Annotated in this window: 80 protein-coding genes (1 of these 80 only partly in view); 34 read left to right on the top strand and 46 right to left on the bottom strand. The window is 73.6% G+C overall.

Annotated features, from left to right (window positions below):
* Positions 1-122: 122 nt before the first annotated feature.
* From proC to ACL02U_RS05005, 6 genes are all read right to left on the bottom strand, one after another.
* Positions 123-932, bottom strand: a complete 810-nt coding sequence (gene proC, locus ACL02U_RS05030; protein WP_412789391.1) for a pyrroline-5-carboxylate reductase — start codon at positions 930-932, stop codon at positions 123-125.
* A 205-nt stretch (positions 933-1,137) separates the two neighbouring features.
* Positions 1,138-1,920, bottom strand: a complete 783-nt coding sequence (locus ACL02U_RS05025) for an ABC transporter permease (protein WP_412789390.1) — start codon at positions 1,918-1,920, stop codon at positions 1,138-1,140.
* Entirely contained in the window at positions 1,917-2,810 is an 894-nt protein-coding gene (locus tag ACL02U_RS05020; RefSeq protein WP_412789389.1) for an ABC transporter ATP-binding protein, read from the bottom strand. Before ACL02U_RS05020 ends, ACL02U_RS05025 begins: the two co-directional genes overlap by 4 nt.
* A 46-nt stretch (positions 2,811-2,856) precedes the next feature.
* Positions 2,857-3,648: a class I SAM-dependent methyltransferase gene (locus ACL02U_RS05015; protein ID WP_412789388.1), complete on the bottom strand. Its 792-nt coding sequence runs from the start codon at positions 3,646-3,648 to the stop codon at positions 2,857-2,859.
* Positions 3,649-3,924: 276 nt separating this feature from the next.
* Complete coding sequence (locus ACL02U_RS05010; RefSeq protein WP_412789387.1) at positions 3,925-4,470, bottom strand: EamA/RhaT family transporter; 546 nt, start codon at positions 4,468-4,470, stop codon at positions 3,925-3,927.
* Positions 4,471-4,512: 42 nt separating this feature from the next.
* The gene (locus ACL02U_RS05005; protein WP_412789401.1) at positions 4,513-4,809 is read right to left on the bottom strand and encodes an SH3 domain-containing protein; all 297 of its coding nucleotides are present in this window, start codon (positions 4,807-4,809) and stop codon (positions 4,513-4,515) included.
* A gap of 371 nt (positions 4,810-5,180) precedes the next feature.
* Here ACL02U_RS05005 and ACL02U_RS05000 point away from each other — a divergent pair, with 371 nt between their 5' ends.
* The gene (locus ACL02U_RS05000; RefSeq protein WP_412789386.1) at positions 5,181-7,415 is read left to right on the top strand and encodes a serine/threonine-protein kinase; all 2,235 of its coding nucleotides are present in this window, start codon (positions 5,181-5,183) and stop codon (positions 7,413-7,415) included.
* Between the two features lie 217 nt (positions 7,416-7,632).
* Here ACL02U_RS05000 and ilvD read toward each other — a convergent pair whose 3' ends face one another.
* From ilvD to ACL02U_RS04980, 4 genes are all read right to left on the bottom strand, one after another.
* On the bottom strand, positions 7,633-9,486 hold the full coding sequence (ilvD, locus tag ACL02U_RS04995) for a dihydroxy-acid dehydratase (RefSeq protein WP_412789385.1): 1,854 nt from the start codon (positions 9,484-9,486) through the stop codon (positions 7,633-7,635).
* Between the two features lie 191 nt (positions 9,487-9,677).
* The gene (locus tag ACL02U_RS04990; RefSeq protein ID WP_412789384.1) at positions 9,678-10,304 is read right to left on the bottom strand and encodes a TetR family transcriptional regulator; all 627 of its coding nucleotides are present in this window, start codon (positions 10,302-10,304) and stop codon (positions 9,678-9,680) included.
* Positions 10,301-11,125, bottom strand: coding sequence for a sugar phosphate isomerase/epimerase family protein (locus tag ACL02U_RS04985; RefSeq protein WP_412789383.1), 825 nt, complete (start codon positions 11,123-11,125; stop codon positions 10,301-10,303). Before ACL02U_RS04985 ends, ACL02U_RS04990 begins: the two co-directional genes overlap by 4 nt.
* Positions 11,126-11,673: 548 nt before the next feature.
* Positions 11,674-12,606: a Ppx/GppA family phosphatase gene (locus ACL02U_RS04980; RefSeq protein WP_412789382.1), complete on the bottom strand. Its 933-nt coding sequence runs from the start codon at positions 12,604-12,606 to the stop codon at positions 11,674-11,676.
* A gap of 243 nt (positions 12,607-12,849) precedes the next feature.
* On the opposite strand from ACL02U_RS04980, the gene ACL02U_RS04975 reads away from it, so the two are divergent.
* Positions 12,850-13,599, top strand: coding sequence for a hypothetical protein (locus ACL02U_RS04975; protein WP_412789400.1), 750 nt, complete (start codon positions 12,850-12,852; stop codon positions 13,597-13,599).
* A 26-nt stretch (positions 13,600-13,625) separates the two neighbouring features.
* On the opposite strand, the gene ACL02U_RS04970 is transcribed toward ACL02U_RS04975, so the two are convergent.
* Complete coding sequence (locus tag ACL02U_RS04970; RefSeq protein ID WP_412789381.1) at positions 13,626-15,425, bottom strand: BACON domain-containing protein; 1,800 nt, start codon at positions 15,423-15,425, stop codon at positions 13,626-13,628.
* A gap of 241 nt (positions 15,426-15,666) precedes the next feature.
* Between ACL02U_RS04970 and radA the strand changes: the two genes are divergently transcribed.
* Together radA and disA are read left to right on the top strand one after the other, a co-directional pair.
* Positions 15,667-17,076 carry a DNA repair protein RadA gene (gene radA / locus ACL02U_RS04965; protein WP_412789380.1) on the top strand — a complete coding sequence of 470 codons (1,410 nt, stop codon included), beginning with the start codon at positions 15,667-15,669 and terminating at the stop codon, positions 17,074-17,076.
* Between the two features lie 80 nt (positions 17,077-17,156).
* Positions 17,157-18,281, top strand: a complete 1,125-nt coding sequence (disA, locus tag ACL02U_RS04960) for a DNA integrity scanning diadenylate cyclase DisA (RefSeq protein WP_412789379.1) — start codon at positions 17,157-17,159, stop codon at positions 18,279-18,281.
* 540 nt (positions 18,282-18,821) lie between these two features.
* On the opposite strand, the gene ACL02U_RS04955 is transcribed toward disA, so the two are convergent.
* Positions 18,822-19,655 carry a hypothetical protein gene (locus ACL02U_RS04955; protein ID WP_412789378.1) on the bottom strand — a complete coding sequence of 278 codons (834 nt, stop codon included), beginning with the start codon at positions 19,653-19,655 and terminating at the stop codon, positions 18,822-18,824.
* A gap of 254 nt (positions 19,656-19,909) precedes the next feature.
* On the opposite strand from ACL02U_RS04955, the gene ACL02U_RS04950 reads away from it, so the two are divergent.
* The 5 genes from ACL02U_RS04950 to cseC all read left to right on the top strand — a co-directional run bounded on the left by ACL02U_RS04950 (position 19,910) and on the right by cseC (position 24,870).
* The gene (locus tag ACL02U_RS04950) at positions 19,910-20,851 is read left to right on the top strand and encodes an A/G-specific adenine glycosylase (RefSeq protein WP_412789377.1); all 942 of its coding nucleotides are present in this window, start codon (positions 19,910-19,912) and stop codon (positions 20,849-20,851) included.
* Positions 20,852-21,340: 489 nt separating this feature from the next.
* Positions 21,341-21,880, top strand: coding sequence for a SigE family RNA polymerase sigma factor (locus ACL02U_RS04945; RefSeq protein ID WP_412789376.1), 540 nt, complete (start codon positions 21,341-21,343; stop codon positions 21,878-21,880).
* Between the two features lie 236 nt (positions 21,881-22,116).
* Positions 22,117-22,719: a hypothetical protein gene (locus ACL02U_RS04940; protein WP_412789375.1), complete on the top strand. Its 603-nt coding sequence runs from the start codon at positions 22,117-22,119 to the stop codon at positions 22,717-22,719.
* Between the two features lie 89 nt (positions 22,720-22,808).
* Positions 22,809-23,513, top strand: a complete 705-nt coding sequence (gene cseB, locus ACL02U_RS04935; RefSeq protein ID WP_412789374.1) for a two-component system response regulator CseB — start codon at positions 22,809-22,811, stop codon at positions 23,511-23,513.
* Positions 23,514-23,526: 13 nt separating this feature from the next.
* Positions 23,527-24,870, top strand: a complete 1,344-nt coding sequence (gene cseC / locus ACL02U_RS04930; protein WP_412789373.1) for a two-component system sensor histidine kinase CseC — start codon at positions 23,527-23,529, stop codon at positions 24,868-24,870.
* A 422-nt stretch (positions 24,871-25,292) separates the two neighbouring features.
* Here the strand turns inward: cseC and ACL02U_RS04925 are convergent, their stop codons facing one another.
* Positions 25,293-26,894 (bottom strand): MDR family MFS transporter, encoded by a 1,602-nt coding sequence (locus tag ACL02U_RS04925; protein WP_412789372.1) that lies wholly within the window; start codon positions 26,892-26,894, stop codon positions 25,293-25,295.
* Between the two features lie 133 nt (positions 26,895-27,027).
* Between ACL02U_RS04925 and ACL02U_RS04920 the strand changes: the two genes are divergently transcribed.
* Complete coding sequence (locus ACL02U_RS04920; RefSeq protein ID WP_412789371.1) at positions 27,028-27,606, top strand: TetR/AcrR family transcriptional regulator; 579 nt, start codon at positions 27,028-27,030, stop codon at positions 27,604-27,606.
* Positions 27,607-27,775: 169 nt separating this feature from the next.
* Here the strand turns inward: ACL02U_RS04920 and ACL02U_RS04915 are convergent, their stop codons facing one another.
* Positions 27,776-28,495 carry a M23 family metallopeptidase gene (locus tag ACL02U_RS04915; RefSeq protein WP_412789370.1) on the bottom strand — a complete coding sequence of 240 codons (720 nt, stop codon included), beginning with the start codon at positions 28,493-28,495 and terminating at the stop codon, positions 27,776-27,778.
* Between the two features lie 379 nt (positions 28,496-28,874).
* On the opposite strand from ACL02U_RS04915, the gene ACL02U_RS04910 reads away from it, so the two are divergent.
* From ACL02U_RS04910 to ACL02U_RS04900, 3 genes are all read left to right on the top strand, one after another.
* Positions 28,875-31,439 (top strand): NACHT domain-containing protein, encoded by a 2,565-nt coding sequence (locus ACL02U_RS04910; protein ID WP_412789369.1) that lies wholly within the window; start codon positions 28,875-28,877, stop codon positions 31,437-31,439.
* Positions 31,440-31,491: 52 nt separating this feature from the next.
* Entirely contained in the window at positions 31,492-34,068 is a 2,577-nt protein-coding gene (locus ACL02U_RS04905; protein WP_412789368.1) for an NACHT domain-containing protein, read from the top strand.
* 146 nt (positions 34,069-34,214) lie between these two features.
* Positions 34,215-34,865: an HAD family acid phosphatase gene (locus tag ACL02U_RS04900; protein ID WP_412789367.1), complete on the top strand. Its 651-nt coding sequence runs from the start codon at positions 34,215-34,217 to the stop codon at positions 34,863-34,865.
* Positions 34,866-34,985: 120 nt separating this feature from the next.
* On the opposite strand, the gene ACL02U_RS04895 is transcribed toward ACL02U_RS04900, so the two are convergent.
* Positions 34,986-37,514 carry an ATP-dependent Clp protease ATP-binding subunit gene (locus ACL02U_RS04895; protein ID WP_412789366.1) on the bottom strand — a complete coding sequence of 843 codons (2,529 nt, stop codon included), beginning with the start codon at positions 37,512-37,514 and terminating at the stop codon, positions 34,986-34,988.
* A 431-nt stretch (positions 37,515-37,945) separates the two neighbouring features.
* Here ACL02U_RS04895 and ACL02U_RS04890 point away from each other — a divergent pair, with 431 nt between their 5' ends.
* Positions 37,946-38,725, top strand: a complete 780-nt coding sequence (locus ACL02U_RS04890; protein ID WP_412789365.1) for an SCO3374 family protein — start codon at positions 37,946-37,948, stop codon at positions 38,723-38,725.
* Here ACL02U_RS04890 and ACL02U_RS04885 read toward each other — a convergent pair.
* The 10 genes from ACL02U_RS04885 to ACL02U_RS04840 form a co-directional block, all read right to left on the bottom strand.
* Entirely contained in the window at positions 38,704-39,036 is a 333-nt protein-coding gene (locus tag ACL02U_RS04885) for a histone-like nucleoid-structuring protein Lsr2 (protein ID WP_412789364.1), read from the bottom strand. The genes ACL02U_RS04890 and ACL02U_RS04885 overlap by 22 nt on opposite strands.
* Positions 39,037-39,279: 243 nt before the next feature.
* Positions 39,280-39,828, bottom strand: a complete 549-nt coding sequence (locus tag ACL02U_RS04880) for an amino-acid N-acetyltransferase (RefSeq protein ID WP_412789363.1) — start codon at positions 39,826-39,828, stop codon at positions 39,280-39,282.
* A gap of 9 nt (positions 39,829-39,837) precedes the next feature.
* A complete protein-coding gene (locus ACL02U_RS04875; RefSeq protein ID WP_412789399.1) occupies positions 39,838-40,230 on the bottom strand; it encodes a BlaI/MecI/CopY family transcriptional regulator in 393 nt (130 codons plus the stop codon).
* Positions 40,231-40,405: 175 nt separating this feature from the next.
* A complete protein-coding gene (locus ACL02U_RS04870; protein ID WP_412789362.1) occupies positions 40,406-40,585 on the bottom strand; it encodes a hypothetical protein in 180 nt (59 codons plus the stop codon).
* Positions 40,586-40,636: 51 nt separating this feature from the next.
* Entirely contained in the window at positions 40,637-41,299 is a 663-nt protein-coding gene (locus ACL02U_RS04865) for a hypothetical protein (RefSeq protein ID WP_412789398.1), read from the bottom strand.
* A 224-nt stretch (positions 41,300-41,523) separates the two neighbouring features.
* Positions 41,524-42,321 carry a type III pantothenate kinase gene (locus ACL02U_RS04860; RefSeq protein ID WP_412789361.1) on the bottom strand — a complete coding sequence of 266 codons (798 nt, stop codon included), beginning with the start codon at positions 42,319-42,321 and terminating at the stop codon, positions 41,524-41,526.
* Between the two features lie 2 nt (positions 42,322-42,323).
* Positions 42,324-43,340 (bottom strand): carboxylating nicotinate-nucleotide diphosphorylase, encoded by a 1,017-nt coding sequence (nadC, locus tag ACL02U_RS04855; RefSeq protein ID WP_412789360.1) that lies wholly within the window; start codon positions 43,338-43,340, stop codon positions 42,324-42,326.
* 5 nt (positions 43,341-43,345) lie between these two features.
* A complete protein-coding gene (locus ACL02U_RS04850) occupies positions 43,346-45,187 on the bottom strand; it encodes an L-aspartate oxidase (protein ID WP_412789359.1) in 1,842 nt (613 codons plus the stop codon).
* Positions 45,184-46,176 (bottom strand): pantoate--beta-alanine ligase, encoded by a 993-nt coding sequence (gene panC, locus ACL02U_RS04845; protein WP_412789358.1) that lies wholly within the window; start codon positions 46,174-46,176, stop codon positions 45,184-45,186. The genes ACL02U_RS04850 and panC overlap by 4 nt, the downstream gene beginning before the upstream one ends.
* Positions 46,173-47,282 carry a DUF2520 domain-containing protein gene (locus tag ACL02U_RS04840; protein ID WP_412789357.1) on the bottom strand — a complete coding sequence of 370 codons (1,110 nt, stop codon included), beginning with the start codon at positions 47,280-47,282 and terminating at the stop codon, positions 46,173-46,175. Before ACL02U_RS04840 ends, panC begins: the two co-directional genes overlap by 4 nt.
* Before the next feature lie 282 nt (positions 47,283-47,564).
* On the opposite strand from ACL02U_RS04840, the gene ACL02U_RS04835 reads away from it, so the two are divergent.
* On the top strand, positions 47,565-48,746 hold the full coding sequence (locus tag ACL02U_RS04835) for a threonine aldolase family protein (RefSeq protein WP_412789356.1): 1,182 nt from the start codon (positions 47,565-47,567) through the stop codon (positions 48,744-48,746).
* On the opposite strand, the gene ACL02U_RS04830 is transcribed toward ACL02U_RS04835, so the two are convergent.
* On the bottom strand, positions 48,730-49,083 hold the full coding sequence (locus ACL02U_RS04830) for a hypothetical protein (protein ID WP_412789355.1): 354 nt from the start codon (positions 49,081-49,083) through the stop codon (positions 48,730-48,732). The genes ACL02U_RS04835 and ACL02U_RS04830 overlap by 17 nt on opposite strands.
* 183 nt (positions 49,084-49,266) lie before the next feature.
* Here ACL02U_RS04830 and ACL02U_RS04825 point away from each other — a divergent pair, with 183 nt between their 5' ends.
* Positions 49,267-50,373, top strand: coding sequence for a DUF5937 family protein (locus ACL02U_RS04825; RefSeq protein ID WP_412789354.1), 1,107 nt, complete (start codon positions 49,267-49,269; stop codon positions 50,371-50,373).
* Between the two features lie 323 nt (positions 50,374-50,696).
* Here the strand turns inward: ACL02U_RS04825 and ACL02U_RS04820 are convergent, their stop codons facing one another.
* The 3 genes from ACL02U_RS04820 to ACL02U_RS04810 form a co-directional block, all read right to left on the bottom strand.
* On the bottom strand, positions 50,697-51,356 hold the full coding sequence (locus ACL02U_RS04820; protein WP_412789353.1) for an AAA family ATPase: 660 nt from the start codon (positions 51,354-51,356) through the stop codon (positions 50,697-50,699).
* A 31-nt stretch (positions 51,357-51,387) separates the two neighbouring features.
* Positions 51,388-52,059: a response regulator gene (locus tag ACL02U_RS04815; RefSeq protein WP_412789352.1), complete on the bottom strand. Its 672-nt coding sequence runs from the start codon at positions 52,057-52,059 to the stop codon at positions 51,388-51,390.
* Positions 52,060-52,140: 81 nt separating this feature from the next.
* A complete protein-coding gene (locus ACL02U_RS04810; RefSeq protein ID WP_412789351.1) occupies positions 52,141-53,343 on the bottom strand; it encodes a sensor histidine kinase in 1,203 nt (400 codons plus the stop codon).
* A 250-nt stretch (positions 53,344-53,593) separates the two neighbouring features.
* On the opposite strand from ACL02U_RS04810, the gene ACL02U_RS04805 reads away from it, so the two are divergent.
* The gene (locus tag ACL02U_RS04805) at positions 53,594-54,694 is read left to right on the top strand and encodes an SAM-dependent methyltransferase (RefSeq protein ID WP_412789350.1); all 1,101 of its coding nucleotides are present in this window, start codon (positions 53,594-53,596) and stop codon (positions 54,692-54,694) included.
* Between the two features lie 189 nt (positions 54,695-54,883).
* Here ACL02U_RS04805 and ACL02U_RS04800 read toward each other — a convergent pair whose 3' ends face one another.
* On the bottom strand, positions 54,884-56,035 hold the full coding sequence (locus ACL02U_RS04800; RefSeq protein WP_412789349.1) for an NADH-quinone oxidoreductase subunit D: 1,152 nt from the start codon (positions 56,033-56,035) through the stop codon (positions 54,884-54,886).
* A 31-nt stretch (positions 56,036-56,066) separates the two neighbouring features.
* Here ACL02U_RS04800 and ACL02U_RS04795 point away from each other — a divergent pair, with 31 nt between their 5' ends.
* Together ACL02U_RS04795 and ACL02U_RS04790 are read left to right on the top strand one after the other, a co-directional pair.
* Entirely contained in the window at positions 56,067-56,570 is a 504-nt protein-coding gene (locus ACL02U_RS04795; protein ID WP_412789348.1) for a PH domain-containing protein, read from the top strand.
* Positions 56,571-56,617: 47 nt separating this feature from the next.
* Positions 56,618-58,003: a PH domain-containing protein gene (locus ACL02U_RS04790; protein WP_412789347.1), complete on the top strand. Its 1,386-nt coding sequence runs from the start codon at positions 56,618-56,620 to the stop codon at positions 58,001-58,003.
* Positions 58,004-58,118: 115 nt separating this feature from the next.
* Here the strand turns inward: ACL02U_RS04790 and ACL02U_RS04785 are convergent, their stop codons facing one another.
* The gene (locus tag ACL02U_RS04785; RefSeq protein ID WP_412789346.1) at positions 58,119-59,495 is read right to left on the bottom strand and encodes a hypothetical protein; all 1,377 of its coding nucleotides are present in this window, start codon (positions 59,493-59,495) and stop codon (positions 58,119-58,121) included.
* A gap of 496 nt (positions 59,496-59,991) precedes the next feature.
* Here ACL02U_RS04785 and ACL02U_RS04780 point away from each other — a divergent pair, with 496 nt between their 5' ends.
* The 6 genes from ACL02U_RS04780 (at position 59,992) to ACL02U_RS04755 (ending at position 65,204) form a co-directional block, all read left to right on the top strand.
* Positions 59,992-61,803, top strand: a complete 1,812-nt coding sequence (locus ACL02U_RS04780; RefSeq protein ID WP_412789345.1) for a phosphatidylglycerol lysyltransferase domain-containing protein — start codon at positions 59,992-59,994, stop codon at positions 61,801-61,803.
* 83 nt (positions 61,804-61,886) lie between these two features.
* The gene (folP, locus tag ACL02U_RS04775; RefSeq protein ID WP_412789344.1) at positions 61,887-62,900 is read left to right on the top strand and encodes a dihydropteroate synthase; all 1,014 of its coding nucleotides are present in this window, start codon (positions 61,887-61,889) and stop codon (positions 62,898-62,900) included.
* Positions 62,897-63,400, top strand: coding sequence for a nuclear transport factor 2 family protein (locus ACL02U_RS04770; RefSeq protein WP_412789343.1), 504 nt, complete (start codon positions 62,897-62,899; stop codon positions 63,398-63,400). Before folP ends, ACL02U_RS04770 begins: the two co-directional genes overlap by 4 nt.
* 260 nt (positions 63,401-63,660) lie before the next feature.
* Positions 63,661-64,020, top strand: a complete 360-nt coding sequence (gene folB / locus ACL02U_RS04765; RefSeq protein WP_412789342.1) for a dihydroneopterin aldolase — start codon at positions 63,661-63,663, stop codon at positions 64,018-64,020.
* Positions 64,017-64,628, top strand: a complete 612-nt coding sequence (gene folK / locus ACL02U_RS04760) for a 2-amino-4-hydroxy-6-hydroxymethyldihydropteridine diphosphokinase (protein WP_412789341.1) — start codon at positions 64,017-64,019, stop codon at positions 64,626-64,628. The genes folB and folK overlap by 4 nt, the downstream gene beginning before the upstream one ends.
* Positions 64,629-64,718: 90 nt before the next feature.
* On the top strand, positions 64,719-65,204 hold the full coding sequence (locus tag ACL02U_RS04755) for a DUF3180 domain-containing protein (protein ID WP_412789340.1): 486 nt from the start codon (positions 64,719-64,721) through the stop codon (positions 65,202-65,204).
* Between the two features lie 147 nt (positions 65,205-65,351).
* Here the strand turns inward: ACL02U_RS04755 and folE are convergent, their stop codons facing one another.
* The 6 genes from folE to dacB form a co-directional block, all read right to left on the bottom strand.
* A complete protein-coding gene (gene folE / locus ACL02U_RS04750; RefSeq protein ID WP_412789339.1) occupies positions 65,352-65,957 on the bottom strand; it encodes a GTP cyclohydrolase I FolE in 606 nt (201 codons plus the stop codon).
* Positions 65,958-66,109: 152 nt separating this feature from the next.
* Positions 66,110-68,149 (bottom strand): ATP-dependent zinc metalloprotease FtsH, encoded by a 2,040-nt coding sequence (ftsH, locus tag ACL02U_RS04745; RefSeq protein WP_412789397.1) that lies wholly within the window; start codon positions 68,147-68,149, stop codon positions 66,110-66,112.
* Positions 68,150-68,343: 194 nt separating this feature from the next.
* Positions 68,344-68,904, bottom strand: a complete 561-nt coding sequence (gene hpt / locus ACL02U_RS04740; RefSeq protein ID WP_412789338.1) for a hypoxanthine phosphoribosyltransferase — start codon at positions 68,902-68,904, stop codon at positions 68,344-68,346.
* A gap of 61 nt (positions 68,905-68,965) precedes the next feature.
* Positions 68,966-70,048, bottom strand: coding sequence for a tRNA lysidine(34) synthetase TilS (gene tilS / locus ACL02U_RS04735; protein WP_412789337.1), 1,083 nt, complete (start codon positions 70,046-70,048; stop codon positions 68,966-68,968).
* 191 nt (positions 70,049-70,239) lie between these two features.
* Positions 70,240-71,364 carry a zinc-dependent metalloprotease gene (locus tag ACL02U_RS04730; protein WP_412789336.1) on the bottom strand — a complete coding sequence of 375 codons (1,125 nt, stop codon included), beginning with the start codon at positions 71,362-71,364 and terminating at the stop codon, positions 70,240-70,242.
* 229 nt (positions 71,365-71,593) lie between these two features.
* Positions 71,594-73,174 carry a D-alanyl-D-alanine carboxypeptidase/D-alanyl-D-alanine-endopeptidase gene (gene dacB / locus ACL02U_RS04725; RefSeq protein ID WP_412789396.1) on the bottom strand — a complete coding sequence of 527 codons (1,581 nt, stop codon included), beginning with the start codon at positions 73,172-73,174 and terminating at the stop codon, positions 71,594-71,596.
* A gap of 124 nt (positions 73,175-73,298) precedes the next feature.
* On the opposite strand from dacB, the gene ACL02U_RS04720 reads away from it, so the two are divergent.
* Positions 73,299-73,790, top strand: coding sequence for an inorganic diphosphatase (locus tag ACL02U_RS04720; protein ID WP_412789395.1), 492 nt, complete (start codon positions 73,299-73,301; stop codon positions 73,788-73,790).
* A 122-nt stretch (positions 73,791-73,912) separates the two neighbouring features.
* Entirely contained in the window at positions 73,913-75,574 is a 1,662-nt protein-coding gene (locus ACL02U_RS04715) for a threonine/serine ThrE exporter family protein (RefSeq protein WP_412789335.1), read from the top strand.
* 79 nt (positions 75,575-75,653) lie between these two features.
* On the opposite strand, the gene ACL02U_RS04710 is transcribed toward ACL02U_RS04715, so the two are convergent.
* Together ACL02U_RS04710 and ACL02U_RS04705 are read right to left on the bottom strand one after the other, a co-directional pair.
* A complete protein-coding gene (locus tag ACL02U_RS04710; RefSeq protein WP_412789334.1) occupies positions 75,654-76,832 on the bottom strand; it encodes a DedA family protein in 1,179 nt (392 codons plus the stop codon).
* Positions 76,833-77,081: 249 nt separating this feature from the next.
* Positions 77,082-77,843, bottom strand: a complete 762-nt coding sequence (locus ACL02U_RS04705; protein WP_412789333.1) for a MerR family transcriptional regulator — start codon at positions 77,841-77,843, stop codon at positions 77,082-77,084.
* A gap of 276 nt (positions 77,844-78,119) precedes the next feature.
* Here ACL02U_RS04705 and ACL02U_RS04700 point away from each other — a divergent pair, with 276 nt between their 5' ends.
* Positions 78,120-79,538: a glutamate decarboxylase gene (locus ACL02U_RS04700; protein WP_412789332.1), complete on the top strand. Its 1,419-nt coding sequence runs from the start codon at positions 78,120-78,122 to the stop codon at positions 79,536-79,538.
* A gap of 219 nt (positions 79,539-79,757) precedes the next feature.
* Here ACL02U_RS04700 and ACL02U_RS04695 read toward each other — a convergent pair whose 3' ends face one another.
* The 3 genes from ACL02U_RS04695 to ACL02U_RS04685 all read right to left on the bottom strand — a co-directional run bounded on the left by ACL02U_RS04695 (position 79,758) and on the right by ACL02U_RS04685 (position 83,092).
* Positions 79,758-80,330: a DinB family protein gene (locus ACL02U_RS04695; RefSeq protein ID WP_412789331.1), complete on the bottom strand. Its 573-nt coding sequence runs from the start codon at positions 80,328-80,330 to the stop codon at positions 79,758-79,760.
* Between the two features lie 320 nt (positions 80,331-80,650).
* Positions 80,651-82,114, bottom strand: coding sequence for an aldehyde dehydrogenase family protein (locus ACL02U_RS04690; RefSeq protein ID WP_412789330.1), 1,464 nt, complete (start codon positions 82,112-82,114; stop codon positions 80,651-80,653).
* 153 nt (positions 82,115-82,267) lie between these two features.
* Positions 82,268-83,092, bottom strand: coding sequence for a helix-turn-helix domain-containing protein (locus ACL02U_RS04685; protein WP_412789394.1), 825 nt, complete (start codon positions 83,090-83,092; stop codon positions 82,268-82,270).
* A 365-nt stretch (positions 83,093-83,457) separates the two neighbouring features.
* Here ACL02U_RS04685 and ACL02U_RS04680 point away from each other — a divergent pair, with 365 nt between their 5' ends.
* The gene (locus tag ACL02U_RS04680) at positions 83,458-83,949 is read left to right on the top strand and encodes an ATP-binding protein (protein WP_412789329.1); all 492 of its coding nucleotides are present in this window, start codon (positions 83,458-83,460) and stop codon (positions 83,947-83,949) included.
* Positions 83,950-84,094: 145 nt separating this feature from the next.
* Here the strand turns inward: ACL02U_RS04680 and ACL02U_RS04675 are convergent, their stop codons facing one another.
* Positions 84,095-84,391 carry a DUF397 domain-containing protein gene (locus ACL02U_RS04675; RefSeq protein WP_412789328.1) on the bottom strand — a complete coding sequence of 99 codons (297 nt, stop codon included), beginning with the start codon at positions 84,389-84,391 and terminating at the stop codon, positions 84,095-84,097.
* Between the two features lie 838 nt (positions 84,392-85,229).
* Here ACL02U_RS04675 and ACL02U_RS04670 point away from each other — a divergent pair.
* On the top strand, positions 85,230-85,748 hold the full coding sequence (locus ACL02U_RS04670) for a hypothetical protein (RefSeq protein WP_412789327.1): 519 nt from the start codon (positions 85,230-85,232) through the stop codon (positions 85,746-85,748).
* Between the two features lie 30 nt (positions 85,749-85,778).
* On the opposite strand, the gene ACL02U_RS04665 is transcribed toward ACL02U_RS04670, so the two are convergent.
* Entirely contained in the window at positions 85,779-87,008 is a 1,230-nt protein-coding gene (locus ACL02U_RS04665) for a DUF2786 domain-containing protein (RefSeq protein WP_412789326.1), read from the bottom strand.
* Positions 87,009-87,132: 124 nt separating this feature from the next.
* On the opposite strand from ACL02U_RS04665, the gene ACL02U_RS04660 reads away from it, so the two are divergent.
* Complete coding sequence (locus tag ACL02U_RS04660; protein WP_412789325.1) at positions 87,133-87,894, top strand: Clp protease N-terminal domain-containing protein; 762 nt, start codon at positions 87,133-87,135, stop codon at positions 87,892-87,894.
* Between the two features lie 330 nt (positions 87,895-88,224).
* Positions 88,225-89,928 carry a bifunctional 3'-5' exonuclease/DNA polymerase gene (locus ACL02U_RS04655; RefSeq protein WP_412789324.1) on the top strand — a complete coding sequence of 568 codons (1,704 nt, stop codon included), beginning with the start codon at positions 88,225-88,227 and terminating at the stop codon, positions 89,926-89,928.
* A 166-nt stretch (positions 89,929-90,094) separates the two neighbouring features.
* Here the strand turns inward: ACL02U_RS04655 and ACL02U_RS04650 are convergent, their stop codons facing one another.
* Positions 90,095-90,988, bottom strand: coding sequence for a glycosyltransferase family 2 protein (locus ACL02U_RS04650; RefSeq protein ID WP_412789393.1), 894 nt, complete (start codon positions 90,986-90,988; stop codon positions 90,095-90,097).
* Positions 90,989-91,355: 367 nt separating this feature from the next.
* Positions 91,356-92,186 (bottom strand): ArsR/SmtB family transcription factor, encoded by an 831-nt coding sequence (locus ACL02U_RS04645; RefSeq protein WP_412789323.1) that lies wholly within the window; start codon positions 92,184-92,186, stop codon positions 91,356-91,358.
* 74 nt (positions 92,187-92,260) lie between these two features.
* On the opposite strand from ACL02U_RS04645, the gene ACL02U_RS04640 reads away from it, so the two are divergent.
* Positions 92,261-93,910, top strand: coding sequence for an MFS transporter (locus ACL02U_RS04640; protein WP_412789322.1), 1,650 nt, complete (start codon positions 92,261-92,263; stop codon positions 93,908-93,910).
* Between the two features lie 109 nt (positions 93,911-94,019).
* On the top strand, positions 94,020-94,244 hold the start of the coding sequence (locus tag ACL02U_RS04635; protein WP_412789321.1) for a PhzF family phenazine biosynthesis protein. The gene runs 645 nt beyond the window's last position; only the first 225 of its 870 coding nucleotides appear in the window; the start codon lies at positions 94,020-94,022; its stop codon lies off the right edge, out of view.

Genomic DNA, 94,244 nt, shown 5'->3' with positions numbered 1-94,244 from the left:
CCCCCCCTCCCCCCCCCCCCCTCCCCCCCCCCCCCCCCCCCCCCCCCCCCCCCCCCCCCCCGGACGACACCGGCGGGGTCCGGGTAGCGGCAGGTCGGGGCCCGGGCGGCGGCGGGCGGAGGTCAGTTGTTGCCGGAGGCGAGGGCTCGGCTGCGGTCGCGGGCCGCCTCCAGCGCGGCGATGAGGGCGGCGCGCACGCCGTGACTCTCCAGTTCGCGGATGGCGTTGATGGTCGTACCGGCCGGGGAGGTGACGTTCTCGCGGAGCCGGACGGGGTGCTCGCCGCTGTCCCGGAGCATCGTCGCGGCGCCGATGGCGGACTGGACGATCAGGTCGTGCGCCTTGTCCCGCGGCAGCCCCAGGAGGATGCCGGCGTCGGTCATGGCTTCGACCAGGTAGAAGAAGTAGGCCGGGCCGGAGCCGGAGAGGGCGGTGCAGGCGTCCTGCTGCGACTCGGGGACGCGGAGGGTCTTGCCGACGGCTCCGAAGATCTCCTCGGCGTGGGCGAGGTGGTCGGCGGTGGCGTGGCTGCCGGCCGAGATGACGGACATGGCCTCGTCGACGAGGGCGGGGGTGTTCGTCATGACGCGGACCACCGGGGTGCCGTCGGCCAGGCGGTTCTCCAGGAAGGCGGTGGTGATGCCGGCGGCTCCGCTGATGACCAGGCGGTCGGCGGGGACGTGGGGGGCCAGTTCGTCGAGGAGGGTGCCCATGTCCTGCGGCTTGACCGTGAGGATCAGGGTGTCGGCGGAGCCGGCGGCCTCGGCGTTGGTGACCGGGGTGACGCCGTAGCGGGTGCGGAGCTCGTCGGCCCGCTCCCGGCGCCGGGCGGTGACCAGGAGGTCGGCGGGGGCCCAGCCGGCGCGGATCATTCCGCTGAGCAGGGCTTCGCCGATCTTGCCGGTGCCGAGGACTGCGACTTTCTGGGTCATGGCGGGGGCTGCCTCCGTGGGTACGACGTCCTGGGGGCATCCTCGCATCGGGGGCGGCGTGGCGGCTCGGCGGTCCGGAGAGCGGGACGGGGGCGCGCACGGCCCGGGGCATCGCCCTGACGGCATCGTCCCCGACGGCGGAGGCCCTGACGGCATCCGCCCTGTCGGCCGTGTCCGGCCGGGCGGGTCGGACCGGCCGGGCGGGTCAGACCGTGCGTCGCCGCAGGGTCGCGGCGCCGAGGCCGAGGACCAGGAGTGCGCAACCGGCGACGATCAGCACGTCGCGGACGAAGGTGGCGGTCATGTCGGTGTGCCTGAGGACCTCGTTCATGCCGTCGACCGCGTAGGACATGGGGAGCACGTCGGAGACGGCCTCCAGGGCGGGGTGCATGTTCTGGCGTGGCGTGAACAGTCCGCAGAGGAGGAGTTGGGGGAAGATCACCGCGGGCATGAACTGGACGGCCTGGAACTCCGAGGCGGCGAAGGCCGAGACGAAGAGGCCGAGGGCGGTGCCGAGGAGGGCGTCGAGCAGGGCGACCAGGAGCAGCAGCCAGGGGGATCCGATGACGTCCAGGCCCAGCCCCCACAGCGCCAGCCCGGTCGCCAGCGCGGACTGGATGACGGCGATGGTGCCGAACGCGAGGGCGTAGCCGGCGATCAGATCGCCCTTGCCGAGGGGCATGGCGAGGAGCCGTTCCAGGGTGCCCGAGGTCCGCTCGCGCAGCGTGGCGATCGAGGTGACCAGGAACATCGTGATGAGCGGGAAGATGCCGAGGAGCGAGGCACCGATGTTGTCGAAGGTGCGCGGGCTGCCGTCGAAGACGTAGCGGAGCAGGAACAGCATCACGCAGGGAACCAGCAGCATCAGTGCGATGGTCCGCGGGTCGTGGCGGAGCTGGCGCAGGACGCGGGACGCGGTGGCGGTGGTGCGGGAGAGGTTGAGGGCCCCCGCGGGTGCGGGGTGCGTGGTCGCCGCGCTGGTGCTCATCGGGTCGTCTCCTCGGTGCGGTCGGCGGCGGTCTTGCGGTCGGCGGCGGTCTTGCGGTCGGCGGCTGCCGCCTGGTCGACCAGGTGCAGGAAGGCCGCCTCGACGGTGTCCGCGCGGGTGCGGGCGCGCAGGGCTTCGGGGGTGTCGTCGGCGAGGATCCGGCCCTCGCGCATGAGGAGCAGGCGGTGGCAGCGCTCGGCCTCGTCCATGACGTGGGAGGAGACGAGCAGGGTGGCGCCGCGCTCGGCCGCGATGCCGTGGAAGAGGTGCCACAGGTCTCGGCGGAGTACGGGGTCGAGGCCGACGGTGGGTTCGTCGAGCACGAGCAGTTCGGGGCTGCCGAGCAGCGCCACGGCGAGGGAGACGCGGTTGCGCTGGCCTCCGGAGAGGGCGCCGGCGAGCGCGTCGGCGTGGTCGGTGAGGTCGACGTCGGCGATGACGCGGGTGACGTCCGCGTGCCGGCGGTCGGCGGCCGCCCGGCCGGGGTCCAGGATCGCGGCGAAGTAGTCGAGGTTCTGGCGGACGGTGAGGTCGTCGTAGACGGAGGGCGCCTGGGTGACGTAGCCGATGCGGGTGCGCAGGGCGGGGTGGCCGGCGGGCCGGCCGAGGACGTCGAGCGTCCCGGTGACCTTCGCCTGGGTGCCCACGATCGCGCGCATCAGGGTGGATTTCCCGCAGCCCGAGGGGCCGAGCAGTCCGGTGATCCGGCCGCGGGGGACGGTGAAGTCGAGCCCCCGCAGGACCGTGCGGGGGCCGCGGACGACGGTGAGGCCGGCGGCGCGCACGGCGGGGGTGTCCGGGGCGCGGCGGGACGCGTCGCCGTGGTCCGGCTCGGTGTCCGCCGGGTGGTGGGGCTGCTGTTCGGGTGACCCGGACGAGTAATTCACCATGCGCTGAATAGTCCTCTCGGGTGGGCCTCCGGTCAAGGGCCGAAGGTCACCCGGTGGTGGCGGAGCCGTCGGCGGTGGTGGCGACGAGCAGGCTCACCTCGTAGACCTCCTCCACCTCCCCGTCCGGGAAGAGGGCGAGGAGGTGGGCGCGCTCCTCGGTGAGGAAGGCGCGGCTGTGCTCCTCGCCCTGGACCAGGAAGACCGAGTGGCTGCCGATGTTCGCCAGGTGGGTGTCGAGGGGGACGCGGCGGCTCCAGCGCACCCGGCGTTGCGCGAAGTCCAGGCTGCCGCTCGGGTCGGCCGTGTCCGGGCGGCCGCCCGCCCTCGCCTCGGCCGCGGTGTCGAGCCGGAAGTGCCGCTCGATGCGCAGTTGCTGCTCTCGGATCCACGGCACGTCGAGAGGGCTGGTGTTCCACCACAGCGCGAGCGCCCCGCCGGGACGCAGGACGCGCCGCGCCTGCGGGATCGCGCGGGCCGGGTCGGTCCAGTGCCAGGACTGCGCGTAGGTGAGGAAGTCGGCGGTGCCGGAGGCGAGCGGCAGGGCGTTGCCGTCCCCGCGGACGAGCGGGACTCCGGGCAGGGCTCGCCGGAGCTGCTCGGCCATGCCTCCGCCGGGCTCGACGGCGAGGACCCGGGCACCGCGGGCCGCGAGCAGGGCGGTGGCTATCCCGGTTCCGGCGCCGACGTCCACGACCCGGGCGCCGGCGAGAGGCCGCCCGGCCAGGTCCTCGACCGCGTCGAGGAGGGCCGGCGGGTAGGAGGGGCGGTTGGCGGCGTACTGGGCCGCGGCGGCGTCGAAGGAGCGGGCGCGGGCAGCGTGCGCGGGAGCAGCGGTCATACGGCCATGATCGCCCGAGGTGAGGGCGAGGGCAGCCCTCTTTTCGAGCCGGTGGCCGCGGCTGGCACGGGGGCGGTCCGCCCGGCCGGCGTCCGGTTCCCGTGCCGACGGGACCGTTCCGCTGGCCGACCGCCGCCTCCCGGGCCGACCGCCGCTACCCGAGCGGTCGACCGCCTCACCGTCACCGGCCCCTCCGTCGCCGCCGCCGGGCGCCACCTCACCGCCGCCGGCCGCTCACTCGTCGCCGGTCGCGTCGGACCGGAGCCGGTCGCGGTGCTACGGGCGGCGGCGCTTGCGGGACGGGTTGCCGGTACGGCGGGCGGAGCGCTTGCGGTGCCGGGCGAGAGCCTCCTCGTACTCCCGGCGGTGCAGTCCCTCGCCCGGCGCCTCGGTCAGGGAGCGGAAGAAGTAGGCGAGCAGTGAGCCGACGAAGCCGACGGCCAGCAGTCCGCGCAGATCGGCCCGGTGGCCGGGGTCGGGGCGGCGGCCGAAGCCGTCCCAGGTGTGGCGGAAGGCGAGCGCGCTGCAGACCGCGAACACGACGACCACCAGGACGGTCACGAAGCTCCCCGGCTCCGCGATGCGCAGGCCCTGGTAGGCGAACCGCAGCACCAGGCAGGAGGCGACGGCGGCGGCGAGGGCGCCGGCGGCCGCGCCGACGCGGCGGGCCCGGTACCCGTCGTCGCGGTCGACCCAGGTGGTGCCGAAGAAGCGCAGGGGCTCCGGGAGGGGCCCGCCCGATTCGGCGGTCCCCGCACGGTCCGCGCCGGGTGGGGAGCCCGCGCCGGCGTCTTGGGGGGCGTTGTCGTCCTCACTGCTCACAGGACGATTATGGCTCCCCGTGCGGCGCGGGCTCCCGGCGGCTCAGAGGCAGCGCGGCGCGATGTAGCCGTCGCTGCCGGTGTACACGTAGGCGTCCGAGACGAACTCGCCGTTGCTGATGTTGTCCCAGATGTTCGACGTGCCGTAGTAGCCCGAGACCCAGGTCCCCGGCGTCTGGCAGTAGACGAGCACGCGGCTGCCCTCCGGCAGGACGCGGACGATGCCGTACTGGGTGCCGGGGCCGCTGCGCACGTTGAGCCGGACGCCGGGCGCTATCGGGTAGGTGCGCAGGGCGGACGTGGCGGCGGGCGCCTCGGCGGGCGTCTCGGCGGCCGCCAGGGTCACCGCACCCTCTGCCGTCCCGCCGGAGCCGTCCTCACCCGGGCCGGAGCGGTCCTCCCCCCGGCCGGGGCCGGCCTCCGTCCGAGCATCCGGGTCCCCGGGCCGTGGCCGGTCGGCGCCGGACTCGTGCACGTGATCGACGGACATCTGATCCTCCCCCGTACGGTGCGGGCGGATCCGTACTGGACGGACCCGGTCCCGCCGGAACCCCATGGCGGTCATGGGGCCCCGTTGATACCCCTGGAACACGCCATAAAACACCAGTGCGTTCCTCGCACTCGCGCACCGCACGCCTCCTCGGTCCCGCACGCCCCATCGATTAGGCTCCGTCCGTCGCGCGCGCGGACGAACAGCACGGGGGTGGTCCCATGACGCCACAGCGAGACGGCGGAGCGGACACGGAAGCGGAACGTCCTGAGTACGCGGGGCACTACCGTCTCGAGTCCTGCCTCGGCTCGGGCGGCATGGGCGTGGTGCACCTCGCCGCCAGCACCTCCGGCAGACGGCTGGCGGTGAAGGTCGTGCACGCCGAGTTCGCCAGGGATCCCGAGTTCAGAGGTCGGTTCCGGCAGGAGGTGGCGGCCGCGCGCCGGGTCAGCGGTGCCTTCACCGCGTCCGTCGTGGACGCCGATCCGGAGGCCGACCGGCCGTGGATGGCCACCCTGTTCATCCCCGGACCGACTCTCGCCGAAGCGGTGAAGCGGAACGGCCCGATGGCGCCCGCGCAGGTGCGGCGGCTGATGGCCGGGCTCGCCGAGGCGCTGCGCGACATCCACCGGGTGGGAGTGGTGCACCGGGACCTCAAACCGAGCAACGTGCTGCTCGGCGAGGACGGTCCGAAGGTCATCGACTTCGGCATTTCCCGGCCAACGGACAGCGAGCTGCGCACCGAGACCGGAAAGCTGATCGGCACGCCTCCGTTCATGGCGCCGGAGCAGTTCCGGCGGCCCCGCGAGGTGGGCCCGGCGGCGGACGTCTTCGCGCTCGGGTCCGTGATCGTGCACGCGGCGACGGGGCGCGGGCCGTTCGACTCCGACAGCCCCTATCTGGTCGCCTACCAGGTCGTGCACGACGAGCCGGATCTGACCGGGGTACCGGGGAACCTGGCGCCGCTGGTTGTGCGCTGCCTCGCCAAGGAGCCCGAGGACCGGCCCACGCCGGACGAGCTGATGCGGGAACTGCGGTCGCTGGCCGCCTCCTACGACACGCAGGCCTTCGTCCCCTCGCAGCGCAGCGGCGACCGCCCCGACTCCGGCACCGGCAACGCCCCCGGGACCGGCAGCGTGTCCGGCACCGGCAACACCCCCGGGACCGGCAGCGCCTCCGGGACCGGCGCCGGGACCGCTTCCGGTGGGCGCGCGCCCGGACGGTGGGGCGGGCAGCGCGCAGCCCGCGGGAAGCGGCTGCCGCGGCTGCCGGTGCGGACGTCGCGTGCCCGGCCGGTGCTGGTGGCCGCCGTCGCGCTGGCGGTGGTGGCGGGCACGGCGTTCGCGTCGGTGCGGCTGCTCGGTGCGGGATCCGGCACCGAGCGGCCGGAGAGTACCCGGCAGGGGACGTCGGCGCGGTTCGGCGGATGGCAGACCGGGCCGGGGTCCGGCGGCAACAGTGCGCCCCGGTGCTCCTACGGCGCCGGACGGCTGCTGTGCGCCCGCTCCGGGCAGGTGTTCGCGCTGGACCCGTCGGACGGCTCGACGCTGTGGCGGCATCCGGTTCCGGCCGCCTACGGGAGCCGGCCTCCGGCACTGGCGGGCGGTCTGGTCCAGCCGCCCGCGGACCCCGGCGGGCGGCTTGAGGCCCTCGACCCGCGCACCGGCGAGCCCCGCTGGCAGCGGGCCCGGCCCGCGTCCGCCGGCACGGTGCAGCCGGCCGGCGGCATGCTGCTGCTCACCGGCGCCGACGGGACCGTGACGGGCGTGGACGGCGCCACCGGGGACACGGCGTGGCACCGGCGGATACCCGGTCAGGCCAGGCCGCGCTTCACCGCCTTCCCCGGGGACCCGCTGGCGTACGCGGCCACCGCCTCCGCCGACGGTTCGAGCACCCGGGTCACGGCCGTCGACCCGGCCACCGGCGAGGTGCGCCGGGACGGACGGCTCCGGGGCGACCTCACTCCGGTCGGCGTCTCGGGCGGCGCGCTCCTCCTGCTGGCCACCGACGTGACCACGCCGGACGTCCGGGCGGTCGTCCGCTACGACCCGCGGACCGGGGCGACACGCCGGGTGGACCTGCCGTTCCCCCTGGCGGACGCCCGGGCCGCCGTACGCGGGGACGAGGTCTGGCTGCTCGGCGCAAACGGCTCCCTGCAGGCCGTCGACACGGGCGGCCGCGGTCTGCTGTGGCGTCTGGAGACGTCCGTCCTGCGGGGCTCGGCTCCCGTCGTGGACGGCGGGCACGTGTACTTCACCGGGGCGGACGGGCGGCTGCTCGCGGTCGACGCCGGCACCGGGCGCCTCCTCGGGCAGACCCGCCCGCGCATGAGCTCGTCACCGGACCGGGTGTCGGCGGGGCTGCCCGCTCCGGTGGTCGCCGGCGGGCGGGTCTACGCCGCCGCACCCGACGGCACCGTCTTCGCCGTCGACGGGCGGGACCCGGCCCGCTGGTGACGCCGACCGCCGCGCACACCGTGACGCACACCCTGGCGAACACCGCGGCGCACCCGGGTGGAGACCCCGGACGGGCTGCTGGAACGGCCGCCTGCTCGCGGGGGCATCCTGCCCGCGGGATCGTCCTGCCCGCGGGATCGTCCTGCCCGCGGGGCCCGCGAAGGGGCCCCGCGGGGCGGGGGCCGGGGGGCAGGGCCCCCGGGGCGGGGGCCGGGGGTCAGCCCAGCTTGGAGACGTCCCGGACGGCGCCCCGGTCCGCGCTGGTGGCCATCGCCGCGTAGGCGCGCAGCGCCGCGGAGACCTTGCGGTCGCGGTTCCTCGGGACGTACGCACCGCCGAGAGCCTGTTCGCGGCGGGCCAGTTCGGCGTCGTCGACGAGCAGTTCCAGGGAGCGGTTCGGGATGTCGATGCGGATGCGGTCCCCGTCCTCGACGAGCGCGATGCTGCCCCCGGAGGCGGCCTCCGGGGAGGCGTGGCCGAGGGAGAGACCGGAGGTGCCGCCGGAGAACCGGCCGTCGGTGATCAGGGCGCAGGCCTTGCCGAGGCCGCGGCCCTTGAGGTACGAGGTCGGGTAGAGCATCTCCTGCATGCCGGGGCCGCCCTTGGGGCCCTCGTAGCGGATGACGACGACGTCGCCCTCCTTCACCTGCTGGGTGAGGATCTTCTCGACGGCCTCCTCCTGCGACTCGCAGACCACCGCCGGGCCCTCGAAGGTCCAGATGGACGCGTCGACGCCGGCCGTCTTCACCACGCAGCCGTCGACCGCCAGGTTGCCCTTGAGGACGGCCAGGCCGCCGTCCTCGCTGTAGGCGTGCTCGACACCGCGGATGCAGCCGCCCTCGGCGTCGGTGTCGAGGGCCTCCCACCGCTCCGACTGGGAGAAGGCCTCGGCCGAGCGGACGCAGCCGGGGGCGGCGTGCCACAGTTCGACGGCCTCGGGGGACGGGGAGCCGCCGCGCACGTCCCAGGTCTTCAGCCAGTCCGCGAGGGAGGGGCTGTGCACGGAGTGCACGCCCTCGTTGAGCAGGCCCGCGCGGTGCAGTTCGCCGAGCAGGGCGGGGATGCCGCCGGCGCGGTGCACGTCCTCCATGTAGTACGTGCGGTCCTTGGCGACGTTGGGCGCCACCTTGGCCAGGCAGGGCACCCGGCGGGAGACCGCGTCGATCTCCGCCAGGCCGAACGGGACGCCCGCCTCCTGGGCGGCCGCCAGCAGGTGCAGGATCGTGTTGGTCGAGCCGCCCATCGCGATGTCCAGCGCCATGGCGTTCTCGAACGCGTCGAACGTGGCGACGGAGCGGGGCAGCACCGAGTCGTCGTCCTGCTCGTAGTGGCGGCGGGTGATGTCCATGACCGTGCGGGCGGCGTCGACGTAGAGCTGCCGGCGGGCGGTGTGGGTGGCCAGCACGGACCCGTTGCCGGGCAGGGAGAGGCCGATCGCCTCGGTGAGGCAGTTCATCGAGTTGGCGGTGAACATGCCGGAGCAGGAGCCGCAGGTCGGGCAGGCGTTCTCCTCGATGCGGAGGATGTCCTCGTCGGAGACCCCGTCGTTGGCGGCCTCGGAGATCGCGTCGATCAGGTCCAGGGTGCGCACCGTGCCGTCGACGAGGGTCGCGCGGCCGGCCTCCATCGGGCCGCCGGAGACGAAGACGGTCGGGATGTTCAGCCGCAGGGCCGCGTTCAGCATGCCCGGGGTGATCTTGTCGCAGTTGGAGATGCAGACCAGCGCGTCGGCGCAGTGCGCCTCGACCATGTACTCCACGCTGTCCGCGATCAGGTCGCGGGAGGGCAGGCTGTAGAGCATGCCGCCGTGGCCCATCGCGATGCCGTCGTCGACGGCGATCGTGTTGAACTCCCGGGGGATGCCGCCGGCCTCGGCGATCGCCTCGCTGACGATCCGGCCCACCGGCTGCAGGTGGGTGTGGCCGGGCACGAACTCGGTGAAGGAGTTCGCGACGGCGACGATCGGCTTCCGGCCGATGTCCGCACCGGGTACACCGGAGGCGCGCATCAGGGCGCGGGCGCCCGCCATGTTGCGGCCGTGGGTGACTGTGCGGGACCTCAGCTCGGGCATCGTCGCTCGCTCCTTCAGACCTTCGGGGGACTGCGATCAGGGAAATTCCGACTGCCACCGAGCGTACGCCGGTCATCCAGGGTTCGGGACGAGGTGTCCGGATCGCGGGATCCCCGTCTTGTCGGGCACCGCCTCCGGGGCGCGCCTCGGTCCCCCCGTCAGAACCGCTCGGAACCGCTTTGGAGCGCGCCTCAGTCCCCCGTCAGATGCGTCTGCACCACCGGCGCCAGCCGGGCGATGACCTGCTCCACGTCCGCCGACGCCAGCGGCTCCACCTGGATCACGTACCGCAGCATCGCGCAGCCGACCAGCTGCGCCGCCGCCAGCTCGGCGCGCAGCGCCGCGTCGGGGGCGTCCAGCCCGCCCGCGATGCGGCGCAGGAGCTGCGTGGAGATCAGGCGGCGCAGCGCGGCGGCCGCGATGTCGTTGGTGACGGCCGAGCGGACGATGGCCAGCACCGGGGCCCGGGTCACCGGGTTCTCCCAGACGCCGAAGATCGCGCGGGTCATCCGCTCGCCGGCGTCGTCGATCCGCCCGTCGGCCACGATGTCGCGCACCTTCAGGGCGGGCGCGAAGGCGACCTCCACGGACGCCTCGAAGACCTGTTCCTTGGTGCCGAAGTAGTGGTGGACCAGCGCGGGGTCGACCCCGGCGGCCTTGGCGATGCCCCGCACGGACGTCTTCTCGTACCCGCGTGCGGAGAACTCCTCGCGGGCCGCGGTCAGGATGCGGTCGCGGGTGTCTGCGGACTCGGCCCGCGGGGGCCGCCCGCGGCGGCGCGCGGTCGCCGGGCTGCGGCCGGAGGGCGCCCCGGTCATCGCCGCGGCACCTTCACCGCGGACGCCAGGTGCAGCCGGGTGAACGCCAGCGCCTCGGCGAGGTCGGCCTCCCGCTCCGCGCTCGACATGGCCCGGCGGGTGTTCACCTCGATGACGACATGGCCGTCGAAGCCGTTGGCCGCGAGGCGTTCGAGCACCTCGGCACAGGGCTGCGTACCGCGTCCGGGGACCAGGTGCTCGTCCTTCGCGGAGCCGCGCCCGTCGGCGAGGTGGAGGTGGCCGAGCCGGTCGCCCATGCGGTCGACCATCTCGAGGGCGTCGGTGCGGGCCGTCGCCGTGTGGCTGAGGTCGATCGTGAAGTGGCGGTAGTCGTCCTGGGTGACGTCCCAGCCGGGGGCGTAGGCGAGCATCTCGCGGTCGCGGTAGCGCCAGGGGTACATGTTCTCCACTGCGAAGCGCACATCGGTCTCGTCCGCCATCCGCCAGATACCGGCGACGAAGTCGCGGGCGTACTGGCGCTGCCAGCGGAACGGGGGGTGGACGACGACGGTGCCGGCGCCCAGTTTCTCGGCGGCCGCGCGGGCCCGCTGCAGCTTGGTCCAGGGGTCGGTGGACCACACCCGCTGCGTGATCAGCAGGCAGGGGGCGTGCACGGCGAGGACCGGGATGCGGTGGTAGTCGCTGAGCCTGCGCAGCGCCTCCGTGTCCTGGCTGACCGGGTCGGTCCAGACCATGACCTCCACCCCGTCGTATCCGAGGCGCGCGGCCGTCTCGAAGGCCGCCGCCGTCGACTCCGGGTACACGGAGGCCGTCGACAGGGCGACCTTCGCATCCGGGATCCGCACGACCGGCTCTGCCATGAGGGACAGGTTACGGGGTGCGATGCGGGAGCAGCCGAGTACGTACTGGCCGTTGTGGTGAGCGCCATACGCCGGACCCGGCCGGACCCCGTACGCCCGACCCGGTCGGAACCGGGTGGCGATCGGGCGGGGGCCGCCTCCCACCGGGGCGGCGGCCGGGAGGCCGGACCGGGGCCGGGAGGCCGGCAGGAGCCCCTTGCGCCAGGCGGGGGCCGGACGGTCGGGCAGTCGCGAGTGAGGCAGTCCGGCAGTCCGGCAGTCCGGCAATCGGGCAGCCGGGCAGCCGGGCAGCCGGGACTAGCTAGCTAGAGCTTGTCCGGGCGATTCCGCAGTACGGAGGCGATCAGGTCGTGGACCAGGAACTCGCCGGGGGCCCGGTTCTCCTCGAGGCGAGGCAGGTCGTCGGGCCCGAACCAGTGGCAGGCGGTGTGCTCGGACCGTTCCAGGACGGGACGGGCCAGGTCGCCTTCGACCTCGACGCGTTCCTCGGCGCCGTCACCGCCCCGGCCCCGGCCGTCCGGCCCCGCTCCCCGCCGCCCGGACGGGCCCTAGGCGGAGCCCATGTGGTCGAGGCGGCGCAGGATGACGCCCTCCCGCAGCGCCCAGGGGCAGACCTCCAGGTTCTCCACCCCGAACAGGTCCATCGCCCCTTCCGCGACCAGCGCACCCGCGAGGAGCTGCCCGGCGCGCCCCTCGGAGACGCCCGGGAGTTCCGCGCGCTGCTGGGCGGTCATGCCGGCCAGCCTCGGCACCCATGACTCCAGGGACGCGCGCTTCAGCTCGCGCTGCACGTAGAGGCCGTCGGCCGAGCGGGCGGCACCGGCGATGCGGGCGAGCTGGCGGAAGGTCTTCGAGGTCGCGACGACGTGGTCGGGGGCGCCGAACCGGGCGAACTCCCCGACGGTCCGGGCGATCTGGGCGCGTACATGGCGCCGCAGCGCCCGCACGTCCTCGGCCGCGGGCGGGTCGCCGGGCAGCCAGGCCGCGGTGAGCCGGCCGGCGCCGAGCGGCAGGGAGACCGCGGCGTCGGGCTCCTCGTCGATGCCGTAGGCGATCTCCAGGGAGCCCCCTCCGATGTCGAGGACCAGCAGCTTCCCGGCCGACCAGCCGAACCAGCGGCGGGCGGCGAGGAAGGTGAGCCGGGCTTCCTCCGCGCCGCTGAGCACCTGCAGCTCGACACCGGTCTCGGCGTGCACGCGGGCCAGGACGTCGTCGGCGTTGCCGGCCTCCCGGACCGCGGAGGTCGCGAACGGCAGCAGGTCCTCGACGCCCTTGTCCTCGGCGGCCTGCAGGGCGTCGCGGACGACGGACACCAGCCGGTCGACCCCTTCGGGGCCGATCGCTCCGCCGTCGTCGAGGAGTTGGGCCAGGCGCAGCTCCTCCTTGTGCGAGTGCGCGGGAAGCGGGCGGGCGCCGGGGTGGGCATCCACCACCAGCAGGTGCACCGTGTTCGATCCCACGTCGAGGACACCGAGTCTCATGTAGGGAACGCTACTGCCAGCGGCGCGGTCCTCGGCCACCCGTGCGGTACCGGAGACCGGTCGCGGGCGCCGTACCCTGGACGGGTGCCAAAGACGAAAAAGGCGAAGGACGACAAGACGGTCGAATCGTCTCCCCTTCCTTCGCAGGCGGAGTCACCGAAGTCACCAAAGCCGGGGAAGGCCCCGAAGCGGCCGAAGCGGCCCAAGGGCGCGGACGGCCCGGAGGCGGGGAAGCGGGGTGCGGTGGCGGACGAGAAGGGCCTCGACTTCGCCCGCGCCTGGGTGGAGTTCCCGGACCCGGCGGACGACGAGCAGGTCTTCCGGTGCGACCTGACCTGGCTCACCTCCCGCTGGAGCTGCATCTTCGGCAGCGGATGCCAGGGCATCCAGGCGGGCCGCGCGGACGACGGGTGCTGCACGCTGGGCGCCCACTTCTCCGACGAGGACGACGAGAAGCGGGTCGCCGGGCATGTGGCGCGGCTCACCCCGGAGATCTGGCAGAACCACGCCGAGGGGACCCGGAACGGGTGGATCGGCGAGGACGACGAGGGCTCCCGGCAGACCCGCCCGTACCAGGGTTCCTGCATCTTCCAGAACCGGCCCGGCTTCGAGGGCGGGGCGGGCTGCTCGCTGCACATCCTGGCGCTGCGGGAGGGCCGCGAGCCGCTGGAGACCAAGCCGGACGTGTGCTGGCAGCTGCCGGTGCGGCGGACCTACGAGTGGATCGAGCGGCCCGACGACACCCGGGTGCTGCAGGTGTCGATCGGTGAGTACGACCGCCGGGGCTGGGGTCCGGGCGGCCACGACCTGCACTGGTGGTGCACGTCGGCGACCTCGGCGCACGGTGCGGGAGAGCCGGTGTACGTCTCCTACCGGGCGGAGCTGACCGAGCTGATGGGCAGGGCCGGCTACGACCGCCTGGCGGAGCTGTGCGAGCGCCGGTTGGCCGCGGGGTCGCCGACCGCTCCGCATCCGGCGGATCCGCGCGGCTGACCGCACGGTCGGTCCGGCTTCCCGGGTCACGACGGGGAGGGGCCGGGGCCGGTACTGCCGCCGGGCTGCGGCGTCGAGCCCCCCGACCGGTCCGAGGGCGCGGTGCCGGTGGCGGTGGGCGTCGGGTCGGGCGCGGGCGAGGAGGACGGGTCGCCGGGTGTCGGATCGCCGGATGCCGATGAGGTGGGGGCGGGGTCCGGGGAGGCGGTTCCGGTCGGCGGACCGCCGGGGGTGGCCGTGGCGGAACCGGCCCCCGGGGCGGAGTCGGAGGGGGCGGGCGCGGTGCCGTACCCCTCGATGGTGACGACGACTCCGGCGGGGGCGAGCGCCAGGCTCGCGCTCCAGTGTCCGGACGGTTCGCGCAGCCGGTCGACGTGCACCCTGATCGTCAGTGACTCGCCGGGGGCCAGGGTGCCCGAGGTGCGGCTCGGCCGGAGCCAGCCGGCCCGGGTGGTGGCCGACCAGGTCACCGGACCGGCCCCGGTCGCGGTGAGGGTGATCAGCGTGGTGTCGCCGCTGGTCTCGGCCGCGACGTCGAGGTGTCCGGCGGGGGTGTCGCCGGCACCGGTGACGCTGACCACGTCCACCGAGACGCCGGGTGAGCCGCCGGCACCGGGGGAGCGGGAGCCGGTCCGGGCGGCGGCGTTGCCGGCGTTCTCGTAGTCGCCGGACGGCTTGCCGTTCAGGCTGTCGGACCCGTGCTCCCGGCCGGTGCTGGCGGGTCCGCCGGCGCTGTCCTCGGAGGGGGGTGCGGACCGGCAGGCGGCCCACACCGCGAGTACCGGAGCGGCGACGACGGTGGCGACGACGGTCGTGGTGACGGCACGTGCACGCAGCCGCTCCCGCCGGGCCGCCCGCTCCCTGGGGTCCATGGGGAAGCCGCGCCGGTCGAACCGGGGGGCGGCGGCGCCCCGGGCGCGCGGGACGTGCGCGAGCGCGACGTGCAGGGCGGCGCGGGGGGCCTCCACGACGGGCAGTTCCGCGGGCGTGAGGGAGGAGCCGGGCCAGCGGCCGGGCATCGCGCGTTCCTCGATGCGGCGGCAGCGCGGGCAGTCGTCCACGTGGCGGACGAGTTCCCGGCGCAGGGTGGCGCTGAGCACGAACCTTCCGTCACCGGTGAGGCGGGCGACGGCCGGGCAGCCGCCCGCCTGGGCGACGGCCAGCGCCGCGCGCGTGCGTTCGACCTCGCAGGCGGCGGAGGCCAGCAGGTCACGGGTGGCGGCGAGGTCCATGCCGAGCACCGCGGCGACCTCGTGGGCGGCGAGGTGGTGGCGCACGGCGAGCTCCAGCGCCTCCCGCTGCTCCGGACTGGTTCCGGCCGCTTCCGGCCAGGCCAGCACGGCCAGTTCGCGCTGCCGGCGCCGCTGCTCCGCGGCGGAGAGCGGCGGGCCGGCGGACCGCTGCTCCTCGGGCGGCCGCGCCCGCTGCCTCCAGCGCTGCCCCGGTGCGGCGCGGCGGCCGGACCGGTCGGCGCCGGGACGACCGGCCGCATGGGTGCCCGGACGTTTCTGCTTGGCCTCGGCCAGCCGGCGCAGGCACGCCCAGCGGGTCAGGGCGTACAGCCAGGCCCGGAGGTCGCCGGGCGCCGCCGGGACGCGGTGCGTGCGCCGCTCGGCCAGTCCGAGCACGTCGCCGACGGCGGCGGTGGCGTCGTCGTGGTCGCAGAGCACGGACAGGCAGTAGGTGAACAGGCCGTCCAGATAGGGCTCGTATCGCTCGGGCGGGCGCTGCGCGAGCGTGTGCGCCGCCGCTCGGTCGCGCGCCTCGCGGTGCGCCCGGTGCGCGCCGGTGGTGCGGGTCGGGATGTCCGGGCTGCTGCTCATCATCCGTGCGACCGTAGGGCGCTCGAGCAGGGCGGTTCTCCAGCCTTGAACTCTTTTAATCCATACGGGTTAAACGATCCCTCATAAGGGGACAGGAGCAGCACGTTTCCTGGCTCGTTCATGACGAGGTGGCCGGTTCCCGCCGGTGCGGCGGCCTCGTCGCCCCCGGCGGCGGAGGGCGACGGACCCCGGTCCGCTCCCCTGCGGCCCTCGCGCTGTCGGAGGCTGCGGCTACGGTTTGCCCATGGCTGCCCGCACCAGGACCACCAAGGACCGTCCCTCCTACCGCTGCACCGAGTGCGGCTGGCAGACGGCCAAGTGGCTCGGCCGCTGCCCCGAGTGCCAGGCGTGGGGGACGGTCGAGGAGTACGGCGCGCCCGCGGTCCGCACCACCGCACCGGGCCGTGTGACCAGCTCCGCCCTGCCGATCGGCCAGGTGGACGGCCGCCGGGCCACCGCCCGCTCCACCGGCGTCCCCGAACTTGACCGCGTCCTCGGCGGCGGCCTGGTGCCCGGAGCCGTCGTCCTGCTCGCGGGAGAGCCCGGCGTCGGCAAGTCGACCCTGCTGCTCGACGTGGCCGCCAAGGCGGCGGGCGAGGAGCACCGGACGCTGTACGTCACCGGTGAGGAGTCCGCGAGCCAGGTGCGGCTGCGGGCCGACCGCATCAACGCCCTCGACGACCACCTCTACCTCGCCGCCGAGACCGACCTGGCCGCCGTCCTCGGGCACCTGGACGCGGTGAAGCCGTCCCTGCTGGTCCTCGACTCGGTGCAGACGGTGGCCTCCCCGGAGATCGACGGCGCCCCCGGCGGGATGGCGCAGGTGCGGGAGGTCGCCGGCGCGCTGATCCGCGCGTCCAAGGAGCGCGGCATGTCCACCCTGCTGGTGGGCCATGTCACCAAGGACGGCGCGATCGCGGGCCCGCGCCTCCTGGAGCACCTGGTGGACGTCGTCCTGCACTTCGAGGGCGACCGGCACGCGCGGCTGCGCCTCGTCCGCGGCGTCAAGAACCGCTACGGCGCCACCGACGAGGTCGGCTGCTTCGAACTGCACGACGAGGGCATCACCGGCCTGGCCGACCCCAGCGGCCTGTTCCTGACCCGCCGTGACGAGCCGGTGCCAGGCACCTGCCTGACGGTCACCCTGGAGGGCCGCCGCCCGCTGGTGGCCGAGGTCCAGGCGCTCACGGTCGACTCCCAGATCCCCTCCCCGCGCCGCACCACGTCCGGGCTGGAGACCTCCCGGGTGTCGATGATGCTGGCCGTGCTGGAGCAGCGCGGCCGGATCAGCGCCCTGGGCAAGCGGGACATCTACTCCGCGACGGTCGGCGGGGTGAAGCTGTCCGAGCCGGCCGCCGACCTGGCGGTCGCCCTCGCCCTGGCCTCGGCGGCCAGTGACACCCCGCTGCCGAAGAACCTGGTCGCGATCGGCGAGGTCGGGCTCGCGGGCGAGGTGAGACGCGTCACCGGCGTGCAGCGCCGGCTCGCCGAAGCCCACCGCCTGGGCTTCACACATGCGCTGGTACCGGGCGATCCCGGCCGGATCCCGCCCGGCATGAAGGTCCTGGAAGTCGCCGACATGGGGGACGCCCTGCGGGTCCTGCCGCGCTCCCGTCGCCGAGAGGCCCCACGGGAGGCGGAGGACCGCCGGTAGACTTTGCCCTGGTCTCGCCCGTCCGTACGACCGAGTGTGCGACACGCGAGCACCTCAGAACCTGCGACCGGAGGAGTGCAGTGGCAGCCAACGACCGGGCGGCGGCTCCCGGAAAGTCCGGTGGGAGTACCGGCGCCGACGGCCTGATGCGCGCCTCGCTGAGCGCCGTGGCACCCGGCACCCCCCTGCGGGACGGCCTGGAGCGGGTCCTGCGCGGCAACACCGGCGGTCTGATCCTGCTCGGCTCCGACCGGACCGTCGAGGCCATGTGCACCGGCGGTTTCGTCCTGGACGTCGAGTTCACCGCCACCCGGCTCCGTGAGCTGTGCAAACTGGACGGCGGCATCGTGCTGTCCTCGGACCTGTCGAAGATCCTTCGGGCCGGCGTCCAACTGGTCCCGGACCCGACCATCCCGACGGAGGAGACGGGCACCCGGCACCGCACCGCGGACCGGGTGAGCAAGCAGGTCGGCTTCCCGGTGGTGTCGGTGTCCCAGTCCATGCGCCTGATCGCCCTGTACGTGGACGGTCAGCGGCGCGTGCTGGAGGACTCGGCCGCCATCCTCTCCCGCGCCAACCAGGCCCTGGCCACCCTGGAGCGCTACAAGCTCCGCCTCGACGAGGTCGCGGGCACGCTGTCCGCGCTGGAGATCGAGGATCTGGTCACGGTGCGGGACGTGTCCGCGGTCGCGCAGCGCCTGGAGATGGTGCGCCGCATCGCCACCGAGATCGCCGAGTACGTGGTCGAGCTGGGCACCGACGGCCGTCTGCTCGCCCTCCAGCTCGACGAGTTGATCGCCGGTGTGGAGCCGGAGCGCGAACTGGTGGTCCGGGACTACGTGCCCGCGCCCACCGCCAAGCGCTCCCGCACCGTCGACGAGGCGCTGGCCGAGCTGGACAAGCTCAGCCACGCCGAACTGCTCGAACTGTCCACCGTGGCCCGCGCCCTGGGCCACACCGGCTCCCCCGAGGCGCTGGACTCGGCGGTCTCGCCGCGCGGTTTCCGGCTGCTGGCGAAGGTGCCGAGGCTGCCCGGCGCCATCATCGACCGCCTGGTGGAGCACTTCGGCGGCCTGCAGAAACTGCTCGCCGCCAGCGTGGACGACCTGCAGACGGTCGACGGCGTCGGCGAGGCCCGGGCCCGCAGCGTCCGCGAGGGCCTGTCCCGGCTGGCGGAGTCGTCGATCCTGGAGCGGTACGTCTGACGGGACGGCGGCACCGGGCCGGGGAACACTTCCTGGTCCGGCGAGGCGCACCGGGCCGAGCGGCAAGACCGGACGTGCCGCCTCGCGGCACCCCCGGGTCCTGTGCCGCGCCCGCCCCCGCGGCGCTCCCGGTCACGCGGTACCCCCGGGGCACGCGGCGCTCCCGGTCACGCGGTACCCCCGGGGCACGCGGGGCTCTCCGGGCCGCGCGGCGCTCCCGGCCGGGCGCTGCACCAGGCGCCGCGCCTGCACCGGGCCGCGCTCGCAACCCCCATGGCCTCGTCCCGGTCATGTCCCCGTCCCGGTCATGTCCCCGTCCAGGTCACGGCCCCGTCCCGGTCGCGCCTCGGCCGGTCGCACCGTGCGTCCGGGCTCACCGTGCGCCCGGCCGCGCGCCGGGGGCGTCGCGCACTGCGACCGTCAGGGGGAGGCGGGCGCCGGTCGGTGGTGGGCATGCGCGTCGGCGGTGGCCATGCATGTCGGTGGTGCGGATCGTCGGGTGCGGGCCCCGGGTCCGCCCGGGCCGCCCTCCGATGCGGATCAGTCCGCCGACAGCACGAAGGAGGTGCGCACCGTGGCGTACCCCGGCGCCCTGGCCTCCAGCAGGTAGGTGCCGGGCTCGGCGGTCCCGGGCGGGGGCGTCCCGCACGCGTCGGCGCTCGGCTTGCGGTCCCACTTCACGGTGTACGCGATGCTGCTGCCCGCCGGCACCCGGTACAGCCTGCTGCGCGCGCCGTGCGGGCAGTCGTCGGACGCCCAGTAGGCGTCACCGCTGTCCGTCTGAGTGATCGTCAGCACGGCGGTGGCGGGGCCGAGATCGACCTTGCAGTCGGTCCCGGAGGTGTTCTTCGCCAGCAGCCGGAAGGTGGGCGTCTGGTCCGGCGAGTAGGAGTTGCGCAGGCTGCTCACGGTCAACGTCACGCTGCCGGCGGTGCAGTCGGGCAGCGTCGACCCGGCCGGCAGGACCGACCCGGCGGGCTGCGCCGCACCCCCGGCGGCCGCCCCGTCGCCGCTGCCGTTGGCGCCGTCGTCGGCGCCGTCACCCGTGCCGCCGGACGCGTCGCCGTCCCCGCCGGAACCGCCCGCCGAGGCACCGGAGTCCGAACCACCGGAGCCCGTGCCGCCGGACGTGTCCCGCCCGCCGGGGTGCTGACTGATCGCCGGCCCGGAGCCGGAGGGGCCGGGAGTGATCGAAGGTGCGGGATTCCGGCCGCCGTTGGAGGCGTCGGCCCGGTTGTCGCCGCTTCCGCCGCCGGAGGTGACGACCCATGCCATCAGCAGCGCGGACAGCGCGAGCGCGGACAGCAGTACGAACCTCCGTCGCCAGTAGATGGAGGAGGGAAGCGGCCCGATCGGATTGCGCAGAGATCCCACGGCGCAAACTGTACGAGAGATCACGCCGTTCGCCTGCCCTACCCGCCGCTTGGCGCGCAACTTTTCCGGATCATCATCCCGGGGGGCACCGGCACGGCCTCCCCCGGGCGTGCACCGCGCCGCGTCCCGGACCCGCCCGCCGGAAGGCGGGGGCGCATCCCCGCACGCACGGCGTACCGCATCACGCCGCACGCCACCCCGTGACGCCCGCTGCGCACGTGTGCGTGTCCCCTCATGGCAGGATCGGAAGTGCCATGACTGCGCCCACGAAGCCCCCGCACAGTACCGGCACCCCTGCCGGCTCCGACTCCGACAGCGCCCCCGGAGCGCCCCTGCACTCCCCTGTCATCGCGTGGTTCGACACACACGCGCGCGATCTGCCCTGGCGGCGTCCGGAGGCCGGCGCCTGGGGTGTGATGGTCAGCGAGTTCATGCTCCAGCAGACACCCGTCAACCGCGTGCTGCCGGTCTACGAGCAGTGGCTGGCCCGCTGGCCCCGCCCCGCCGACCTGGCCGAGGAGGCACCCGGCGAGGCGGTGCGCGCCTGGGGCCGGCTCGGCTATCCGCGTCGCGCCCTGCGGCTGCACGGCGCCGCCGTCGCCATAACGGAGCGGCACGGCGGCGACGTGCCCGCCGACCACGCCCAACTCCTGGCGCTGCCCGGCATCGGCGAGTACACCGCGGCAGCGGTGGCGTCCTTCGCCTACGGCCAGCGGCACGCCGTGCTCGACACCAACGTCCGCCGGGTCTTCGCCCGTGCGGTCACCGGCGAGCAGTTCCCGCCGAACGCCACCACCGCAGCCGAACGCAAGCTGGCGCGCGCCCTGTTGCCCGACGAGGAGCGGACCGCGGCACGCTGGGCGGCCGCCTCCATGGAACTGGGGGCCCTGGTCTGCACGGCGAAGAACGAGGACTGCCGGCGGTGCCCGATCGCCGACCGGTGCGCGTGGCTGCTGGCCGGCAAGCCGGAGCATGCCGGCCCGCCGCGCCGCGCGCAGACGTACGCCGGGACCGACCGGCAGGTGCGCGGGAAGCTGCTGGCCGTGCTGCGCGAGGCGCAGGCGCCGGTGCCGCAGGCCGCGCTGGACCGGGTGTGGCACGAGCCGGTGCAGCGCGCCCGGGCGCTGGACGGGCTGGTCGCGGACGGGCTGGTGGAGCCGCTCGCGGGCGGACTGTACCGGCTGCCGCTGGCCTGAGGCGCGGCTGCGGTGCGCGGCCCCGGCGCCGCGGCCGCGCCACCGGTGACACGGACCGTGACACCGGACCGAGCCACCGGGCCACGCCACCGGGCCATGCAACCGCGCCGGCACCGGGGCCCCACCGCCCGTGCCCGCACACCGCACGCGTCCGCACGCCGCCGGCGCCGCCGCGCCGTCACTCCAGTCCGTCACTCCGTCCGTCACTCCGTCGCAACACCGTTGAACGACACGGCCGGTGCCCGGCCCGTCCTTTCACCGCATACCACTACCAAAGGGCCACCCGTTTCGCCCTGTTCCTCCTTCCGTTACACAACCGATTGACAGCTGACTGCCAGCCGCAGGCTGCCTCGGACAGCGCCGTGACAACGCCTCCGTAGCTTCGATCCGGTACCCGGCGGTCACGGGACGGCCAGGGGCCACAGGCGGTGAGCCCGGCGACACGACCGCCGGAGACCTGGCAATTCAGGGATCGGGAGGCTGTTGACCATGGCGCAGGGAGAGGTGCTCGAGTTCGAGGAGTACGTCCGCATCCGGCAGGACGCGCTGCTGCGCAGCGCCCGCCGGCTGGTCCCGGACCCCATCGACGCACAGGACCTGCTGCAGACCGCGCTGGCGCGGACCTTCCGCCGCTGGGAGGGCATCTCCGACAAGCGGCTCGCGGACGCCTACCTGCGCCGGGTGATGATCAACACGAGGACCGAGTGGTGGCGTGCGCGGAAGCTGGAGGAGGTACCCACCGAGCAGCTCCCGGACGCCCGCGTCGAGGACTCCACGGCGCAGCACGCCGACCGGGCCCTGCTCATGGACGTGCTGAAGGTGCTCGCCCCGAAGCAGCGCAGCGTGGTCGTGCTGCGACACTGGGAGCAGATGTCCACGGAAGAGACGGCCGCCGCCCTCGGCATGTCGGCCGGAACGGTCAAGAGCACGCTGCACCGGGCGCTCGCCCGGCTCCGCCAGGAGCTGGAGGCCCGCGATCTGGACGCACGCGCGCTGGAGCGTGAGGAGCGGGAGCGTTGCGCGGCCTAGGGTCTGGTGCGAGGGTCCCGTGGTCCGCCCGGGAGGCCGGCCCGGCCGCGTCCGGGTCGGGCCCGCGGTGTGCCGGGCGCGAGCGCTCGTACCGCGGGTACCGGCGCCTGCGCGCGCTGCGGCGAGAGGGGCTGCGGGGCGCGGCGGCTGCGCGGCCGGGGCGGTCGCCCCGGAACCCGGCGGCGGAGGCGACCGGCGCGGGTCCGGCGCCGGGCCGGTCGACCGTGCCGGCAGCGGTGACGGCGGCGGTCGTGATCGCCGCCGTCGGCCTCTCGGTCTCCGGTTGCGGCGCGGGCGGCACGGGTGCCCGCGACGAGGGCCCGGCACACGCCGACTCGGTGGCTCGGGCGGCGGCCTCGCCCTCGACCGGCGCCTCGGCGACGCTCCCCCGGGTGGACCCGGTCCGGCTCGTCGAGGACGACCCGTCGGTCTCGGCCGCGGTCAGACGGGATCTGCGCCCGTGTGCGGGCGACGACTACCCGGTCGACGTCTCCTACGGCAACCTGACCGGAGGGTCCGCCGACGACATCGTCGTGAACGTGCTGACCTGCGGTGACGCGGTGGGTGTCGGTTCTTACGTGTACCGCGAGGAGGACGGCCGGTACGAGAACGTGTTCACGGCCGAGGAGTCCCCGGTGTACGCGGAGATCGACCGCGGCGACCTGACGGTGACCAAGCAGGTGTACGAGAAGGACGACCCGGTGTCGAGTCCGTCCGGCGAGAACGTGATCACTTACTCGTGGGCCGGGGGGCGCTTCGTCCAGCAGGACTTCCACCACACCGACTACAGCACCGCAGTCGGTGGCGGCGACCCCTCTCCCGTACCCGGGAGCGGCTGACCCGCAGACGGACGGCCGCGGGGGACGGCACACTGCACGGGCACACCGCACGACGGTACGAGACCCCCAAGAGGACTGAGAGCACCCGGATGGCAGAGCAGACCCACGTCCTGTTCGTCGAGGACGACGACGTCATCCGCGAGGCCACCCAGCTCGCTCTGGAGCGGGACGGCTTCGCGGTCACCGCGATGCCCGACGGGCTGTCCGGACTGGAGTCGTTCCGGGCCGACCGCCCCGACATCGCTCTGCTGGACGTCATGGTGCCCGGCCTGGACGGGGTCAGCCTGTGCCGCCGCATCCGGGACGAGTCCACCGTCCCGGTGATCATGCTCTCGGCGCGGGCCGACTCCATCGACGTGGTCCTGGGCCTGGAGGCGGGCGCCGACGACTACGTGACCAAACCGTTCGACGGTGCGGTGCTGGTCGCCCGCATCCGCGCGGTGCTGCGCCGCTTCGGCCACGCGGGCGGCCGGGGACGGTCCGAGGAGCGGGCCGCGACCGGCAACGGAGGAGTACTGACCTTCGGCGAACTGGCGGTCGACACCGACGGCATGGAAGTGCGCCGTGCGGGACGGCCGGTGGCGCTGACCCCGACCGAGATGCGGTTGCTGCTGGAGTTCTCCGCCGCTCCGGGCACCGTCCTCTCCCGGGACAAGCTCCTGGAACGGGTGTGGGACTACGACTGGGGCGGGGACACCCGGGTCGTCGACGTCCATGTCCAGCGGCTGCGCGCGAAGATCGGCCAGGACCGCATCGAGACGGTCCGCGGCTTCGGTTACAAGCTGAAGGCCTGAACGGGGCGACGCGATGCGGGGGACGACGAGGCGCCTGCTCCGGGAGCGCACGGCCATCCGCACCGGGCTGCGATGGAAACTCAGCGCGGCCATCGCCCTGGTCGGCACCCTGATCGCGGTGGCGCTCAGCCTGGTGGTGCACAACGCCGCACGGGTGTCGATGCTGGACAACGCGCGCGACCTGGCGGACGAGCGGCTGCAACTGGCGCAGCGCAACTACGAGCTGTCCGGGCGGCCCAACTTCCCCGGGATCCGGATCGACGACCCGGATCTGCCGGCCGAGCTGCGGCAGCGGGCGTCCGAGGGCCGCCGGGTGACCTACGTGTCCGACCGGGGGCACGGAGCGCCGGACATATGGGCGGCCGTACCCGTGAAGAACGGGCACGTGCTGTCCCTGCACACCGGCGTCACCGACCACAGCACGGACATCCTGCACGACCTCGACCAGGCCCTGGTCATCGGCTCCATCGCGGTCGTCCTGGGCGGCAGCGCACTCGGTGTGCTGATCGGCGGGCAGCTCTCCCGCCGGCTGCGCAAGGCCGCGGCCGCCGCGAACCAGGTCGCGGGCGGCGAGACGGACGTACGGGTCCGGGACGCGATCGGCGGTGTGGTCCGGGACGAGACCGACGACCTCGCCAGCGCGGTGGACGCGATGACGGACGCGCTCCAGCAGCGGCTGGAGGCGGAACGCCGGGTCACCGCCGACATCGCGCACGAGCTGCGCACCCCGGTCACGGGGCTGCTGACGGCCGCCGAGCTGCTGCCGCCGGGCCGGCCGACGGAACTCGTACTGGACCGGGCGAAGGCGATGCGGACCCTGGTGGAGGACGTGCTGGAGGTGGCCCGGCTGGACGGTGCCTCGGAGCGGGCGGAGCTGCAGGACATCATGCTCGGCGAGTTCGTCGCCCGGCGGGTGGCCGTCAAGGACCCGGGGGCCGAGGTGCGGGTGGTGCACGAGTCGGAGGTCACCACCGATCCGCGCCGGCTGGAGCGGGTGCTGTTCAACCTGCTGGCCAACGCGGCCCGGCACGGCAGGCCCCCGATCGAGGTCACCGTCGAGGGCCGGGTGGTCCGGGTCCGCGACCACGGCCCCGGTTTCCCCGAGGACCTGCTCGCCGACGGGCCGAGCCGCTTCCGCACCGGCAGCACCGACCGTGCCGGACACGGTCACGGCCTGGGCCTGACCATCGCCGCCGGCCAGTCCCGGGTGCTCGGCGCCCGGCTCACCTTCCGCAACGTGCGCCCCGTCGGCATGCCCGGCCGCCGGCCGCCGGCCGAGGGCGCGGTCGCCGTCCTGTGGCTGCCTGAACACGCGCCGACGAACACCGGCAGCCATCGGATCCTGCCGGCCCGGTAGGGCGGGCAGACCGCGGCGCGGGCGGGGCGGGCACGACCCGCCCGGTGCGGGGCGGCCTGCCCGGTGCGGGGCGGGCTGCCCGGTGCGGGGCGGGCTGCCCGGTGCGGGGCGGGCAGAGGCGACCCGGGGCGGGCAGAGGCGACGCGGGGCGCTGCGGGCGCCCGGTCGCGGTCGATCCTGGTCGAGGACAGAGGGGAAGGCCCCCGGGGCGGACACCCTCCGGGGGCCTTCGGTTCGCCGCCGTGGAGGCTCGGCGCCATGGCGGCCTGCTGTCGCAGCGGCCGGTTGTCGCAGCGGCCGGCTGCCGCCGCGGTCTCCGCTGCCGCGCTCCACCGGCGTTCCGGCGGACCGGCCCCGCCACTCGCCGGGCCGCGCGCCCACGATCCGCCGGCCGTCGAGCGGCACGCTGCGGACCGGCCGGGCTACACCGCCTCGGGGACCGCCGCCGACGCCGGGGCGCCGTCCTCCGCGGCCGCCTCCGGCTTGGGTCCGGCGCCCCGCAGCGGGACCTCCTTCACGAACAGCGCCGCCGCCAGGACGATCACCGCCACCGCGGAGCCCAGCAGGAACGCCGTGTGCGTACCGGCGGACACGGCGTGCTGGTAGGCCTCCCGGACCGCCGCGGGCAGCTTGGCCAGGCTCGCGGCGTCGAGCTGGGCGGACTTCTCGGTGATGCCCTGGCCGACCGCTCCGGCCCTGGCGGCCATGACGTCCTGGACCCGGTGGTTGAACAGCGCGCCCATGATCGCGACGCCGAAGGAGGAGCCGAGGGTGCGGAACAGGGTGCTGGAGGAGGAAGCGACGCCCATGTCCTTCATCTCCACGCTGTTCTGGGCGACCAGCATGGTGATCTGCATCAGGCAGCCCATGCCGAGGCCGACCACGGCCATGTACACGCCCGAGGTGAGCCTGGTGGTGCCGGTGTCCATCGTCGACAGCAGGTACAGGCCGAGGATCATCAGCGCGCCGCCGAGGATCGGGAAGATCTTGTAGCGGCCGGTGCCCGTGATGGTCCGCCCCACGACCAGCGAGGTGACGAGCATCGCGCCCAGCATGGGCAGGAGCAGCAGTCCGGAGTTGGTGGCGGAGGCGCCCTGCACCGACTGCTGGTACAGCGGCAGGAACAGCGTGGCGCCGAACATCACGAAGCCGACGATGAACCCGATGACGGCCATCAGCGTGAAGTTCCGGCTGCGGAAGATGTGCAGCGGGAGCACCGGCTCGGCGGCCCTGGTCTGCCAGAACACGAAGCCGACGAGCGCGGCCACGCCGATGCCGATCAGTTCCATGATCCGGGCGGAGGTCCAGGCGTACTCGGTGCCGCCCCAGGTGGTCACCAGCACGATCGAGGTGATGCCGACGGTCAGCAGCGCGGCGCCCAGGTAGTCGATGCGGGCCTGGGACCGCTTCCTCGGCAGGTGCAGGACGACGCTGATCAGGGAGAGGGCGACGACACCCAGCGGCAGGTTGATGTAGAAGGTCCAGCGCCAGCCCCAGTTGTCGGTGATGGTGCCGCCGACCAGCGGGCCGCCGATCATCGCCAGCGCCATGACGCCGGCGATCTGGCCCTGGTACTTGCCGCGCTCGCGCGGGGGCACCAGGTCGCCGATGATCGCCATGACGCCGACCATCAGGCCGCCCGCGCCGAGGCCCTGGATCGCGCGGAAGCCGATGAGCTGCCCCATGTCCTGGGCCATGCCGCTGAGCGCGGAGCCGACCAGGAAGATCACGATCGAGGTCATGAAGGCGCCCTTGCGCCCGTACATGTCGCCGATCTTGCCCCAGAGGGGGGTGGAGGCCGCGGTGGCCAGGGTGTACGCGGTGACGACCCACGACAGGTGCGCCAGCCCGCCCAGCTCGCCCACGATCGTCGGCATCGCGGTGCCGACGATCATATTGTCGAGCATGGCGAGCATCATGGTGATCATCAGCGCGAGGATGACGACCCGTACGTTCTTCGGTTGTTCCGCGTCGTCCGCCGCCGCGGGCCCCCGGCCCGCGGCGGTAGGTGATGTGTCCGCCATCGCTTCCCACTCCCCCACTCAGTCCACTTACTTGCCGACCGGCAAGTGTCTACACTGGGACAGTAGACGCGAAACTAGCCGGGCGTCAAGTAAGTTTCCTGGGGCAGTGCCGAGGTAGGAGGATGGGCTGATCATGAACGGCACCAAGGACCAGCGGCGCCGCGGGGACACCCGCCAGCGCATCCAGGACGTGGCGCTCGAACTCTTCGCGGAGCAGGGCTACGAGAAGACCTCCCTGCGCGAGATCGCCGAGCGCCTGGAGGTCACGAAGGCGGCGCTGTACTACCACTTCAAGACGAAGGAAGAGATCCTCGTCAGCATCTTCGAGGACCTCTCGCGACCCATCGAGGACCTGATCGCATGGGGTCGCGGCCAGCCGCAGACGCTCCGGACGAAGCGGGAGATCCTCCGCCGCTACAGCGAGGCGCTGGTGGAGGCGGCCCCGCTGTTCCGGTTCATGCAGGAGAACCAGGCGACGGTGCGGGAGCTGCGCATCGGCGAGATCTTCAAGGACCGCATGATCGACATGCGGGACATCCTCGTCGACCCGGACGCCGAGCTGGTCGAGCAGGTCCGCTGCATCAGCGCCATGACCACGATGCACGCGGGGATGTTCGTGCTGAAGGACGTGCCCGGCGACCTGGAGGAGAAGCGCAGGGCCGTTCTCGAGGTCGCGACCGACCTGGTCACCCAGGCGCACCAGGGCACCTGACGCGGCAGGGCACCCGGTCCGCCGGGGGCGGCGCAGCCCTGCCGCAGCCGCGGCGGACGGAACCGGAGGCCGTCCTCGAACCGTGCCCCTCACGCTCCGGTGACGAGACGGCCCTTCCGGGCGGAACCGCCCGGGAGCGCCGGGACCCGGCCGCGGCCTCGGCGCGGGATCAGACCTTGACGCCCTTGCGGTGCAGGAAGGCGACCGGGTCGACGGCCGAGCCGTAGTTCGGGGTGGTGCGGATCTCGAAGTGCAGGTGCGGGCCGCTGGAGTTGCCGGTGTTGCCGGACCGCGCGATGTGCTGTCCGGTGGTGACGACCTGACCCACCTTCACGTCGATCCGCGACAGGTGCGCGTACTGCGAGTAGACGCCGTTGGAGTGCTTGATGACGATGGCGTTGCCGTAGGCGGGGCCGTCACCGGCGCCGTTCGGGCCCGCCTTGACGACCGTGCCGCCGTGCGCGGCCATGACGTTCGTGCCGCTCGGAACGGCGAAGTCCTGCCCGGAGTGGGTGGACTGCCACATGCTGCCCGCCTGGTGGAAGGTCGCCGACAGCCGGTACTTCTTCACCGGGTCGATCCAGGAGGCGGCCTTCTTCTTCGCGGCGGCCTTCGCGGCCGCCTTCTTCGCCGCCGCCTTCTGAACGGCGGCCTTCTTCGCGGCCGCGGCCTTCGCGGCCGCGACCTCGGCCTGCTGGGCGGCCTTGGCCTGTGCGGCGGCCTGCGCCTGGACGGCGCCGGCGACGCTCGCGGCGGGGGTGGCGGCATCGGCGGCGACCGCGACCCCGGCCCCCAGAACGGCCGAGGCGCCCATGCCGGCGGCCAGCACGGCCGCTCGGGTGCGGAGCCGGGACGTACGGGAGGGACGGGACGTGACGCGCTGGAACATCGTTACCCCAAGGGGACGGAGACAGAGGAAAGCCCCCCGACGCACAGGCGTCCGCCGGATGGGCCACTCCTTGGTAACCCGCCCGCCCAAAGCGCTCAAACATGTGATCTACGACGGAAACTAGTACATGCCCTCGGAAATCCCGACTTCTTGACACAGCGGGCATGAGGGACAGAAGGCCGCTCAAAGCCCCAAAAAGCCCACCACCATGAACCGGAAAGTCATTTTTGTCCGATTCTCAATATCCACTATTCCGCTTAGTAACGGACAAAACGCCTGTGTGGCATGTCACCGGGCAGCAGCCCCGCGCCTCCGCCGGTGTGACCTGCGTCGTGTGCAACAGGTCACTTCCCCGGGGCAGTTCACCTACCCTCGAACCATGGTCGACGCCGCAGCGCTCGGCGCCCGGATCGCCTCCAGCGCCGTCAAACCCCTCGTCAGCAGGCTCTTCAGGAAGGACCAGCCGGGCGCCGGCCTGGTCGAACGGCCGGTGCGGATATCGGCCCTGGTCTCCTTCCGACCCGAGAAGCGCGGCGTCACCCCGAAGGACGTCGACAAGGTCGTCGCCGAACTCGTCCGCCGGGCGTTACGGGAGGCCGGACCGGGGGAACAGCCGGTGGACGGCGCCGAGGCGGAGGCCGTCGGGGAGGCGCTGTCCCGCACCCTGTCCCGGCTCGGCGAGATCACCATCGAGGACTACGAGGCCGTCGGGCTGGGACCGGAGCGGTTCGCCCGCCTCCTGAGCGAGCCGGTACAGCTCTCCTCGTACGGACTCGGCGAGGGCGGGCTGCTGCTGTACGAGCGGCTCCTGAACACCGCCTCGCTGCACATCCTGAACTTCCTCACCCAGCGCTCCACCTACGTGGCCCGGCAGCAGACCGTGCAGAGCCGGCAGTTGGCCCGCCTGGTCGAGGCGGTCGACGTACTGCGGGAACGGCTTCCGTCCCAGTCCGCCGAGGACGCCGCCTTCGAGACCCGGTACGCCGAGCACATCGCCACCCGGCACGGCACCCTCACCATCTACGGCCTGGACGCCGGCACCCGCGAATGGCCGCTGGACACCGCCTACCTGAGCCTGGAGACGCTGCGCCGGGCGTCCGCACGCGGGGAACACCCCACCGCGGCAGAGTCCCTCCCCGTCCCGTCCGAGCAGGTGCTGGCCCGCCACGAGCAGGTCCTGCTGCGCGGTGCCGCCGGCTCCGGCAAGACCACGCTGGTGCAGTGGCTCGCCGTGACCACCGCCGACCGCGGCTGCGGCCACGGGCTGAACCACCTCGTCGGACGCGTGCCGTTCGTGCTGCCGATGCGCCGGATCGTCCGGCCCGGCACCGAGTTCCCCGTCCCCGGCGACTTCCTGCGGGCCGTGGGCTGCCCCGTCGCCGGGGAGCAGCCCCCCGGCTGGGTGGAACGCGTGCTGCGCGCCGGCCGCGGCGTCCTGCTGGTCGACGGCGTCGACGAGATCGCCGCCGCCCGGCGCGAGGCCGCCCGGCGCTGGCTGCGCGAACTGGTCAGGACCTTCCCCGGCAACCTGTGGCTGGTCACCTCCCGCCCCTCCGCCGTCCCCGAGGACTGGCTCGCCGCGGAGGGCTTCGGCGAACTCGTGCTGGCGTCCATGACCCGCGACGACGTCGCCACCTTCGTCCGGCGCTGGCACCGCGCCGCCGGTGCCGCCGAGGCCGACGGCGCCTCGCTGCTCCGGTCCGTGCGCACCACGGGCGAGCTGAACCGGCTGGCCACCAACCCGCTGATGTGCGGCATGCTGTGCGCCCTGCACCGCGACCGGCGCGGCTTCCTCCCCCAGGACCGCAGGTCGCTGTACGAGGCCGCCCTGACCATGCTGCTGGAGCGCCGCGACCGCGAGCGGGAGCTCCCCGCCCCCGACGGCCCGCCGATCCCGTACGCCACCCAGGTGCAGCTGCTGCAGAAGCTGGCCTGGTGGCTGATCCGCAACAGCCGCGCGGAGATGGACCGCGCCGACGCCCTGCACATCATCGGCCGCGCCCTGCCCGCGCTCGGACTGGACGGCACCGAGCCGGACGTCTACCGGACCCTGCTGCTGCGTTCCGGACTGCTGCGCGAACCCGCCGAGAGCCGCGTGGACTTCCTCCACCGCACCTTCCAGGACTACCTCGGCGCCCGGCTCGCCGTGCAGGAACTCGACTTCGACCTGCTGGTCAACCACGCCGACCAGGACGAGTGGGAGGACGTGGTGCTGCTCGCCCTCGCCCACGCCCGGCCGAAGGAGGCGGAGCAGATGCTGCGCCGGCTGGTGGCACGGGACACGGCGCGCTGCACGCTGCTGGCGGCCGCCGGCCTGCGGTACGTGGCGGAGGTGGACCCGGAGGTGCGGCAGCGGGTGGAGGACGGGTTGGCGGGGCTCATCCCGCCGTCGGGCGCCCAGGAACCGGAGCAACTCGCCGCGGCCGGGGGCGATCTGGTGATGGCCCTGCTGCCGGGGCCGGAGGAGATCGACGAGACGGACGCGCTCGCGGTGGTGCAGACGGCCGTCGCGGTGGGCAGCGAGGCGGCACTGCACTTCCTGACCCGTTTCCGTGACCACCCGGACCCGTTGCTGCCCTTCGTACTGGCGCACAGCTGGCCGATGTTCGACCGCGAGCTCTACGCCCGCGAGATCATCGCCCATCTGCCCCAGGACGTCTCCGCCGTGGTGCGCTCCCCCGACGACCTGCGCGCCCTGCGGGACCTCGGGGGCCGCGAGGCCATCGACGTCAGGGGCGCCTACCGCGTCGAGGACCTGACCGAGTTGATCGTGGCCGAACGGCTCATCCTCCTCGGGCTGGACGCCGCACACCCCGTGGAGGGGCTGGCCTGGCTCGCCGCCTTCCCCCGCCTGCGGGAGGTGCGGGTGACCGCCGACGTGCCGGCCGCCGTGCTGCGGCAGGTGCCGGACCGGATCACGGTCGTGCTCGGACCACGGATCTGACACCGTCCCACGAGGAGCACCAGAAAGGGCACCGATCTGCGTGGAACCCGTCGTGCGCATCCCCTCCGCCCAGGCCGCGCCCCTGGTGCAGCGCCTGCTGCGCCCCCCGCACCGGCCGCCCGCCGGACCCGAGCCCCTTCCCGCCCTCGCCGCCTGGCGCGGCCCCGACGCCCCCGGCACCGCGGACGACGTGCACCGCGCGGCCGCCGAGTTCGTGCAGCTGGCCGCCGAACGGCACGGCGCCCCGACCGCCGAGGTGCCGGCCGTGGTCGACGTCCTGGCCCGCACCCTGCTCGCCGTCGCCGAGATCGACCTCACCGACGCCGACGCGGTGCGACTCGGCCCGCAGGACTACGCGCGCCGGCTGCGCGGGGCGGTGCAGGGCGCCGACCGGGCCCTGTCCCCGGACGCCGCCTGGTTCCACGACGCGCTGCTGGTCTCCGTCTGCCTGCACCTCCTGGACCACCTCGTGCGGCGCTCCCCGCACCTCCAGCGGCGGCTGCCCGAACGCGCCAGCCGCATAAGGCAGCTCGTCGACGTCAACGACACCGAGGCGGCCGCCCGCCCCTCCGAACGCTCCCGGGAGGACACCGACTTCGAGGCCGCCTACGCGGAGTCGGTGATCCGGCAGCACAGCTGGCTGACCATCGTCGGCGTGGACTTCCCCAACGCCCCGGACCGGTGGCCGCTGGAGGAGACCTACCTGAGCCTCGCGGTGGAGGAGCACAGCGGTCGCGGGCTGCCCGGCGACACCGGCGACGAGCAGCACACCGTCCTGCTCGCCGACCGCGCCCTGGAGAGCCACGAGCGCATCCTGCTGCGCGGGGACGCCGGCTCGGGCAAGACGACCCTGGTGCAGTGGCTGGCCGTGGCCACCGCCCGCGCGGGCTCCCGGGTGCCGTTCGTGCTGCCGGTGCGCCGGTTCGCCCGCGAGGGCTTCCCCGCTCCGGACGACCTGCTGCACGCGATCCGGCATCCGCTGGCCGGCCGGGCTCCCGAGGGCTGGGTGGTGCGCACCCTCCTCTCCGGGCGGGCGCTGCTGCTGGTCGACGGCATCGACGAGGCGCCCGAGAAGACCCGCGGGGAACTGCGCGACCGGCTGCGCCGGCTGCTGCGGATCTTCTCCGGGAACGGCTGCCTGGTGACCTCCCGCCCGTCCGCCGTGGAGGACGGGTGGCTGTCGGAGGAACGCCTCACCGAGGAGGGGTTCGTCGAGCTGTCGCTGGCGCCGATGTCCCGGGACCAGGTCACCCGCTTCGTCCGGGACTGGCACTCGGCGGCCCGCCGCGACGAGCTCGGCAGCGCGGCCGGCCACCGCACCACGCCGCCCGACGGGGGCCGGCTGGACGAGTACGAGGAGCGGCTGCTGCACTCCGTACGGCTCTACCGCGAGCTGCGCCAGCTCGCCACCAACCCGCTGATGTGCGGGCTGATCTGCGCCCTGAACCGGGACCGCGCCGGATCGCTGCCGCAGGGCCGCAAGGAGCTGTACGACGCCGCCCTGGAGATGCTGCTGCAGCGCCGCGACCCCGAACGTGACGTGCTGTACGCCGACGACGTGCGCCTCCAGCAGGGCACCCGGGAGCGGCTGCTGCAGAAGCTCGCGCACGCCATGCTGGAGGAGGGCGCCTCGGAGCTGCCGCGGCAGCGGGCGGTGGGCATCCTGGACGAGGCGCTGCCCGCCATGCCGGTCGCGCGGGCCCAGGGGGACGGCGAGACCCTGTTCCGCCATCTGCTGCACCGCACCGGGCTGCTGCGCGAACCGGCGGGCGAGTCGGTGGACTTCGTGCACCGCACCTTCCAGGACTACCTGGCCGCCAAGGAGGTCGTGGCGCGCGGCCGCTTCCCCACCCTGGTCGACCACGCGCACCAGCCCGAGTGGGAGGAGGTGGTGCGGATGGCGGTCGCCCATGCCCGGCCGGACGAGTGCGGCCGCTTCCTGGAGCAGCTCCTGTCGGCGGCGCCCTCGCTGCGGCGCCCGCAGATCAACCACCGGCGGCTGATGGCCGCCGCCTGCCTGGAACACGTCGCCGAACTCGATCCAGAGGTCCGGCGGCTGGTGCACGACCGCACCAAGAACCTGGTGCGCCCCACGAACGAGCTGGCCGCCCGCGGGCTGGGCTGGGTCGGCCCGATCGTGCTGGAGCTGCTGCCCGACCCGGAGCCGCAGGACGACCGGCAGGCGCTGCTGCTCGCCATCACCGCGACCCAGATCCGCGACGACGCCGCCATCGACTACCTGGTCCGCCTGCGCGACCGGTCCTCGCTCCCGATCCGCACCGAACTCGCCCGGTGCTGGAGGCACTTCGACACCGAACGCTACGCGCAGGAGATCATCGGGCATCTGGACCCGGACGGCCTGTACTTCTCCGTGACCGACACCGCGGAGCTCGCGGCGCTGCGGGACCTGGGCGGGCGCCCGCGCATCCAGGTCGCGGGGGTGATGCGGACCCGGGAGCTGCTGGCGGGTCTGGACGCCGAGCAGTTGACGCATCTGTGGCTCAACGCGGAGCTGACCGACCCGGACGTCTCCTGGCTGTCCGGGTTCCCCCGCCTCCGGGTGCTGCGCGTCAACCCGCGCCTGCCGCGGGTCCGGAACGTCCCGGAAGGAGTGGAGATCACCTCGTGACCCTCGTCACTCCTCCGCCCCACCCTCTGTGATCCAGACCTCACGGCACATTACCGTCCGGTAACTCGCCGGTTGCCCTCAGTCCACCCCTCCCGGCGAGCATGCTCACGACATCCGCAGTCCACGACGTGAGAGGACCCCCCACCATGACCGCAAGCCCCTCCCGGCTTCGACGCATCTCCGTCCCCGTGGTCTCCGCGGCCGCCCTGGTGGCGCTCGCCGCCCCGGCGGACGCCGCGCCCGCGGCCGCCGTCCCGGCCGCCGCCTCCGCCGCGGTCACCGCGTCCGCCTCCACCACGGCGGACGTCGGCTACGACACCTGGCAGCGGGACTGCCGGGCCGTCATGGACCGGGCGCTGCCGTACCTGAAGCAGCGGATCGCCGACGCTGCACCCGGCGAGAAGCAGGCCGTCGTGCTCGACGTCGACAACACCTCGCTGGAGACCGACTTCGGTTTCAGCTTCCCGCAGCCGGCCAACCGGCCGGTCCTGGACGCCGCACGGTACGCCCAGGAGCACGGGGTGGCCCTGTTCTTCGTGACCGCGCGCCCGGGCATCCTGTACTGGCCCACCGAGTTCAACCTCGAACACGACGGCTACCGGGTCTCCGGGCTGCGCGTGCGCGGGCTGCTGGACCTCTTCAAGGACGTCGCCGACTACAAGACCGCGCAGCGGGCCGAGATCGAGTCGCAGGGCTACACGATCATCGCCAACATCGGCAACAGCGCAGGGGACCTGACGGGCGGCCACGCCGAGCGGACCTTCAAGCTGCCGGACTACGACGGACAGCTCTCGTAGCGCCCCGCCCCGTTCCGGGCGCCCGGAACGGGCCACGGCCGAGGGGCCGGTGCTGTGCAGTGTGCAGCACCGGCCCCTCGGCCGTGGCGTGTCGTGCGCCGGCTTCGCGCCGCCGGAGGCTCACGCCTCCTTGTGCAGGTTCGGCCCGGCACCGCCGGCCGCCTGCTCGATCGGCGGGGCGTCCGGCAGCGCGGACTTCTCCTCACCGCGGAAGGTGAAGGTCTGCGCTTCTCCCTCGCCCTCGGTGTCCACGACCACGATCTGGCCGGGGCGCACCTCGCCGAAGAGGATCTTCTCCGAGAGGGTGTCCTCGACCTCGCGCTGGATGGTGCGGCGCAGCGGCCGGGCGCCCATCACGGGGTCGTAGCCCTTCTTGGACAGCAGCTCCTTGGCGGACTGGGAGAGCTCGATGCCCATGTCCCGGTCCTTCAGCCGCTCGTCCACCTTGCTGATCATCAGGTCGACGATCCGCAGGATGTCGTTCGGCGTGAGCTGCGGGAAGACCACCACGTCGTCGACGCGGTTGAGGAACTCGGGCCGGAAGTGCTGCTTGAGCTCGTCCGACACCTTGTTCTTCATGCGCTCGTAGTTGGTCTTCGTGTCGCCCTGGGCGGCGAAGCCCAGGTTGAAGCCCTTGGAGATGTCCCGGGTACCGAGGTTGGTCGTCATGATGATGACCGTGTTCTTGAAGTCCACGACCCGGCCCTGGGAGTCGGTCAGGCGACCGTCCTCCAGGATCTGCAGCAGCGAGTTGAAGATGTCCGGGTGGGCCTTCTCGACCTCGTCGAAGAGGACGACCGAGAACGGCTTGCGGCGCACCTTCTCGGTGAGCTGGCCGCCCTCCTCGTAGCCCACGTAACCGGGGGGCGAACCGAAGAGCCGCGACACCGTGTGCTTCTCGCTGAACTCCGACATGTCGAGGGAGATCAGCGCCTCCTCGTCGCCGAAGAGGAACTCGGCCAGCGCCTTGGAGAGCTCGGTCTTACCGACACCGGACGGGCCGGCGAAGATGAACGAGCCACCGGGCCGCTTGGGGTCCTTCAGGCCGGCGCGCGTGCGGCGGATCGCCTTGGACAGCGCCTTGACGGCGTCGTTCTGGCCGATGACCCGCTTGTGCAGCTCCTCCTCCATGCGGAGCAGGCGGCTGGACTCCTCCTCGGTCAGCTTGAAGACCGGGATGCCGGTGGCCGTGGCGAGGACCTCGGCGATCAGATCGCCGTCGACCTCGGCGACGACGTCCATGTCGCCGGCCTTCCACTCCTTCTCCCGCTTGGCCTTGGCGGCCAGGAGCTGCTTCTCCTTGTCGCGCAGGGAGGCGGCCTTCTCGAAGTCCTGCGAGTCGATCGCGGACTCCTTGTCGCGGCGGACACCGGCGATCTTCTCGTCGAACTCGCGCAGGTCCGGCGGTGCGGTCATCCGGCGGATACGCATCCGCGAACCGGCCTCGTCGATCAGGTCGATCGCCTTGTCCGGCAGGAAGCGGTCCGAGATGTACCGGTCGGCCAGGGTGGCGGCCTGGACCAGCGCCTCGTCGGTGATGGAGACCCGGTGGTGGGCCTCGTACCGGTCGCGCAGGCCCTTGAGGATCTCGATGGTGTGCGGCAGGGACGGCTCGGCGACCTGGATCGGCTGGAAGCGGCGCTCGAGGGCCGCGTCCTTCTCCAGGTGCTTGCGGTACTCGTCCAGGGTGGTGGCACCGATGGTCTGCAGCTCACCGCGGGCCAGCATCGGCTTGAGGATGCTGGCGGCGTCGATGGCACCCTCGGCGGCACCCGCACCGACGAGCGTGTGCAGCTCGTCGATGAACAGGATGATGTCGCCGCGGGTGCGGATCTCCTTGAGCACCTTCTTCAGGCGCTCCTCGAAGTCGCCGCGGTAGCGGGAGCCGGCGACCAGGGCGCCGAGGTCGAGGGTGTAGAGGTGCTTGTCCTTGAGGGTCTCGGGCACCTCGCCCTTGACGATGGCCTGGGCCAGGCCCTCCACGACGGCGGTCTTGCCGACGCCGGGCTCACCGATCAGCACCGGGTTGTTCTTGGTCCGGCGGGACAGCACCTGCATGACCCGCTCGATCTCCTTCTCGCGCCCGATGACCGGGTCGAGCTTGGATTCGCGGGCGGCCTGGGTGAGGTTCCGGCCGAACTGGTCGAGGACCAGGGACGTCGAGGGCGTGCCCTCGGCGGGACCGCCGGCGGTGGCGGCCTCCTTGCCCTGCTGGTAGCCGGAGAGCAGCTGGATGACCTGCTGCCGCACCCGGTTGAGATCGGCACCCAGCTTGACCAGGACCTGGGCGGCGACGCCCTCGCCCTCGCGGATCAGGCCGAGCAGGATGTGCTCCGTGCCGATGTAGTTGTGGCCCAGCTGGAGCGCCTCGCGGAGCGACAGCTCCAGGACCTTCTTGGCACGGGGGGTGAAGGGAATGTGGCCGGACGGGGCCTGCTGACCCTGCCCGATGATCTCCTCCACCTGCTGGCGGACCGCCTCGAGCGAAATCCCGAGGCTCTCCAGGGCCTTAGCGGCGACACCCTCACCCTCGTGGATCAGGCCCAGAAGGATGTGCTCGGTGCCGATGTAGTTGTGGTTGAGCATCCGGGCTTCTTCCTGAGCCAGGACGACAACCCGCCGCGCGCGGTCGGTGAACCTCTCGAACATCGTTAATCGCTCCTCAGAGCGGTCAGGCAGTTAGGGGAACTTCCCCTCCCTGTCCTTCCGCAGCTTAGTCCCGCAAGCGGGGACCGCTCATTCCAACTGCCGACACCGTCCTTGGCCTCCTGACCCCGTGCGCCGACATCTGCTCCAACCCGATGGTGCGAGACGATGTTCCCGCAGGCCAGACAGATACCCCAGTCGCCAGTACGCCGATGGCGAACGTGAGACGTCCGGACCTGCGTGTCGCCCCCTCCCACTAGGGATGTCTTACCCGCTCGGACTGACACTCCATGCCGCGCGCGCCGGTTCCCTCCGCTACGGGCGAACAGCCTTGCGCCGTCCCGCACCCCCGCGAGCACCCCCGCGCCCGCACTCTGCGCACAAATCGGCGCACCCAGCGTAACCCCGGCGGCCTTCCGGCGGTTGCACTTGGCATGGTCGGCCCAGTCACCCCGCGGCCCGTGGTCCCCCTGCCGCGCCGAGCGCCCGGATCGGGCGGACGGGCAGGTGGGCAGTCGGGCGGGCAGGCGCGTCGCTGGTACGAGGACGCCCTGGGGTGGCCGACGCTGCCCGGGGAGCCGCTGAGGCTGCGCGTGGGGCCCCGCTTCGACGTGCTGGACGTACCGGCCGAGGCGGGCCGCGCCGCGCTCCGGCACCTGGCACCCGGTTCCCCGGTGGCGCTGCACGGCGGGCGGATGATGCTGCTGGTGGCCGCCGGGAGCGCGGAGGAGGTGCCGGGGCTGCTGGACTGGCTGCAGTGGGGCGGTCTACCGCTGGACGTGCTGGCGCTGGGCGAGGGCGCCGAGCTGCGGGCGCCGCTGCCGCCCGGCCGGGAGCCGACGGCCGCGACGGACCACGGGACGGCCGAGGAATGCCGTTCCGCAGACCGCGGGGCAGTCGAGGAGTGCGGGGAAGCCGGGGACCGCGGGGCGGCCGAGGAGCGCCGGACCGGGGCGGCCGGGGACGGGCCGGTTCTCCTTCCGCCCGACCGGCGGCCGGGCCCGGCACGGCGTGCGGAACCACCGCAGGGGGCCGCGGTGTGGCTGCGGCCCCCTGTGCCGGGGTGCGGGGCCGGGGCCTCGCTGCCGACCCTGTCGGCGCTGGGTGCCGGCGCGGGCACCCCCGATCTCGTACGGCTGGTGGACACGGTGGCCACGCAGTGCCACCGCATCCGGCTGCGGCGCGACCGCGCTCAGCCGTTGGCCTTCTCGTAGGCCTCGCGAATGGAAGCCGGAACGCGACCGCGGTCGTTGACCTCGTATCCGTTCTCCTTCGCCCAGGCGCGGATCGCCGCGGTGTCCGGGCTGCTGCTGGAAGCGGCGCGCTTTCCGCGTCCGCCGGAGGAGCGGCCACCGGTGCGCCGGCCGCTCTTGACATACGGCCCGAGAAGGCCGCGCAGCTTGTCCGCATTGGAGGTCGTGAGGTCGATCTCGTAGGTCTTGCCGTCCAGCGCGAACGTCACGGTCTCGTCCGCCTCGCCGCCGTCGAGGTCGTCGACAAGAAGGACCTGAACCTTCTGTGCCACCGGATTTCCTTTCATCGATAACGTGAGGACCCGGGGGCCTGCGGCGGCCGCCGTTCCGCCGCGCCCCTGTTATATGCAGTACTGCAGTACGTCGGAAAGCAAACCGCTTTTGCTGGAAAAACACAAACCCTAGGCAGAGTCCGGCACCCGCACCCGCTCCGGAAACGTGCGCGTTTCGGACATAGGCCACCGGGGCAAGGCGTGCCGGGGTCAATAGGGGACCGATCCGGGTCCGCGGAACGATCACAGATGCAGAAGCATCCGGCTGTTGCCCAAGGTGTTCGGTTTCACCCGTTCGAGACCGAGGAACTCCGCGACGCCCTCGTCATAGGAACGCAGGAGCTCCGCGTACACATCGCGGTCGACGGGTGTCTCGCCGATCTCCACGAAGCCGTGCCTGCCGAAGAAGTCGACTTCGAAGGTCAGGCAGAAAACGCGGCGAACACCCAGCCAGCGCGCGGTCTGCAGCAGCTTCTCCAGCACCCGGTGGCCGACGCCGGCGCCCTTCAGTCCGGCCTTCACGGCGAGAGTGCGGACTTCCGCGAGGTCTTCCCACATCACGTGCAGCGCGCCGCAGCCGACCACCTCGGCGTTGTCGTCGCGTTCCGCCACCCAGAACTCCTGGATGTCCTCGTAAAGCGTCACCGTCGCTTTGTCGAGCAGGATGCCCTCGCGGACGTAGGCGTCGAGGAGTGCGCGCACGGCAGCGACATCGCCGGTTCGGGCCCGCCGGACGGTGATGGCTTTAGCGGCGGCTTCGGGGGTTGTGGCGGAGGGGCTCTCTGCTGCCATGAGCGGACGCTATCGCCCGTCGCCCTCCGCTGCCGAACCGGGGTTCTGCCCGGCGGCTTCCCCGCCTTCCCCGCCTTCCCCGTCGCGAACGATGCGCAGCGCATCTCGCAGCGCCTGCCGCTGTTCGTCGCTCATCATGCCGAAGAAGGCGACGAGGGCGGCGGCGGGGTTGTCGCTCTGCGTCCAGGCGTCGTTCATCAGCGCGGCCGCGTAGGCGGCCCTGGTCGAGACCGCCTCATATCGATAGGCCCGACCTTCCGCTTCGCGGCGCACCCAGCCCTTCTGATGGAGATTGTCCAAAACGGTCATGACCGTGGTGTACGCGATCGACCGTTCCTTCTGGAGGTCTTCGAGGACTTCCCGAACAGTGACTGGGCGGTTCCACTTCCACACCCGCGTCATGACGGCGTCTTCGAGTTCTCCCAATGGGCGAGGCACAGCTCAGAACAATAGTGGGAGGGACCGGCATTGGCCTGTCGGACGTGCGCACAACCGTCAAACAAGAACGAAAGGGGCGTACGACTCGGCGCCGCGTGTGCGTGCGGAGTCGTACGCCCCCGACGGGACGGGAGGACGGTCAGGCGTCGGAGTCGGCGGGTGCCCGGCGGGCGCCGTTCGCGCGCGCGAGCACGGCGTCGACGGCCGCGTCCTCCTTGGCCTTGTTGGCCCCGCCCTGGCTCTTCACGATCACCCGGACCAGGCCGATGAAGAACGCGGCCATCACGATCGGGGGCACAAGGGCGGAGACGTAGTCCATGGCTCCAGGGTAGCCAGCCGGATCGGTGGCTTTCGGGTGGGGTGGGGTGATTCAGACCGCGGCGAGCTTCTCGGGCGGGTCGGCGGGCGGTGGTGCCGGCTTGCGGCGCGGGAAGACCTCGCCGGGCGTGGGCACGGGCCGCCGGGCGGGCTCCGGGCGCGGCGCGGGCTCCGGGCGCGGCGCGGCGGGCGCGGGCCGCTTCGCCGGGTCCCGGCGGGGCTGCTCGTCCCGGTCCGGCTGTTCGGCGGGGTCCTCGGCACCCGAACGCCCCCCGGGAAGGGCCAGCAGGCGGGTCCGGGAGGCGGGCACCCGGGCGGCGGGCGCCGCGCCCCGGCTTCCGGCGGCCCGGGCGAGCCGCGCGCGCACATCCTCTTCGGCGAGGGGTCGGCAGCGGTCCAGGAGGGCGGCCGCCACGGGGTTGCCGCGCAGGGCGCGCAGGGCGGCGAGGTCGTCGGGGCCGGGGCGGTGTCCGGCGCCCAGCGCTTCCTCCAGCAGGTCGAGGTAGCCGATCGCGGTGCCGGGGAGCGCGGCGCGGTAGCGGCCGAGGTCGGCCACCAGGAAGGCGCGCAGCCGGGCGGCCTCCCGCATCGCCTCGTCGAGCGACTCGGCGAGGCGGAGGCAGTCCTGGACGTCCTCGGCCGACGGGCGGCCGGTTTGGAGGGCGAGGGCGAGGGCGCGGCGGAGCACACGCAGCTCCTGCACGCCGAACGCCATGCCGCCGCGGGATCCATGAGGCGTGGGCATGCGGCGACAGTACGCGCTAATCAGACAAACACGACGCGGTGGACGGGTGTGGCGCGGAGCAGCCACCCGGGTGGGCGCGGCACGCCCCCCTCACCGCGCGCCCCCGGCGCGCGGCGCACCCCCGCGGCGCACCCCCGCGGCGCGGCGGGCCGCGCACCCTGCGGGCTCCGGGCGGCGGGCCGCGGGGAGCGCCGTCACATCCGCGAGACGTTGCGTTCGTAGACCAGCCGGAGACCGATCAGCGTCAGCCACGGCTCGTGCTCGTCGATCACCGACGACTCCCCGAGCACCGTGGGCGCCAACCCGCCCGTCGCGATCACCGTCACGTCCTCGGGGTCGTCCGCGAGCTCCCGTGCCATCCGGTCCACGACCCCGTCGACCTGGCCGGCGAACCCGTACACGATCCCGGCCTGCATCGCCTCGACCGTGTTCTTGCCGATGACGCTGCGCGGCCGGGCCAGCTCGATCTTGCGCAGCTGGGCGCCCTTGACCCCCAGCGCGTCGACGGAGATCTCGATGCCGGGCGCGATGACCCCGCCGACGTACTCGCCGCGCGCGCTGACCGCGTCGAACGTCGTCGCCGTGCCGAAGTCGACGACGATCGCCGGGCCGCCGTACATGTCGACGGCCGCGACGGCGTTGATGATGCGGTCGGCGCCGACCTCCTTGGGGTTGTCGGTGAGGATGGGCACGCCCGTCTTCACACCGGGCTCCACCAGGACGGCCGGCACGTCGCCGTAGTAGCGCCGGGTCACCTCGCGCAGCTCGTGGAGCACGGACGGCACGGTCGCGCAGATGGCGATGCCGTCGATGCCGTCGCCCAGCTCGTCGCCGAGCAGCGGGTGCATGCCCATCAGGCCCTGGAGCAGGACGGCCAGCTCGTCCGCGGTGCGGCGGGAGTCCGTGGAGATGCGCCAGTGCTCGACGATGTCGCGGCCGTCGAACAGGCCCAGGACGGTGTGCGTGTTCCCGACGTCGATCGTGAGGAGCATGGCTACTGCTCCGCCTTGCGCAGGTCCAGGCCGATGTCCAGGATCGGCGAGGAGTGGGTGAGGGCGCCGACGGCGAGGAAGTCGACACCGGTCTCGGCGTAGGCGCGGGCGTTGTCCAGCGTGAGCCTGCCGGAGGCCTCCAGCAGGGCCCGTCCGCCGACGATCGCCACGGCCTCCTCGCACTCGCCGGGGGTGAAGTTGTCCAGCAGGATCAGGTCGGCGCCCGCGTCCACCACCTCGCGGAGCTGGTGCAGGGTGTCGACCTCGACCTCGATGGGCACCTCCGGGAAGGCCCTGCGCACCGCCTGGAAGGCCTGGGCGACCCCGCCCGCGGCGATGACGTGGTTGTCCTTGACCAGGGCCGCGTCCGACAGGGACATGCGGTGGTTGACGCCGCCGCCGCAGCGGACCGCGAACTTCTCCAGGGAGCGCAGGCCCGGCGTGGTCTTGCGGGTGTCGCGCACCCTCGCCCTGGTGCCGTCCAGGGCGTCCGCCCAGGCTCGGGTGGCGGTGGCGATGCCCGACAGGCGGCACAGCAGGTTCAGGGCGCTGCGCTCGGCGGTGAGCAGGTCGCGGGTGCGCGTGGTGACCGACAGCAGCTTCTGCCCGGCGTCGACGCGGTCGCCGTCGTCGACGTGCCGCTCGACCTCGAACTCGTCGGTGCAGACGACCGAGATCACCGACTCGGCGATCCGCAGGCCGGCCACCACACCGGCCTCTCGGGCGACGAAGTCGGCCGTCGCCACCGCCTCCGCGGGGATGGTCGCGACGGTCGTCACGTCCACACCGTGGTCGAGGTCCTCCTGGATGGCGAGGTGCGCGAGGTCCTCGACCTCGACCGGGTCGAGGCCGGCGTCGGTCAGCAGCCCGGCGAGAGCGGGGTCGAGGCCGCACTCGGCGTACTCCGCGTGCTCGGCGTGGTCGTCGTGGTCCTGGTGGCCGCCCTCGGCGTCCGCGCCGCAGGCACAGCCGCCGCCGCAGCCGCCGGTCGGGGCGAGGGGAAGGTCGGTGTCGCTCACTGGTGTCACTGCTCCTGGGGACGCTGGGTCGGGGGGAAGTCTGCGGTGTCGGTGGTGCGCACGGCCAGCGTGCGGTCCGGATTCAGCCGTACCACGATGTGGCGGCGCCAGTGCCCGTCGTCGCGGTCGGCGCGGTCCTCGCGCCAGTGGCAGCCGCGGGTCTCCTCCCGCAGCAGGGCGGCGGCGACCAGCACACGGGCGACGCACAGCAGGTTGGTGGCCTCCCAGGTGTCGACGCCCGGCTCCGCGGTCTTGCCGTTCTCGTCCAGGGCTTCCCGGGCCTCGGCGTGCAGCCGCTGCAGCCGGTCGGCGGCCTGCCGCAGGGAGCCGGCCGACCGGAGCACTCCCGCGCCGTCCGTCATGGTCCGCTGGATCGCGAACCGCGACTCGGGGGCGAGCAGGGGGTGCGCGGGGGTTTCCGGGTACGGGACCGGTCGCGGCAGGCGCCCGCCGGTACCGCCCCCGGCAGCGCCCCCGGTCCGGCCTGGCGCGCTGCCGGGCTCGGCCGCGGTCTCGGGCTCGGCGGTGGGCTCGGCCGCGGTCTCGGCGGTGGACGCGATGTCGGCGGCGATGCGCTCGGCGTAGACGAGGCCCTCCAGGAGGGAGTTCGACGCGAGCCGGTTCGCACCGTGCACGCCGGTGCAGGCGACCTCGCCGCAGGCGTACAGGCCGGGCACGGTGGTCCGGCCGTGCGCGTCGGTGCGCACTCCGCCGGAGGCGTAGTGGGCGGCCGGCGCCACCGGGATCGGCTCGCGCACCGGGTCGATGCCGTGGGCGCGGCAGGCGGCGAGGATGGTGGGGAAGCGGTGCTCCCACATCTCGGCGCCGAAGTGCCGGGCGTCCAGGAACATGTGCGCGGCACCCTGCTCCTGCATGCGCCGCGTGATGCCCTTGGCGACGATGTCCCGCGGCGCCAGCTCGGCCAGTTCGTGCTGCCCGACCATGAACCGCACGCCGTCGGCGTCGACGAGGTGGGCGCCCTCGCCCCGTACCGCCTCGGAGACCAGCGGCTGCTGGCCCTCGGCGTCCGGGCCCAGGAACAGCACCGTCGGGTGGAACTGGACGAACTCCAGGTCCGAGACCTCGGCGCCGGCGCGCAGCGCGAGCGCGACCCCGTCCCCCGTCGACACCGACGGGTTGGTGGTCGCCGAGAACACCTGCCCCATGCCGCCGGTCGCGAGGACCACGGCGGGCGCGTGCACGGCGCCCACGCCGTCGTGCTGGCCCTCCCCCATCACGTGCAGGGTCACGCCCGCGGTGCGGCCCTCGGCGTCCGTGAGCAGGTCCAGTACGAGGGCGTTCTCCACGGTGCGCAGTCCGCCCCGCGGACCGCCGCCGTCCCCGGCGGGCCGCGCTCCGCGCCCGGCACCGGCCGCACGGACCGCCGCGACCAGGGCGCGGGAGATCTCCGCGCCGGTCGCGTCGCCGCCCGCGTGCGCGATGCGGCGGCGGTGGTGGCCGCCCTCCCGGGTGAGCTGGATGCCGCCGGCCGCGTCGGTGTCGAAGTGGGCGCCGGTGGACATCAGCCGGCGGACCGCGTCGGGTCCCTCGGTGACCAGGATCCGCACGGCCGTCTCGTCGCACAGCCCCGCGCCCGCGACCAGGGTGTCGTCGAGGTGCTGCTCGGGGGTGTCGCCCTCGCCGAGGGCCGCCGCGATGCCGCCCTGCGCCCAGCGGGTGGAGCCGTCGTCGAGCCGGGCCTTGGTGACGACGACGGTGCGCAGGCCGGCGGCCTCGCAGCGCAGCGCCGCGGTCAGGCCGGCGACACCGGAGCCGACGACGACCACGTCCGCGGAGACGGACCAGCCCGGGGCGGGCGCGTGCAGTCGTATGCCTGTGGTCGTCACGAGGCGGCTCCGAAGGTGAGGGGGAGGTTGTCGATCAGCCGGGTCGTGCCGACCCGGGCGGCGACGGCGAGGACGGCCTCGCCGGTGAAGTCGTCCGCGATCTCGGTGAAGTCGGACGGGTCGACGAGGGCGAGGTAGTCCAGCGCCAGCGGCGGCACCAGCCGGGCGGCCTCGTCCAGGACCAGGCGGGCCGCGGCCCGCACGGCCGCCGGTCCTCCCGGTACGGCCCTGGCCATGGCGTGTGTGTCGGCGGCCGCGCGGGACTCGCCGAGGGCGCTGAGCGCCTCGGCACGGGCCTGCGTGGCGGGCAGCTCGCGGGCCCGGGCGCGCAGCGCCTCCTGCGCCGCGTGCCGGTCGCCGCCGGCGAACAGCGCCTGGGACAGGGCGAGCGCGGTGCGCCGCTCCGCCGCCGAGAGGTAGCGGTTTCGGCTGGACAGGGCGAGCCCGTCCTCCTCGCGCACGGTGGGCACCGCGACGACGTCGACGCCGAAGTTCAGGTCGCGCACCATACGGCGGATCAGGGCGAGCTGCTGGGCGTCCTTCTGCCCGTACAGCGCGGTGTCCGGGCGGGTGAGGTGGAGCAGTTTGGCGACGACGGTGAGCATGCCGTCGAAGTGGCCGGGGCGCGAGGCGCCCTCCAGGCGCTCCCCCATGGGGCCCGCGCTGATCCGGACCTGGGGTTCGCCGCCCGGGTAGACCTCCTCCACCGACGGCGCGAAGACCACGTCGGCGCCCGCCTGCTCGGCGACCTTCAGGTCGGCCTCCAGGGTGCGCGGGTAGCGGTCCAGGTCCTCGCCCGCTCCGAACTGGAGCGGGTTGACGAACACCGTGACGACGACCTCGCCGTCCGGGCCGGCGATCTCGCGGGCGGTGCGCACCAGGGTGGCGTGGCCCTCGTGCAGGGCGCCCATGGTCATCACGGCGACGCGGGGGCCGGTACGCGGGCGGTCGTTCAGGTCGCCGGCGGTGCGCAGCAGAGCGGCGGTCATCGGGCACCCCCTCCGGGGCCGTCGGTGTCGCCCGGCCCGTCCGGGCCGTCCGCGTCCTCGGGGCGCGCGGTGCCGTCCGGGCGTGCGGTGCCGTCCGGTCCGTCCGGGCGTGCGGTGCCGTCCGGGCCGTCCGGACGCTGCGGAGCGTCCGGACGCTGCGGGCCGGCCGTTCCGCGGGCGCGGTCGGACGCGGCGGGACCGCCGGCCCCGTGGGCGAGCACGCCCAGCAGGTCCTCGGCGAGCTCCGGCTTCAGCAGTCCGTGGGCGAGCGCCCGGTCGGCGGTCGCACGCGCCATCGCCAGGTACCCGGCGACGGTCTGCGGGGCGTGCCTGCGCAGCTCCGTCACGTGCGCCGCGACCGTGCCCGCGTCCCCCCGCGCGACGGGACCGGTGAGGGCCGCGTCACCGGAGCGCAGGGCGTTGTCGAGGGCGGCGCCGAGCAGCGGGCCGAGCATCCGGTCCGGGGCCGCCACCCCGGCGTCCCGCAGCAGCTCCATGGCCTGTGCCACCAGCGTGACCAGGTGGTTCGCGCCCAGCGCGAGTGCCGCGTGGTACAGCGGGCGCTGCTCCTCGGCGATCCACTCCGGCTCACCGCCCATCTCGATGACCAGGGCCTCGGCGGCCAGCCGCAGCTCCTGGGGCGCGGTCACCCCGAACGAGCAGCCGGCCAGGCGCTGCACGTCGACCGGGGTGCCGGTGAACGTCATGGCCGGGTGCAGGGCCAGCGGGAGCGCGCCCGCGCGCAGGGCGGGTTCCAGTACCCGCGCGCCGTACCGCCCGGAGGTGTGCACGAGGAGCTGTCCGGGCCGCACGGCGCCGGTCTCGGCGAGCCCCGCAACGAGCCCGGGCAGCACGTCGTCCGGGACGGTCAGCAGCACCAGGTCGGCGTGGCTCAGGACGTCGGCCGGCGCCATCAGCGGCACCTCGGGGAGCAGCTGCGCCGCCCGCCGCCGGGAGGCGTCGGACACTCCCGACACGGCCACCGGGCGGTGTCCGGCGAGCCGGAGGGACGCCGCCAGCACGGGGCCCACCCGCCCGGCGCCCACGACGCCGACGGTGAGCCGCGCGGGGCGGTCACTGGGATCTGGCTGTTGGCTTGTACTCACGCGACGGTGGCCTTCCCGTTCCAGTCCGCTCCGGGTACCGGACGATTTCTCGTCATGTTAACGCGATCTGTTCGAGCGGTCTCCGTTCGTCCACAGGCTGTGGGCTTCCGCACGTCCGGCACCCCGCACGGCACGGCGCGCCCGCTCGCGGGGGAACCGCCGGTCGGAGCGGTCCCGGAGGTCGTGGGGATCCGGCACGCGCCCGCTCGCGGGGGAATCAGCCGCCCGGCCGCGGGAAAACCGGGCTGCCCGCCCGGCACGGCAGCAGGCATGATCCGGGGCATGACCGACACGGCACAGCACGACGAGGAAGGTCCGACGGCCCCGCCGCTGGACGAGCGGCGGATCGCCGCCCAGCGAACGGCACGGCGCACCCTGTCCCGGGCCGGCTTCACCCGGTCGATCCGCGAGCGGCTCGCCCACCTCCAGGAGGCGGCCGGACAGGTGTACGACCTGGACGGGCCCCCGGACGTCTACGGCAACCGCGTCGTGGAGTCGCTGGAGGAGCGGGTCGCCGGACTGCTGGGCACCGAGGCGGCCGCGTTCTTCCCGACGGGCACGATGGCGCAGCAGGTCGCGCTGCGCTGCTGGGCGGGCCGCACCGGCGACACCGCCGTCGCCCTGCACCCGCTCGCCCACCCCGAGGTGCACGAGCGCGGCGCCCTCACCGCGGTCAGCGGACTCCGCACCGTGCACCCGACCAGGGAGCCGCGGCTGCCGACGGCCGAGGAGGTGCGCGACTTCCCGGAGCCCTTCGGGACGCTGATGCTGGAACTCCCCCTCCGGGACGCCGGATTCGTGCTGCCCACCTGGGAGGAACTGACCGAGGTCGTCGAGGCGGCCCGGGAGCGGGACGCGGTGGTCCACTTCGACGGCGCGCGCCTGTGGGAGTCCACCACCCACTTCGGCCGCCCCCTCGACCGGATCGCCGGCCTGGCCGACAGCGTCTACGTGTCGTTCTACAAGTCCCTCGACGGCCTCGGCGGCGCCGCGCTCGCCGGCCCCCGCACGCTGACCGAGGAAGCGAAGACCTGGCGGCACCGCTACGGCGGGCTGCTGTTCCAGCAGTTCCCCACGGCGCTGTCGGCCCTCGTCGGCCTGGAGCGCGAGCTGCCCCGGCTGCCCTCGTACGTGGCCGGTGCACGCATGGTCGCCGCCGCCCTGCGCGAGGGGTTCGCCGAGGCGGGGACGGCGTGGGCGCGGGTGCACCCGCAGGAGCCGCACACCCACCAGTTCCAGGTCTGGCTGCCGTACGAGCCCGAGGTCCTCGTCGAGGCGGCGGTGCGACAGGCGGAGGAGACCGGGACGCTGCTGTTCGGCGGGGTGTGGTCGCGCGGCGGTCCGGGACTGTCGTTCACCGAGGTCTCGGTGCGGGCCGCGGGCCTGGAGTGGACCGCGGACGACGTCCGGGCCGCGGTCGGCGCCTTCGCCGGGCGCCTGGCGGAGCTCAGCAGCCGCCCGTAGCGCGGGAGGCGCGGACGAGGCGGCGCAGCCGGCGGCCCGGCACCCGGCGCCACCGTCCGCGGCCGGGCTCCCCGCGGCCCGGCTCCCCGCGGCCCGGAGGGTCGGCGGGCACGGCGTCCGGCACGGCGTCCGGGCCCGGGGCACCGGAACCCTCCTGCCCGCCCCGGGGGCCGTCCCGGCCGGAGCCGTCCCGTACTCGGGCCCGCAGGCCGTCCGGGGCGGTGCCGCGCAGTTCGCGCACGGCCTGCCAGGCTTCCGGGCCGGGCGCGGGCGGCCGGAGCGCGCCGTGCGGCCGGCCGTGCCGGAGGTCGAGGAGGTACTGCTGGGTGATGCTCATGGCGATCCGCCCGTCGGTAGGGGTGAGCCGGCTACGGCCTCGGCGAGGGGGAGGCTGCTCCGGAAGGCTCCGCGGCCGCCCCGGCGATCCCACGGTGCGCCCGGCCGCCGGGGAAGTCCCGTCGTTTGACGGTCCGCGTCAAACGACGGGGGCGCTGTCGGTGGCCGGGTGCACCATGGGGGCATGAGCGTGAGCATCGACATCGGCGGACTGCCCCCGGACCGCGTCCGGGTCGTGCCCTCACCGCTGGCAGAGCTGGGCATGGCCCTGCACGCGCTCAGCGAGCCGGGCCACCATCCGCACTCGCAGGGGTGGGCCACCGCGACCGCGGCCGGGCTGGAGGCGTGCCTCGCCGACCGGTTGTGCGAGGCGGACTTCCTGTGGCGCACGACGTTCTCCGACGTCTTCGCACCGTTTGCCGGGATTCCCGGCGGGAGCGCCGTGCCGGGTGCCACCCTCGCCGAGGAGCTCGACCTGCTGGACAAGCTGACGGACGACCAGTTCGCCCTGGCCGCACTGGAGTTCACCTGCCACGCCCCGTACGGCACGGGGCCCGAACCGAGCCCGCTGCGCGACGCGCCGACGCGGCGGCGCGCCCTGGACATGGCCGCGGCGCGCGGCAGCGTGCAGGAGCGGTTCGCCCGCAGGCTGCTGGACGACCCACCGGCGGTGCGGGCCTGGTTCCGGCAGCTCGTGGAGGACTGCGAGGAGGCGTTCTTCGCCGACGTCTGGGCCCGGGTCCGCCCCCAGCTCGCCGCGGACGCCCGGCACCGGACCGAACTCCTGCGCCGCAAGGGCCTCGCGGAGGCGCTCGCCTCGGTGTCCAGTGCGCTGACGCTGGACGAGGAGGCCGCGACGGTCACGGTCGACAAGCTCGTCGTGGGCCGGACGGCCACCGGTGGCGGCGGACTGGTGCTGGTGCCGACCAGCCTCGGGCGCCCGCATCTGACCGTGCTGCACCGCTACGGCTGGCAGCCCGCCCTGACCTACCCGGTCACCGGCACCCGCCCGCAGGCACCGACCGTCGAGCAGCTCACCCTCCGCCTGGACGCGCTGGCCCACCCGGTGCGGATGCGGCTGTGCCGGCAGCTCGCCCGCACCTCCCAGACCACGACCGAGCTGGCGCAGTCCCACGGCATGTCCGCTCCGGAGATATCCCGGCACCTGGGGCTGCTGAAGAAGGCCGGGCTGGTCACCACCCGGCGGCGCGGACGGTACGTCCTGCACCAGTTGGACATGGGCACGGTGGCCCGGCTGGGCAGCGACTTCCTGGAGGGCATACTGCGCTAGCGTCCGCCGCGCGGACCGCGCCCGGGGCACCGCCCAGCAGGCTCCGGCGGACGATCCCGGACCCTTCCGCGGTCAGCCCGCCCCCACGGGCGGGGCACCCGCGGACAGGGGACGGTGGACGAACCACGGATCGGCGGGGAACCGCGAATAGGCGGCGCCGCCATCGGGCCAGGGCGCGGCTCCGACGGGCGTCCTGCCGCCGTGCCGCACGCCGTTGTCCGCCGTCACCACCGCCGGCGCACGGTCGGCGGCCACGGTCGGCGGCCACGGTCGGCGACCGCTGCCGGCGACCGCTTGCCGGCGGCGCCTCGGCCGGTCTCCGGTCAGTCGCAGCGGATGTGCCGGACGCTCACCGCGGTCTGCCGCAACCGCGTCCGCAACCGCCCCTCCCTGTTGGGCCTGAGCGTCAGCCCCGCCAGCACGGCGATCCGGTCGGCGGTCTTCGGCACGGTGGAGTGGTCGGTCCACAGATGCTCGGCGAACTCCGGCTCCCGCAGCCGTTCCAGGCAGCGGTCCAACCGCTGCACCGCCCAACTCTCCGGCCGGGGACCGGTGTTCCTCGTCCCGAGGCGCCCGAGCAGGTGGCCGGGGCCGCGCTCGCGCAACCGCTTCAGCACCGTCTCGCGCTCGGCGAGCAGCGTGAAGTGCTTGACGTCGTGGCCGAGTTCGCGCAGCCGCCCCACCGTCTCGGCGTAGTGGCCGGAGTCCGTGACGGTCATCGGGGCGATCACCACACCGTCGTGCCCGGTGAGGGCGAGGTCGAGGACCTCGACGACCCCCTGCCGCCAGGACACCAGGTCCCGGAAGTCGTCCAGCAGGGGCTTTCCACCGCCCGCTCCCCTCAGTTCGGGCGGCAGCACGCGGCGCAGGCCGAAGCCGGCGAGCTCGGGGTCGCAGACGACGCTGCCCGGCAGGCGTCGACGTATCTCGTGTGCGGTCTGTGTCTTGCCGCCCCCGAAGGGGCCGTTGATCCACAGGAGCATGCGCAGACCCTACCGACGCCCGCCGCGCCGGTCAGCCCTGTCCGCCGGCCCGGACCAGACCGGTCTCGTACGCCAGCACGACCACCTGCACGCGGTCCCTGAGACCCAGCTTGGTGAGGATGCGTCCGACGTGCGTCTTCACCGTCGCCTCGGACAGCACCAGCCGGGCCGCGATCTCCCCGTTCGACAGTCCCTGGGCGACCAGCACCATGACCTCGCGTTCGCGGTCGGTGAGCCGGTCCAGCTCCTCGCGCCGGGGCTCGCGGCCGGTGGTCGGCAGCATCGGGGCGAACCGGTCGAGCAGCCGCCGGGTGGTGGAGGGCGCGACGACCGCGTCGCCGCTGTGCACGGCGCGGATCGCGCCGAGCAGGTCGCCCGGCGGCACGTCCTTGAGCATGAAACCGGAGGCTCCCGCCTTCAGTCCGGAGAAGGCGTACTCGTCGAGGTCGAACGTGGTCAGGATGAGCACCTTCGGCGGGTCCGGCTCGGCGCAGACGCGGCGGGTGGTCTCCACCCCGTCCAGCTTCGGCATGCGCACGTCCATGAGCACCACGTCGACGGCGGTGGAGCGCAGCACCTGGAGCGCCTCGACACCGTCGCCCGCCTCCGCGACGACCTCCATGTCGGGCTGGGCCGCGAGCACCATCCGGAACCCGGTGCGCAGCAGCACCTGGTCGTCGACGAGCATCACGCGGATCGTCATCGGGTTCCTCTTCCGTGGTCCGTGTCGGATGTCGGTGGCAAGCATGGCGGATGTCGGCGGCGAGCGCGGCGGAGCCGGCGCTCAGGCGGCCGGCTTGAGCGGCAGCAGGGCGCTGATGCGGAACCCGCCGCCGGGGCGCGGTCCGGCGTCCAGGGTGCCGCCGACCATGCCGACCCGCTCCCGCATGCCGATCAGGCCGTGGCCCCGGCCGTCGGTGCCGCCCTCCTCGCACAGCTCGTGCGGGGCGCCCTTGCCGTCGTCCTCGACGAGCAGTCCGAGGCCGTCGTCGAAGTAGACCAGGCGCACGCTGGCGCCGGTGTCGGGCCCGCCGTGCTTGCGGGTGTTGGTCAGCGCCTCCTGCACGATGCGGTACGCGGTCAGCTCGACACCGCTGGGCAGCGGGCGCGGGGTGCCCTCCACCCTGAAGTCGACGGGCAGCCCGGAGCCGCGGCACTGCTCGACCAGTTCCTCGATCTGCTCGACGTCGGGCTGCGGAACGTACTCGCCGGCCTCCTGGTGCTCGCCGGTGCGCAGCACGCCCAGCAGGCGGCGCATCTCGGCGAGGGCCTGGCGGCCGGTGGAGGAGATCGTCTCCAGCGCCTTCCTGGCCTGGTCCGGTGCCGTGTCGAGGACGAAGGCGGCGCCGTCGGCCTGCACCACCATCACCGACACGTTGTGCGCGACCACGTCGTGCAGCTCGCGTGCGATCCGGGCGCGTTCGGCGGCCACGGCCACCTTGGCCTGCGCCTCTCGCTCCTTCTCCAGCCGGGCGGCGCGCTCCTCCAGTTGCGCGAAGTACGCGCGGCGGGTGCGCAGGGCGTCGCCGAGGACCCAAGCGAGCGCGAACGGCACCGTCTGGAACATCACGATCGCCAGGTTGCCGGCCAGTCCCGTGCCCGCGTTCGGCCAGCGGATCTGGGCCACGGTCGCCGCGCCGAGTCCGGTGGCGAGGGCCAGCCTGGAGGCCCAGCGCTCACCGGTGGCGGCCACCGTGTAGACGATCACCAGCAGCGCGAAGTCGGCGGTCCGGATCCGCACGTCGAGGGCGAGCTGGGCGACGCCGAGCGCGACGGCCAGCAGCAGCATCTTCTCCGGCAGGCGCCGCCGCAGCGCGACCACCAGGGACAGCAGCAGCAGGAGCGGGTAGACCCGCCCCTGGGCGTGGCTGCCGGCCGTCTCCCGGTGCGTGTCCTCCACCATGGCCGAGATCACGAGCAGCACGACGGCCCAGAAGCCGTCGACCCACGTCGGGTGTCTGCGGAGGAAGTCGTAGAGGCGCTGCACGTAACCCAGAGTAGGAAAGCGTGGTGCGTGCAGGAGTCAACCGGAGGGCCGATACGTGCCCGGGGCGCGTACTCCGCAAGGTGGAGGTGGTGATCACCTGTACGCCTAGTCTGTGCGGGTCGCCGGCGCACCCGGACGTGTCGCCGGCACGCTGCGGGGCGCGCCGCGGGGCGTACGGCAGGAGGGGGCGCCGACCCGGGCGCGGTGCGGTGTGTGCGGAACACGGGCGGGGCAGGAAGCGAGGCGGGCAGTGGCGCGGAGCGAGGCGGCGGACCGGGTTCCGGGCGGGTGGCGCGGCTGGCGGGAGGCGGCACGGACGGCGCTGTACGGGCCGGACGGCTTCTACCGGCGGCCGGAGGGGCCGGCCGGGCACTTCCGCACGTCCGTGCATGCCTCGCCGCTGTTCGCGCGGGCCGTGGCGCGGCTGCTGTGCCGGGTCGACGAGTCGCTCGGCCGCCCCGACCCGCTGGACTTCGTCGACATGGCCGCCGGCCGGGGGGAGCTGGCGGCCGGGGTGCTCGCCGCGCTGCCCGCCGGGGTGGCCGCCCGTACCCGCGCCTGCGCCGTCGAGATCGCCGACCGGCCCGCGGGCCTCGACCCGCGCATCGGCTGGCGGCGCGAACCGCCGCGCGGGGTCACGGGGCTGCTGTTCGCCAACGAGTGGCTGGACAACGTGCCGGTGGACGTCGCCCAGGTGGATCCGGCCGGTACCGTCCGGCTGGTGCTCGTCGCACCCGACGGTGCCGAACGCCTCGGACCGCCGGTGTCGGGCGGGGACGCCGCGTGGCTGACGCGGTGGTGGCCGCTGCCGGCCGAGGAAGGGCTGCGGGCGGAGATCGGGTGGCCCCGGGACGCCGCCTGGGCGTCCGCCGTCGGCTGTCTGACGCGGGGGCTGGCGGTGGCCGTGGACTACGCGCACACGGCGGGCGCCCGCCCTGCGTTCGGCACGCTCACCGGTTTCCGGGAGGGCCGCGAGACGGCGCCGGTGCCGGACGGCTCCTGCGACATCACGGCACACGTGGCGCTGGACGCCTGTGCGGAGCGGGCGGAGGCCGAGACGCGCGTCCGGTGTCCGGCGCGCACCGAGGACACGCGGTCGGGGCGCACACTCCAGGTGCACCCCCCGCAGGCGCACGCCCCTTCGGGCCCGCGCCTGCTCACCCAGCGGGAGGCGCTGCACGAGCTGGGCCTCTCCGGCGCACGCCCTCCGATCGCCCTCGCGTCCACCGACCCCGCCGCCTATGTGCGCGCGCTCGCGGGCGCCGGCGAGGCCGCCGAACTCACCGCACCGGGCGGACTGGGCGACTTCGGGTGGCTGATCCAGCCGGTGGGCGTCCCGCCCGCCTGGTGAACGCCGCCCGGCGCCCGCTTGGGCCACGGCCGCGGCCGCGGCCGGACGGAACCCGCACGGCACAGCGGCGGGCCGCCGGGGGCGGACCGGCACCCCTGGCAGACCGGTCGGCCGGGGAGGCGGGCCGCCCGGCGAGACGCGCCGCCCGGGCAGACGCGCCGCCCGGGAAGGCGGGCCCGCGGTGGGGGCCTACTTGTCGATGTCGCCGACCACGAAGAACATCGACCCCAGGATCGCGACCATGTCCGCCACCAGCGTCCCGGGCAGCAGTTCGGTCAGCGCCTGGATGTTGTTGTACGACGCGGACCGCAGCTTGAGCCGGTACGGGGTCTTCTCGCCCTTGCTGACGAGGTAGTAGCCGTTGATCCCGAGAGGGTTCTCGGTCCAGGCGTAGGTGTGCCCCTCGGGTGCCTTCAGGACCTTCGGCAGGCGCTGGTTGATCGGGCCGGGCGGCAGCTCGGCCAGCCGGTCGAGACAGGCCCCGGCCAGGTCGAGCGCGTTGTGCGTCTGCTCCAGGAGGCACTCGAAGCGGGCGAGGCAGTCGCCCTCGCTCCGGGTCACCACCTTCAGGGTGTCCCGCAGCTCCCCGTAGGCGAGGTAGGGCTCGTCGCGGCGCAGGTCGAAGTCGACGCCGGAGGCGCGCGCCAGCGGACCGCTCACGCCGTAGGCGTGCACGGCCGCGGCGGTGAGGGCGCCCACGCCGCGCGTGCGCCCCCGGAAGATCTCGTTGCCGAGGACCAGGTCGTCGAAGACGTCCATGCGGGAGCGGACGGCCTCGACCGCGGCGCGCGCCCGGCCCGTCCAGCCGGCCGGCAGATCCTCCTTGAGGCCCCCGACCCGGTTGAACATGTAGTGCATACGGCCGCCGGAGACCTCCTCCATCACGTTCTGGAGCACCTCGCGCTCCCGGAACGCGTGGAACACCGGGGTGATGCCGCCCAGCTCCAGCGGATACGAGCCCAGGAACATCAGGTGGTTGAGCACCCGGTTCAGCTCGGCGAGCAGCGTCCGCGTCCACACCGCCCGCTCGGGGACCTCCATGCCGAGCATCCGCTCCACCGCGAGGACCACGCCCAGCTCGTTGGAGAACGCCGACAGCCAGTCGTGCCGGTTGGCGAGCACGATGATCTGCCGGTAGTCACGCGCCTCGAACAGCTTCTCCGCGCCGCGGTGCATGTAGCCGACCACCGGCTCGGCGCTCCTGATGCGCTCGCCGTCCAGCACCAGCCTCAACCGGAGCACGCCGTGCGTGGACGGGTGCTGCGGCCCGATGTTGAGCACCATGTCGGTGCTCTCCGCGGCGCCGCCGATGCCGACAGTGGTCTCCGTCGTGGGAGTCATGGCCACAGTCTCTCTTACGTACGCTGGCGGAATGGAGACGGGGAGCCCGCACGCCGTGGAGAACACCGGAGCCGAACCGGCATGGACGGCACTGCCGCCGGGCCTGCTGAGGATGCGGCGCATGCTGCTGGTGTGGTGGCTGGGCCTGCTCACCCTGGCCGCCGGGCTGCTGCCGGGCCTGCTCGCGGGGCCCGCCTGGGCGGCCCTCGCGCTGCTGCCGCTGGCGGCGGGGGCCTGGGGCTGGGTGCTGATCGGCCGCAACTGGCGCTCCTGGCGGTACGCCGAACGAGCCGACGACCTGCTGATCAGCCGGGGCGTGCTGTGGCGCGAGGAGACCGTCGTGCCGTACGGGCGCATGCAGCTCGTCGAGGTCACCTCCGGGCCGGTCGAACGGCGCTTCGGGCTGGCCAGTGTCCAGCTGCACACCGCGGCCGCCGCCACCGACGCGGCGATCCCCGGGTTGCCCCCGGCTGAGGCGGAACGCCTGCGGGACCGGCTCAGCGAGCTGGGCGAGGCCCGATCGGCGGGGCTGTGACGGCGCCGGGTGAGCGGGCGGGCGCGGCTGAGACCGCCAACGGGCCGATGACCACCACCGGGGACGAGAGGCCGGAGACCACCGCCGGGGAGCCGGCCGTGCCCGGGGGCGTGCCCGGGGGCGTGCCGCCGGGGTCGCGGCCGGTGGCCGAGCAGCGGCTCCATCCGGTGACACCGCTGCGACGGGCCTGGGCGCCCCTCGCGGTGGTCGCCGGGTGGGCCGTGCACGACCCGGACCAGGCCCAGCACCAGTTGGCCCGGCTGACCACGGCCACCCTTCTGATCGCACTGGCCGTGATCCTCCCGGCGGCGGCCCTGTACGGCTTCCTGACGTGGTGGTTCACCCATTTCGCGGTGACCGACTCCGAACTGCGCATCCGTACCGGCCTGCTGTTCCGGCGCACCGCGCACATCCGGCTCGAACGCCTCCAGGCGGTCGACGTCACCCAGCCGCTGCTCGCGCGGTTGGCGGGCGTGGCCAAGCTCAGGTTGGACGTCGTCGGCGCCGAGAAGAGGGACGAGTTGGCCTTCCTCGGGGAGCGTGAGGCGCGCGCGCTCCGCGCCGAGCTGCTGGCCCGCGCGGCGGGATTCGCGCCCGAGACGGCACACGAGGTCGGTGAGGCGCCGGCCCGCGAGCTGCTGCGCGTGCCCCCGCGCGTGCTGGCCGGCGCGCTGCTGCTGACGGGTGCCACCTGGGGCTCGCTGCTCGCCGCGCTCCTGGTACCGCCGCTGCTGTGGCTGGGAACCCACAACCTGTGGACGGTCCTCGCGGTCGCGGTGCCGCTGCTGGGGACGGCGGGGGCGAGCAGCGTGGGGCGGTTCGCCCGCGAGTACGACTGGACGGTGAGCGAGTCGCCGGACGGACTGCGCATCGACCACGGGCTGCTGGACCGGCTCCACGAGACGGTCCCGCCGGGCCGGGTGCAGACGGTGCGGCTGGTGGAGCCGCTGCTGTGGCGGCGGCTCGGCTGGGTGCGGGTGGAACTGGCCGTGGCCGGCTCGTCGAACTCGGTCCTGCTGCCGGTCGCGCCCCGCGGGATCGCCGAGTCCGTGGTCGCGCGGGTACTGCCCGGGGTGGCGGTTCCGCCGGACTCCGCGTTCGCCCGCCCGCCCCGGCGCGCCGGACGCTGCGTGCCCGTGTGGTGGCGCGGGTACGGCCTGGCCGTCACCGAGGCGGTGTTCGCCGCCCGGCACGGTCTGCTGCGCCGCAGACTGGCCCTGGTCCCGCACGCGAAGGTGCAGAGCGTCCGGCTGTCCCGGGGACCGTGGGCACGGTGCTGGCGGGTCGCCGACGTGCACGTGGACACCGGGGCCGGGAGGACCGTCACGGCCCGCCTCCGGGACGCCGGCGAGGCGGCCCGGCTGCTCGGCGCCCAGGCGGAGCGCTCACGCACCGGACGGCGGGATGCGCGGCCGGACCGCTGGATGGCCTGACCGGCACGGTGCGGGCGGCCCGCCCGCACCTCGGCCCGCCCACGCCTCGGCCCGCCCACGCCTCGGCCCGCCCACGCCTCGGCGCGCGACCGGGCGGCCGTGCCGGCGCCGTGCGTCACGAGACCGCGCTGCGCAGCCCCTGCAGATCGATCTGCTCCGTCTCGTCGTGGGCCGTCAGGTCGATGACCTGTCCGACGCCGCGCGCGTCCGGGTCCGCTCGCTTGAATCCCGCCTCGGCCTCCGCCTTGTGCACAGCCAGCGCCTCCTCGCCGACGACGTCGGCGAGGTCCTGGTTCTGCACCGCCTCCAGGGCGTCCGGCGTCGGGGCGGCCTTCGTGGCGTTCTTCGTGCCGAAGAAGTCGAACCCTCCCTCGGCCACCGGACGCCGTCGGGGCGCGGGCGGCGCCACGGCCACTGCGGTCGGCACGGTGAAGTGGCCGCCGGAACGCGGGGCCGCGGGGCCGGCCGGCGCCACGGCGGACTCCGGCGCCGGTTCGGCGGCGGGTTCCGGCGCCGGTTCGGCGGCGGGTTCCGGCGCCGGTTCGGCGGCGGATTCGGGCACCGCGGCAGGCGGCTCGATGACGGCGGCCGCACGCGCGTGGGCGTCGGCCGCCTCGGGCTTCCCCGCTGCCTCGTCCTCCTGCTCGCCCCGGGCGGACGCGCCGCCGCGGCCGCCGGGCTCTCCGGAGGCGGCGCCCGGCTCCGCGGCCCCGCGTTCCGGCGGGGTGCCGGTGCCGTGCTGCGCCGCGGTCCGCTCCGCCGGCCGCCCGCTCTGCGCGGCCCGGCTCTCGACAAGGCGGGACAGCGCGTCGTTGGCGCGCAGGAAGAGGCGGGAGCCCTCCGGCGAGAAGACCGCCGTGACCGCGGGGTCCTCGGCGCCGGCCGCTCCGGCCCCGGCCCCGGACGGGGCGGTGTGCGCCGCGCCGCCCGCCACCGCGGACTCGGGCGTCTCGGCGGCCCCGGTGCCGGGGGCCCGGGAGGTGTCGGCGCGGTCCTCGGCACCGGCCGGCGCCGGCGGCAGCGCGCGCGACGACGGCGCCGCCTCTATCTCCAGTCGGCGGCGGCCCTCCAGGGCGCTGGCCCGCTCGGTCTCCGCGGTCGCGTACCGGCGCAGCAGCGCCGCGTGCTCGTTGCGCAGCCCGGCGAGTTCGGCGCGCTTGGCGCGCAGCCGCTGCTCCAGCTTGCCGCGCAGTTCGCGCGACTCGTCGAGGTCGGTCTCCAACTCGGCGATCCGTTCCTCGTGCCGCCACTCGTCACTCGCACGCGCGCGCGTGAGGTCGGCGACCCGCTTGCCCGCCTGTCCGTCCCACCGGCGCATCACGGCGGCTCCGACCAGAGCGGTCGCCGCGGCGACCGCTGCCAGAGTGCGCAGCACCGTGATGTGCGTGAAGACCCAGGGACCGAGCGCGCAGACGACCGAGACGCCTGCGATCGCCGAGGGAGGCAGCAGCCTGTGCAGAGGCGGTGAATGGCGGTGACGTCCACGTGGCATGGCCAGAAACTTACCGCGCGTATGCGGTCCGCGGTGCCCTGCGTCGTAAAAAGACAGCGACGTCGCAGCCTTCACACCGCATCAGGTGAGCGGCTTGTGAACGCCCGGCGGACGGAAGCCCACCCGACCGCTCCGGCGGCTTCGGAGCGGTCGGGCGCCGGCACGCCGGACGGCGTCCTCCACCGCCCGTCCTCCAGGGCGCCGCCGTCCGTCCGTCAGGGCTCCGCGACCCGTCCTCCAGGGCTCCGCGACCCGTCCTCCAGGGCTCCGCGGCCCGTCCGCCGCACCAGCCGGGCCGCCTCGCTGTGCGGTCCCTTGCCGAAGGCTTGACCCGGACTTTCCCCAGTCGTTGTGGGGGCTTTGAGCGAATGAGCGAACCTGTCCCCCGATGACGCCGTCATAGAGGGCGCAATGTCGCCGGATGTCCAGAAGGACGCCGGATCCAAGGTCTCTCGCAGAAGCACGGAATGCGATGTCTGTCAGGGAAAATGGGGATATGCCGAGTGGAGTTCCGCTCCGTTCCAGCCGCGTGGGCAACCTGGTACGCGGACCGCGCCCCGAGGCGGTTCCCCACCTCGTGGGCAGGGCCTGCGCGCTCGTGGGCCTGCTGGACGTCGCCGCGGGCATCTTCCCGCGCTTCCGGCACAGCCGTATGCACGCGCTGACCGAGGTGCTGCCCGGCTCCTTCGGACCCTTCGCCGCCGCGCTCTCGCTCAGTGCGGGGGTGCTGCTGCTTCTGCTCGCCCACGGCCTCAAACGCGGCAAGCGGCGCGCCTGGCGCGCGGCCGTCGCGCTGCTGCCGGCCGGCGCCGCGGCACAGTTCACCTACCGGCACTCGATCGTCGGCGTGCTGGTCTCGCTCGCGCTGCTCGCACCGCTGGTCGTGCACCGCGACCAGTTCGCCGCGCTCCCCGACCCGCGCAGCCGGTGGCGGGCGCTGGCCAACTTCGTCCTGATGAGCGCCGGGTCCCTCGCCCTCGGGCTGGTCATCGTCAGCGTCCACCCGCACCACACGGTGGGCGACCCGAGCCTCGCCGACCGCCTGACGCACGTGCTCTACGGGCTGTTCGGCTTCGAGGGGCCCGTCGACTACCGGGGCGACGCCTCCTGGACGGTCGCCTTCTCGCTGGGCGCCCTGGGCCTGATCACCGCCGTCACCACCATCTACCTGGCGTTCCGGCCCGAGCACCCCGCCGCCCGGCTGACCGAGGAGGACGAGGCCAGACTGCGTGCCCTGCTCGACAGGCACGGAGGCCGGGACTCGCTCGGCCACTTCGCGCTCCGGCGCGACAAGGCGGTGGTGTTCTCCCCCAGCGGCAAGGCCGCGGTGACCTACCGGGTCGTCTCCGGCGTGATGCTCGCCAGCGGCGACCCCCTCGGCGACGTGGAGGCCTGGCCCGGCGCCATCGAACGCTTCATGGACGAGGCCAAGGCGCACTCCTGGACGCCCGCCGTCATGGGCTGCTCGGAGACCGGTGGCGAGGTGTGGACCCGCGAGACCGGACTGGACGCCCTCGAACTGGGCGACGAGGCGGTGGTGGACGTCGCGGATTTCTCGCTCGCCGGTCGCGCGATGCGCAACGTGCGCCAGATGGTCAAGCGCATCGAGCGCGCCGGCTACGAAACGCGGGTCCGCCGTGTCCGTGACCTCGGCGAGGCCGAACTGGAGCGGATCCGGCGGGCCGCCGACGGCTGGCGCGGCACGGACACCGAGCGCGGCTTCTCCATGGCCCTGGGCCGCATCGGCGACCCCGCCGACGGCGACTGCCTGGTCGCCACCGCCCACAAGCCCGACGCCGAGCCCGGCCCGTACGGCGACCTGAAGGCCGTGCTGCACTTCGTTCCCTGGGGAGGGGACGGCGTCTCCCTGGACCTGATGCGCCGCGACCGCTCCGCCGACGCGGGGATGAACGAACTGCTCATCGTGGCCGCCCTGCAGGCCGCCCCGAAGTTCGGTGTCACGCGCGTGTCCCTCAACTTCGCGATGTTCCGCTCGGCACTGGCCCGCGGGGAGAAGATCGGCGCGGGCCCTGTGCTGCGCGCCTGGCGGGGGCTGCTGGTGTTCCTCTCCCGCTGGTTCCAGATCGAGTCCCTGTACCGGTTCAACGCCAAGTTCCGGCCGCGCTGGGAGCCGCGCTTCGTCGTCTACCGGACCTCCGGCGACCTGCCGCGCATCGGGCTCGCCGCGATGCAGGCGGAGGGGTTCCTCGACCTGGCCCTGCCGCTGCCGCGCTTCCTGCGCCGCCGCGCCGCCGCCCCGATGCCGTGCGCACACCGGGTCGCGGAGGCGGAGGTCCGCACGGTCTGACCCGGTACGCCCCGCTCCGGGCGGTGCCGGCGTCCGATCGGGCCGTACGGCGGCGCCTCCCCGCCGGGGCCTACGCTGAACGTATGAGCAATCTCAGCGGACGCGGGAGCGTCGCGGGCCTCCCCGCTTGGGGCCGCTGCGCGGTCATGGGGGTCGTCAACGTGACCCCCGACTCCTTCTCCGACGGCGGCCGCTGGTTCGACACGACGGCGGCCGTCAAGCACGGCCTCGACCTGGTGGCCCGGGGCGCCGACCTGGTCGACGTCGGCGGCGAGTCGACCCGGCCCGGCGCCACCCGCGTCGACGAGGCCGAGGAACTGCGGCGCGTCATCCCCGTCGTGCACGGTCTCGCCTCCGAGGGCGTGGTCGTCTCCGTGGACACCATGCGGGCCTCGGTCGCCGAGCGGTCCCTGGCGGCCGGCGCCTCGCTGGTCAACGACGTCAGCGGCGGTCTCGCCGACCCCGCGATGATCCCGGTCGTCGCGGACGCCGGGGCACCGTTCGTCGTGATGCACTGGCGCGGCTTCCTGCAGGGCGGCAACGTGAAGGGCGTCTACGCCGACGTCGTCACCGAGGTCGTCGACGAGCTGCGCGCGCGGGTCGAGACGGTCCTGGACGGCGGCATCGCCCCGGACCGCGTGGTCGTCGACCCCGGCCTGGGCTTCTCCAAGGACGCCGAGCACGACCTGGCCCTCCTCTCCCACCTGGACCGGCTGCTGGGGCTCGGCCACCCGGTGCTCGTCGCCGCGTCCCGCAAGCGGTTCCTCGGCCGGGTGCTGGCCGGCGCCGAGGGCGCTCCGCCGCCGGCCCGGGAACGGGACGCCGCCACCGCCGCCGTCTCGGCACTGGCGGCGCACGCCGGCGCGTGGGCGGTGCGCGTGCACGAGGTGCGCGCGACGGCGGACGCGGTACGGGTCGCACGCGCCGTGGAGGAGGCGCGCACCGAAGGACACGCGCTGGGCGCGGGCGCCACCGGCCCGGCGCACGGCCCCCGCCACGCGGCCGGCGCGTCCGGCGCGGGCGGGGAGGGCGGGGAGGGCGTCTCCGGTCCGGCGGTGCGGGACGGCCTCCCGCACGGCGCAGAAGGAGACCGGTGAGCGCCCCCCACACGGACGTCGAGCAGGTGGAGTCCGCCAACACCGCCTTCTACGAGGCACTGGAGCGGGGCGACTTCGAGGAGGTGTCCGCGCTCTGGCTCACCCCGTCGGACCTCGGTGTCGACGAGGAGTACCACGACCCCGCCGACGCCGGCGTGGTCTCCTGCGTGCACCCCGGCTGGCCGGTGCTGACCGGTCGCGGCGAGGTCCTCAGGTCGTACGCGCTGATCATGGCGAACACCGACTACATCCAGTTCTTCCTCACCGACGTGCATGTCTCGGTCACCGGCGACACCGCTCTGGTCACCTGCACGGAGAACATCCTCAGCGGCGGTCCCGCTCCCTCCGACGGGGAGGAGCTGGGCCCTCTCGTCGGGCAGCTGGTGGTCGCCACCAACGTGTTCCGCCGCACCCGGGCAGGCTGGAAGCTCTGGTCCCACCACGCCTCCCCCGTACTGGCCGAGAACGACGAGGACGAAGCCGACGAATCCCCCGCATGAGGGGTACCCGCGCACCGCGCCCCCGCCACAAGGACCAATCCGCGGTTGGAGGCCCGAGCCCGCGGGTAGGGGCGGCTACCAACCCGTGAGCCGCCGGGTTTCCCGAGGGAAACGCACGGTGAACCCTTCAGGATCCGGCCCGGCCCGGTGCCCCCGCGGCCCGGTCCTGTCAGTGCCCGCAGGTAGATTCGACTGAGACCGGCCCGCCGCCCGCACCCGGTGGGCCCCGGTCGCCACCGACGATTGCAGGAGTGATTCGCGTGGATCGTGTCGCGCTGCGCGGCCTGAGGGCCCGCGGGCACCACGGCGTGTTCGCCAGGGAGCGCGAGGAGGGCCAGACCTTCGTCGTGGACCTCGTCCTCGGTCTGGACACCCGGCCGGCCGCCGCCGACGACGACCTCGCGAAGACCGTGCACTACGGCATCGTGGCCGAGGAGGTGGTGGCCGTCGTCGAGGGCGAGCCCGTCGACCTCATCGAGACGCTCGCCGAGCGCATCGCCCAGACCTGCCTCAAGCACGAGGGGGTCGACGAGGTCGAGGTCTGCGTCCACAAACCGGACGCCCCGATCACCGTCCCCTTCGACGACGTGACCGTCACCATCACCCGGAGCCGAGTATGACCGCGTCCTTCACGCAGGGTCACAGCGACCCGACCGTCCAGCCGGTGCCGGCCTCCGTCGTCGAGAAGGTGGACGCCGCCGACAGCACCCTGCACAACCCCCAGTGGGCGGTGCTCGCCCTCGGCTCCAACCTCGGCAACCGCCTGGAGAACCTCCAGGGCGCGGTCGACGCCCTGGAGGACACCCCGGGCCTGCGCATCAAGGCCGTCTCACCGGTCTACGAGACGGAGCCGTGGGGGGTGGACCCCGGCAGTCAGCCCGCGTACTTCAACGCGGTCGTGCTGCTGAAGACGACACTCCCGCCGTCCTCCCTGCTGGAGCGGGCGCACGCGGTCGAGGAGGCCTTCCACCGGGTGCGGGACGAGCACTGGGGCCCGCGCACCCTCGACGTAGACATCGTCGCCTACGCCTCGGTCGTCTCCGACGACCCGCAGCTCACCCTCCCCCACCCGCGCGCCCACGAACGCGCCTTCGTCCTGGCCCCCTGGCACGACGTGGACCCCTCGGCGCAGCTCCCGGGCCGGGGAGCCGTCGCCGGACTGCTCGACGCGGTCACCCGGGCGGGCGTGCAGCCCCGCGAGGACCTGGAACTCCGGCTGCCCGAGTAGTCGTTAAGGTCGAGACGACCACTGGGACACGTGGCGGCCGCACACGGACGGGGTGCGCCTCGACCACCGCCCGGGAGCTGAAGGGACACCGTGAAAGAGCTGCGCATCAGAGTGCTGGTCGGCGTGTTCGTCGTCGCGGGGATCCTGTCCTGGGCGGGAGCCCGGCTGTGGAACGCGCTCGGGACCCTCCCCAGCGTTCCGCTGGCGGCCCCGATCGTCCTGGCCCTGATCGCCGTGGTGCTGCTCGCCACGGCGCTGTCGCTGCGAGCGCGTCTGAAGGCCCAGCGGGACCGCCGCCCGGAGGCCAAGGGCGTCGACCCGCTGATGGCGGCGCGAGCGGTCGTCTTCGGCCAGGCCAGCGCCCTGGTGGCGGCGCTCGTCGCCGGCATGTACGGCGGCACCGGTGTCTTCCTGCTGGAGAAGCTGGCGATCCCCGCCCGCCGCGACCAGGCCATCTACGCCGGGTTCTCGGTGGTGGCGGGGATCGGTGTGATAGCGGCGGCCATCTTCCTGGAGCGGGTGTGCAAGCTGCCGGAGGACGACGACCGGGACCAGGGCGCGGCTTCGGCGGCCTGAGACGCAGGCGACGCCGCTGCCGCTCGGCGGTCCGCTGCGGGACGCCCGCCCCGACCGCCCGCAACAGGGCCGGATCGGCGGCACCGGCCCCGCCGTGACGGCTGCGCGACACCGGCTCGGGGTGCCCCCCGTGCCCGGTGAGCGGCCTCAGTGGGCCATGATCAGACTCATCGCCTCGTTGCGGGTCGCCGCGTCCCGCAGCTGTCCCCGCACCGCCGAGGTGATGGTCTTGGCGCCGGGCTTGCGAATCCCCCGCATGGACATGCACATGTGCTCGCACTCCACCACGACGATGACGCCGCGCGGCTCCAGGATCTCCATCAGGGAGTCCGCGACCTGCGTGGTGAGTCGTTCCTGCACCTGGGGCCGGCGGGCGTAGACGTCCACCAGCCGGGCCAGCTTGGACAGACCGGTGATCTTCCCGGTCGCCGACGGGATGTAGCCCACGTGGGCCACGCCGCGGAACGGCACCAGGTGGTGCTCGCAGGTGGAGAACACCTCGATGTCCTTCACCAGCACCATCTCGTCGTGCCCGAGATCGAACGTCGTCGTCAGCACGTCCTCGGGCTGCTGCCACAGGCCCGCGAATATCTCCCGGTACGCCCGCGCCACCCGTGCCGGAGTCTCCCGCAGGCCCTCGCGGTCCGGGTCCTCGCCGACCGCGACCAGCAGTTCGCGGACAGCGTTCTCGGCACGCTTCTCGTCGAACTCGGCGATCGTGCCCTCACTGTCCAGCGTCACGGGGTCGGTCATGGGGTTCCTCGTTCCTGTGCCTCACGCGCATGCGGTGCCGCACGCCCGGTCGCGGTCATACGGCGATGCCGCGCCCCCCAGGCTAGAACCCGGGGGGGCGCGGCATCCATTCCGGGACCCGGCAGGTCACCGGGCCGTAGGACCGGCTCGCGTCAGCCGTCCGTGCGGTCTTCCTTCGCCGGCTCACTCGCGGACGGCGGGTCCGCGGCCGTGGACTTCACGGTGCTGATCGCCGGGGCGGCGCCGTTCGCGCCGTTGGTCAGCGCGAGCTCCTTCGGGGAGAGCACCGGCGGGCGCGTCGACGGCGTACGCCGCGAGGAACCCGTCCAGGCGGGCCGCGGCGGCCGCTTGACGACCGGGGCGAAGATCTCGGCGATCTCCTCCTTGCCCAGGGTCTCCTTCTCCAGGAGGGCCAGGACGAGGTTGTCGAGCACGTCGCGGTTCTCGACCAGGATCTCCCAGGCCTCGTTGTGCGCGTTCTCGATGAGCTTCTTGACCTCCTCGTCCACCAGCGCGGCGACCTCCTCGGAGTAGTCGCGCTGGTGCGCCATCTCACGGCCGAGGAAGGGCTCGGAGTTGTCGCCACCGAACTTGATCGCGCCGAGACGCTCGGTCATGCCGTACTGGGTGACCATCGCGCGGGCCACGCTGGTGGCCTTCTCGATGTCGTTCGCCGCACCGGTGGTGGGGTCGTGGAAGACCAGTTCCTCGGCCGCCCGGCCGCCCAGCATGTAGCCGAGCTGGTCGAGCATCTCGTTCCGGGTGGTCGAGTACTTGTCCTCGTCCGGCAGCACCATCGTGTAGCCGAGGGCACGGCCGCGGGACAGAATCGTGATCTTGTGAACCGGGTCGGAGTTCGGTGAGGCCGCCGCGACCAGGGCGTGTCCGCCCTCGTGGTACGCGGTGATCTTCTTCTCCTTGTCCGACATGATCCGGGTCCGCTTCTGCGGGCCCGCCACGACGCGGTCGATCGCCTCGTCCAGCATCTGGTTGTCGATCAGCTTGTGGTTGCTGCGGGCCGTCAGCAGGGCGGCCTCGTTGAGCACGTTCGCCAGGTCGGCACCGGTCATGCCGGGCGTCCGCCGCGCGACGGCGTTCAGGTCGACGTCGGGGGCGACCGGCTTGCCCTTCTGGTGGACCTTGAGGATCTCCAGGCGGCCCTGCAGGTCCGGCGGGTCGACGGCGATCTGCCGGTCGAAACGGCCCGGACGCAGCAGCGCCGGGTCGAGGATGTCCGGCCGGTTGGTCGCGGCGATCAGGATGACGCCGCCCTTGACGTCGAAGCCGTCCATCTCGACGAGGAGCTGGTTCAGGGTCTGCTCGCGCTCGTCGTGTCCGCCGCCGAGGCCGGCGCCGCGATGGCGGCCGACCGCGTCGATCTCGTCGACGAAGACGATCGCCGGGGCGTTCGCCTTGGCCTGCTCGAAGAGGTCGCGGACCCGGGAGGCACCGACACCGACGAACATCTCGACGAAGTCCGAGCCGGAGATGGAGTAGAAGGGCACCCCGGCCTCGCCTGCGACGGCGCGGGCGAGCAGCGTCTTGCCGGTACCGGGGCGGCCGTACAGCAGCACGCCCTTGGGGATCTTGGCGCCGACGGCCTGGAACTTCGCCGGCTCCTGGAGGAACTCCTTGATCTCGTGCAGTTCCTCGACGGCCTCCTCGCAGCCCGCGACGTCGGTGAACGTCGTCTTCGGCGTGTCCTTGGTGATGAGCTTGGCCTTGGACTTGCCGAAGTTCATCACTCGGGAGCCGCCGCCCTGCATCTGATTCATCAGGAACAGGAACACGACGACGATGAGGACGAAGGGGAGCAGGGAGAGCAGAATGCCGACGATCGGGTTCTGCTTCGACGGCGAGACGGTGTAGCCGTCGGGAACCTGCTTGTTCTGGAACTTGTCTTGCAGTGTGTTGGCGACGGTCACGCCTTGGTCGCCGATGTAGCTCGCCTGGATCTTCGAGCTGCCGTTGACCTTGAAACCGTCCTTGAGCTGGACCTTGATGGTCTGCTCGTCGCCGGTCGTCAGCTTGGCCTGCTGGACCTTGTTCTCGTTGATCGCCGCCACGACCTGGCCGGTGTCCACCGTCTTGTAGCCGCCGGACGAGCCGACGACCTGCATCAACACGACCACGGCAAGGACGGCCAGCACGATCCACATGACCGGCCCACGGAAGTATCGCTTCACGTCCATCCACACGGAGCGGTGCCGCCCCGTCCCTCCTGCCATAGTGAGTTTGATAAGACAGTTCTTCCGACGGTACCCCAGCTTTGTCGTCCGAAGCCGCACGGAGGGCTGGCGAGCCCGTCTGCATGCTCCAACGGCGCGAAACCCGCCGGGGTTCCCGATCGTCCTACAGAGTTGCGCCCGTCACTCGCAGAGCCGGGTCATCCACCGTAGACATGCGGCGCGAGCGTACCGACAAAGGGAAGATTGCGGTACTTCTCCGCGTAGTCGAGGCCGTAGCCGACCACGAACTCGTTGGGGATGTCGAAGCCGACCCACTCCACGTCGATGGCCACCTTGGCGGCATCGGGCTTGCGCAGCAGCGTGCACACCTTCAGCGTGGCGGGCTCGCGGGAGCCCAGATTGTTGATCAGCCAGGACAGGGTCAGCCCGGAGTCGATGATGTCCTCGACGATGAGGACGTGCCGGCCCTTGATGTCGGTGTCCAGGTCCTTGAGGATCCGTACGACACCGGAGGACTGGGTGCCCGCCCCGTACGAGGACACGGCCATCCAGTCCATGGTGACGGGGGTGGACAGCGCCCGGGCGAGGTCGGCCATGACCATCACCGCGCCCTTGAGGACGCCGACGATCAGCAGGTCCTTGCCCGCGTACTCCGCGTCGATCTTCGCGGCCAGCTCGACCAGCTTGGCGTCGATCTCTTCCTTGGTGATGAGTACCTGCTGGAGGTCGGCACCCATGTCTTTCGCGTCCACCCGCATCACTTTCGGTCGTCCCGCAGTTACGGCGCGGCCCCCGTCCCCCGTGCGGTGGGATCGGGATTCAGCCCTGCCGGATCACCAGTCTGCCACCCTGGCGGCGGGCGACGACTTTGCCCGGCAGATTGATGGCGCCCTGGCCCCGCCAGCCGGTGATCAGCCGGTCGACCTCCTCGATGTGCCGGGCGAAGAGGGAGCCGGCCGGGGAGCCCGCCGCGAGGGCCGCGCGACGCAGGACCCGGCGGCGCACGGCGGGCGGCAGGGCGTAGAGCTTGGCGCACTCCAGGAGACCGGTGGCGTCCCGCACGGTCGTCTCGGCCTGGCCGGCCCAGGCGTCCAGGGCGTCGGCGTCGTCGCGGGAGAGCCGGGCGGTGCGGGCGAGGGCCTCGACGACACCCTTGCCGAGGGCCTTCTCCAGCGCGGGCAGCCCCTCGTGGCGCAGACGGGAGCGCGTGTAGGCGGGATCGGCGTTGTGCGGGTCGTCCCACACCGGCAGGGACTGGACCATGCACGCCTTGCGGGCGGTCTGCCGGTCGAGCTGGAGGAAGGGGCGCCGGTAGCGGCCGCCGGCCCCCGAGACCGCGGCCATGCCGGACAGGGAACGGATGCCGGAGCCGCGGGCGAGACCGAGCAGCACGGTCTCGGCCTGGTCGTCACGGGTGTGGCCGAGCAGGATCGCGTCGGCGCCGTGGCGTTCGGCGGCGGCGTCCAGGGCGGCGTACCGGGCGTCGCGGGCGGCGGCCTCCGGCCCGCCCGCACGGCCGACGGCGACGGCGGAGGCCTCCACCGGGTCGAGACCGAGCTCGCGCAGGCGCAGCACGACCTCGGCGGCGCGCGTGTCGGAGCCGGGCTGGAGTCCGTGGTCGACGGTCACGCCGCCGGCGCGGACGCCGAGCCTGGGCGCTTCGAAGGCGAGGGCGGAGGCGAGCGCCATGGAGTCGGCGCCGCCGGAGCAGGCCACGAGGACGAGCGGCGGCGACGGCGGGCGCCGGAACGCCGTCGCCGGGGCGGCCGCCGGGGCCGGGGCGGTGGGGGCGGCGACCGCGGCGGGGACCGCGGCTGCACCGTGGGTGCGCTCGGTGAGCAGGTCGTGGAGGACGCGGCGGACCGCCAGGCGTATCGCCGCGACCGCAGGATGGGGACCCATGTCCGGTTCCCTTCATGAAGTTTTCGGGGGGTGAGCCCGAGGTCGGTCACTCAGAGTGTGTAGATGGTGACAGAGACGGGCGGTTCTCCGAGCATTGCACGCCTGTCCAGAGCTCAGGGTCCCTCGGACGGGTGATTGCAGGGGCCTTCGTCTGCCGTCGGCCGGATACCCCCGCCGGGCCGAGCGGCTCCTCAGTCGTCCGACTTGCCGTGCACCCTCGCGACCCAGTCCGCCGGTGCGGCGATCTCCGACTTGGTCGGAAGGGTGTTCGGGGAGGTCCACACGCGGTTGAAGCCGTCCATGCCGACCTCCTCGACGACCGCCCGCACGAAGCGCTCGCCGTCCCGGTACTGCCGGAGTTTGGCGTCCAGGCCGAGCAGTTTGCGCAGTGCGAGGTCCAGTCGCGACGCGCCCCTGGCCCGGCGCTGCTGGAACTTCTCGCGGATCTCGCCGACGCTCGGCACGACGTCCGGGCCGACTCCGTCCATCACGAAGTCGGCGTGCCCTTCCAGCAGGGACATCACGGCGGTGAGGCGGCCCAGGATCTCCCGCTGGGCGGGGGTCTGCACCAGCTCCACCAGGGAGCGGCCGCCACCGTCGGACTCGCCCTCGGGGCGGCCCGCGACGAGGGCCTGGGCGGCCTCCCGGATGCGCTCCAGGACGGTCATGGGGTCGACGTCGGTCTCCCCCAGGAACGACTGGATTTCGCCCTCCAGGTGGTCCCGCAGCCAGGGCACCGCCGAGAACTGCGTGCGATGGGTCTCCTCGTGCAGGCACACCCACAGCCGGAAGTCGTGCGGCTCGACGTCGAGTTCGCGTTCGACGTGCACGACGTTCGGGGCCACCAGGAGGAGCCGGCCGCCGCCGTTCTGGCCCGCCGGGAGCTCCCGGGTGGAGGGGGCGAAGGTCTCGTACTGGCCGAGGACGCGGGAGGCCAGGAAGGACAGCAGCATCCCGAGCTCCACGCCCGTCACCTTGCCGCCGACGGTGCCGAGGACCGCGCCGCCGGTGCTGCCGCCGCGGCGCTCCTGCATCTTGTCGAGCAGCGGTTTGAGGATCTCCCGGAACCCGGCGACGTTCGCCCGGACCCAGCCGGGGCGGTCGACGACGAGTACGGGGGTGTCGTGGATGCCGTCGGTGCCCATCCGGGTGAAGCCCCGCACGTGCTCCTCCGACGCCTTGGCGTGCCGGCGCAGTTCCGCGACGACGGCCCGGGCCTCGTCGCGGCTCACCTCGGGTCCCGGCCGCGCGAGCCGGGTCGCGGTCGCCACCGCGAGATTCCAGTCGACCATCTCGGCTCCACCGATGCTCGTCATGCGTCAACCGTACGTGAGCGGTGCCGTCGGAGGCAGGGCGTGGAGCCCGGCTCGGGCCCGGCGCGCCCGGCGGCGGAGCCGCCCGGCGCCATCGGCGGCGGGGTGCGCGGTGGCATCCGCGGCGGTACGCCCGGCACCACCGGCCCGCGGCGGTACGGCCGTGGCGCCACCGGCCCGCGGCGCCACCGGCGGCCCCGCGGCGGGTCGGAGCCGCCCGCGACCGGCCCGGTCACCCGCATCCGCAGCCCGCGAGCGCGGTCGCGACGGCGTCCAGGGCCCGCTGGGCCGCGTACGGGTCGGTGGTGTTCGAGGCGAGGAAGGCGAACGCCAGCAACCGGCCGTCCTGGTCGACGACGGTGCCGGCCAGCGTGTTCACGCCGGTGAGGGTGCCGGTCTTGGCCCTCACCACACCGGCCGTGCCGTCCATGTGGCGGCTGGTCAGCGTGCCGGTGAAGCCGGCGATCGGGAGTCCGGTGAGCACCGGGCGCAGCTCGGGGTGGGCCGGGTCTCCGGCCTCGGCCAGCAGGGCGGTGAGCAGGTTCGGGGTCAGTTTGTCGGCCCGGTTCAGGCCGCTGCCGTCCTTGAACACGGCCCCGGTGATCGGCAGGCCGAGACGGCTGAGGCGGCTGCGGACGGCCTTGCCGGCACCGGTGAAGTCGGCGCGTTCGCCCGTCGCGAGGGCGGTCTGGCGGGCGAGGGCCTCGGCGATGTCGTTGTCGCTGTTGGTCAGCATCCGTTCGACCACGGCGGACAGCGGCGGGGAGGAGACGGTGGCGAGCGTCTCGGCGCGGCCGGTCGCCTTCGAGGGGCCGGGGGCGCTGGCGGTGATGCCGTGCTCGGCGAGGAAGCCGCCGAAGCGGCGGGTGGCGTCCGCCGCCGGATCGGCCGCGCGGGGCGCGGGTCCGTGGGTGGAGCCGTCGGTGCGGCCCTCGTCGGCTGCCAGGGCGGTGACGAGAGCGAGGTTGGAGTTCACTCCGATGGGGTGAAGGGCGGGTCGCGCGAACAGGGTGGTGTCGTAGGAGAGGGTGACGTGGTCGATGCCGCGCTTCTTCAGGGCGGCGGCGGTGTCGACGGCGAGGGTGCGCAGGCTGGCCCACCCCCCGGCCTTCCTACGGGCGGTGAGCGTGGGGTCTCCGCCGCCGACGAGCACCAGTTCACCGGTGTCGGGCTCCAGCGCGGCGCGCGTGGTGAGGCGGTGGTCGGGTCCCAGCGCGGTGAGGACGGCGACCGCGGTAGCGATCTTGGTGGTGGAGGCGGGGGTGAGGGGGGTGCCGGCGCCGTCGCCGTACAGGCGCCTGCCGGTGGCGGCGTCGACGACGGCGGCTCCGTGCCGGGTGCCGAGCGCCGGGTCGCTCAGCAGCGGGCCGAGGACGGCGGCCAGGGGCTTGCCGTCGGGTGCCGACTTCACGGTGGTCGCGGTACCGCCCAACCCGGTCAGGACGGCCGGGGCGCTCGGGGCGGGGCGGGGCCCGGCGGACGCGTCGGCGGCCGGCCCGCGCCCGTGATCTGCACCACCCGTACCGTCCTGCGCGACCGCCCACTCCCGCTCGGCCGTACGCTGGCCCGTGGCATCCCAGGGACCCGCGGCGGTCACCGCACCCGCCGCCAGCGCCAGACCGGCGGTGGCGGCGCCCGCTGTGTACCACCAGGTCCCGCCGGGCTTCGCCGGCGTGACCCGTGCGTCCCGGGCGATCCGCGTGACCCGCGCGAGCTGCGGCTTCGCGGCACGTGCGAGCCGCGCCACCCGCGGCCGGACGGCGGTCGCGGCGCGTGCCAGACGTGGTCGCACGGCGCCCGCGACCCGCACCACATGCGGTCTCGCGGACCGCCAAGGCCTCAGTTCCGGCACGGCCACCAGCCCCTTTCGCGAGCACACACCTGCGTGAGGGACACTTAACCACCCGAAGTATGTGCTGATCATGGAGGAGCCACCGGTGGAGTTCGACGTCACGATCGAGATCCCGAAGGGTTCGCGCAACAAGTACGAGGTGGACCACGAGACCGGTCGGATCCGCCTGGACCGCCGACTCTTCACCTCGACCGCCTACCCGGCGGACTACGGCTTCGTCGAGAACACCCTCGGCGAGGACGGCGACCCGCTGGACGCGCTGGTCATCCTGGACGAGCCGACCTTCCCGGGTTGCCTGATCCGGTGCCGTGCGATCGGCATGTTCCGCATGACCGACGAGGCCGGCGGCGACGACAAGCTGCTGTGCGTGCCGGCGACCGACCCGCGCGTGGAGCACCTGCGCGACATCCACCACGTCTCCGAGTTCGACCGCCTGGAGATCCAGCACTTCTTCGAGGTCTACAAGGACCTGGAGCCCGGCAAGTCCGTCGAGGGCGCCAACTGGGTGGGCCGTGCCGACGCTGAGGTCGAGATCGAGCGGTCCGTGAAGCGCGCCCAGGAGCAGGGCGGCCACTGAGCCCGACGAGAAGCCCCCGGAGACGGGCCGTGCGCCGGTGCGTGCGGCCCGTTCGCGTGTCCGGGGACCCCGTGTGCGCATACTGGCCCCTGCCCGGGTGTCGTACAGGAGGCGCTGTCACAGTGATGGAGGCGGAGGACCGCAAACCCCAGTCGGACGAGGCGCACGGCGCCTACGACTCCGAGATCACGTCCGAGTTCGCGATTCCGGACGGGCTGGCCCTGCCCAGGGGCGGCGGGGACACGGAGACGACGTCCGAGTTCGCGGTGCCGAAGGGGCTGGGTGTGTCTCAGCCGCCGCCGTCCGAGACGGAGGGGTCGGCGTTCACCGCCCCGCGCGGCCACGGCGCCCGGGGCGGCGCGCAGGCGTTCACCCCGCCCAGCGGCATACCGGCCGTGAACCTGGCCGGGGACGCGCCCTGGCAGCACCGGATGCGCGCGATGCTGCGGATGCCGGTGGCGGACCGGCCCGCGCCGGAACCGGTGCACCGCGCGGAGGAGGAGGGCCCGGCCGTTCCGCGCGTGCTGGACCTGACCCTGCGTATCGGCGAGCTGCTGCTGGCCGGCGGCGAGGGCGCCGAGGACGTGGAGGCGGCGATGTTCGCGGTGTGCCGGTCCTACGGCCTGGACCGCTGCGAACCGAACGTCACCTTCACCCTGCTGGCCATCTCCTACCAGCCGTCCCTGGTGGACGACCCGGTGACGGCGTCCCGGACGGTACGGCGGCGCGGCACCGACTACACGCGGTTGGCGGCCGTCTTCCGGCTGGTGGACGACCTGAGCGACCCGGAGACGCACGTCTCGCTGGAGGAGGCGTACCGGCGCCTGGCGGAGATCCGCCGCAACCGGCACCCGTACCCGACCTGGGTGCTCACCCTGGCCAGCGGGCTGCTCGCGGGAGCGGCCTCGATGCTGGTGGGCGGCGGACTGCTGGTGTTCGCGGCGGCGGCGGGCGGCGCCATGCTCGGCGACCGGCTGGCCTGGCTCGCCGCCGGGCGGGGACTGCCGGAGTTCTACCAGTTCACGGCCGCCGCGATGCCGCCGGCGGCGCTGGGCGTCGCGCTGACGCTGGGGCATGCGGACGTGAAGGCGTCCGCGGTCATCACCGGTGGGCTGTTCGCGCTGCTGCCCGGGCGGGCACTGGTGGCGGGCGTGCAGGACGGGCTGACCGGCTTCTACATCACCGCGGCGGCGCGCCTGCTGGAGGTCCTCTACCTCATCGTCGGCATCGTGATCGGGGTGCTGGTCGTGCTGTACCTGGGGGTGCGGCTGGGCGCCAAGCTGAACCCGGACGCGCTGCTGGTACTGGAGCCGCGGCCGGTCCTGCAGATCCTGGCGGCGATGCTGCTCGCGCTGACCTTCGCGGTGCTGCTCCAGCAGGAGCGGTCCACCGTGCTCGCCGTCACGCTGAACGGGGGTGTGGCGTGGACGGTGTACGGCGCGATGCGCGACACCGGCGGCCTCTCCCCGGTCGCCTCCACGGCGGCCGCGGCCGGGCTGGTGGGGCTGTTCGGGCAGCTGCTGTCGCGCTACCGGTTCGCGTCCGCGCTGCCGTACACGACGGCCGCCATCGGGCCGCTGCTGCCCGGCTCGGCCACCTACTTCGGGCTGCTGGCGATCGCCGAGGACAACGTCAACACGGGGCTGACCTACCTGTCGAAGGCGGCGGCGCTCGCCATGGCCATCGCCATCGGGGTGCACCTGGGTTCCGAGATCTCCCGGCTGTTCCTGAAGGTCGGCTCACCGGAGAGGCGGCGGGCCGCCAAGCGGACGCGCGGCTTCTGAGACGCGGTCCGCGCCCCGTGCCCGGGTGCGGTCGGGTCCCCGTGGCGCGGTTCGGTTCCCGGGCCGGGCGCCCTTGCGTTCAGCCCTGGCGGTGCGGGTAGCGGGGGTCGTACTGCTGCTGCCCACCGTGGCCCTGCGGGTACTGCGGCTGCGCGGACTGCGGGGTCGGCGGCTGCTGGTACTGGGACTGCTGCTGGTACTGGGGCTGCTGGTACTGGGGCTGCTGCTGGTACTGGGGCTGCTGGTGCTGGGGCTGCTGGTACTGGGGCTCGGTGTACGGCGACTGCTGCGGGCCGGGGTACGGCGGCTGCTGCGGGCCGGGGTACGGCGGCTGCTGCGGGGACTGCGGCTGCTGGTACTGGGGCTGCTGGTACTGGGGCTCGGCGTACGGCGACTGCTGCGGGTGCTGCGGGCCGGAGTACGGCGGCTGCTGCGGGTACCGCTGGTCCGGGTACGGGCCGGAGTGCTGGTCCGGGGACCGGTCGGGGCGGGTTTCGCCGTACGGGTGCTGCCCGGGCCGGGCCTGGTCGTGCGCCGGCTCGATGCGGCGCAGCCGGGTCGTCGCGTCGTCCAGGGTCGGGGCCGGGGCCTGGGCCTGCGCCGAGGCCTGCGGACGGTCGCTCTCCGGCGGGGTGTTCCTGCTCTTGGAGCGGGCCCGCAGGAACTCGATGCCGATCGGGATCACCGAGACCAGGACGATCAGGACGAGGATCGCGTCGATGTTCTTCTTGACGAAGTCGATGTTGCCGAGCCAGGAGCCGAGCAGGGTGACGCCCGCGCCCCACAGGACGCCGCCGATGATGTTGAAGGTCAGGAAGGAGCGGTACCGCATGCGGCTGACACCGGCGATGATCGGTGTGAAGGTGCGCACGATCGGCACGAAGCGCGCGAGGACCAGCGACTTGGGGCCGTACTTCTCGAAGAACTCGTGCGCCTTGGTGACGTTCTCCTGTTTGAACAGCCGGGAGTCGGGCCGGTTGAACAGTGACGGTCCGACCTTCCTGCCGAACATGTAGCCCGCCTGGTCGCCGAGGACCGCGGCGAGGCAGATCAGCGGGACCGCCGCCCACAGCGGGAAGCCGATCTGCCCGGAAGTGATCAGCAGTCCGCAGGTGAAGAGCAGGGAGTCGCCCGGCAGGAAGAAGCCGATCAGGAGTCCGGATTCCGCGAAGACGACGAGCAGCAGCCCCCAGACGCCGAACGTGTCGAGGAGATGGTTCGGATCGAGCCAGCTCGGGCCGAGGGCAAGCGTCGTCACGGTTCCGGGCTCCTGAGGGGTGGGACGGCGGGACGGCCGGTGAGGGCCGCACAAAGCTATCAACGCAAGGTGTCCGCCCCAGGTTCCACCGGGACCCCCAGGATGCCCTGTGCGCCCCCGCGGACAAAGCTGTGAACCTCCGTCACCGTGGAACCGCGGGACGGCGCCCCTCCGGCACGGCGGTGGTGGGACCGTTCCGATCAGTGGTGGGACCGTTCCGATCAGGTGGGACCGGAACGGTCCGCGGCTTCAGGCGGCGTGACGGGCCGCGTTGGCCTTGATCGCGTCGCGCAGGTAGCCGGCCAGGCCGGAGCGGATCTTCTCGTACGTCGCGGTGAACCGCGGGTCGTCCACGTACATCCGGCCGAGGCAGGCGTGCATCTCGTGCGAGCACTCGTAGTGGCTGTCGCAGATGAACCGGCGGTGCTCCTCGGCGACGTCCATGGCGGCCTCGGAGTCGGCCGGCACCTGCAGGTCGAGCAGCTCGGCCATCCGGCGGTGGATGGCGTCCATCCTCTCGTTGATCCGCTTCCAGTCCTCCTTGCTGTAGGAGGCGGCCCGCTGCTGCGACTGCCGGTAGGCCTCGGTCCCGCCCCAGCGCCGGCGGACCTCCTCCTCGTATCGGTCGGGATCGAAGTCCCCGAACACCTCGAACTTCTCCTCGGGCGTGAGTTCGATGCCCATACTGCGTGCCTCCATCGCGTGCTCCACGGCCTCGGCCATCCGCTGCAGTTTCTCGATCCGGGCGACCAGCAGGTCGTGCCGGCGCCGCAGGTGCTCCCGCGGGTCCGCGTCCGGATCGTCGAGCAGGGCCGCGACCTCGTCGAGCGGGAAGCCGAGCTCTCGGTAGAAGAGGATCTGCTGCAGCCGGTCCAGGTCGGCGTCGCTGTAGCGCCGGTGGCCCGCACGGCTGCGCTCGCTCGGGGCGAGCAGGCCGATGGCGTCGTAGTGGTGCAGTGCGCGCACCGTGACACCGGCGAATCCGGCCACCTGACCCACCGAATAGCTCATGGTTCCCGCTTCCTTCTGGGTGATGCCGTCCAGACTGGCCCCTCACGCGACGTGAGGTGCAAGCCGCCCGCGTGCCGCCGTCGCGGCCCCCTTTTGCAGGAATCCTCACTGCCCGGGCGGTCGCCTGGCGCTAGCGTCGAAGCGGTACCCCGCGCGGCCGCGACGGGACCGGGCCCCGCGTCGCGCTCCCGCGGCCCCGCCCCGCCCTAGGCCCGCGTGTGCCCCGCCACGCCCGACCCGCGTGACGGCCCGACGCCGCTGGGAGGATCCACCCCCGTGCCACTTCACAAGGGCCAAGGGCCCGGCAAGCCCGACGAACGCCCGCTGTCGGTCAACCCCGTCTACGGCGCGGCCGACCCGGCGGCCGGAATGACCGAGGCCCCGCCCAAGCACCGCCTTCCGCGCGATCCGATGTCGCCGTCCACGGCGTACCGCCTGGTCCACGACGAGCTGATGCTCGACGGCAACTCCCGGTTGAACCTCGCCACCTTCGTCACCACCTGGATGGAGACCGAGGCGGGCGTCCTGATGGCGGAGTGCCGGGACAAGAACATGATCGACAAGGACGAGTACCCGCGCACCGCCGAACTGGAGCGGCGCTGCGTGGCGATGCTCGCCGACCTGTGGCACGCCCCCGACCCGTCGGCGGCCGTCGGCTGCTCGACGACCGGGTCGAGCGAGGCCTGCATGCTCGCCGGGATGGCGCTGAAGCGCCGCTGGGCGGTACGCAACGCCCACCGCTACCCCTCGGCCGAGGCCCGCCCGAACCTGGTGATGGGAGTGAACGTCCAGGTCTGCTGGGAGAAGTTCTGCAACTTCTGGGAGGTGGAGGCGCGCCAGGTGCCCATGGAGGGCGACCGCTTCCACATCGATCCGCAGGCCGCCGCCGACCTGTGCGACGAGAACACCATCGGCGTCGTCGGCATCCTGGGCTCCACCTTCGACGGGTCCTACGAGCCGATCGCCGAGCTGTGCGGGGCGCTGGACGCCCTCCAGGAGCGGACCGGGCTGGACATCCCGGTGCACGTGGACGGGGCGTCCGGGGCGATGGTCGCGCCCTTCCTCGACGAGGACCTGGAGTGGGACTTCCGGCTGCCGCGGGTGGCGTCGATCAACACCTCGGGCCACAAGTACGGCCTGGTCTACCCGGGCGTGGGCTGGGCGCTGTGGCGGGACACCGAGGCGCTGCCGGAGGAACTGGTGTTCCGCGTGAACTACCTGGGCGGCGACATGCCGACCTTCGCCCTGAACTTCTCCCGGCCCGGCGCGCAGGTCGTCGCGCAGTACTACACGCTGCTGCGGCTGGGCCGATCGGGCTACCGGACCGTGCAGCAGACGGCGCGCGACGTGGCCACGAGCGTCGCGGAGCGGGTGGCGGCGCTCGGCGACTTCCGGCTGCTGACCCGGGGTGACCAGCTGCCGGTGTTCACCTTCACCACGGCGCCGGACGTCACCGCGTACGACGTGTTCGACGTGTCCCGGCGGCTGCGCGAACACGGCTGGCTGGTGCCCGCGTACACCTTCCCGCCGAACCGCGAGGACCTGTCGGTGCTGCGGGTGGTGTGCCGCAACGGATTCTCGGAGGACCTGGCCGACATGTTCGTGGAGGACCTGTCGCGGCTGCTGCCCGAGCTGCGCAGGCAACCGCATCCGCTGACCGGGGACAAGGCCGCGGCGACCGGCTTCCACCACTGAGCCCACCCCGCCACCGCCTCCGGCCCCGGCACGCCGTCCCGGTCACCGCCCGCCGCGCGGACCGGGACGGCATGCGGACGCATACGGCGCGCGGACCGGGACGGCGCACCGGCCGTGACGGCGTGTGCGGGTGTGCGGGGCAGGGCAGGGCGGCGCCGGCCGGGTCAGCGGTGCCCGCCCTCAGCCCCCGGCCGGTAGCTCACTGCCCCCGCTCCCGCTCTACTCCTGCTCCTGCTCCTGCTCCTGCTCCTGCTCCTGCTCCTGCTCCAGGGCGACCAGTTCGAAGGCCGTCCTGCCGTCCAGCGACTCCCGGATGATGTCGGCGTGCCCGCAGTGGCGGGCGGTCTCACGGATCAGGTGCAGGCACAGCCAGCGCAGGGAGACCTGCTCGTCGGGCGGGAACCAGGGGGCGTTCGGCAGCGGGAAGGTGGCGTCCAGGCTGGGCGCCGAACGGATGTAGCGCTCGGTCTCGGCGGCCACCTGCTCCCAGAGGGCCAGTTGCCGGGCCGGCGTCTCTCCGTCGAGCAGTTGGAACGACTCGTGCCAGTTCGACTCGTCCCGCTTCACCGCCGGGGGCTCGCCCTTCGCACGGGCGATCCAGCCCTGCTCGACCTCCGACACGTGCTTGACCAGCCCGCCCAGGGACAGCTCGCTGGCGCTCGGCCGGGAGTTCGCCTGCTCGTCGGTCAGACCGAGCACGGCGCGGCGGATACCGCCGCGCTGCTCGGCCAGGAAGTTCAACAGCGCGGCACGCTCGTCGCCCCGCTCCTCGGCTCGCACGTGGGTCACCATGGCCGTATCCGCCTCTCGTCCGGGCTCCGCCGCGGCCGGACCTCGCTCCCGGCCACCTCACATCCGGGACGCTACGCGGGCTTGCGGTCAGCTTCCGTCCTCGACGCCCGTCGTGATCCACAATCGCCCGCCTCCCTCCAGGCGGGTCCGCCGCCCGTCCGGGGATCGCCTCCCGGGAACGCCGCCGCCGAGGAGCACCGCCCACCGTCCGCCGCGGGAGGCGCCCCACGCCTCTCGCGCCTCTCACGCACTCACGGCCCCCGCGGCACCGCGGGCGGGACTGTCCGGGCTGCGGGCGCCTGGCCGGCGGCTCGGCCGTCTCAACGCGGAGCGGCGCTCCGCCCGTGCTGCACCGAGATCCACTTCAGGGTGGAGAAGGCGTCCAGCGTGGACTCACCGCCGAGCCGTCCGATGCCCGAGTACTTCTCGCCGCCGAACGGGAACAGCGGCTCGTCGTGGAGGGTGCCGTCGTTCACGTGGAACAGGCCCGTGTCGATGCGCTTGGCGAAGGCCACGCCCCGCTCCACGTCGGCGGTGTGGACGGCGCCGCTGAGGCCGTAGGGGATGCCGTTGACGATGCGGAGGGCCTCCTCCTCACCGTCGAAGCGGACGAGCAGGGCCACCGGGCCGAAGACCTCCCGGCGCAGGAGGGGGGAGTCGGCCGCGACGTCGCCCAGCACGCTCGGGCCGACCAGGTTGTCGGTGGTCTCGCCGCGCACCAGGACCGCGGCGCCCTCCGCGGCGGCCTGCTCGACGATCGCGGAGATCGACGCGGCCTGGAGGGAGCTGGTGACGGGACCGATGGCGGTCTGCGGGTCGCGCGGATCACCGGCCTGCAGGGCGCCGACCTTGGCGACGAACTTCTCGGTGAACTCGTCGGCCACGGAGCGGTCCACCAGGACCCGGTTGGCGGCCATGCAGACCTGCCCCCGGTCGGCGTACCGGCTGAAGACGGCGGCGTCCACGGCGTAGTCGATGTCGGCGTCGTCGAGGACCACCAGCGCGCTGTCGCCGCCCAGTTCGAGCACGGTGCGCTTGAGTTGGCCGCCGCACACGGTGGCGATGTGCCGGCCCACCTTGTCGGAGCCGGCGAAGGAGATGACCCTCGGGACCGGGTGCTCCAGGAAGGCGTCGCCTATCTCGGCTATGTCGGTGAGCACGACGTTCAGCGTGCCGGGCGGAAGTCCCGCGTCCTCGAAGAGCTTGGCGATCAGCGTGCCTCCGGTGACCGGGGTGTCCTGGTGCGGCTTGAGGACGACTCCGTTGCCCAGGGCGAGCGCCGCGGCGACGGGCTTGACGGTGAGCAGGAAGGGGAAGGTCGCCGGGCTGATCACTCCGACCACGCCGACCGGCAGCCGGTAGAGGCGGTTCTCCCTGCCCTCCACCGGGGAGGGCAGGATGCGGCCGTCGGCACGCAGGGTGAGCTGGGCGGCCTCACGCAGGAACTCCTTGGCGAGACCGATCTCCAGGGCCGCCCTGGTGCGGGTGCCGCCGAGCTCGGCGGTGAGCAGGTCGGCGATCTCGGCCTCGCGCTCCTCGACCAGCCGCAGCACCCGCTCGAACACGTCCCGCTGGGTGTAGGGGTTGGCCTCGGCCCACGCGCGTTGGGCTCGGGCGGCCGCCCGGTAGGCCAGGTCCACCTCGTCGGCGGTGGCGATCGGGACGGAGGCCAGCTTCTCGCCGTCGTACGGGTTGACGTCGATGATGTCCCAGGAGCCGGTACCGGGACGCCACTCACCGTCGATGTACTGCTGGGCCAGATCCGTGAAGCACGACGGCGACATGTGATCCCTCTATCCCTAGCTGCCGGGGCAGGCGAGACGGACATCCGATCGACCGCAGAGCCGACCGCGCGGTCTGATCTTCCGTCATCGTACTTGTCACACATGCCCGTTGGGGATGGTCTGCAGGACCCGACCGGGTCACCGACGCCCCGGTCAGGACAGTTGCAGCAGTCCGCGGAGCAGGTCCCGGCTCTCCCCCGGGTCGGGGCTGTCCTGCTGCAACTCCTTCAGCGCCAGCTCGTACTGGGCGACGTCCTCGGGCTTGTCCAGGTACAGGGCGCTGGTGAGCTGCTCCAGGAAGACCACGTCCGACAGGTCCGACTCGGGGAAGCTGAGCACGGTGAAGGCTCCGGACTCACCGGAGTGCCCGCCGAAGCTGAACGGCATCACCTGGAGCCGCACGTTGTGCCGCTCGGACATGTCGATCAGGTGCTGGAGCTGGTCGCGCATCACCTCGCGGTCGCCGTAGGGGCGGCGCAGGGCGGACTCGTCCAGGACGATGTGGAACTCCGGGGCGTTCTCGGCGACGAGGTACTTCTGCCGCTCCAGGCGCAGCGCGACGCGCTTCTCCACGTCGGCCTCGCTCGCCCCCTTCATCCCGCGCCGGACCACCGCGCGGGCGTACGACTCGGTCTGCAGCAGGCCGTGCACGAACTGCACCTCGTACGCGCGGATCACGGATGCGGCGCCCTCCAGGCCCACGTAGGTGGGGAACCAGTTGGGCAGGACGTCCGAGTAGCTGTGCCACCATCCGGCGACGTTGGCCTCCCGGGCCAGGTTCACGAGGGCGTTGCGCTCCGCCTCGTCCGTGATGCCGTACAGCGTCAGCAAGTCCTCCACGTCCCTCGTCTTGAAGCTGACCCGACCCAGTTCCATCCGGCTGATCTTCGACTCGGAGGCGCGGATGGAATACCCCGCCGCCTCGCGGGTGATGCCCCGCGCCTCACGCAGTCGCCTGAGTTGCGAGCCGAGCAGCATGCGTCGCACCACCGATCCGGGCTCTCCCGCGCTCACGTTCGCCTGCCTCCCCAACCGTCTTCAGGGGCCGAAGTCTGCCACTAAAACACTCCGAGCAGTACTCGTGCGATTACAGAGACGGAAAGAAGACGGGCAGCTCGTGCCACACCAGGGGGGCAAAGAGCAAGGGGACGGCCGCGGAACGGCAGGAGGACGGCGGAAAAAATGGCCAAGAAGCGGTACGTGCAGTCTCAATTCGGTCACGTGCACGTGCATCTGCCCTTGCATCTGTAGTGCGCATCCGAAACCATGGTCCCGCACCACCGCTGCCTCGCTACGACCGCGAATTCCCGGGAGTGCCTCGCATGGGGACGAATGGATCGACCATGCTCGAGCCGTTACGGCAGGGCCTTCCGCCACTGGACCTCGAAGCCGTGGCCGACGCCGCCTCCTGCGCCCTGTCCACCCGCTACGAAGCAGTGGGCGACGCAAGGCAGTTCACCCGGAGCACCCTCGACCGGTGGGAGCTGGGCGAGCGCTTCGACGACGTCTGCCTGGTCGTCTCCGAACTCGTCACGAACGCCCTGCGGCACGCGCTGCCCGCCACCGGCCCCCGGTCGCCCGAGCACCCCTCGCCCGTCCGGCTGCACCTGATGCGCTGGACGGAGCTGCTGGTGTGCGCGGTACGCGACCCCAGCGACGACTCCCCGGTGGCACGCGACCCGGAGGCCCTGGAGGACTTCTCGGCGGAGTCGGGACGCGGACTGTTCCTCGTCGACTCCTTCAGCGACAGCTGGGGCTGGCACCCCCTCGCGGGCACCCTCAACGGCAAGGTGGTCTGGGCGCTGTTCCGCCTGAACCCGCCGCCGGGCGAGTGACGAACCCCGGCGCACCGGCGCGCCGGGGTTCTACGCGCGTCACGGACGGCGCGGAAGCCCTCACCGCACGTTGCCCGCGGCGGCCCGCGGCCGGCGGCCGGGGACGAGCCGGCATGCGCGTCGGGGCGTCAACCGCCCGCGGACGTCAGCCCGCGATCAGGTGGTCGAACTCGCCGTCCTTGACGCCGAGGAGCATCGCCTCGATCTCCGCGCGCGTGTAGACGAGCGCCGGACCGTCGGGGAACCGCGAGTTCCGCACGGCCACATCACCACCCGGCAGTCGCGCGAACTCCACGCAGGATCCCTGCGAGTTGCTGTGCCGGCTCTTCTGCCACGCAACCCCGCACAGCTGGGTGGCGGCGATGCCGTTGGACACTCCGGACGCCCCGGTCGCGCCGGACGCGTCGTTTACGTCGTACACGTCGTACACGTCGTGGTCCACAGGTCGCTCCCGATGGTGCACTGGCTGATGAGGCCACTGATGCGTTGGCGATACAGCGGTGATGCAGTGGTTCAACTGAGCGCGATCATAGCTTCGTTCACGTGCAGATGCATGAGCATATGCACGTGCACGGGCGGTGCTCCTCCGGTTACAGCTTTGCCGGACGTCCCGACGAAGGGCCTGGAGGACACCCGGTCGCCGCTGCACCTGTTGCAGCGTCTGCCCAGCAGCCTGCATGACATGTGTGCGCCAACCCCCGTCCATGATCCTCGAGCCGTCCGTCGCGCCGGATCGACCGGATCCAAGCCATCCTGCACTAGGAACAGACGCATACCGGAGCTCCCGTGTTCCACGGTCCCGCCGATCGGCCCGGCAACCGGGCCGCCGGGATCCGCGCCGGCCCGGCGGACGGACGGCGTCCGCTCGACACCGCAGACGAGCACCTCCAGGTCCGCGCCCCGAGCGGCGGGAGCCGTGGCCGCAGCGCGGAAGCCGTTCGGCACCGGCCGCCGGCCTCGACCGGAACGGCCCGGCACCACCGGCGCCGAGCCCCGCCCGCGCACCCCGTGACCGCCGGAGAGGACCCGGAGGACCGTCCGATGCAGGTGGCCGACCCGCATGCAGGTGGCCGACCCGCATGCAGGTGGCCGACCCGCCGGGACAGTCCGCACGGTCGCGCCGAACCGCCCGCCTCCGCCGCCGTACACCGCCGTTGCACACCGCCGTTGCACGCCGTCACCGCGTCCCGCCGGGCCCCCATGACCGGCTGGTAACTTGCTGCCACCCTTCCGGCCCACCGGCCGACACCGGCAACAGCTTGGGAGTCGCAGTGACCTCGGTGACCTTCTCTCGCTCACCGCGCGGCGCGGCCCGCCGCACGATACGGGGCATCACCTCGGCCGCAGTACTGGCGGGCGCACTCACGCTGACGGCGTGCGGCGGCGACGCCGAGAACGGGCCGCCGGCCGACCCCACCCCCTCCGCCACGTCCACGGTGAACACCGACGGCGGAACGGGCACGACGAGCAGCGCCCCCGCCGACGGGCTGGCGGGCAGCTGGCTCGCCACCACGCACGGCAAGGCGGTGGTCCTGGTGGTGAACGGCAAACAGGCAGCGGTGTTCACCACCGGGGGAACCGTGTGCAGCGGGGCCGTCGCCGATGCGCCGGGGACAGCCGGCGCGATCCGGCTCACCTGCACGGACGGCAGCACCGACCGGGCGAACGGCACCGTCGACTCCGTCGGCGCCCGGACACTCCGCATCACCTGGAAGGGCGGCCTGGGCACCGAGACCTACACCAGGTCGGAGGGCGGCAAGCTGCCCAGCGGGCTACCCACGGCGGGCCTCGGGTCGTAGCGTCGGGCCGGCCTCACCCCAACCGGCCGTTCAGGGCAGGCGGGGACGTGCGCGCATCCGCGCCCGATCGGCGGCCTCGGCACCCCGGTTCCAGCCCGCCGCGTCACTGACGCCGCGCAGGCGGGTGGAGACCGTCTGCGGGAACATGCGGTCGGTCGCGGCGGTGACGGCCACCTCGCGCGAAGCCAGCACCGGCAGCAGCTCCCGCCCCACCTCGGCGGCGGCCCGATCTGCGGCGGAGGCCAGCCGGGCACCGATCCGCTGGGCGTAGGAGGCGAGGAACGACTGCCGGAAGGTCTTCGTCCTTTTCCGTCCTCCACGGCGCTCGACGGCCTCGGCCTTCGCCAGCGCCGCCTGCGCCTGCACCAGAAGCGAGGTGTGGAGCAGTTCGACCGCGTCCAGGTCCGCCTCGAAACCGACCACCGTCGAGAACCCGAAGGGCTCGTTCCACACGGACCGGCAGTGGTTGGCCGTGGCGACCGCGTCCAGCAGCACGGCCTTGGCCTGCTCGTACGGCGGCTCCACACCGATACGGCGGGCGCCCGGCGCGTCCGGGTCCGGCTGGTGTGCGGCGAGCATCGCTTCGTCGACCGCGTGTCGGGCCATCAGCTCCTGCGCCTTGGCGGTGAGCGCCTCGGCCTCCTCCGGGAAGCCGGTCGCCTCCGCCTTGGCGAGCAGCCCTCGGATACGGGAGAGCGCGCGGGAGTCGGACGCACCCCGCCGACGCGGCTCACGGGTCCGCTCCTCGAGGGGTTCCAGAGCAGGGATCCGCAGCAGCAGCCGGTACAGCTCCAGAACGGCGGTGGCGTGCGTGAAGCGGTCGGTCCGGGGCCGAGCGCCGGCGGGAAGTGCGGCGACCTGTTCGGACCACCGGCGTCCCCGCGGCCGGTCCTCGGGACCCTGCGCCCGGACGAGTTCCGCCAGGAGTGCCGCGTGGACGTCCCCCAGCTCGCGCCTGACGAACCGCAACAGGTCGGCAGGCTGCCATCCGCGCCGCCAGGCCGCCGCCACCAGCCCCCGCCCCCGCCTGCCGAGTTCGGCGTCCGCCGCGGGATCGGCGGCGAGCAGCGACGCACCCGTGTCCAGCGCTGCGTCCGCGTCCGCACCCCGGGGAACACCGACGGCCCCCGCTCCGGTACCCCCCGCACCGGTACCCCCCGCGCCGCCGGTCCACGTCCCGGCGGAGACGCCGTAGAGGGCGATCCGGAAGGCGCGGTCGACAGTGCCCTCCCGTTCGTCCGCGCTGCTCGTACTGGTCACCCGTCGATCGTGCCACGGGTCGCCGGGCTGCCGACGCGCGCGCTTCGCGCTCCACACCTCCCACCCCGCCCCGGGCCGTCAACCAAGGGTTGACAGCCTCCCTGCGTCAACCTACGGTTGACACATGTCGGCCTCCTCGGGAATCCCATCCTCCGTACGCCTCGACGAGCTCATCGCAGCCATCAAGACGGTCCACGCCCGACCCCTCGAACAACTCCAGGACGCGGTCATCGCCGCCGAGCACCTCGGCGAGGTCGCAGACCATCTGATCGGCCACTTCGTCGACCAGGCCCGCCGTTCGGGCGCCTCCTGGTCGGACATCGGCAAGAGCATGGGCGTCACCCGGCAGGCCGCACAGAAGCGGTTCGTGCCGAAGGAGACGACCGGCATGGACCCGAACCAGGGCTTCAGCCGCTACACGCCCCGCGCCCGCGCGGTGGTCATGGCCGCCCACCAGGCCGCCCGGGAAGCCGGCAACACCGAGGGCCTGCCCGCCCATCTGGTGCTCGGCCTGCTCAGCGAGCCGGAGTCCCTGGCAGCGAAGGCGATCGCCGCCCAGGGGGTGGCGTCCGACGCCGTCCGCCGTGCAGCGGACTCGGCTCTCCCTCGCGCCGCCGAGGAAGCACCCGAACTCGTGCCCTACAGCTCGGACGCCAAGAAGGTCCTGGAACTCACCTTCCGCGAGGCCCTGCGCCTGGGCCACAACTACGTCGGCACCGAGCACATCCTGCTGGCACTGCTGGAGTTCGAGAACGGTGAGGGCGTCCTCAGCGGTCTGGGCCTCGGCAAGCAGCGCACCGAGGAGTACGTCGTCGAGACGCTGTCGATGCTGGTCGCGGACCGGGATCGAGAGGAGGGGCAGGAGGGGCAGGCACAAGAGGGGTAGGAGGGGTAGGAGGGGCGGCAGGAACAGCGGAGTCAGCGCACCGGTGACGGACAGTCCGCGGCCGCCGGAAGCGCTGCGCGGGCGCCTGAGGTGACGGATCCGCCGGCCGCCGCCGGGCTGCGCACGCGGGTCGCCCGCTCCCGCTCCCGCTCCCGCTCCCGCTCCCGCTCCCGCTCCCGGCGGGGGATACCGCTGTCCTCGTCCCGGTACGAACTGCCGGTCCCGACGAGCCGCCGATCTTGACGAACTGCCGGTCCTGCGGGTCCCGGGCCGCGGCCACCGGGAGTCGCCACGGGTACCGATGTCGGACCCGAGTGCGACACTCGCCCCATGACCGACCGCTGGGCGCTCGCCCCGGCCGAGGACGGCGGGGCCGAGCTGGCCGCCCTCGGTCCCGAGGGGCTGCCCGCCGGCCCGGTGCTGCGGGAGGCGGACCTGGCGCAGGCCGTGCGCAGCCGTCCGGACGTGGTCCGCTGGGTGTGGCGGTCGACGGCGGAGGTGTACCCGCGGCTGCTCGCCGAGGGGGTGCGGGTCGACCGCTGCTACGACGTCGAGGACGCCGAGATCCTCCTCCTCGGGCACGAGGGCCGGTACGGCGAACCCCGCTCGGCCGCGGCCGCGCTTGCCCGGTTGCGCGGGGGACCGGTACCCCCGGATCCGCCCCAGCGGTCCGCCGAGCCGGGGACGCAGGCCCAGTTGTTCGAACCGCGGGGCACTCGCCTGCCCCTGGCGGACCTCCTCGCGGTCTACGCGGAGCAGCAGCAGCGGCACCACCGCACCGAGCACCCCGGGCGGATGCGGCTGCTGACGGCCGCCGAGTCGGCGGGGATGCTGGTGGCCGCCGAGCTGAACCGTACGGGGCTGCCGTGGAGCGCGGACGTCCACCGCGAGGTGCTGCACGACCTGCTGGGCGAGCGGTACGCGGGCGGCGGCGAGCCGCGCCGCCTCGCCGAGCTGGGAGCCGAGGTGTCGGCCGCGTTCGGGCGCCGGGTGCGGCCCGACCTGCCCGCCGACGTGATCAGGGCCTTCGCCCGGGCAGGGGTCAGGGTCAGGTCGACCCGGCGCTGGGAGCTGGAGTCCGTCGACCATCCCGCCGTGGCACCGCTGCTGGAGTACAAGAAGCTGTACCGCATCTGGGTCGCCCACGGCTGGAGCTGGCTGCACGACTGGGTGCGCGAGGGCCGGTTCCGCCCGGAGTTCCTCGCCGGCGGCACGGTCACCGGACGCTGGGTCACCCACGGAGGCGGCGCGCTGCAGATCCCCAAGGTGATCCGCCGGGCCGTGGTCGCCGACCCGGGCTGGCGGCTGGTCGTCGCCGACGCCGACCAGATGGAGCCGCGCGTCCTCGCCGCGATCTCCCGCGACCCCGGCCTGATGGAGGTCGCGGGCCGGACGGACGACCTCTACCAGTCCGTCTCCGACCGCGCCTTCTCCGGTGATCGTGCCCAGGCCAAACTCGCGGTGCTCGGCGCGGTCTACGGGCAGACCTCCGGAGACGGGCTGAAGAACCTCGCCGCACTGCGCCGGCGGTTCCCGAGAGCGGTGGCGTACGTCGACGAGGCGGCGCGGGCCGGTGAGGAAGGACGCCTGGTGCGCACCTGGCTGGGGCGGACCTGCCCGCCGGTCGCGGGGGCGGCCGAGGACGCGGCGCAGGAGGCGGGCATCCCCGTCGCCCCGGACGTCCCGGAGAGCGAGGAGGAAGGCGGTTCCAGGGCCTGGACGCCGGGCTACGCCTCCACGGACGCCCGCGCCCGCGGCCGCTTCGCCCGGAACTTCGTCGTCCAGGGCAGTGCCGCCGACTGGGCGCTGCTGCTGCTCGCCGCGCTGCGGCGGACCTGCGCGGACATGGCCGCGGAGCTGGTCTTCTTCCAGCACGACGAGGTGATCGTGCACTGCCCGGAAGAGGAGGCGGACGCGGTGGTCGCGGCGATCGCGGACGCGGCGGAGCTGGCGGGACGGCTGACGTTCGGCGACACACCGGTACGGTTCCCGTTCACCACGGCCGTGGTGAAGTGCTACGCCGACGCCAAGTGAGGCGCGGACCACCGCACGAACCTTCCGGCATCCCCGCTTCCCGGCTTCCCGGCTTCCCCGCTTCCCGGCTTCCCCGCTTCCCGGCTTCCCCGCTTGCCCGCTCTTCCGATCCCGCGATCCCCCCGCTCTTCCGATCCCGCGACAGCGTGTCAGGGCGCGGGGCGGATCAGAGGACCGGCGGACGCCCCAGACGCGTCAGCCGCCACACCGTGCTCCACCGCATCGACCGCCGCTCACCGGCCGGTTCGCGCACTCCCTCCAGGAAACCCCCGAACCAGGCCCGCAGTCCGCCGAGCGACCGCGTCCGCAGCAGCGTGACGCCGATCCACACCCCCAGGTGGACGGGGATGAGGGGCAGCGGAAGCCGGCGGCGGGCCAGCCACACGCGGTTGCGGGCGGTCACCCGGTAGTAGATGGCGTGCCGGGCCGGCGAGGTCCTGGGATGCTGGAGCAGCAGTTCCGGAGCGTAGAGGATCTTCCAACCCGCGTCGGCGGCCCGCCAGGCGAGGTCGGTCTCCTCGTGAGCGAAGAAGAACTCGGCGGGCCAGTCCCCGATCTCGTCGAGCATGGCCATACGGAACCCGTGGCCGCCGCCGAGGAATCCGGTGACGTAGCCTCCGCGCAGCGGGTCGGCGTCGCCCGCGCGCGGCACATGGCGGCGCTGCGTCTCGCCGTGCTCGTCGGCGACGCGGAATCCGACGATCCCGAGCCGGTCGTCCCCGGCGAACAGGTCCCGCACCCGGCGCAGCACATCCGCGTCGACGAGGAGTCCGTCGTCGTCGAGTTCCACCACGACGTCGACGTCACCGTAGGCGCGCAGCCGGGCGAGGGCGACGTTCCGGCCACCGGGGCAGCCGAGGTTCTCCTCGACCTCGACGCAGGTGACCTCCCCGGGCAGCGACAGACGCCGCGCGAACTCGGGCAGGCGGCAGCCGTTGCCGACGACGACGATGCGGGCGGGCGCGAGGTCCTGCCCGGCCACGGACCTCAGCAGGGCGTCCACCTCCGCAGGCCGGTTCCCCATGGTCACCACGGCAACGGCGATCCTCGGCTGCACCACGTGTCCCACCCCGTCCGTTCCGGCGAGCACGACCGCGCCACCACGGCACGGTGCCCGTTGTCCATCTGTTCACCAGAATGTTGCCCCATCACCGGCAACCGGCCCGGCACGCAGGCACTTTGCGTCCGTTTTGCGGTGAATTCCCGCAGACGTCACCTCCGGCCGGCGACCGCCCGGACGCGGGCACGTGCGGAGTGGGGTGCGGGCCGGGACCGGGAAGCGCTTCGCTGACCCCCGAACGGCGCAGCGGCCGACCGGCGCAGCGGCCCGACACGCTCACCGCACCGTCCGGCGGTGCACCGGCCGGACGGTCCGGCGGGTCCTCCCTTACACGGCGCGGGCCCGACAGCTCTGCTGATCCCACCCGTCACTGGTGCGGGAGTACCAGACCGAATGCGCGCTCGACGCCCTCGGCACCGCTGTCCGTCAGATGGACCACGCGCGGACCGGCGCCCCGGCGTACCCAGCCCAGCTCGAACAGACGGGACGTCAGCACAGCCCCGAGCCCCCCGGCCAGATGGTGCCGGCGTTCGCTCCAGTCGACGCAGTAGCGGATCGCGGGCCGGCGCGGCGGCAGCCGGTCGGCGTCGACACCGAGTTCGCGCAGATGCTCGCGGCCGGCGGCGGTGAGCCGGTAGCGGACGTCGTGCCCGTAGGAGGCGGGCCGGTCGCGCACCGCCTGCTCGGCGCGGTGGATCCCGTCGTACCCGGTCAGGACGCCGCGTTCGAGCAGCGACCGCATCAGGCCCACGCCGAGCTGCCCCGCGAGGTGGTCGTAGCAGCTGCGGGAGCGGTACAGCGCCTTGGTGCGGTTGCTCTGCTTCAGGGAGGTGAGGGGCAGCGGCGGGGCGATCAGCGCCAGCGCCTCCAGGGCGGCGCCGACATCCGGCCCGGCGAGCCGGTAGTAGCGGTGCCGGCCCTGCCGCGCGACGGTGACGAATCCGGCGCCGACCAGTTTGGCCAGGTGCGCGCTGGCCGTTGCGGCGCCGACCCCGGCCTCGCCCGCGAGTGCGCTCGCCGGCAGGGCGCGCCCGTCGGCCAGGCACTTGAGCATCCTGGCCCGCGACGGGTCGGCGATCAGCGCGGCGGCGCGGGCGATGTCGGTCTGCTGCTTGAGCGGCTGGCCGTCGCTCCCGGCGGCCGGGGCGGCGGTGCCCGGCGGGGTGGGGCGGGACGCGCCGAGAGGATTGTTCGGCATGTCCGAAGCGTAGGCCACGGCACCACATCGACGCTTCGACGGCCAACGAAGTATCCGGCACCCATGATCTCCTCATGGCCTCCACGTCCTCCGCGGGCCCCGACTCCGGCACGGACCACCCCGCGGCACCGCCCGCCACCGGCACACCCACCACGCCCGCACCCGCACCCGCACCCGCACCCGCCACCGGTGCGTCCGCCGCCCCGGCCCCACGACTCCCGCTCACCCAGGATCCGCGGCCGCCGCGCCCTCCACTGACCGAGTCCCCCCGCCCCCCGCTCACCCCGTCGGCCCGCCCCGCACTCGCCCGCGCCCCGCTGATCGCCCTCAGCCTCGGCTACTTCCTGGTGATGCTCGACGTCACCGTCGTGAACATCGCCGTGCCCGACATCCGCACCTCGCTCGGCACGGGCCCCACCGCCCTGCAGTGGATCGTCGACGGCTACAGCACCGTCTTCGCCGGGCTGCTGCTGCTCGGCGGCAGCCTCGCCGACCGCCTCGGGCACCGCCGGGTGTTCCTGACCGGCCTCGGCGCCTTCACCCTCGCCTCCCTGGCCTGCGGCCTGGCGTCTTCCCCGCACGCGCTCATCGCCGGACGGCTCGCCCAGGGCGCCGGCGCCGCACTGCTGGTGCCCGCCTCGCTCGCCCTGCTCCGGGCCACCTACCCCGACCGGACCGTCCGGTCCCGGGCCGTCGCGGTCTGGGGCGCGGTCGCCTCGCTCGCCTTCGGAGCGGGCCCCGCCCTCGGCGGACTGCTGGTCTCCGGGTTGGACTGGCGAGCCGTGTTCTGGCTGAACCTGCCCGTCGGCGCCCTCGCGGTGCACCTGACGCTGCGCCATCTCCCGACCTGCGCCGGCGACCACTCCCACCGCTCCCACCGCTCCCACCGCCGAACGGACCTGCCGGGCCAGGTACTCGGCATCGTCGGCCTGCTCGCGCTGGCGGGCGGACTCAACGAGGCGGGCCCCCGGGGCTGGACCGCACCGGCGGTGCTGGCGGCCTTCGGGCTCGGGACCGCCGCGCTGACCGCCTTCGTCCTGACCGAACGCACCCTCGAAGCCAGGGCGGCAGCCGGCCGCGGCACACGCGCACCGCTTCTCCCGCCGTCCCTGTTCCGCTCCGCCCCCTTCGCCGCGACCGCCGCCGTGGGCCTGCTGATCAGCCTCGGCTACTACGGCATGCTCTTCCTGACCACCCTCTGGTTCCGGCAGGTGCGGGGGCTGAGCGTCCTGGCCACCGGCCTCGCCCTGCTGCCGTCGGTGTGCATGGGCCTGATCGCCGCCCCGCTGTTCAGCCGGATCTCCGCCCGCCGCGGGCCCTACCTCCCCATGGCCGCCGGGCTCGCCCTCGGCACCGCCGGCTTCCTCGGGTGGGTGCCCGCCGGCCCCGGCACCCCCTATCCGGCGCTCCTGTTCGCCCTGGTCGCGACCGGACTCGGCCAGACCATGAGCGCGATCGCCGCGACCGCCGCCAGCATCGAGGCCGCGCCCGCAACCGATACCGGAACCGCCTCCGCCGTCTTCAACGTCTCCCGGCAGGTCGGCAGTGCCGTCGGGGTGGCCCTGTTCGGCACCCTCACCGCCGCCTCCGCCGATTTCAGCTCAGGTCTGCGACTGTCCGCTACCATCGCCGCCTCCGCCTTCGCCCTCGCCACCCTGCTCGCCCTGGCCGCGCAACGAGGCACCGCCCGCGACCGCAGCCACCGCGCACCCGACACCCCCTGACCCCGGCCCCACACCGCGTCCCCGCCCGACGACGCCAGGTTCTCCGTCCCCCTCGACAACTCCCGGCTCCACTGACCCGAACAGCTCCGCGAGAGAGGCCCTCACCGCCATGAGCAGCGCCCGCACCACACCGACCGCCGAGGTCCTGCACTACTCCGCCTTCGCCGCCGACCCGTCCGGCGGCAACCCGGCCGGGGTCGTCCTCGACGCCTCCGCACTGGACGACGACGCGATGATCGCCGTCGCCGCCGGACTCGGCTACTCGGAGTCCGCGTTCCTCACACCCGGACCGGACCCGGACGACAGCCGGTCCTTCACCCTCAGGTTCTTCAGC

The sequence above is a fragment of the Streptomyces sp. MS06 genome, from assembly GCF_047200655.1.
GTDB lineage: Bacteria > Actinomycetota > Actinomycetes > Streptomycetales > Streptomycetaceae > Streptomyces.
This window is presented reverse-complemented; position numbering and strand designations above follow the sequence as displayed.

Bases quoted from the DNA above. Each gene is read 5' to 3' on its own strand.
- ACL02U_RS04640 (WP_412789322.1), top strand. From the start codon at position 92,261: ATGGCCTCCACGTCCTCCGCGGGCCCCGACTCCGGCACGGACCACCCC.
- ACL02U_RS04895 (WP_412789366.1), bottom strand. From the start codon at position 37,514: ATGTTCGAGAGGTTCACCGACCGCGCGCGGCGGGTTGTCGTCCTGGCT.
- ACL02U_RS04910 (WP_412789369.1), top strand. From the start codon at position 28,875: ATGGTCGACGCCGCAGCGCTCGGCGCCCGGATCGCCTCCAGCGCCGTC.
- hpt (WP_412789338.1), bottom strand. From the start codon at position 68,904: ATGCGGGTGGACGCGAAAGACATGGGTGCCGACCTCCAGCAGGTACTC.
- ACL02U_RS04705 (WP_412789333.1), bottom strand. From the start codon at position 77,843: ATGAGCTATTCGGTGGGTCAGGTGGCCGGATTCGCCGGTGTCACGGTG.
- folP (WP_412789344.1), top strand. From the start codon at position 61,887: ATGAGCAATCTCAGCGGACGCGGGAGCGTCGCGGGCCTCCCCGCTTGG.
- ACL02U_RS04920 (WP_412789371.1), top strand. From the start codon at position 27,028: ATGAACGGCACCAAGGACCAGCGGCGCCGCGGGGACACCCGCCAGCGC.
- ACL02U_RS04870 (WP_412789362.1), bottom strand. From the start codon at position 40,585: ATGGACTACGTCTCCGCCCTTGTGCCCCCGATCGTGATGGCCGCGTTC.
- ACL02U_RS04865 (WP_412789398.1), bottom strand. From the start codon at position 41,299: ATGGCGTTCGGCGTGCAGGAGCTGCGTGTGCTCCGCCGCGCCCTCGCC.
- ACL02U_RS05000 (WP_412789386.1), top strand. From the start codon at position 5,181: ATGACGCCACAGCGAGACGGCGGAGCGGACACGGAAGCGGAACGTCCT.
- ilvD (WP_412789385.1), bottom strand. From the start codon at position 9,486: ATGCCCGAGCTGAGGTCCCGCACAGTCACCCACGGCCGCAACATGGCG.
- cseC (WP_412789373.1), top strand. From the start codon at position 23,527: ATGCGGGGGACGACGAGGCGCCTGCTCCGGGAGCGCACGGCCATCCGC.
- ACL02U_RS04985 (WP_412789383.1), bottom strand. From the start codon at position 11,125: ATGGCAGAGCCGGTCGTGCGGATCCCGGATGCGAAGGTCGCCCTGTCG.
- ACL02U_RS04695 (WP_412789331.1), bottom strand. From the start codon at position 80,330: ATGGTGACCCACGTGCGAGCCGAGGAGCGGGGCGACGAGCGTGCCGCG.
- ftsH (WP_412789397.1), bottom strand. From the start codon at position 68,149: ATGGACGTGAAGCGATACTTCCGTGGGCCGGTCATGTGGATCGTGCTG.
- radA (WP_412789380.1), top strand. From the start codon at position 15,667: ATGGCTGCCCGCACCAGGACCACCAAGGACCGTCCCTCCTACCGCTGC.
- folE (WP_412789339.1), bottom strand. From the start codon at position 65,957: ATGACCGACCCCGTGACGCTGGACAGTGAGGGCACGATCGCCGAGTTC.
- panC (WP_412789358.1), bottom strand. From the start codon at position 46,176: ATGACCGCCGCTCTGCTGCGCACCGCCGGCGACCTGAACGACCGCCCG.
- ACL02U_RS04900 (WP_412789367.1), top strand. From the start codon at position 34,215: ATGACCGCAAGCCCCTCCCGGCTTCGACGCATCTCCGTCCCCGTGGTC.
- proC (WP_412789391.1), bottom strand. From the start codon at position 932: ATGACCCAGAAAGTCGCAGTCCTCGGCACCGGCAAGATCGGCGAAGCC.
- ACL02U_RS04655 (WP_412789324.1), top strand. From the start codon at position 88,225: ATGACCGACCGCTGGGCGCTCGCCCCGGCCGAGGACGGCGGGGCCGAG.
- ACL02U_RS04825 (WP_412789354.1), top strand. From the start codon at position 49,267: ATGAGCGTGAGCATCGACATCGGCGGACTGCCCCCGGACCGCGTCCGG.
- ACL02U_RS04830 (WP_412789355.1), bottom strand. From the start codon at position 49,083: ATGAGCATCACCCAGCAGTACCTCCTCGACCTCCGGCACGGCCGGCCG.
- ACL02U_RS04815 (WP_412789352.1), bottom strand. From the start codon at position 52,059: ATGACGATCCGCGTGATGCTCGTCGACGACCAGGTGCTGCTGCGCACC.
- ACL02U_RS04860 (WP_412789361.1), bottom strand. From the start codon at position 42,321: ATGCTCCTCACGATCGACGTCGGGAACACGCACACCGTCCTGGGCCTG.
- ACL02U_RS05020 (WP_412789389.1), bottom strand. From the start codon at position 2,810: ATGGTGAATTACTCGTCCGGGTCACCCGAACAGCAGCCCCACCACCCG.
- ACL02U_RS04925 (WP_412789372.1), bottom strand. From the start codon at position 26,894: ATGGCGGACACATCACCTACCGCCGCGGGCCGGGGGCCCGCGGCGGCG.
- ACL02U_RS04645 (WP_412789323.1), bottom strand. From the start codon at position 92,186: ATGCCGAACAATCCTCTCGGCGCGTCCCGCCCCACCCCGCCGGGCACC.
- ACL02U_RS04795 (WP_412789348.1), top strand. From the start codon at position 56,067: ATGGAGACGGGGAGCCCGCACGCCGTGGAGAACACCGGAGCCGAACCG.
- ACL02U_RS04990 (WP_412789384.1), bottom strand. From the start codon at position 10,304: ATGACCGGGGCGCCCTCCGGCCGCAGCCCGGCGACCGCGCGCCGCCGC.
- ACL02U_RS04690 (WP_412789330.1), bottom strand. From the start codon at position 82,114: ATGTCGCCGTCGTGCTTCACGGATCTGGCCCAGCAGTACATCGACGGT.
- ACL02U_RS04980 (WP_412789382.1), bottom strand. From the start codon at position 12,606: ATGAGACTCGGTGTCCTCGACGTGGGATCGAACACGGTGCACCTGCTG.
- ACL02U_RS04660 (WP_412789325.1), top strand. From the start codon at position 87,133: ATGTCGGCCTCCTCGGGAATCCCATCCTCCGTACGCCTCGACGAGCTC.
- cseB (WP_412789374.1), top strand. From the start codon at position 22,809: ATGGCAGAGCAGACCCACGTCCTGTTCGTCGAGGACGACGACGTCATC.
- ACL02U_RS04785 (WP_412789346.1), bottom strand. From the start codon at position 59,495: ATGCCACGTGGACGTCACCGCCATTCACCGCCTCTGCACAGGCTGCTG.
- ACL02U_RS04800 (WP_412789349.1), bottom strand. From the start codon at position 56,035: ATGACTCCCACGACGGAGACCACTGTCGGCATCGGCGGCGCCGCGGAG.
- tilS (WP_412789337.1), bottom strand. From the start codon at position 70,048: ATGGGTCCCCATCCTGCGGTCGCGGCGATACGCCTGGCGGTCCGCCGC.
- ACL02U_RS04890 (WP_412789365.1), top strand. From the start codon at position 37,946: ATGGTCGGCCCAGTCACCCCGCGGCCCGTGGTCCCCCTGCCGCGCCGA.
- ACL02U_RS04780 (WP_412789345.1), top strand. From the start codon at position 59,992: ATGCCGAGTGGAGTTCCGCTCCGTTCCAGCCGCGTGGGCAACCTGGTA.
- ACL02U_RS04820 (WP_412789353.1), bottom strand. From the start codon at position 51,356: ATGCTCCTGTGGATCAACGGCCCCTTCGGGGGCGGCAAGACACAGACC.
- ACL02U_RS04875 (WP_412789399.1), bottom strand. From the start codon at position 40,230: ATGACGCGGGTGTGGAAGTGGAACCGCCCAGTCACTGTTCGGGAAGTC.
- ACL02U_RS04835 (WP_412789356.1), top strand. From the start codon at position 47,565: ATGACCGACACGGCACAGCACGACGAGGAAGGTCCGACGGCCCCGCCG.
- folK (WP_412789341.1), top strand. From the start codon at position 64,017: ATGACCGCGTCCTTCACGCAGGGTCACAGCGACCCGACCGTCCAGCCG.
- ACL02U_RS04880 (WP_412789363.1), bottom strand. From the start codon at position 39,828: ATGGCAGCAGAGAGCCCCTCCGCCACAACCCCCGAAGCCGCCGCTAAA.
- ACL02U_RS04970 (WP_412789381.1), bottom strand. From the start codon at position 15,425: ATGATGAGCAGCAGCCCGGACATCCCGACCCGCACCACCGGCGCGCAC.
- ACL02U_RS05025 (WP_412789390.1), bottom strand. From the start codon at position 1,920: ATGAGCACCAGCGCGGCGACCACGCACCCCGCACCCGCGGGGGCCCTC.
- ACL02U_RS04790 (WP_412789347.1), top strand. From the start codon at position 56,618: ATGACCACCACCGGGGACGAGAGGCCGGAGACCACCGCCGGGGAGCCG.
- ACL02U_RS04730 (WP_412789336.1), bottom strand. From the start codon at position 71,364: ATGACGAGCATCGGTGGAGCCGAGATGGTCGACTGGAATCTCGCGGTG.
- ACL02U_RS04945 (WP_412789376.1), top strand. From the start codon at position 21,341: ATGGCGCAGGGAGAGGTGCTCGAGTTCGAGGAGTACGTCCGCATCCGG.
- ACL02U_RS04950 (WP_412789377.1), top strand. From the start codon at position 19,910: ATGACTGCGCCCACGAAGCCCCCGCACAGTACCGGCACCCCTGCCGGC.
- ACL02U_RS04680 (WP_412789329.1), top strand. From the start codon at position 83,458: ATGCTCGAGCCGTTACGGCAGGGCCTTCCGCCACTGGACCTCGAAGCC.
- ACL02U_RS04915 (WP_412789370.1), bottom strand. From the start codon at position 28,495: ATGTTCCAGCGCGTCACGTCCCGTCCCTCCCGTACGTCCCGGCTCCGC.
- ACL02U_RS05015 (WP_412789388.1), bottom strand. From the start codon at position 3,648: ATGACCGCTGCTCCCGCGCACGCTGCCCGCGCCCGCTCCTTCGACGCC.
- ACL02U_RS04685 (WP_412789394.1), bottom strand. From the start codon at position 83,092: ATGCTGCTCGGCTCGCAACTCAGGCGACTGCGTGAGGCGCGGGGCATC.